Consider the following 81,334-nt stretch of genomic DNA (forward strand, 5'->3'; position numbering starts at 1 on the left):
TACGTTCCTCCACTACGCCGAAGAGATCGCGAAGATCGAGCAGGCGGCCGAGCAGGAAGAACTGGAGGAAGTGGAAGTCGACGCACCACAGCACGCTCCGGAACAATCGACAGAAGACTGACCGCAGCCTGAGAGCGGACGACAACCACGAACGACATGGCAGAATCAGATACGGCAGTCGATGACGGGCAGTGTCGCGCCCTCACAGAGAGCGGCCAGCGGTGCTCGCGGCCCGCGGACGACGACGGGTTCTGCTACCAGCACGACGGCTCCGATCCGACGGTCGACGACGAACGCGGCGACGACACGACCATGAGTTCCAACACGGACGACGCCGACGACGGGAACGAATCGGACGAGACACAGTCCGGGGACGCCGACGCTGATCTCCGGGACGCCCGCGAGACGGCAAAGCAGGTCGCGGACGAGTTCATCGACGATCCGTTCGACGGCATCATCGAGATCACGCGCGACGATGCCGACGGCGACTGGCGGGTGGTCCTCGAAGTGATCGAGCGCCGATCGATCCCCGACACGCAGGACATCCTCGGCCGCTACGAGGTGTCGGTCGGTCCCAGCGGCGATCTCGGCGGCTATCGGCTCACGGGGCGCTATCGCCGAGGAAACGTCTCCGACGAGCAGTCGCCGGAGCCGTGAGTTCCGGCGCTTTGCTCGTTCGTTTAACGCAATAAAATCGGTGTATTTTTGTCATACATAACGGAGCGTTTACACGACAACGGAGATGCTCCCGAAGCCACAGCGGCCTGCGGACTCGCGCGGCCAGACCGGCGTCGAGACGCTCGTAGTGTTCATAGCGACGGTGATCGTGGCCGCGATCGCGGCGGCGCTGCTTTTGAACACGGTGCTGGCGCTCCAGTCGCAGGCCATCGCCACCAGCGAGGAGAGCATCGAGCAGGTCACGGAACGCGTACAGGTCGTCACGGCGTTCGGCGAGGTCGACGACGGCCGAATTGAAACCGTCACTTTGCGCGTGCGCACGGCGCCCGGCGCGGAGTCGATCGATCTGTCCGCAGCGTCCGTCCAGACAGTCGGTGACGGCGTCGATCCGAACTGGTCTGTCGGCGTCGTCGGCTCCGATCGGTCGGTGCTGACCGACGGCAGCGAACTCGGCTACGTTCACGTCTACGGTGAGTCCGGCCTCCCGGCCGACAGGGGACTGACGCCGGGAGAGCGCGTCACAGTTCGAATCACCACGGGCGCGGGCGCGACGACCGTATACGTCGTGAACGTTCCCGACACGCTGGCCGGACAGAGCGTCGTCGAGGTGTAAGTGGCCGCCGCTCAGCGGCACGAAATCGTCGGTGCGACCGGTCGTGCGACCGAAACTGTTTTATTTGCGCCCGAAGGGCTGTGACAGACGAACACGATGGACGCCCGACTACGCACGCTGGCGACGCTCTATCAGGCGTCGCCGGCCCGAACGACGTTGTTCACCTTCCTTCCGGTTATACTGGCTATCACGCTGGTCGTCGGCGCCATCGCGTCATCGGCGTCGCTGACGGTTGCGCTGCCGGCGGCTGGCGGGTTGGTCGCCTACGCTGCGATGACGACGCGCTATCACGCCGCGGCGCTCCGGCGACACCGTCTCACAGTGCTGTCGATCGCAGCTGAAGCCGACGATCGAGGCGGTCCGCAGGAGTAGCGCGCTGGTCTGGGTAGCGGGGATCTGAGTGCTTTTCGGCGGCGCTTTTTTGTCAGTGCGGGCGAGATAGTCGGCTATGACGACGGTCGACATCGAATACTGCGTTCCCTGTGGTCACCTCGATCGCGCACAGGACCTCCAGCGAGCGATTCTACAGGCGCTGGGTCGAGAGATCGAGGCCGTCACACTACGAACCGGGACCGGCGGCGTGTTCCGCGTCGACGTCGACGGGGAGACGATTTTCGACATCGCCGAGGACGAGTTCGACATCGATCGGATCGTCCGTGATGTCCGGCAACGCTCCTGACGAGTCGTACAGGTGATAGTTCCGGCGCCACAGACGCGTGGTAGCAACTGACGGCCAACGGGGCCACGACGAACTCGATTTTGAAGAACAGTAACGTTCTTTCCTTTGGATTTTGCCGGTGTTCGAAGACCTTCACAATAGTTCCTTGCCAATGGATAGCAAAGGCTTTAGTTCGGGTCAGACAAAACTTTCAGACACTGCTGGCCTGCTACGGGCCGGGACCACAAATATGACTGACGACGAACTTATCTGGCGAATCGCGGGCGGTTCCGGGGACGGAATCGACTCGACGAGCCAGAACTTCGCCAAGGCCCTGATGCGAACGGGGCTGAACGTATTCACGCATCGTCACTATCCGTCACGAATCCGCGGCGGCCACACGTACGTGGAGATCCGCGCCGCCGACCACGACGTTCAGTCGCGCGGTGACGGATACAACTTCCTCCTCGCTCTCGGCGACTCGTTCGCCCGGAACCCGAAGGAGAACGCCTACTACGGTGACGAGGAGACAAAGCCGCTTTCGGAGAACCTCGACGATCTCCGTGAAGGCGGCATTATCGTCTACGACTCGGGGCTGCTCGACGCCGAGGACGTGCCGGAACTCGAAGAACGCGCCGAGGAGAATGACTGGCACGTGTTCGACATCGACCTCCGGTCGATCGCCAAAGAACACGGCCGCGAGGTCATGCGCAACACGGCCGGTGTCGGTGTCACCGCCGCGCTGCTGGGCATGGAACTCGAACCGTTCGAGAACCTGATGGAGGAGGCGATGGGCGGCGACATCCTCGAACAGAACATCGAGGTGCTTCACGACGCCCACGAGCAGGTTCAGGAAGACTACGAGTTCAGCCACGACCTGCAGGTGCCGGAAGGCTCGAACGACGAGGAACAGGTCCTCGTTTCGGGCTCGAACGGCGTCGCCTACGGTGCGCTGGACGCCGGCTGTCGCTTCATCGCCGGCTACCCGATGACGCCGTGGACCGACGTGTTCACGATCATGTCCCAGAACCTGCCCGAATTCGGCGGGATCTCCGAGCAGGTCGAGGACGAGATCGCCGCGGCGGCGCTGGCAGTCGGTGCCAGCCACGCGGGCGTCAAGTCGATGTCCGGTTCCTCCGGCGGTGGCTTCGCGCTGATGAGCGAGCCGCTCGGCCTCGCCGAGATGACCGAGACGCCGCTCGTGCTGATCGAGGCGATGCGGGCCGGTCCCTCGACGGGGATGCCCACCAAGCCCGAGCAGTCCGACCTCGAGCACATCCTCTACACGAGTCAGGGTGACTCGAACCGCGTCGTGTTCGCGCCCGGCAGCCCCGCCGAGGCCTACGAGCAGACGCGGATGGCGTTCAAGATCGCCTACGACTACCAGATCCCGGCGATCGTCATCATCGACCAGAAGCTCTCGGGCGAGAACCGCAGCGTCCCCAAGAGCTTCTTCGACCGCCAGCCCGACCCGGACCCGGGCAGTGTGCTCACCGAAGACGAGATCGCCGAGGCGGCCCACGACGAGTCGGGCAAGTTCCAGCGCTTCCTCCACGACACCGAGGACGGCGTCAGCCCGCGCTCGCTGCCCGGCCAGAAGGGCGGTCGCTATCTCGCAACCGGTAACGAGCACAACCTCGCCGGCCACATCAGTGAGGACCCCGAGAACCGCGTCGCCCAGATGGACCGTCGCATGCAGAAGCTCGAATCCATCCGCTCGGAACTCGACGACGACCACGAGTCCCAGCAGTCCTACACCGGCCCCGAAGACGCCGAGTACGGACTCATCACGTGGGGCACCCAGCAGGGTGCCGTCGAGGAAGCCGTCGCGCGACTCAACGAACAGGGCCACTCGGTCAAGTCGATCGGCGTCAGCGACCTGATGCCGTACCCCGCCGAGGAGATGACCGAGTTCCTCGAGAGCGTCGACGAGGCGATCGTCGTCGAGATGAACGCCACCGCACAGTTCCGCGGGCTGACCCAGAAGGAACTCGGCCGGTTCGGCGAGAAGCTATCGAGCCTGCTCAAGTACAACGGGAACCCCTTCGAGCCCTGGGAGATCGTCGAGGGCTTCGAGGCACAGATCGACGGCGAGGGCCAGACGCCGGGCACCAACACCCGCATCGAGCCCGCCGCCGGAGACTAACCACGAGGTGATCACGCATGAGCGCATTCAACGCAATCGGTGAAGAACGAGAGATCGACCGCGACGAGTACACGCCCGGCATCGAGCCCCAGCCGACGTGGTGTCCTGGCTGTGGCGACTTCGGCGTCCTCAAGGCGCTGAAACAGGCCCTGCCGGAAGTCGGCCGCTCGCCCGAGGAGACGCTGGTCTGTACGGGCATCGGCTGTTCCGGCAAGCTCAACAGCTATCTGGACAGCTACGGGTTCCACACGATCCACGGCCGGTCGCTGCCGGTCGCCCGCGCCGCCAACCTCGCCAACCCCGGCCTCGAAGTCATCGCCGCGGGTGGCGACGGTGACGGCTACGGCATCGGTGGGAACCACTTCATCCACACGGCTCGTGAGAACCACGACATGACCTACATCGTGTTCAACAACGAGATCTTCGGGCTGACCAAGGGTCAGACCTCCCCGACCAGCCCCAAGGGTCACAAGTCCAAGACCCAGCCCCACGGCTCGGCCAAGTCGCCGATCCGTCCCCTGAGCCTGTCGCTGACCGCCGGCTCGTCCTACGTCGCACGGACAGCTGCGGTCAACCCGAACCAGGCAAAGGAGATCCTCATCGAGGCGATGGAGCACGACGGGTTCGCCCACGTCGACTTCCTGACCCAGTGTCCCACCTGGAACAAGGACGCAAAGCAGTACGTCCCCTACATCGACATCCAGGATTCGGACGACTACAGTCACGACATCCACGACCGCGGCGAGGCCGCCGACATGGCCCAGCAGGCCGAGGAAGCTCTCTACGAGGGCGAAGTGCTGACCGGTCGGTTCTACGTCGACGACGACCGACCCTCCTACACCCAGGAGAAGCAGGAGATCGGCGAGATGCCCGAGGAACCGCTCGCTGAGCGGTACTTCGACGACGACTACGAGTGGGAGACCGAGCGGTCCTACGACCTGCTCGACCGGCACGCCTAACTCGGCCACCTCTTTCCGTTCTGAACGTTTCGCGTCAAAGAGGTTAACCGATTCAAAAGATATTTTCCGTTCGGCGCAAATTATACAGGCATGAGCACCGAGTCTACGGAGGACCGAATCCTCTCCGTTCTCGAAGAGGACGCCAAAGCGTCCTACGCCGACATTGCGAGCCGCGCCGACGTGTCCAAACCGACAGTTCGTAAGTACATCGAGAAGCTCGAAGACGAGGGCGTCATCGTCGGCTACTCGGCCGATATCGACCCCAAGAAGCTATCGAGTCAGTCGATTGCGATGGTCGGCGTCGACGTCGAGAGCGAGCGCTACGTCGAGGCGACGCGGGCGCTCAAGAACTTAGAGGAGATCGAAGAGCTGTACACGTCCAGCGGCGACCACATGCTGATGGCGGAGGTCCGTGCCGGCGACGGCGACGAACTGGCCGACGTTATCAGCGACCGCATCATGGAGATCGACGGCGTCACCGCGGCCCATCCCTCGTTCCTGCAGGAGCGCCTGAAGTAACCCCCGCTCGCCTGTCGGCATCCGGACCGTTTTGGTCGTCCCGCCCGTACTTCGTGTATGGCAGTATTTCAGCGCGAGACGGTCGTCCACGCGCCGCTGTCGGACGTCTGGGAGTTTCATTCGACGGTCGACGGGCTGGTCGCGCTCACGCCGGACTGGATGGGCTTGCGCGTCGAGTCGGTCGTCGGTCCCGACGGCGACTCAGATCCGGACGAACTCGATACTGGAGCGGAGATTTCGATGTCGATGCAGCCCTTCGGTGTGGGGCCGCGCCAGCGCTGGACTTCCCGGATCGTCGAACGCGAGACGGGCGACGGCGTCGCGCGCTTTCGTGACGAGATGGACGGCGGCCCCTTCGCACATTGGGACCACACGCACTCGTTTTTCGCCCGCGATGAGGACCGAACCGTCGTCCGCGACCGCGTCGAGTACGAACTCCCGCTCGGCGCCGTCGGTCGGGCGGCGGGCCCCTTCGCAGTCGTCGGCTTTGAGCCGATGTTCCGGTATCGACACCGGCGGACCAAGGAGCTGCTCGAAGACTGAGCCGAAACCGCAAAGCGAGCGCCGCGACGCCGTTGTGACGTGAGCGACGACCTCAGCGCGTGGGTCGATGAGCATGTCCCCCCGATGGCGGCTCTGGGCGTCGCCGTCGCGGCGGTCAGCACCGCCGCGATTCTGGTGCGCTGGAGCCGGGCGCCGTCAAGCGTCGCGGCCTTCTATCGCGTGCTCTTTACCCTCGCGTTGATCGCGCCGTTCGCGCTCGGAGACCACAGCGGCGAGTTCCGTCAGCTCTCGCGTCGGGACGCCGGCGCCGCGGTCGTCGCGGGCGTCGCACTGGCGCTGCACTTCGCGTCGTGGTTCGAGAGCCTATCGTGGACCAGCGTGGCGGCGTCGACGACGCTCGTCCAGACCCAGCCTGTCTTCGTCGCGGTCGGGGCGGCGCTGGTGCTCGGTGAGTACGTCGATCGACGGGTCGTCCTCGGAATCGGCGTCGCGCTCTGTGGGGCGGTCGTGATGTCGCTCGCCGATCCCGAGGCGTCGGTGGCGGTCGCCGGGGAGGCCCGAATCGGCAACGCGCTGGCGGTCGTCGGCGCCGCGGCGGGGGCGGCCTACTTTCTCGCCGGGCGATCGATCCGCCAGCGCGTCACGGTGTTTCCGTACGTCACCGTGGTGTACGCAGCCTGCGCGGCGACGCTGCTCGTCGTGGTGCTCGCACGAGGACAACCGTTGTTCGCGTACCCGCCCCGAGAGTGGCTGCTCTTTCTCGGCCTCGCGGTCGGACCCGGACTCTTCGGGCACACGGTCGTGAACTGGGCGCTCGAACACGTTCGGTCGACGGTCGCCAGCGTGGCGCTGCTGGGCGAGCCGGTCGGCGCGACGCTGCTGGCGCTCCTCTTGCTCTCGGAAGTGCCGACGACAGTCACGCTCGCCGGCGGAGGAGTGGTGATCGCTGGAATCTACCTGACGAGCACGGCGCGACGGCGGCCGGACGCCGGCGGGGCCGCGGCGTCCAGCGACGGCGAGTCGGGTGCGCGACCGGACGACAGAAGCAGCTAGTCGGCGTACTCGGGGCGGCGCTCGTACTCGATCGGATCGCGGACGCCGACGCGCTGGAACGCCTCCAGCCGGTACGCGCAGGCGTCGCAGGTACCACAGGCCGGCGCTTCCTCGCGGTAGCAGCTCCACGTGAGCTCGTAGGGGACGCCGAGGTCGCGCCCGAGGTCGGCGATATCGGTCTTCGAGAGTTCGGCAAAAGGCGCCGCGATCTCGATCTCGGTGTCGGGCTTCGTGCCGGCGTCGACGACGCCTTGGAACGCCTCGAAGAATGCGGGGCGACAGTCCGGATAGCCCGAGAAGTCCTCGCTGTGGGCGCCGATGAAGATGGCCTCACAGTCGTTGGTTTCGGCGTAGGAGACGGCCATCGCAAGCAGGTTCGCGTTCCGGAAGGGGACGTACGTGTCGGGAATCTCCTCGTCGTCGGTGTCGGCGGCGTCCTCCACGTCGATCTCGTCGTCGGTCAGGCTCGACCCGCCGATGCGCGCGAGGTGGCTCGTTTCGACGCGCAGGAACTCTTCTGCGTCGAGTTCCTCCGCGAGCGCGCGGGCGCACTCGTACTCTTTGCCCTCGGTGCGCTGGCCGTAGGAGGTGTGGAGCAGGTACAGGTCGTAGCCCCGCTCGCGGGCCTCGTAGGCCGCGGTCGCGCTGTCCATCCCGCCGGAAGCCAGCACGACGGCGCCGGGGGACTGTTCGTCGGTCGGTTCGTCGAAAGTGGTGGTGTCGGTCATGGGTCAGGTTTCGGGGGCGTCGTTCCAGAGGTCGACGTGCAGTCGGGGCGTGTACCGGAACCCGTGTTCGAGCGCGAGGTCGGCGACGCGCTCGCGGGTTTCGGCGAGTCGCTCCCGGGTCGCACCTTCGGGCATCAGCAGAACCCGGTCGTCCGGGATCGGCGCGTCGGCGGCGTCGCGCAGTCGGTCGAGCAGGTCGAGGATCTCGGGGAGGTCGCCGTCGTCGGCGACGACGAACTTCAGTTGCGTCTCGTAGTCTGCGACCAGCGCCGTCAGGGCGTCGAGGTCGATTCGGCGGTCGTCGTGGCGCTCGGCCCACTCGCCGTCGCCCGCGGGGTCGCGCTCGGCGGTCGGCGTGCTGTTCGAGAGCTTCGGGCTGACGCTGGCGAGGTCGATCGGGGCGTCCCGGTGGATCGTCCCGTTGGTCTCGACGGTGACGTGATAGCCGGCGGCGTCGAGCCGTTCGATCAGGTCGACGGCGGCGTCGTGGATCAGCGGCTCACCACCGGTCAGGACGACGTGGTTTGCCTCGTCATAGCCCTCGACCGCGTCGACGATCTCGTCGATCGACTGCCAAGCGTGGGTCGGCTCCCACGAGGTGTGATAGGAGTCACAGAACCAGCACCGAAGGTTACAGCCCGATGTACGGACGAACACCGACGGCGTCCCCGCGAGTCGGCCCTCGCCCTGCAGCGAGTAGAACAGCTCGTTGATCGGGAGGCCGTCCTCGGGCGGCGACTCGGTGTCCGTGCTGTCGCCGTCAGTGATGTTGCCGTCGGGGGCGTCGCCGTCTCGATCGACCGCGGCGTCGGAACTAACGGGCACGGTTAGAGGTAGCTCCCGCCGCAGAGTTCGGCCGTCTCGCTGACCTGCACCGCAACGTCGCTTACGGTGTCGGGCAGGGCGTCGTCGAGGCGCTCTTCGAGCACGGCGGCCATCACCTCGGCGGTCGGTGGCCGTTCGAATTTCACGACGGCGTCGGCGTCGCCCGAGGCGTCGAAGGCGTCGACCAGCGGATCGCCTTCTTCGACGAGAAACATGTGATCCCACTCGGAGATTACTGAGGTAATATCGCCTTTGTCGACGACCCACCCCTCCTCGGTGAGCGATCCCGTCACGCGAACGGTGATCTCGTAGTTGTGGCCGTGCGGGCGGCTACACTTCCCGTCGTGGTGCATGAGGCGGTGTCCGGCGCTAATTCGGATCGGCCGATCACGTCCGACGTACAGCACCCGGTCGTCGGTATCGGACGCAGCGGCGTCCGTGCGCCCGTCGTACTCGACGACTCCTGTCTCGTTCATATCACAGTGATACAGAGAGAATACCTTAACTCGTTCGGCTCCGCCGTCCCGGTCACTCGTCGCGTTGATCCTGCAGGCGGATCTTGGCCTCCGATCGTTCCTCGCGGTCGATCGTCGGCTCACCGCCAGTGAAATCCAGCGTCAACCGGTCGAGCGTGCGTCGGTAGACGTTCGTTCTGCGTCCCTCCTCGGAGAGTTGTCGGCCCTCACAGCGGAGCAGTCCAGCCTCAGTGAGATCCTCGATCCGCCGGTAGCAGGTGGCGATCGGAATCTCGAGGGCGTCGCTCAGCGACTGGGCGGAGGTCGGCGTTTGAGTCGACGCCAGAATCTCGGCGCTGTACTTGCCCCCCAGTGCCCCGAGGAGTGCCTCGGGCGTATCGGGTGTCTCGATCTGTTGTTCGGCGTCTTCCTCAGTCATGTTCCTGATACGTATCCAGCTATCAATGTTGAATCTTACGGCAACAAACTGAACCCGTCGACGCGGGACGGTGGGACCCGTTGCGATTCCGGCAGTGGTCAACGTTTTTGGTGCTCCGGTGTGGTTGATACGAAAAGATGGCGACGGAACTACCGGACAAACTACTGGAGCTCGACGACGGCGGCGACGCCGACGGGCGAGATCCGGACCCACAGGAGGGCGAGGAAGAGACCGAAGAGCGCGAACGGTTCGTCGTCTTTCGCATCGGAGCAACACGCTACGCGGTCGGGGTCGAGGCGGTCAAAAGCGTCGTCGATGCGGGCGAGTTCACGCGCGTCCCGCGATCCTCCGATGCCATCGAGGGCGTGATCGATCTTCGGGGGGACATCACGGCGATCATCGACCCGCGCGTCTATCTTCCCGACGCCGGAGCGGGAGACAGCGCGGCAGACCAACGAGTGCTCGTGTTCGATCGCCCGTCGGACCGGCAGGGCGCCGGAATCCGGGTCGATCAGGTGACCGGTGTGGAGTCGATTCCGGTGAGCAGCATATTCCGCCGGCCGGCACCAGACGAAGGCGTCGACGCGTCGGCGCTTGCCCACGAACTGATTCGGGCGGTCATCAGTCGGGAGGACGAGGAGGATCGTATCTCCCTGCTCGATGTCGAAGGGCTGGTCGCCGTCGCCGGCGACACCTGAGGAGAGGGATTCTGCTGCGTGGCAGTACCCGCCAGAACGCCGTCTGTAGCGTCGGTACCCTGCGGTTGGAGTCACCAGAAGTTCACGTTTTCTCGTCGCACTGTCGCGCTGTCGGAGTGTGAACGATCCGTTCACAGCGGCGCCGATTCTGGCGCCGACGCCGTCGAAACGATGCGTTTCCCTCAGTTATCGAATGTGATAATATAGAGACAGCATTTATATTTCCCTTACGCCAAGCGGAGGTTGGTGTATCAACTGAATGTCGACAGGGGTGCTCATCGTGGACGACTCTCATTTTATGCGGAATCTCCTACGGCAGATTCTGGAAGAAGACTACGACATCGTAGGGGAGGCGTCCAACGGGGCGGAAGCGGTCAAGTTGTACAAAGAGCAGCAACCGGACATCGTAATGATGGACATCGTGATGCCGAAATGTAACGGCATCAAAGCGACTGCTGCGATCAAGAAACTCGACCCGGACTCGCGGGTCATCATGTGTACCAGCGTCGGCCAGCGCGAGAAGATGAAACTCGCGGTCAAGGCCGGCGCCGACGGATACGTGACAAAGCCGTTCGAGGAGCCGAGCGTCCGCAAGGCGCTCAAGGACGTCGTCCCGGCATGACGAGCGTACTCGTTGTCGATGACTCGCAGTTCATGCGGACGGTCATCGGCAACATCCTGGCCGAAAACGGGTACGACGTGCATCGCGCGAGCGACGGCCAGCGGGCGGTAGCGGCCGTCCAAAAGCACGATCCAGACATCGTCACGATGGACGTCCAGATGCCCGAGATGGACGGTATCGAAGCCGTCAGCCGGATCATGTCGACGAATCCGACGCGGATCATCATGCTGAGCGCGCACACCCAAGAGGGCGCCGAGGAGACGCTCGAAGCGCTCTCCCGCGGTGCCGTCGATTTCCTCGCCAAGCCGAGCGGGGAGGTCTCGACCGACATCGCCGGGCTGAAAGATCGCCTGCTCGATGTCGTCGAGACGGTCGCGCGCGCAGACGTGTCGTCGCTGGCGCCCTCGCGGGCCGCCGCGGCGGCACACACGGCAACCGCCGGAAGCGCCGGATCGACCGCCAACAGCCGGTCCGGACCAGCGGTCAGCGAGCCACGGACCGACGCCGGAGCGAACGCTGCGTCCCGATCGGATGCCCCGACCGGGGAAAGCGATGCTCCGGCTGGATCGTTCCGCGAGCACCCCACGGTCGTCGTCGGCGCCTCGACGGGCGGCCCGAAGATCGTCGAAGGGATTCTCTACGAACTGCCTCGTGACCTCGACGCGCGCGTACTCGTCGTGCAGCACATGCCCGCCGAGTTCACCGACAGGCTGGCGGCACGACTGGACGAGTTGTGTGAGTACGACGTTCGCGAAGCCGAAGACGGCGACCGCGTCTCCGGTGGCGAGGTGCTGATCGCACGCGGCGACCGCCACATGGAGGTTGCCCACGCGACGGGCGACCGGTTACGTGTGCGGCTGACCGAGGACGAGCGCGTCCACGGCGTCCGCCCGGCGATCGACGTGACGATGGAATCGGCCGCAGAGCGCGTCGACCCGCCGCTGGTCGGCGTCGCGCTGACCGGCATGGGCAGAGACGGCGCCGCCGGTATCAGCGCCATCAAGGCCGCCGGCGGGACGACGATCGCACAGGACGAGGCGACCAGTCCCGTCTTCGGCATCCCGCGGCAGGCGATCGCCACGGGCGATGTCGATCACGTGCTGCCGGCCGACGAGATTCCCGGCGGCATCGCAACCGCACTCTCGACGGAGGTGGAAACGCATGGATGAGTACGTCAGGGAGTTCGTGCAGGAAAGCGAGGAGAATATCACGGAGCTGAACAACGCGTTGCTCGAGTTGGAGCGCGATCCGGACGACGACGAGGCGATGGAGCGGATTTTCCGTACCGCACACACGCTGAAAGGCAACTGCGGTGCGATGGGCTTTACCGACGCGAGCGATCTCGCTCACGCCCTCGAAGACCTGCTCGACGCCGTTCGATCGGGCGACCTCGAGGTGTCGCCGGAGTTGATGGATCGCATCTTCGAGGGCGTCGACCAGCTGGAGGCGATGATCGACGAGGTTCCCCAGCACGGCGAACCACAGACCGATCCGACCGAGACGATCGAGACGCTCCGAGAACAGCTTGCGGCGACAGAAGGACTGACCGAGCCCAGCGAGCGTGAGATCGACGACCTGATCGAGGATGCCGCGACGCCGGAAAACGGCTCGCACAACCTCTTTCACGTTCGGCTCGACGTTTCCGAGGAGCTAGAATCCCAAGGAATGCTCGTCGTCGAAGCGCTCGAAGACGCCTTCGACCTGCTGGGGACCGCCCCCGACGCCGAGGAGATCGAGGCCGGCGACTACGGCGGCAGCTTCGACGCGGTGTTTGCCAGCGCCGTCGGCGAGGACTCGATCTCGGCAGCGCTCGATCCCGTCGATGCCGTCGAGGGGGCACTGATCGTCGAGGTCACGGACCGCGTCGACACTGGCGCCGACGTGCCCGAGGCGACGACCGACGAGACTGCCACGAACGAGCCCGACGACGAGGTCGACCCCAACGAGATGGAGGTCGACGACCTGCTCGACGAGTTCAGCGAGTACGACGATCTGGACGAGATGGTCGAGGAGGTCGACGATGTCGAAGGGTTTGACGACCTCGGCGACGCCGGGACGTTCGACGATGTCGACGTCGGTGACGTAGACGTCGACGCACCCTCGCCCGAGGCCGTCGACGACGCGTCCTCGGAAGCCGACGACGCCGCGTCTTCGGCAGCCGACGACGATGAGACGGACGACGCGGGCGACGGCGACGCATCGGACACGTTCCAAGAGCTCAAACAGGAGGTCGATCCGGTCGGCTTCGACGAGCTGCAAGACGAGCTCGCAGAGCTGGAGTTCGAGGAACTCGACGACGACGAGGTCGGCTTCGACGAGCTGCTGGACGAGGACGAACTCGGCGGCGACGATCCCTTCGCCAGCGGCGAGGTCGCGGACGACCCGTTCGGCGCCGGCGACGGCGCGGACGAACCATCGGTCGACGAGTTGATCGGCGACGACGAACTGGCGGAGCCAGCCAACGACGGCGCGGCGATCGCAGACGACCCGTTCGACGCGGTCGACGAGTCCGAAGCAGCCGACGCCAGTACGGCCGACGACGCCGAGGCAGATCTCGGCAGCGCACTCGACGACGCGCTGGACGAGCCGGCGGACGCCGAGCAGTCAGCAGATGCCGAGCAATCGGCGAGCGATGACGGCGACGGCGAGTTCGACGACCTCTCGTTCGGTGACTCGGGAGCGGGCACCGAGGACGATTCCGACGCCGGCCCCGATCTCGAACTCGACGATTCCTTCGATGACGGCGTCGGCGACGAAGCTGACGAAGACGCCGACACCGATCTCGGCGCAGACGCCGACGGCGAAGCTGACGAAGACATCGACGCCGGCGACGGTACCGGCAGTAGCGTCGAAATCAGCGAAGCCGGGCAGTTCGGCGACATCGGCGTCGACGAATCCGACGACGCCGACGAGGACGACGAGTTCGGGACGGCCGACGAGCTCGATCTCTCGATGGGACTCGACGACGAGACGGACGACGACGTGTCCGTCGAGACGACGAGCTTCGGCGCCGACGCTGGGTCGGCTACCGAGGAATCAGACGTGCTCGACGTCGGAGCCGGGGACGACGCCAGTTCGGCCGACGCCGACGCGGCGCAGTCCGATGGCGAAGCAGCCTCCGACGGCTCGGTCTCGGCCGGCGCGACGCCCCAGTCGGCAGACGGTGACGCCGAGACAGCCGACCCAGCGTCGACTGTCGAGAGCGATTCGGCGGAGGACGACGGCGCTGCCTCTGCGACTGGCGACAGCACCGCCGAGGCAGCAGCGAGCCAGTCGGCGGCGCCCGAGTCGGCAGCAGCGCCGGCCGACGCCGACGAGCAGACCGTCGAGCCCGCCCCGTCGGCGGCCGCGGGAACCGGCGTCAGCACCGACGAGATTCAGTCGATCCGGGTCGACGTCGATCAGGTCGACGATCTGATGAACCTCGTCGAGGAGCTGGTGACGACTCGCGCACGCCTCCGCCGATCCGTCGAGGACGACGACCCGCGGAGCGTGATCGAGGGCGAAGTCGACGAACTCGAAACGATCACCTCGGAGCTCCAAGACACCGTCATGGACGTGCGGCTCGTCCCACTGCAGACGGTCGCCAACAAGCTCCCCCGGTTGGTCCGGGACATCTCCCGCGAGCAGGACAAGCAGGTTTCGTTGGAAATGGAGGGCGAGGACGTGGAACTCGACCGCTCGATCCTCAACGAGATCGGCGACCCGCTGATGCATCTGGTCCGGAACGCGGTCGACCACGGTATCGAGCCACCCGAAGAGCGTGAAGCCGCCGGCAAAGATCCCGAAGGGACGATCGAGCTTCGGGCGCGGCGCGAACGCGACGAGGTCGTCATCGAAATCGACGACGACGGACGCGGGCTCGATGTCGATGCGATCCGCGACGAGGCCGTCGAGGAAGGCATCGCGGAGTACGAGGAACTGCTGGAGATGGACGACGAGGACGTGTACGACCTCGTGTTCCACTCGGGCTTTTCGACCAGCGAGGAGGTCACCGACGTCAGCGGTCGCGGCGTCGGGATGGACGTCGTCGCAAACACAGTCGAGGAACTCGATGGGTCCGTCTCGGTCGACAGCGGCGACGGCGAGGGGACGACGGTCAGCCTCCGAGTGCCGATCTCGGTGGCGATTGCCGATGTCCTGTTCGTCGAATCCGGCGGCGAGGAGTACGGCATCCCGATCAAGGTCGTCGAGGAGATCGGCCCCTCGGGGTCGGTCTCGACCGAGGACGGCCGCGAAGTCGTCTCGCGTGGCGAAGAGAGCTACCCGCTCATTCGACTCGCAGACGCCTTAGAGACGCCCCAGCCGGGGCAAAACGGCAACGGAATGACGGTGAAAGTACGCGACGATGTCCGGCCGGTCGCGCTGCACTGCGACCGAATCCGGGGTCAGCAGGAGGTCGTGGTCAAACCGTTCGAGGGGTTCCTCGGGGACATCCCGGGGCTCAGCGGGGCGACCGTACTGGGCGAAGGTGACGTGGTGAACATCTTGGACGTGGAAACACTATGAAAGTGATACTATGAGTCTGATGGTCGACATTCGGAAGTTGAGCTTCATCAACGAGATGGCGAAAGTCGGGACGAACGGCGTCGCCGACAACATGAGCAAGCTGACCGGCGAGGACGCCAAGATGGAGGTGACCAAGACGAACTTCATCGACGTCGAGGACCTCACCGCTCAGCTCGACGACGGCAAACGCGTCGGCGTCCGCGTCCGACTGATGGAGCCACCTCACGGCCACATCCTGATCCTGTTCCCCGAGCAAAGCGCCAAGAAGATCACGGCGCTGATGCTCAACGACATGGTCGACGACATGTCGTCGGTGTCCGGCGAGATGGCCAGAAGCGCCGTCGAGGAGCTGGGCAACATGATGGCCAGCGGCTTCATCGACGGCTGGGCCGACGTGCTCGGCACGACGATCGACATCGCCACGCCACAGCTCGTGTACGCGCCGGCAGCCGAGATCGTGGGCCGAACGGCCAGTCTCGGCGAGGAGGATCTGGCGCTGTTTTTCGACTCCAGCCTGAACGTCCCGAGCTACGAGATCGAAGCCGAGATCTACGCGTTCCCGGATCTTCAGGAGTTCGTCGAGATGGTAAACAGCATCGAGACGTCCTACGCATAGTATGAAACTAGACGTCAATGCACTCGGAACGTTCTACCAGATGGCCCAAGAGGGCGCGGGGCTCGCGGCCGGCCGACTCACGCGGCTGACCGGCGTCGACACCCGCGTCGGCGTGACGAAGCTCAACTTCATGCGCGGCTCGGATATCCGCGCCGAGCTGGCCGACGACGTGCAGAAAGTCGGTGTCCGAGTCCAGCTCTCGGGCGGACTGGACGGCCACGCCGTGATCGTGTTCGACCGCGCGAGCGCGGTCCATCTCGTCGAGACGCTCCAGCCGACGATCGACGACCAGCCGGCGCTGCCGGAGGGTCCAGACGAACCGTTCGACGAGATGAACAAGAGCGCGATCACCGAGGTCGGCCAGATCATGAACAGCGGCTTCATCGACGGCTGGGCCGACGTTCTCAGCACAGCGATCGACGTTGCGACGCCGGAGTTCGTCGAGGGCGACACGGCCGAGCCGTTTCTGGCCGACATCGATACGACGCCGGGCGCCGACGATCTGGCCTTGCTGTTCCAGAGCCAGATCGAAGCGATCGACACCGAGATCCAGTTCCGGTACTACCTGTTTCCGGAACACGAGGCGATGGCCGACGTGCTCGAACGACAGGGTGCGGATGGCGACGCCGGCATCGAGTACGACAAGCTCGCCGGCTTCGACCGGCTCGCCCAGCGGGGTGCCGACGAGGTTGCCAACAACGTCACGATGCTGACCGGCATCGACACGAGCGTCGAGATTCGCCGGCTCAACTTCGTCCCGCTGGAGGCCATGCCCGAGGAGATCGACGACGAGAGCCTCGTCGGCGTCGCCTTCGAGTTCGACGGGACGCCGAGTGGCTATCTGCTCTTCCTGTTCGACGAGGCCTCTGCCCGCGAGATCGTCCGTGCGATGGTCCCCAACGAGCCGGACGACGAGTTCGGCGAGATGGGCCAGAGCGCGATCAAAGAGCTGGGCAACATCATGGCCAGTGGATTTTTAGACGGGTGGGCCAACGTGCTCGACACGACGATCGATCACTCCCCGCCCGAGTACATCCGCGACATGGGGGCGGCGGTGATCGACCCCGTCGTCATCCAACTCGGCGAAAACCAAGAGTTCGCGTTCGTGTTCGACACGGTCGTGCAGGCGGCCGAGCGGGAGTTCGACTGTAACATCTACGCGATCCCCGACGAGTCCGATCTCGAACGCGCGATCAACGACCTGCCGATGGACCGAATCGAAAAGGCGCCGACCAAGGCAGCGATCGACGAAATAGAGACAGACCCATGAAAACCTACGGGAGCGAGCCGGGAGCGCCAGATCCGGATCCGATCCGCGTCGGCATCTCCGAGTTCGTCGTCAGCGACAGCGGTCAGACGCTCAAGTCCTACGGGTTGGGCTCGTGTCTCGCGGTTGCGCTGTACGACGATAGCTCCGGCGTCGGCGGGCTCGCCCACATCATGCTACCGGACGGCGACACCAACGACGCCAGCGACGACAAGCCCGGAAAGTTCGCAGATACGGCGGTTCGGGCGATGCTCCGCCAGATGGTCGAGAAGGGCGCGAGCTACACCGATGTCGAGGCAAAGATCGCTGGCGGCAGCGACATGTTCGACTTCGAGAGCTTCGGCGACGGCGTCGGAAATCGGAACATCGCGGCCGCACGCGAGGAGCTCGACAAGCTCGGCGTCCCGCTCGTCGCCGAGGAAGTCGGCGGCCAGCGCGGTCGTACTGTAGTGTTCGAGACCGATACCGGCGTCTTCTCGATCAAGACCGCAGACGGCGATCAGGACGACAGGGAACTGTGAGCGACGAGGCGTCGTTCGACCGACTGACCGCCTACATCGAGGAGAACCTCGGGTTTGCGACCAGCCACTACAACGACAGTTACCTGCAGCGACGATTCTCCTCGCGGATGCGCCGTACCGGGTCCGACGACTACGCAGAGTATCTCGAACACCTCCGGGACGACCCCGACGAGGAGCGCGAACTGCTGGATACGCTCTCGATCAACGTCACCGGCTTCTTCCGGAATCCGGATGTCTGGGAGGGGATACGGTCGGTGCTGCGCCGACTGTCGGAGGACTGCGACCGCATCCACGCGTGGAGCGCCGCCTGCGCCGACGGACGCGAGCCCTACTCGCTCGCGATGCTCGGACTGGACGACCCGCGGACGGCAGGCGACAAGCTCTCCGTTCTTGCGACCGACATCAATCAAGCGGCGTTGGACGACGCCGCTGCGGGTGTCTACGAGAACACGCGGACGATCGATGTCGGCGAGCAGTTGACGTTCCTCTCGAACTACCACCGCTACGTCGATCAGACTGACGACCGCTTCGAGTTACGCGACCCGGTCAAGGAGATGGTCGCGTTCGAGCGCCACGACCTGATCAACGACGAGCCAAAATCCGGCTTCGATCTGGTGGTCTGCCGGAATCTCTTCATCTACATCGACAACGAGTACAAGGAGTCGATGCTGCAGACGATCGCCGAGTCGCTTCGGCCGGGCGGGTATCTCGTCATCGGGAAGGCAGAGACGATCCCGCCGGGCGTCAAATCCGAGTTCACGATCCTCGACGGCCGGCTCCGGATCTATCGGCGGCAGTGAGTCGAGGGGTTGCCCTCAGCGTGAGGGCCGCGGCCGCATTACTTGTCGTCTGAACCCGATCCTGTCGAGCCGAAGGTGAACGCGTCGTCCGCGCGCTCCTCAGAGCGTTCCGAGTCAGCGTCCGTCGACTCGTCGGCGTCCACGGGTTCCGACCCGCCGGAGGCGCGGTCGTCCTGCTGATCCGGGCGCTCGATCGGATCGGGCGTCGCTCCGTCGTCGGAACTCTCCTGGGGCGATCCGGTCGTCAGCGCATCGAGTTCCTCGCTTGTCGCCCAGCCGTCGGCGTGATCGCCAGCCGCAGAATCGGCGTCGGTGTCGAAGCGATCGAGCGCCGCCGAGAGCTGTGTTGCCTGCTGGGAGAGCGACGCAGCGGAGTCAGAGACTTCCGTCATCGCGGTGGTCTGTTCCTCGGCAGCGGCGGCAACGGTCTCGGCTTCGGCGGTGGTCTCCTCGCTGATCGTCGCGGCCTCGTCGACCATGGCGACGACCTCCTGCGTCGAGGCGGCTTGCTGTTGGGTGGCCGCGCTGATCTCTTGGACGCCGTCGTTGGTCGACTGCGCGTACCCGGCGATCTCTTCGAGCGCGTCGGCGGCTTCGCGCACCGAGTCGGTGTGTTCGGTGATCTCTCTAGAGGTCGTCCGGACTTCTTCGGCCGTGTCGTCGGTTTGGGCCTTGATCTGTTCGAGTCGGCCTTCGATATCCTCTGCGGCTTCCTTGGTGTCTGCGGCCAGTTCCTTAACCTCCTCGGCGACGACGGCAAAGCCATCGCCGGACTCGCCGCTGCCCGAGCGGGAGGCCTCGATGTTGGCGTTGAGCGCGAGCATGTTGGTCTGCTCGGCGACCTCGGTGATGAACTCCAGCAGGTCGTCGATCTGGGCGACTTCCTCTTGGAGTTGCTCGATCTCGGCGACGGCTTCCTCGCTCTCGGCTTCGATCGCGTTCATCCCCTCGATCGCCTGCTGGGCTGCTTCACGGCCAGATCGTCCGGTTTCGGCGGTCTGAGCAGCGATGTCGGCGACCTCGTTCGAGGAGGCGGCGATCTGCTCGGTCGTCGTCGAGAGGTCGTTCATCTCGGCGGAAACGGCCTGTAGCGAGTTGTTCTGGCGCTCGGCGCCGTCGGAAATCTCTTGGATCGACTCAGTTACTTGCGCGCTGGCAGAACGAACTTCCTCGCTGGAGGCGGTCACCTGCTCGCTGGCGCTGGCGACCTCGCCCGCGAACGCCTTCAGCCGGTCGGTCGTCGCTTCGAGTTCGCCCAGCATCTCGTTGAACGTCCGGCCGATCTGGGCCATCGACTCGTTGTCGCTCTCGGGGTCCATGCGCGCGGTGAGGTCGCCGCCCGCAGCGGATTCCATGACTTGCTGGTACTCCTCGGCCTTGGTTTCGAGATGGTCGTTCATCCGCTCGGTCTCGGCACGAGCCTGTTCTGCCTCCTTCCGCGCGCTCTGGGCGTCTTGGATCTGCGTTCGGAGCGCATCGCGCATGTTGGCGAAGCCGTCGTAGAGGCGCCCGATGCTGTCGATGCGGTTGGTCTCGAACTCGACATCGAGATTGCCCGATTCCATCGCTTCGGTCTTGGTCGTCAGACGGTCGATCGCGACGGCGGTGTTCCGACCGAGCACCGCCCCGACCAGCCCGATCAACAGCACGACCACGCCAGTGATCCAGACGCCGTACGTCGAGACGGCGTCGACGAACCCGTAGGCCTCGCTGACCGGCTCGTGGACGAGAACGACCCAGCCTGTCCCCTCGACCTGTGCTGAGCCGACCACGTACGATTCGTCGGGGAAACTGTATATGTCGCTGGCCAGCACCCCTTGCGGACTCTCGTCGATCTGCTGTGCCTGCGGGTTCGCCGGGGCGGTCGCCCGCGCAGCAGCGATGGGGTCGCCGTTGCCGTCGTAGGCGTCGAGGAACAGCTGATTTTCGGCGCCGAAGTAGATGTCGTCGAGAATCACGCGGTCGTTGGAACCGACGACGATCGTCGTCGTGGTGTCGCCCGCGGTCTGGAAGTTCGCCGAGTACGACGAGAGATCGACCGTGTAGATGATCGCGTGTTCGGGATCGTCGGCCACCTGTCGGACGTAGGAGACGGCGGGTGTTCCAGTTGCGTCGTCGTCACCGATCTTGTAGGGGCTGGTCACGTAGGGTTCGTCAGCCGATAGATCCCCACGGATCACCTGTCTGTCCGCTTCGGGGATGCTGAGCGACGCGAGCGTCGAGCCGTTCTCGCCGGCCGCAGTCGATCCGGCGGTGCTGGCCGATATTTGGCCCGTCTCGACGTTGACGTAGTAGATCTCGTGTGCATAGCCGGTCCCGTCGGCGCGGCTGTTGAGTTGGTCTTGCCGGTTATCCAGATACTGGGCGATGCGCTCGGCATCGCCGGATGTCACGATATCGGAGTCGGCCATCGTTCCGACGATCAGCCGTTGCTTGTCGTCCCACGATTCGACTGCGCTCGCCTCTTGGGCGGCCATCGTCGCGTAATCCTCGTTCGCGTCCGCCGCGACGCCGGATTCGATTGCTTGGGTCGCCGTGATTCCGATGCCACCGACCAACAGACCGAGCGCGAGCAGCGCGATGCCGAACTTAGCCGCGTAGCTCCGCCTGATAACACGCGGTACAATATGACGTACCTTCCCTAGCATATCAGTTGAGACAGAAGATTAATATAAAGTAACTTGGTATTCCGAATAATCGAAGATTTATTATAGAGTTTTGATACTTGATGAATGAGTTCCTCCAGCATTTTGAGCGCCGGTTCGAGCCGCGGCGCGACCGCCCGAGTTGGCAATTGTTAAGCGCTGGTGAGGGAAACACCCCTCTACGATGGCGACGCCACTCTCTACGCCCGGCCCGACACTCGGAGTCGTCGGCGGCGGACAGCTCGGACGGATGCTTGCGGAGGCTGCCGGCCCGCTCGGGATCGAACTCGTCGTGCTCGATCCCACGCCGGAGTGTCCGGCCTCTCCGGTCTGTCGGGATCAGATTGTCGGGGAGTTCGACGACGACGAAGCGGTCCGCGAACTCGCCGAACGGTCGGACTTCCTGACCTTCGAGATCGAGCTAGCCGATCCCGAACTGCTCGAACGCGTCCAAGAGGAGACCGGCGTTCCGGTTCATCCCTCGCCGGACACGCTCCGGATGATCCAAGACAAGCTCGTCCAGAAGGACGCGCTGACCGACGCCGGCATTCCGGTTCCCGAGTACCGAGCGGTCGACGACGCCGACGAGCTGCGCGACGCCCTCGACGAGCTGGGTTCCCCGGCGATGGTGAAAGCCCGAGAGGGCGGCTACGACGGCCGCGGGAACGCCCCGATCGAATCGCCCGAGGACGCCGAAGCCGTGCTCGACGAGATCGGCGGCGCGGCGATGGTCGAGGCGTTCGTGGAGTACGAGCGCGAACTGTCGGTCATCGGCGTCAAGGGCGCCGACGGCGTCGCGACGTTCCCCGCCGGCGAGAACGTCCACCGCGAGGAGATCCTCCGGGAAACGGTCGTGCCCGCGCGTGCCGACGAGGACGTGCGCCGACGCGCACAGGAGGTCGCCACCGACGTTCTCGAACTGATGGACGGCCGGGGCGTCTACGGCATCGAGCTGTTTCAGGGACCCGACGACGAGATTCTGGTCAACGAGATCGCGCCGCGGCCCCACAACTCTGGCCACTGGACGATCGAAGGTGCAGTCACATCGCAGTTCGAACAGCACGTGCGCGCGGTGACCGGCCGTCCGCTCGGCGCGACCGACCGCCGGTCGCCGACCGTGATGACGAACCTACTGGGCGATGTCGAGGAGACCCAACCCGCCGCGCTCCGCGGCGTCGAGGAGATTCTGGGGACCTCGCGCGCCGCGCTCCACTGGTACGGCAAGCGCGACGCTCGCCCGCTGCGGAAGATGGGCCACGTCACGCTGACCGGCGCGGACGACGCCGACGTGGAGGACCTGCTCGCACGGGTTCGCGGGCTCCGCGATTCTGCCACGTTCGTCGGACAGGACTGACGCCGACGAGCACTCGTCGGACCGGGCACTCTTCGGGTCGGGCAGTGGCGTCAATCCGAACCCAAAACGTACATTGATCGGTTGGCCGTCGTTCCGAGCATGACGGGATCTGCAGAAGTGGATTCGCTGATCGAGGAGCTACACGCACAGGCCGAACAGGACCGCGACCCCGAGGCCACGCCCGACGTGGGCATCATCATGGGGAGCGACTCGGATCTCGATGTGATGGCCGGCAGTGAGGACGGCCGCGCCGGCGCCTACGACGCGTTCGTCGAAGAGTTGGGCTTCGAGGAACAGACCGACTACGACGATCCGCCGGAGAGCCGCTTTACGTTCGAGACGTTCGTCGTCTCTGCCCACCGGACGCCCGAACTGATGTACGCCTACGGCGAGACCGCCGCCGACCGCGGCATCGACGTGCTCATCGCAGGCGCGGGCGGGAAGTCCGCCGACTTACCGAACATGACGGCCTCGATCGCGTACCCGCTGCCGGTGATCGGCGTCCCCGTCCAAGAGAAGTCAGTCGATTCTGTGATCGGGATGCCCACCGGCGCGCCGCTGGTCGCCGTCGACGCCGGGAAGTCCTTTAACGCCGCACTGTCGGCAGCGCAGATCCTCGCTCGCGAGCACGACGAGCTCCGCGATCGCCTCGTAGAGTACCACGAGAACCTGCAGGACGATGTCGGCGTCGTTTCGCGAGACCTCCACGAACTCGGGACGCCCGAGTTTCGGGAGCGCCGGGAGTAACGCGCGACGACACCTACGGGTGCGCTGCGAGTCGGCTCTGGTGACGTGTTTGCGGGCCGAAACGCAAGAATCAACCCTTATATGGGTGCGTTCCCAACCTCCGAACGTCACGGAGAATATCGCATGTCATGGATAGCAGTCGGCGCGTTGGCGCTGGTAGCCGTTCTGGTACCGCTCGGGATGATAGCGGTATCGTGGCTGCTGCGGCCGACCGTGCCGGAAGACAGTAAACGCGCCACCTACGAGAGCGGCGAGATCCCGACAGGGGGGACGCAGATCCGTTTTAACATCCAGTACTACATGGTCGCGCTCCTGTTTCTCGTATTCGACGTCGAGACCGTGTTCGTCTTCCCCTGGACGATCGTCTACCAGTCGGTGATCGAGGACTTCGGACTCGTCCGTGCCCTCGTCCCGATGCTGGTGTTCATCGGTACGCTCGTCGTCGGTCTCGTCTGGGCCTGGCGCAACGGCGCAGTCAAATGGGCCCGCAGCGTGCGGGTCGCAGACCCCTCAGGAAACGTTGAACAATGAGTAGCGACACACCACGGGAAGCAATCACCGGGAGTACAGACCCGCTAACAGAGACGCGCGAAGCGCGTATGGGGTCGGGCACCGACGACCGCTTCAACTCGAAGCTCCGCGAGGCGTTCGGCGCATCGCCCTTCATCCTCACCAAGTTCGACTCCTTTATGAACTGGGTGCGGGGCTCCTCGATGTTCATGCTCCAGTTCGGGATCGCGTGCTGCAGCATCGAGATGATGCACACGTACGCGGTCAAGCACGACCTCGACCGTTTCGGCTCCGGCGTCCCCCGCGCCTCGCCGCGGCAGGCGGACGTGATGATCGTCCCCGGGACGATCGTCTCGAAGTTCGCCCCGCGGATGAAGCGCGTCTACGACCAGATGCCCGAACCCAAGTTCGTCGTCGGAATGGGCTCGTGTACGATCTCCGGCGGCCCGTTCCAAGAAGGGTACAACGTCATCAAGGGCGCGGAGGAAGTCATTCCGGTCGACATCCAGATTCCCGGCTGCCCGCCCCGACCCGAGGCGCTGGTCTACGGCGTCGTCAAGCTCCAAGAGCGCGTCGCCAACGGCGAGTCCTCGCCGGTCGTCGTCAAGCCCTACGAGCTCGAACAGTTCGGCGACCTCGAACGCGACGAGATCGTCGACCAACTGGCCGATCAGATCGACGAAGAGGATCTCGTGATGCGGTACAACTGGGCTGATTCGCCATGACTACGCTAAGACGTTCCTGCTCGCTACGCTGCGCGGGCTGCGACTCATCTACTCACACTCGACACCGGAGGTGGCTCGCGTGAGCCGCTCCGAGCTCCCCGACACGCCCGAGGTCGGCGTCGACGAGGGCGAAGTCGACTACGACGCGCTCGAATCGCTGCTCGGCGAGTACGTCCTCGAACGCGAGGATCACATCAACGCCGGCGGGTTCGTCATTCGCCCCGACGACGTGCAGGATGTCCTCTCGACGCTGCGCGAGGAGGCCGGCTTCGACCATCTCTCGACGGTCACCGCCCAGCAGTACGAGGATCGCTACGAGTCGATCTACCACCTCAAGAAGTACGACGATCCGACCCAAGAGGTCAACGTCATCGTGCCGACGACGACCGAAAACCCCGTCAGTCAAAGTGGGGCGCCGGTGTTCCGCACCGCCGACTGGCACGAGCGTGAAGCCTACGACCTCGTCGGGATCGAGTACGAGGACCACCCCGACCTGCGTCGCATTCTGCTGCCCGAGACGTGGACGGGCCATCCCCTCGGCGGCGACTACGACCAGACCAAACCGCAGATCGTCTCGCTGACCGAACACGCCAATCCGCTGCAGGAAGACCACCGGGTCGAAGGCGAGGGGACGGACACGATGTTCCTCAACATCGGCCCCCACCACCCCGCGACCCACGGTGTGCTCCACCTCGAAACCGTGCTCGACGGCGAGCAGGTACTCGATGTCGATCCGGATATCGGCTATCTGCACCGCTGCGAGGAGCAGATGTGCCAGCAGGGCACCTACCGCCACCAGATCATGCCCTACCCCGACCGGTGGGACTACATCTCGGCTGGCCTGCTCAACGAGTGGGCGTACGCACGCACGGCCGAGGACCTCGCTGACCTCGACGTGCCCGAGTACGCACAGATCATCCGGACGATGAGCGCCGAGCTGTGCCGGATCGCCTCGCACCTGCTCGCGCTGGCGACGTTCGCGCTGGACATCAACGGCGACTTCACCGCGACGTTCATGTACGCGATCCGCGAGCGCGAGAAGGCCCAGAACATCCTCGAAGACCTCACCGGTCAGCGCCTGATGTTCAACTACTTCCGGCTCGGCGGCGTCGCGTGGGACCTGCCCGAACCCCGCGAGGAGTTCTTCGACAAGATCCGCGATTACCTCAACGAGCTGCCCGAGGCCTCCGAGGAGTTCCACAACCTGCTGACGAACAACGAGATTCTGCAGGCCCGGACGGTCAACACGGGCATTCTCGAGCCCGAGGCCGCAAAGCAGTACGGCGCGACCGGACCGGTCGCCCGCGGCTCCGGCGTCGACTACGACCTCCGGCGGGACGACCCCTACGGCTACTACGACGAGCTCGACTGGGACGTTATCGTCGAGGACGGCTGCGACAACTTCTCGCGCCTGCTCGTCCGCATGCGCGAAGTCGAGGAGTCGGCCAAGATCATCGACCAGTGTGTCGACCTGCTCGAAGACTGGCCCGAGGACGACCGCGAGATCCAGAGCAACGTCCCGCGGACGATCAAGCCCGACCCCGACACCGAAATCTACCGCGCTGTCGAAGGTGCGAAGGGCGAACTCGGCATCTACATCCGCGCCGACGGCACCGACAAGCCCGGCCGGTTCAAGATCCGCAGCCCGTGCTTCTCGAACCTGCAGACGCTGCCGGAGATGGCCGAAGGCGAGTACATCGCCGACCTGATCGCCTCGCTCGGTAGCCTCGACATCGTGCTCGGAGAGGTGGATCGATGACGGCACCGCTCCAGACGTTGATGCCCGAGCAACTCGCCGAGTGGCTCGGACTCGACGCTTACGGTGGGGCTGGCCTGTTCGTCGCCGCCCTCATCGCGTCGGCGCTGGTCGCCTCGCTGATGCTGACCAACGCCGCACTGGCCGGCCCGTGGGCCAAGCGAAAGATCACGGCCGCCTTTACTGACCGGATCGCTGTGAACCGTCACGGTCCGTTCGGTCTGCTCATCATCATCGCCGACGCGGTTCGGCTGATGTCCAAAGAGCTCATCATCCCCGAGGGCGCCGACCGCCCAGCCTACGACATCGGTCCGATGGTCGTCGCTTTCTCGGCGCTACTCGGCTTTGCGGTGATCCCGATGGGATCGATCGCGGGCATCAACTTCCAGATCGCCGATCCCGAGATCGGCCTCGTGTTCGCGTTCGCGATCGCGTCGATCGCCAGTCTCGGTCTGGTGATGTGTGGCTACGCCTCGAACAACAAGTACTCGATGCTGGGCGGTCTGCGCGCGGTCGCACAGAACATCGCCTACGAGATTCCGCTGATCGTCACTGCGGCGTCGGTGGTGCTGTTCTCGGAGTCGCTCCAGATGACCGAGATCGTCGCCGCCCAGACGGAGACGCTCGTCACCATCGCGGGCATCTCGATCCCGTCGTGGTACGCCTTCGTCAACCCGTTCGCGTTCGTACTGTTCCTGACCGCGAACCTCGCTGAAGTCGGTCGGAACCCCTTCGACACGCCGGAGGCGCCGACCGAGATCGTCGCCGGGTATCAGACGGAGTACTCCTCGATCTACTTCGTGCTGATCTACCTCGGCGAGTTCCTCCACATCTTCCTCGGCGGCGCCATTCTGGCGACCGTCTTCCTCGGCGGCCCTGCCGGGCCGGTCCTGCCGGGGCTGGTGTGGATGATCATCAAGATGTGGGCTGTGTTCCTGTTCACCCAGTGGGCGCGGTCGGCGATCCCTCGGGTGCGCATCGACCAGCTTATCGAGATTGGTTGGAAAGGACTGCTGGTTCTGTCCTTTGCTAACCTGGTGCTCACGGCCGTAATCGTGGGGGTGCTGATTGCATGATCGGACTGCTCAAATCCATGGCGACGACGATGAAGCACGCGCTCGACGGTAACACGTTCACCGTCGAGTATCCCGAAGAAGCGCCCGAAGTGTCGCCGCGGTTCCGCGGCGTCCACAAGTTCAGCCAAGAGCGCTGTATCTGGTGTCGGCAGTGCGAGAACGTCTGCCCGAACGACACGATCCAGATCGTCACCGACGACAAGCGCAACGGCGAGCAGTACAACCTCCACATCGGCCAGTGTATCTACTGTCGACTGTGCGAGGAAGTCTGTCCGGTCGACGCCATTCTGTTGACCCAGAACTTCGAGTTCACGGGCGACACGAAAGACGACCTCGTCTACAACAAAGAGCAGCTCAAGTCGGTGCCGTGGTACAAGGACATCGACCCGCTGAACTCGCGTGAACCCGACCGCGACGCGTGGATCGGTGAAGGCGAAGGCGAAGTCGACTACCAGTAATCGTACGACGAGCGCCACCGGCGCGAGTCGTTTCTCCGGACGCGACCGAGCGAAGCGAGTGGAGCGTCCGGCTTTTTGGCCCAGATTTTTCGAGGAGAGGTGTGCGAGCGCAGCGAGCACACCCGACGATGAAAAAGGTGGCATCCGACCCGCTGAACTCGCGTGAACCCGACCGCGACGCGTGGATCGGTGAAGGCGAAGGCGAAGTCGACTACAAGTAGCGCAGTTTCACTTTTCGGGCCGGTCTACTGTTCGTACGGATTTGCTGCTGCGGTCAAGCGAGTGATGTCGTCGAACCGATCGAAGTCATCGTCGAAGCTGTAGAGAAACTCCGTTTCAGTCCGTCGCATGTGAGCGACGAGGATCGCATCAGTGATCTCGACATCGCTCTGCCGGCGAAACACAGTCTGCCCGCGGGCTAGGTCCTCGCGTGCGAGATGGCGGATTCGGAATCCGCTGCTTTCCTCAAGGAACGTCAATGTCTCTACAGCACGATCGGACCCGGCACGCTTCGAGATGGGGTTCAGAATCTCCGGAAGGGTGTAGTTTGTTACGATGCCTCTCGGGAGGCGTCCCGCGTCCATCGCTTCGACGATCGCTGCGGCTTTGTCGTGGTACTGATCCCGCGCACTCCTGAACGCGAAAAGGACGTTGGAGTCGACGATGGCGTCGGCCATCAGGACCAGTCGTAGCCGTCAGTTGCCTCTACGGCGTCCGTTTCACCCATGTCGACGGGATCGAGATCGGATGCCACTCCGTGGCGTTCACGGACGATTTCGGCAACGAGACCATCGTCGTCCTCGGCGTGCCATCGAAGCCGATCACCCGGTTCGAGATCGAGATGCTCGCGGACGGCTTTCGGGATCGTCACAGCAAAGCTCTCGTTGACCGTGGTTTCGTTCTCGTCCGTCGCCATGGGTGGCGATAGTTGGTCCGTGCGCATAACAATTATGCCGACAATTGTTTGATTCGGTGGGCGATAGCTTCGCGCGCGAGCGGCGCCGGACGCCATCGCTATCGTTCGGCCGGCCTGACACGGCAATATCGACCAGCGTTTCCAGACTGAGCCGGGAGAGTCGACCGGAACAGCGGCATTGAGCGGTCGATCTCCGAACAGTCTCGAAATCTTCAAAGGGCATCCGCGACGAGAGGGTACTAATGGCACTTGATTACATCGCGTTCGCGCTGTTCGCACTCCTGACGGTCGGGAGCAGCGCCGGGGCGGTGCTGATGCGGGACGTGTGGCACGCCGCACTCCTGCTCGGCGTCGCGCTGACCAGCGTGGCGGGGTTCTACGTGATGCTGCAAGCCGAGTTCCTTGCAGTCATCCAGATCCTCGTTTACATCGGCGGCGTGTTGATCCTGATCACGTTCGGCGTGATGCTGACACGTGGACGCGAACCGGACGAGGAGGTGACACGGCATGGTAGCTGACGTGGCGACCGGCCGTTCGCGGAGGTGGTGTCGGTGAGCAAGCCCGAGTTCCGCGTCGGCTCGCACCTGTTGCCGGGCCTCGTCGCAGTGGCGCTGTTCGCCGTAATGGCGACGGTGTTCCTCGGCGCTGGGTTCGCCGCGCCGGCCGGCTTCGGCGACGCCTCGGTGATGGAGGCGATCGGGTTCGCGCTACTGGATATCGACGCCGCAGACGGCGTTCCCGTTGATGGATTCCTCGTCGCGTTCATCCTGATCGCCGTGGTGCTCGACGCCGCGCTCGACGGCGCGATCATGCTCGCACGAACCGAGGACGACGAGGGAACGGCCCCGCTAGAGACCGACGGCGGCGAGCGAGGTGAGGACCGATGACGGTCCCGATGAACTACTACTTGGTGCTGTCGGCCGCGGTGTTTTGCATCGGGCTGTTCGGCGTCCTCACGCGACGGAACGCGATTATGTTCCTGATCTCCGTCGAGTTGATGCTCAACGCCGCGAACATCAATCTGATCGCGTTCTCGTACTTCCACGGGAACCTCACCGGACAGGTGTTCGCCCTGTTTACGATCGCACTGGCTGCAGCGGAGGTCGCCATCGGTATCGGGATCATCCTGGTGCTGGTGCGGAACTTCCGCAACGTGGACGTTCGGAAAGCAACGACAATGAGGTGGTAATAGATGGCGTTCGAATACGTTCCGGCGATCGCCGCACTCCCGTTCGTATCGTTCCTGCTCGCGCTGGTCGCGGGCAAGTATATGCCCAAAGGCGGCGCGTTCGGTGGTATCGCCGCCACGGCCGGGTCGCTCGTGCTGTCTGTGCTGACGTTCGTCCAGGTCCGGGGTAACGGATCTCATCAGGAGACGCTGTACACGTGGGTCAGTCCCGACGCCGCCGGCGCACCGGAGCTGACCTTCGGCATTCTGGTCGATCCGCTGTCCTCGCTGATGCTGGTCATCGTCTCGCTGGTCGCGCTGCTGGTCCACGTGTTCAGCTTGGGCTACATGAACGACGAGGGCGAGACGGGCCTGCCACGGTACTACGCCGGGCTGGGTCTCTTTACGTTCAGCATGCTCTCGTTCGTGTTCGCCGACAACCTGCTGATGGCGTTCATGTTCTTCGAGCTGGTGGGCCTGTGCTCGTTCCTGCTGATCGGGTTCCACTTCCGCACGGAGAGCGCGCCGTCGGCCGCGAAGAAGGCGTTCTTGGTCACCCGCTTCGGTGACTACTTCTTCCTGATCGGCGTCGTCGGCATCCTAGCGACGTTCGGCACGACACAGTTCGCGGGCGCCGAGTCGTTCCCCGCGATCGCCGAGCAGGTGCTTTCCCCTGAAGGGAGTGCCGAGATCACAACGTACCTCGGCTTCGACCCGCAGACGTGGTTCACGATTCTGGGCCTGCTGGTGCTGGGCGGCGTCGTCGGTAAGTCCGCGCAGTTCCCGCTTCACACGTGGCTCCCCGACGCGATGGAGGGCCCGACGCCCGTCTCCGCGCTGATCCACGCCGCGACGATGGTCGCGGCCGGCGTGTACCTCGTCGCGCGGATGTACGGCTTCTACGCGCTCAGCCCGACCGCGCTGGCGATCATCGCCTTCGTCGGCGGCTTCACCGCACTGTTCGCGGCGACGATGGGCGTCGTCAAGAACGAGCTCAAGCAGGTGCTGGCGTACTCGACGATCTCGCAGTACGGGTATATGATGCTCGCGCTGGGGTCGGGTGGCTACGTCGCCGCGGTCTTCCACCTGATGACCCACGCGTTCTTCAAGGCGCTGCTGTTCCTCGGCGCCGGGTCGGTGATCATCGCCATGCACCACAACGAGGACATGTGGGACATGGGCGGTCTCAAGGACAAGATGCCCGTGACCTACGCGACCTTCCTCGCGGGCTCGCTCGCGCTCGCGGGCATCTTCCCGTTCTCGGGCTTCTGGTCGAAAGACGAAGTGCTCTACGAGGCGCTGGCTCACGGTCTGGGTGGCTCGACGCTGCTCTTTGCCGCCTGGGCGATGGGCCTGCTCGCCGTCTTCTTCACCGGCTTCTACACCTTCCGTATGGTGTTTCTCACCTTCCACGGCGAACCGCGCTCGGACACGGCGCGTGACCCCCACGGCGTTCGCTGGAACGTCAAGGGGCCACTGACCGTGCTCGGGACGCTGGCGGTCGTCGCCGGCTTCGTCAACATGGTGCCGGTCCAGAAGGTACTCGGCATCAAGGGCATCGACTACCTGCACGGGTGGCTCGACAGTCAGTCCGGCGAGTTCGCCGCGCTGTCGGCCCACCACTACGGAAACCTGCTCCACGACTTCGCGCACTACTCGGCCGGGACGATCCTCGGCGGCGTGGTGCCGACCGTGCTGATCTCGGCGGGGCTCTCGCTGGGGCTCGCACTGGCCGGCGTCGGTCTGGCGTACTTCCTGTACAACGTCGCCAGCCCCGAACCCCACACCGAGAACCTCGGGTCGGTCCGGGAGGTGCTCTTTAGCAACTACTACTTGGACGAGTTCCAAGTGTGGCTCGCCGAGGGCGTCACGATGCAGACCGCCCGAGCCGCGGACACGTTCGACCAAGGCGTCGTCGACGGCGTCGTCAACGGCGCCAGCAGCGTCAGCCTGTTCAGCGGCGATCGGATCCGTCGCATCCAAACCGGTATCGTCACGAACTACGCGGCGCTGCTCGCGTTGAGCCTCGTCGTGCTTATCGTCGCCTTCGGCCTCGCCGGAGGGTGGTTGCTATGATGATCGAAGCGCTTATCGCAGTTTGTCTGGTCGGCGCGGCCGCGGTGTTCCTAGCACCCGACAGGTACGCCGGCCGCCTGGCCTTCGGCGTCAGCCTGCTCCCGGTCGTCGGGAGCCTGTTCATGTACAGCCAGTTCGACGCCAGCGGGAACGCCCTGCTCGCGTCGTCCGAAAACGTCGCGTTCTACACGCGAACGACGTGGATCGAGGTCGGGAACTTGTTCCGCCTCGATTGGCACGTCGGCCTCGACGGCATCAGCATGCCGCTGCTCGCGCTCACGACGATCCTGACGACGCTTGCGATCGTCAGCGCGTGGACGCCGATCGACGAGCGCCAGTCCCAGTTCTACGGGCTGGTGCTGTTCATGGAGGCGGCCCTGATCGGCGTGTTCTCCGCGCTTGACTTCTTCGTCTGGTTCGTCTTCTGGGAGGCCGTTCTGATCCCGATGTACTTCCTCATCGGCGTCTGGGGCGGTCCGCGCCGGAAGTACGCCGCGATCAAGTTCTTCGTCTACACGAACATCGCGTCGCTCGTGATGTTCATCGGCTACGTCGCGCTCGTGATCGGGCTCGGCATCGACACGTTCGACATGGCTGACGTGGCGACGGCGTTGGTGGTCAACGACGCCGCCCCGAGCGCGTTCCCGGGCATCTCCGCGGGCGCGCTCAAAACGGCCGTGTTCTTTGCGATGTTCGCCGGGTTCGCGGTGAAGGTGCCCGTCGTTCCGGTCCACACGTGGCTGCCGGACGCCCACGTCGAGGCGCCGACCCCGGTGTCGGTGCTGCTGGCGGGCGTCCTCCTGAAGATGGGGACCTACGCCCTGCTCCGGTTCAACTTCACGATGCTGGCGGACGTGGCCACCGAGTTCGCGTGGCTGCTCGCCGGCCTCGCCGTGATCTCGGTGATCTACGGCGCGATGCTGGCGCTGGCCCAGCAGGACCTCAAGCGAATCGTCGCGTACTCCTCGGTCTCCTCGATGGGGTACGTGATCCTCGGACTCGTCGCCTACACCGTCTACGGCGTCGGCGGCGCGACGTTCCAGATGGTCAGCCACGGCCTGATTTCCGGGCTGATGTTCATGGCGGTCGGCGTCATCTACAACACGACCCACACCCGGATGGTGACGGACATGTCCGGACTGGCCGATCGGATGCCCATCACGACGGGCATCTTCCTCGCGGGCGCCTTCGGCTATATGGGCCTGCCGCTGATGAGCGGGTTCGCAGCCGAGTTCTACGTGTTCGCGGGCGCCTTCGGCGCCACCGAGTCGATCGGCACGTACGCGCCGGTCTTCACCGGGCTGGCGATGTTCGGCATCGTCATCGTTGCAGGCTACCTGCTGTTTGCGATGCAGCGGACGCTGTTCGGGCCGTTCAGTCTGGAGACCGACTACGAGGTGACGCGCGCACCGGCACACGACGTGTTGCCGCTGTTCACGCTGCTCGGACTCGTGATCCTGCTGGGCGTTGCACCCGAGTTGGCCTTCGAGATGATTCGTGACGCCGTCGGAGCGATTCCGGCGGTGGGAGGTGCATAACAATGGCTGAAATAGCAATCTCAGACCTCGACACGTACAGGGTGCTCGCACCGGTGTTGCTGCTGGTCGGGACGGCGATCCTGACGTTCCTGATCGACAGCATCGACCCCGATTCGACGAGCTACCGGCTGGTCGCCGGCACGTCGATCGCGGGCACGCTGGCGGCGCTCGGCATGACGATCTGGTATATCGGCATCGGCGTCGGCGTCGGCGGCGATCCGGAACAAGCGGGCGTTCAGGGGCTGTTCGAGCTGTTCGGCGGCGCCCTGATCGTCGACCAGATGGCGCTGTTCTTCGTCGCCGTCGTCACCAGCGTCACCGCGCTGGTGTTGATCGCCAGCTACGACTATCTCGACGGCCAGCCCCACGCGGGCGAGTTCTACTCGCTTGTGCTGCTGGCCGCGACCGGGATGGCGACGATGGCGATGGCCGACAGTTTCGTCACCGCATTCATCGCGCTCGAGCTGGCGAGCCTGCCGTCGTTCGCACTGGTCGCGTTCCTCAAACACGATCGCGGGAGCGTCGAAGCCGGTCTGAAATACTTCCTGATCGGCGCGCTGTCCTCGGCGATCTTCCTGTACGGCATCAGTCTGGTGTACGTCTCCACCGGCCACCTCGCGTTCGGCGAGGTCGCAACGCAGGTCGCAGAGGGCGGGTTCGACCAAGGCATCCTCGCGCTCGGCGTGTTGATGATCGTGGGCGGGCTGGCCTACAAGACTGCTTCCGTCCCCTTCCACTTCTGGGCGCCCGAGGCCTACGAGGGCGCGCCCGCACCGATCAGCGCCTTCCTCTCTTCGGCGTCGAAGGCCGCCGGCTTCGTGCTGGCGTTCCGCGTGTTCGCCGAAGCGTTCCCGATCGCGTCGGTCGCCAACGGGATCGAGTGGATGCTCGTCTTTCAGGTGCTGGCCGTCGTTACGATGGTGCTTGGCAACTTCGCCGCAGCAGTTCAGGAGAACGTCAAGCGGATGCTGGCGTACTCCTCGGTCGGCCACGCCGGCTACGCCCTGATCGGGCTGGCAGCCCTGACCAGCGGCGGCGCGTACAACGAGTTCGTTCTCGGAAGTGCCATGCTGCACCTGCTGGTCTACGGCTTCATGAACACCGGCGCGTTCCTGTTTATCGCGCTGGCCGAACACTGGGAGGTCGGTCGCACCTTCGAGGACTTCAACGGACTGGCCACGAAGGCGCCGGTCGCCTCGCTGGCGATGACCGTGTTCCTGTTTAACCTCGCAGGGCTGCCGATCGGCGCCGGCTTCATCAGCAAGTACTTCCTGTTCGGATCGGCGGTCACGAACGGGATCTGGTGGCTCGCCGCGGTCGGCGCCATCACGAGCGCGCTGTCGCTGTACTACTACTCGCGGCTGGCCAAGGCGATGTGGATCGAGGATCCCGCCGACGATCTGGAGATCACCAGTCAGCCGGTCGGGCTCTACACCGCCGTCATCGCGGCGGCGGTCGTGACGGTCGTGCTGCTGGTGGCGTTCAACCCCGTCGTCTCGACGGCGGTCGACGCCGCCGCCGCGCTGCTGGCCTGACGCCGCGGACGGTCGCCTGACCGTTGGCCGCAACCGATTTCGTCGACGCGATTCTTCTGATGCGGCCGCTCGTTCTCGGAGACGGTAGGTTTTAACCACAGGCCCGGATACGGAGGATATGGTCACTCGGCTCGTTCTAGGGAGTGGCGCCGTCTGTCAGGCGCTCGTCGAGCGAGTCGTCGAGAGCGGCGGCCGCCTCCGTGTGATCACCGACGACACGGAGCGCATCGACACGCTTCGGGGGGACGGGCGACGGGTCACTGATGCCGACCCGACCGATCCGGAGACGCTCGAATCGGCCCATCCTGACGCCGAAGTGGTGTTCGTCGGTAGCGACGATCCCGCGCGAAACGCGACGATCGCACGCGTCGCGCGGACTGTGTATCCCGGCGCGTTGATCGTCGCCTACACCGGCTATCGGCCCAGCGACGCCCAGCGACGCCGGATCGACCGGCACGCGGACCAGCTGATCGATCCCGGAACCGCGACCGCTGACAGAGTGCTCGAACTCGTCTCGGGCGATACGGGCAAGCGGGCGCGCGAACTACGACGAACGTTGCAGTCGATCGAGGGTCCGATCGCGGTCGTCGCCCACGACAACCCCGACCCCGACGCCATCGCCAGCGCGCTGGCGCTGACCCAACTGGCCGGCGCCGTCGGCGCGGACGCCGAAGCGTGTTACTACGGCGACATTTCACATCAGGAGAACCGAGCGCTCGTCAACCTGCTCGATCTCGACCTGCGGCGACTCGACCCCGACGACCCCGAACATCTCTCGGAGTTCGAGGGGTTCGCACTGGTCGACCACAGCCGACCGGGGGTCAACGATCAACTGCCGGAGACGCTGTCGGTCGACGTTGTGATCGACCACCACCCGCCTCGCGGTCCGGTCGACGCCGACTTCGTCGATCTGCGCCACAGCGTCGGCGCGACGAGCACGCTCTTGACTGAGTATTTCACCGAGTTCGGGCTCGAAATCGACGAGACGGTCGCTACGGCGCTGCTGTACGGCATCCGGATCGACACGTGGGATTTCACCCGCGAAGTCTCCCAGTCCGACTTCGAGGCAGCCGGCACGCTCGTCCCCCACGCCGACATCGCGCTGCTCGAACGCGTCGAGTCGCCGAACGTCTCGGGAGACACGCTCGAAACGGTCGCCAGCGCGATTCGCAACCGCGACCAGCGCGGCTCGATCCTGACGAGCTTCGTCGGCGAGTTGGCCGACCGCGATGCCCTCGCCCAAGCCGCCGACAAACTGCTCGATATGGACGGCGTGACGACGACTGTCGCGTTCGGGCTCTTGGACGGCGTCGTCTACGTGTCGGCGCGGGCCCAAGGGTCGTCACTGGATCTCGGCGAGACGCTCCGTCTAGCGTACAATCAGATCGGGAGCGCGGGCGGACACACGGACATGGCGGGCGCCCAGATCCCCGTCGGGATGCTATCGACGGCCGACGAGGACGGCGATGCGGCCCGGGACGCGATCGAGGCTGTGATCAGGGATCGCTTCTACGACGCCCTGCGCGAGCGGCCGTTCGAGCTTCCACAGGAGCACGTCTCGGCGATTGCCGAGTTCGACTTCCCGCTTCGTTTGGCGGACGACAGTGGCGGACTGGCCCCCGACAGCGGCGGCGAGTACGTCGACGAGGAGTAACGGGCCGAGACAGGTTTTTCGTTGCTGGAGCCGATCTGTGCTCACATGGGGGTAGCCGACACGACCGGCAAGGCGCGGGTCAGCGAGTACATGACCCAAGACGTCGTCACAGTTGCACCGGACGATACGGTCGCAGACGTGGCGACCCAGATCGCCGAGAGCGACGAGCACAGCGGCTTTCCGGTCTGTGAGCGACGCCGAGTAGAGGGCTTCGTCAGCGCGCGCGACCTGTTGCTCGCTGACGACGACGACCCGCTGTTTAAGGTGATGACGACGGACCTGATCGTCGCCCACCCGGAAATGAAGGTCAACGAGGCCGCGCGCGTCATACTGCGCTCGGGCATCCAGAAGCTCCCGGTCGTCGACGACGCGGGCAATCTCGTCGGGATCATCAGCAACGCCGACGTGATCCGGAGCCAGATCGAGCGCGCGACGCCGGAGAAGGTCGGCAAACTGATGCGGACCTTAGAGAACATCCACGGCGTCGAGTTGCGCCAAGAGCGTCGAACGGTCGCACTCGACGCGCTGACGCCGACGCAGGGGAAAGTGTACGCCGACGAACTCGAAGGCCGACGCTACGAGCTCGAACACGGCCTCGCGGAGCCGCTGGTCGTCATCGACAACGGCGGCGAGTTGCTGCTGGCCGACGGCCACCATCGGGTGCTGGCCGCCGATCGGGTCGGCGTCGACGAGATGGACGCCTACGTCATCGTGATCGACCCGGCGCTCGAACTAGGGATGCAGCGAACGGCGGACCGCGAGGGGCTGGAATCGCTCGACGACGTCGAGGTCGTCGACTACGCGCGACATCCGCTGGTCGAGACTACCGAACGGCTGCAGTAAAAAACGGAATCGGTCGTTAGCGAGCCGAACTCAGGGCCAGTTGCCCGACTGCTCGTAGGAGTCGACGACGCGCTGGATCGCCACGACGTAGGCGGCCACGCGCATGCTCGGCAGGTCGTGCTCCTCGTAGGCGTCGACGAGCGTGTCGAACTGCTCGACGATGATGTCTTCGAGGCGCTCGTTGACGGTGTCCTCGTCCCAGTAGAAGCGCTGGCGGTTCTGGACCCACTCGAAGTAGCTCACGGTGACGCCGCCGGCGTTGGCGAGGATGTCCGGCACGGTCAGCACGTCCTTGTCCTCGAGCACGGTGTCGCCTTCGGGCGTGATCGGGCCGTTGGCGGCCTCGGAGATCACGTCGGCCTGGATGTCGTGGGCGAGGTCCTCGTCGATGGCGTTTTCGAGCGCGGCGGGGACCAGCAGGTCCACGTCGAGCGTCAGCAGTTCGTCGTTGCTGACTTCCTCCTCGGCCTCGCTGTAGCCGACGACGCTGCCGGTTTCGCGCTTGTGCTGCTTGGCGTCGACGGGGTCGAAGCCGTCGGCGTTGTAGATGCCGCCGCTGGAGTCCGACACTGCGACCACGTCGGCGCCCATCTCGTCGATGAGCTTCGCGGTGATCCAGCCGGCGTTCCCGTAACCCTGCACGGCGACGGTGGCGCCCTCGACGTCCTTGTCGAGGTAGTCGAAGGCCTCGCGGGCGGCGATGACCGTCGAGCGGCCGGTCGCCTCGACGCGGCCCTCACTGCCGCCGCTGGAGATGTCCTTGCCCGTGATGACGCCGGGCTCGGTCGTGTTTTCGAGGGTCTCGTAGGTGTCCTTGATCCAGTTCATCTCCCGCTGGCCCGTGTTCACGTCGGGCGCGGGAACGTCCTTGTCCTCGCCGATCAGGGGCGTGATCTCCTCGGCGAACGCGCGGGTGATGCGTTCGAGTTCGCTCTCGGAGTACTGGTCGGGGTCGATGATGATGCCGCCCTTGCCGCCGCCCAGCGGGATGCCGACGGTCGCCGTCTTGTAGGCCATCCAGCCCGACAGCGCGCGTACCTCGTCGCGGGATACCTGCGGGTGGTAGCGGATGCCGCCCTTGTAGGGGCCGCGGTCGCCGTTGAACTGCGATCGGAACGCCTTGAAGACCTCGATCGAGCCGTCGTCCATCTCGACCGAAAGGTTCGTCTCGAGCACGCGCTCGGGGTGCTTGAGGCGCTCGATGACGTCGTCGCCGACGTCGAGGTACTCGGCGGCCTCGTCGATCTGCTCTTGCAGACTCTCGAACGGGTTCGCTTCTTCTGCCATACGTCCGCATGGTAGGAGATGCGGGTTAAGACTAGCGGTATACAATGCTCCTTGATAGTATATATATACCCAAAGAGGGTATTATGATATATGTATATTCAAAGATCTAAGTCTCGGTTAAACACTATCGAGGAGCAACCGTGAGCAACTCGGCAATCGAGCGGTTCCGATATCGGTGCTGAACGGCCAGCGGCGTGGCGTTACTGACCGGTATCCGATTCGTCGTCGGGAACGCGCGAGAGAATGCGTTCTGCCTGCCGAATCAAGGGAGCGTCGATCATCTCGCCGTCGACCTCGTACACCACGGTGTTGGACGCTGGACGCGCGTCCAGAACGCGGCGGGCCCACTCAATCTGCTCGGCGTCGGGCGTCATCGCGTCGTGAATCGGATCAACCTGTGCTGGATGGATCGCCATCTTCCCGTCGTAGCCCAACTGGCGGGCGAACGCGGCGTCTTCGCGGAGTCCGTCTTCGTCGTCGATCGCGGTGTAGAGCGTGTCGATCGCGTCGACGCCAGCTGCCCGCGCGGCGGCGACGACGCGCTCGCGGGCGTACAGTACCTCCGTCCCCCCGCTGGTTCGGGTTGCCCCCAGATCCGCGGCCAAATCTTCTGCGCCAAAGAGCAGGCCGTCCGTCGGCGTCGCCGCGGCGATTTCGGGCGCTGCTAGCACGCCTGCGGCGGATTCGACGAGCGCAAGTACGGGCAGTTCGCGGCCGTGCTCGGCAGCCGCGTCGGCAAGTTCCGTCACCGACGCGGCGCTCGACGCCTTCGGTACGATCAGGCCATCGAGCACTGCCTCGGAGTCGTCGAGGACGACCGCCAGATCGGTCCTGCCCTCGGGAAGTGGATTTGTACGAACGAACACTTCGCAGTCGGGGTCGAACGACGGATCCGTCAGTACGTCGGCGACCGTCTGTCGGGCGTCATCTTTGTCGGCGGGTGCGACGGCGTCTTCGAGATCGAACGCGATGATGTCGGCTCCCGTCGTCGGCGCCTTGCGCAACATTGCCTCGCGGTCGCCCGGCGTGAACAACAGGCTCCTGCGGGTCATACTCTCGATTGCGGTGGGGCGGCCAAAAGTGTAGGTCCTACTGCGGGATGTGCGGTCGTCGCCGGCCAGCGGACTGTGGCACTCGGCGACGCCGAGGCGTCACACCACGCCTGTCGGCCGTTCGGGTCGGATACCGAGTTCGATCTCGACGGTCTGCTCGGCGCCGTTGCGACGGATCCGACACCGTATCGTTTCACCGGGGCTCGTGTTCAGCGCCAGATAGCTCCGGAGGTCCTCTGGGGTGGCGATATCGTTGCCGTCGACGCCGACGACGATGTCACCGCCGACCGGGACGCGGACGCCATCGACGCGCGTTACGTCGCTCGCTCCTTGGAGGACGCCGTCTGCCGGCCCGCCCTGCGTGACGGTGAGGACGAAGATACCGTCCGGTCGGTCGAGTTCGTTCGCCGCCGCGATGTTGGGCGTGACCGGCGTGAACGACGCGCCGAGGTAGGGGTGGTTGTATTCTCCCGACTCGATCAAGCGGGGAACGACGCGGTGGACAAGCGGCGCCGAGATGCCGAAGGCGATGTTGTCGCCGCCGCCGGAGTTGACGACGGCGAGCACTTCGCCGTCGAGCGAGACCAGCGGACCGCCGCTGTTACCAGGGTTGACCGCCGCGTCGGTCTGGATCGCGTCGGGGATGCGAAAGCCAGAGGGCGCCGGAATCGAGCGATTGACGCCGCTGACGATGCCGGTCGTGACGGTTCCGTCGAGCGAGTAGGGATTACCGATCACGACGACCTCCTGTCCGACCGTCGCTTGTCCCTGCACGAGCGGGAGCGGCGCTGCGTCGTCGGGCCGGTCCTCGACGCCGACCACCGCGAGATCGCTGTGGGGGTCGACACCGACCACGTCGCCTTGTGCCCACGATCCGCCGGCGTACTGCACGTCGACCGAACTTGCGCCGCCGACGACGTGCGCGTTGGTGATGAGGTGCTGTTGATCGTAGACGAACCCCGTCCCTTGGCCGCTGCCGGCACGGATCAGGACGATCGAATCAGCGACCGCCTCGTACACATCGGTGTACGGGCTGTCCGACGGTGAACTGTCGTTTGAGGGCGATTCTTGGGACTGGGGCGCCGCAGTAGTGGCCGACGGCTGTGAGTTACAGCCGGCCAACGCTGCCACCACTGCACTGGCACCGGTCGCGAGGAACGCCCGCCGATCGAGGGGGGTGTCTCCCATCGTTTGCTGTTATGAGCCACCACACTAAAGCACTGGGCGCGCACAGTCCGACGACGACAAAGCATATATTGTGGTAACACATACCACGCCCCAGAGGTGACGCCAGTGTCAGACCACGCAGCAGCCGGCCAGTGGGACAGCGCGACGACCGGAGCGAGCCAGCCCCAAGGCACCGAGACCGTCGAGCGCTACGAGACCGACGACGGGACGGTGTTTTTCGACGCGCAGAATCCGCTCGCGTGGATGGAGGCCTCGGTGACGCTCTCTCTCGCCGAGCAGGTGTAGTCAGCCCGAGTGCAGACGGGACGCTTTTTGTTGTCGGCTTCGAACTCCGATTGTGGTATTCGACGAACGAGCGGACGAGGAACCCGAGGAGCCCGACCCGGAGGCCGATCTGGAGCTCGGGCCCGACATTCCGACGCCGCCCGAGGCACCTCCAGCGTCGGAAGCCTCCGAGGAGCTCCAGAAGATGTTCTGGAGCGTCGTCGTCCTGCTGAATATGGCGATTCTGGCGGCCAGCCTCGGCGTCATGTACATCGTCTTCCGCGGACGCCTCCAGTTGGGCGGGGGGCTGCTCTTAGTGGGACTGCTCGGCGGCGCCCACGCCTACCGCATCTACAGGCGCTACGAGTACGGATAGCCGCTGGTCGACGCCGCTGCCGAGGATGCCGGCGTCCGGCTCACATCGCGGACATCGGTGGGCCTAACCCCTGTCGACGCCAACAAACAGCCGATGCGAACGGTTCGAGACGAGACCGGCAAGCGCTACGTTCTTCTCAAAGAGTCCGGCGACAGCAGCCTCGTTCGGGATCCGGAGACCGGCCAAGAGCGGTACATCGAGAACGACACGCTCGACCCCGTCGACGGGGAGACGCCGCTGGAAACTGCTGCGAGCGGAATTCCGGAGTCGGTTCGGCGCGTCGTCTCCGGCGTCCACGACGAGGCCGGACTGGGCCTGCTGGCCGATCTGGCCGACCGCGGGCCGGTCGCCGTCCGCGACATGCTCGGCGCCTACGACCAGTGCGAGAGCGATCTCCACGGCCGGCTGGCCGAGCTTCGCGCGGCGGGACTGATCGAAGAAGCGACGGTCGCGGGCGAGCGGGGCTACGATGCCACCGAGACGACGCGGGAAGCCCTCAACGCGCTGCGCGAGTAGCTATTCTGCCAGCAGCGACGGCGCCTCGCCGCGCTCGACGGTCGAGCGGTTCGTCGTCGGATCCTTGCGGACGTGAACGACGGCGTCGGCCGCCCCGACCAGCTCTTGGTCGTGGCTGACCACGACGATCTGTTCGACACCCAGATCCCGCATCGATCCGACGAGTTCGACCAGTTGCGAGACGTGCCCCGAATCGAGGAACACGGTCGGTTCGTCGAGGATCAGCGGCGGCATCGGCGCCGCGCCGTCGATCCCTTCCGCGAGCAGCCGGTAGATCGCACACCGCAGGCTCAGGTTGAACAGCGCGCGCTCGCCGCCCGACAGCTGTTCGGGAGCCAGCGCCTCGCCGTCTTTCTGGTACACCGTGAGCTCGTACTCGCCGTCGAGTTCGATGTGGGAGTACGAATCGTTCTGGTAGACCAGATCGAACGTCTCGTTGAGCATCCGCTCTAGGGTTTCGACGTTGTGCTGGCGAAGTTCCGCGCGCAGGTCGCCGTAGGTCTGCTGGAGCTGTTCGGCCTCGTCGTACAGCGACTCCAGCGCGTCGCGGCGTTCGGCGAGTTGCTCGCGGCGCTCGCGCAAGGATTCGAGCTCGTCGAGTTCGTTCCGGACGCCGCCGATCCGGTCGATCAGGTCGTCGCGGTCTTCGCGCAGCTCCTCGAGTTCCGACTCGGCCTGCTCGACGTACGTTTCTGCGCGCTGTTTCTCCGAGCGGGCCTCCTCGACTCGGTCGGCGTCGAACTCGGCTTCCAGTTTGCGCTTGCGCTCTTTCTTTTCGGAGAGGCGCTCCCGGCGCTCGTCGTTCAGATCGGCCTTTGCGGCGCGCTTTTCGCGCAAGTCCTCGATGTCGGCCTCGACGCCGTCGAGGTCGTCGAGCGCGTCCGCGAGCGATTCGAGCCGTTCGCGTCGCTCGCGCAGGTCACCCCGCTCGGCGTTGATCTCAGCGATCTGCTCGCGGCGTTCGTCGGCCTGCGCCTCGGCGTCAGCGGCCTCCTCGCGCTTTGCTTCCGCGTCGGCCTCGTGTTCGGCGGCTTCCTCGCGGAGTCGCTCGACGCGCTCGCGCTTGTCTTCGAGCGTCGCTTCGCGCTCGTCGATCAGTTGTTCGACGCTGTCGCGGTTCTCCCGGAACTGGTCTGCCTCGCGCTCGGCTTCGACGAGGTCGGTCGCAGTCTCGATGTCGTCCTCGACGGTTTCGAGGTCGGCTTCGAGCGCCTCGCGCTCTGCGTCGAGCTCCTCGACGCGCGCTTTGTCGTCGTCGAGCGTATCGACGTGGGGAGAGTCCTCGACCGGCTGGCCACACTCGGGACACTTGCCTTCCGCCAGCAACTCTTCGGCCTCTTCGACCTTCGAGCGGGCGGTCTGTAGTTCGGCGCGCACGTCGGCGAGTTCGTCTTCGAGGTCGTCCTTTTCCTCGCGGAGTTCCTCGCGGTGGGCTTCGGCGTCGCCGAACTCGACCGGGGCGTCCTCGAAGCGGTCTTTCGCAGCCTCGATCTCGTCGTCGATCGCGTCGAGTTTCTCGCGGCGCTCGGCGAGCGTCGCTTCGTCGTCGTCGAGGTCGGCGTCGAGGTCGTCGGCTTCCTCGCGCTTCTCGGCGGCGGTCGATTCGAGTTCGTCGGCGCGCTCGCGGGCGTTCTCGGCGTCGCTCGCGTACTCTTGGATCTCGACGTTCAGCGCTTCGAGGTCGTCGCGGAGCTGCTCGTCCTCCTCGCGGAGGTCGTCGACGGTGTCCTCGACTGCCTCGACGAGGTCGTCGGAGCCAGTGCTGGACGCCGATGCGTCCGCGCCGAGGTCGCCGGCGTCTTGCGCGTTTGCGAGCAGTTCGTCACGCTGCTCGCGCAGGTCGTCGCGGCGCTCGCGCTTCGTTGCGAGTCGGTCTTGGAGCCGGTCGCGCTCGGCTTCAGTCTCGCGGATCGTCGCCTCTAGCTCGTCGATGTCCTCGGCGAGGTCGTCGATCTCGTCGCGTTTCTCCTCGAACTCGTCGAGGACCGATTCGGCGTCCTGCTTCGTCTCGCGGGCGGTTTCGAGTTGGCCTTCGATCCGCTCGATCTCGCCGGCGACCTCGTTGCGCGCGCTTTCGAGCTCGTTGAGCCGGTCGTGGAGACCCTTCTCCTCTTTGGCCTCGATCTGGTCGTCGATCTCGTCGACGTTCCCGCGGAGCTCGCTCAGCACGTCTTTGACCGCCAGCCGCGCCTCGCTGGCGCGCTCGCGGTACTCCTCCAGTTTGCCGAGCTGGAGCAGATCGTCGATCATATCTTGCCGGTCGCTCGGCGAGGCGTGGATCAGCTTGTTGACCTCGCCCTGCCGGACGTACGCGCAGTTGACAAAGGCCTCGGCGTCCATCCGCAGCAGATCGGCGACGTGTCCCCGCACCGCGCGGGCGCCCTCGATCGTCTCCTCCGGCGTTTCGAGGACGCACTTTGCCGTCTGGGCACGGTCGCCCGAGATTCGGATGCGGCGCTCGATCCGGAACGACTCACCCCCGTGGTCGAAGGCAAGTTCGATCTCGGCGTCGTCGGCGCCGTTGGTCACTACGTCGTCGAGCGTCCGGTCGTCGAGTGCCTTCGAGCCGTACAGCGCGAAAAAACACGCCTCCAGCAGCGAGGACTTGCCGCTGCCGTTGACGCCGTGGATCACCGTCACGCCCTCGTCGAGTCGGAGGTCGGCGTCGCCGTAGCACTTGAAGTTCTCCAGACGGATATCGCGGAATTTCACAGGTACTCCTCCATGGATGACTGGGACTCGTCGTCCGCACTTTCGGTGGGCTCGTCGGCTGCGGTGTCGGCGTCTGCGGCGCTGGTATCGTCTGCGACTCGCTCGCCGTCGCTGTCGGCTGCGGTGTCGGCGTCGTCGCCGCGGGGCTCGTCGTCGCCGCCATCAGTGGCTGCGCTCTCAGCAGCGGCGTCCTCACCATCTGGTTCGGCGACGCCCTCGAACGCGTCGAGTCCGTCGTCCAGACGCTCCCGGATCTGGGTCTCGACGGTTTCGCGGACGTTCGAGTCGGCGACCTTGCTCTCGCGGACGGCCTCGTCGATGTCGCGGGCGGCAGAGCTGAGCCCGAGGTCGCGCAGGCGCTCGCGGACGGCGTCGTCGGGGTCGGCGAAGCTGACGCTGACATCGGACTGGTCGTCGATCTCCCGTCGGTCGTTGACGCGAGCGATCATCGCCCCGCGTTCGAGGGCGACCTCCTCGACGGCGGCGGGCGTGATCTCCTCGCCCTCGCCCTCGACGGTGACGATCACGACGGCGTCCTCGACATCGTGCTCGCGGACGCGCTCACGGACCCGCTCGGTTCCCTCGCCGTCTGCGAGTTCCACGTCGACGAAGCGGAACTCGCGCGTGTCGGCGACCGCGCGGCGAGTGATCGAGACGGCCTCGGTGCCGGCGGCGTCGGCATTCTCGAACCGGACGACGTTGTAGCCCCGATCGTCGCGCTCGCTGGCGCTGGCGCGCTCGGTCGACCCGCAGTAGGTGACCCACGCGCCTTCGAGTTCCTTCTTTCCGGGCGCATGGTTGTCGCCCAGCAGGACGGCGTCGAACGCGACGTTCGATTCGTCGAGTACCGTCTCGGTGTCCCAGTCGGCGTGGGCGAAGGGCTCGAACAGGCCGTGGCTCACCAGCGCCCGGTGGTCGGCGTCGGTCTGCTCGAACTCGTAGTCCAGATCGCCTCGGCGGGATTCGGGGACGAAATCGAGGCCGTAGAAGGCCGTGTCGCCGATCAGTTCGGGACTGGCGCCGAGTCGGGTTGCAAGGCCAAGATCCTCGAAGAGGTCGAGCCATTGGCCGTCGCGCTTGGTCTCGTGATTGCCGACCACCGCGAGGAACGGAACATCGGCGTCAGCGAGGTCCCGAAGCGCGGCGACGGTGCCCTGCAGGTCGCGCAGCTCCGGCCGGCGGTCGTGGAACAGGTCGCCGGCGTGAACGACGGCGTCGACATCGTCCTCGATCGCGTCGGCGACGACCCCCCGGAACGCGTCGAGGAAGTCCCGACGGCGCTCCGGCGAGTGATACTGCCTGTACCCGATGTGGGTGTCGCCGGTGTGGATCACCCGTGTCATTGTCAGGAGTTGACCGCGGCGTCTTAAATCGGTTCCGCGACCGGAGTGAAAGTGGACCACCGACGTGCGGGCTGGGTTGTCCTGTCACAGCGCCGGCCGGCGCTGTCGACGGGCTGTCCATTCGATTCGAGCCAGTGATTTGCAGTTTGATCCCGAAATAATTAAGACAGATAGGCATGAGAATCCCCCACAGTGGCTTCCCATCCGCGGCTCCGGTCGACCGACGACGTGACCCACTGGTGTGGCAACGTCTTCGAGGCGTTCGCCCTGACAGTCGGCGACGCCGTCGCGTGCCACGAAGTGCTCGACGACGCCGACGTGGGGACGGTGGACGGCCTCGTCCGTGCGGCTCGGAGCCACCCCTGTACTTTTCCGAACCCGATCGCGTTCGTCCGCGGCACGCTGCTGGCCTCGGCGCGCGGCGTCGACGCACCGGCCCGATACTGGGCGAACGCGCCGGAGGTGCATCTCGATTCGCTGTTTGCACCCTTTGACTGTCGCGTGACCGTCGAGTGGCGCGACGACGACACTCGTCGGATACTGCTCGAAGACGCCGACGGCACCGAGTTTCGGACGACGGTGACGTATCCGGAGACACCGCTTGGCCGGGACAACTATCCGGTGTTGCTCGCCGCGGTGAACCGCGATCTGCTCGACGGGACGGGCGTCGAACTGGTGTTGTTGGCTGGCCCGGCGGATCGCTGGCAGTACGCTCTCGGTGAGACGGCAGCACTCGATAAACTGCGCTCCCGGTACGGCGAGACGGTGCAGTTCGGCAACCGGCAACTGCTCGCCGACAACCAGCCCTCGGCGTACGTCCCAGAGGGCGACGGCGACGTGCCGACTCCCGACTGGGCGCTGGACGGGGCCGACGACACCGACAAGCAGTCACCGCGGTCGTCGGACGTATCGTTCGCGCAACTCGCCGAGCGTATCGAGCGTTCGGCCGAGTCGTTCGACGATGTCGACCCGGCTGACGGAAACGCCGATACGAGTGCCTCGGAACGGACGGCGACGAGCGGGAATGTTGAGACGTTGCTCTCCGACCTGTCGGATGTCTGGCCGCCCGGCGTTCCGACCACCGACATCATTGAGCCGAATAGCGACTCGACGCCGATGCTCGGGGCAGCCGCCGCCGACCCGGAACGAGTGGACGACGCGACGCCGATAGACGATCTTTTCGACGGTATCGAACGCGAGGTCACGTCGCAGTCTCGGGAATCAGGTGACGACGCAGACCGGTGCCGCCAGTCCGACTGCGCCGCAACGCTGGACGATATTTCGGACCAGCATGACGCCTTTCGGACCAGTGACGACCGGTCTGATACCGCTGACCGTTCCTGACGGGTCGCGCACGGGTAGAGTGTGTTCTCACACAAGTTGTAGTGAGTTCTCACTAGCTCGTCGTTCTCGTGGACTCAGTAAGAGAGATTTGCGCTATATCGGCTAGAGAGCGACTGCGACGCACGGATCACTCGATCGCCAGCGTGTAGAGTCGCTTTCGAGCGTCCGAGAAAGAAAACCGGGAGTCGACGACATCTTCTTCTTCGAGTCGATTCAGTGCGTATCGGACGGTTCGGGGCGGCAACAGCGTCTCCTCGGCGAGTTGGCTCTGGGTGAGCGTGTCGTTGTACTCCAGAACTTTCGCTACGAGCTTGGCGCTCGGAGGGAGATCACGAACGTCGTCCCAAGTCGCATCGCCATCTTCGGTATCCAGTCGCGCTGTCTCTGATGCACCCATCGTATGCCGGAGTAGCGGATACAGACTAATAATATTACCCATTCCAAGATATAACCTCAGGTTATCCACTGGCACGAGATATCGCAGAAATCGTCGTTTCGAGGCCTGTTGAAGCCGGTACGGTATATCGACCCTACCCGAAGCCTCTTATGAACCAACGCCCTAAGCCCGTGTGATGACCGATACTGTGGACGACGTCGACCTCCCCTACGACGAGGAGGACACGTCACAGCAGGAGAAAATAGAGGCTCTCCGCGAGCGTCTCGAAGTTCTGGAGTCCCAGAACGAAGAGATGCGCGACAAACTGCTGGACGCGAACGCGGAGAACAACAAGTACCAGCAGAAACTCGAACGGCTCACCCACGAGAACAAGAAACTCAAGCAGTCCCCGCTGTTCGTGGCGACCGTTCAGGAACTCACCGACGAGGGCGTCATCATCAAGCAACACGGCAACAATCAGGAGGCGCTCACCGAGGTTACCGAGGAGATGCGCTCGGACCTCGAACCCGACGACCGCGTCGCCGTGAACAACTCGCTGTCGGTCGTGAAGTCCCTCGAGGACGAGACCGACGTTCGCGCCCGCGTGATGCAGGTCGACGAGTCGCCGGAAGTCACCTACGAGGACATCGGCGGCATCGAAGAGCAGATCAACGAGGTCCGCGAGACCGTCGAGATGCCGCTGAAGAACCCCGGTGCCTTCGACGAGGTCGGCATCCAGCCGCCCAGCGGCGTCCTGCTGTACGGCCCGCCCGGCACCGGCAAGACGATGCTGGCCAAGGCCGTCGCCAACCAGACCGACGCCACCTTCATCAAGATGGCCGGCTCGGAGCTCGTCCACAAGTTCATCGGCGAGGGCGCGAAGCTGGTTCGGGACCTGTTCCAAGTTGCGCGCGACCACGAGCCCGCCGTGATCTTCATCGACGAGATCGACGCCATCGCCGCCAAGCGCACCGAGTCCAAGACCTCCGGCGACGCCGAGGTCCAGCGGACGATGATGCAGTTGCTCTCGGAGATGGACGGCTTCGAGGACCGCGGCGAGATCCGCATCATCGCGGCGACCAACCGCTTCGATATGCTCGACCGGGCGATTCTTCGCCCCGGCCGGTTCGACCGCCTCATCGAGGTGCCAAAGCCCGACACGGACGGCCGCGAGATCATCTTCCAGATCCACACCCGCGACATGAACGTCGCCGACGACGTGGACTTCGCGGAACTGGCGCGCATGGCCGACGAGGCGAGCGGCGCTGATGTTAAAGCGATCTGTACCGAGGCGGGGATGTTCGCCATCCGCGACGACCGCACCGATATCCGGATGGAGGACTTCGAGGAGGCGTGGCGGAAGATCCAGAAGGAAAGCGAAGACGAAGACATCTCCAAGACGTTCGCCTAAGCGGAACACGGGTTCCCGAATCAGGTCAGCGGCGTCGTCCACACCATTTTCGCGGGGCGGATCGCGGATTCGATTTGTCGTGCTCGTTCAGCGCCGGCCAAGCTACAAGATGTATCAGCGTGACGACGGCATATGGTCCCACGAGCGTTCCTCCAAACCACCCTCTGTGCCCTGTTCGTCGTCCCGCTCGTCGCCGTGGTCGCACCGGCCGGAGCAGCGCCGCCACCGCAGCCGCTCTGTGACGCCTGCGGGGAGAGCTTCGAGGAGCGGGTCGAAGACCGCGGCGTCGCCGTCGATGGCGAGTTCGTCATCTATCCAATCGAAGTCGACCGGAGCACGGCGGAAGTACGAGTCGGCAAGAACGGCACTGCCACGTGGACCGTCCGAAATCACCTCGACGACTCGGAGGGGACCGAGCAGTTGCGGTCGAACGCCAGCTACCGCACACGGATCGCAGACGGCGCGATGGGTGACGCCGAATTGCTCGATGCGACTGTCAGCCAGCCCAACGTTCTCACGTTGCGCTACCGCGAGAGCGGCTTCGCCGAGCAGTCGGTTCGCGGGACGCTCCGGTCGGGCGAGTTCACCAGTACGTACGGCTACCGGAACCTGCACGGACTGGGCGCCGATCGGCTTGTCGTCGTCGCACCGGATGGACACCGGATCGGACGAACTGTGTCGGACGCGACGGTCTCCGACGACGGCAGTCGGATGACCTTGACCGACCTCGACGAGCAGGGGATCGTCACGTTCGTCCCACGAGACGCCGCGCTCGGGGGGCTGTGGAGCCTGCTCGCCGTCGGTTCGCTGGCCGGACCGTCGATTGCGGTCAACGCGGTGGGGTTCCTTGTACCGTCGGTCGCGCTCTTTGCTGTCATCGTCGCGGTGAGTCCGAGTGTGTTCGCTGCGCTGGGACGCCGTTGGGGAGATGCGTCTGAACACCGACGACGTTGGGACGTGGGCTTGGTGCGTCGGGTACGGAACGCGCCCGGCGATAGCCTCGCTGCGGTAGGCGGACTCACGGTGGTGGCGTTGGTGGGGTTGGAGATGGTCGGCCCCGTCGGGCCGTCACTGCTCCCGATGCTCGGCGTCGGTATCACGTACGTGGCTCTCGGAGTGGCTGTGTCGCGTGGAATAGTTCGAAAGTGGACGAGCTACCGGAGCGCGGTCGTAATCGGAGCGCTCGGGGGCCTTGTCGCCGCGGCGAGCACCGTCGCCGCCGCAGCGGTGACCGGCCGATTGACGCCGTGGCTGCTATCGAATCTCCTCGTTCTCGTACCGATCTTCGCGCTCTTGCCGGCGGGGTATGCTGCTGGCCGCGGACGGCGTCGACTCGCGGTAGCGACAGCGACTGCCGGAATTGTCCTCGGTCTGTTGCCGGCGGTGCCGGTGACCGGTAGCGCAGTTCCAATCTTGTTGGCGCTCAATGCGACGGCGGTCGGCCTCAGCGCGGCTGTTGTCGGTGCGCCACTGCTGGTCCTCGGCGCGGTTCTCGGTAGCGGCCGGCGCGACGGCGAGCAGGAAATCGTCGAGGATCAGGTTGCAGAGAGCTGAGCGACGACGCCGCGCCGCTGACATCACGGACGCCGGCTTGGCCTGACGACAGCGCGTGCCCGACTACAGCAGGACAAACAGCGCGTAGGGGACGAGAAACAGTGCGGCGAACATCACCAGCAGGATAACGCCGTAGGCCACCGCGGTGCTGGCTGCAGTGAGCCATGCCGGGTGGTCGTACTTCTCGAATGCATCGATCGGCATACGTCTCCGTATGCGTGCGGGGAGTTAACAGTATTGGCACGGTCAACAACTGGCGGGTCGTTGGTTGATCGGACCAACTAGCGGTCGTTGGTCGATTTGACTTCGGCGTCGTCGAGGCGTCGCCGATCGGTCAGCCGCGCTTCGGATGGCAACCACCGCTGACCGCCTTCCGGACGGCTTTTAACGACTCCGCAACTACGGACCCGCAATGACGAAGATCGACGTGGTCGACAACCACGGCCAGTTCACGCATCTGGAGCAGCGCGCGCTCCGGGATATGGGCGTCGACGTGGAGCTTATCGACAACGAGACGCCGCCGGAAGAGATCGACGCCGACGGACTCGTGCTCTCAGGCGGACCGGATATCGACGATATCGGCCGCTGTGGCGAGTATCTCGATTTGGACGTGCCGGTGCTTGGCATCTGTCTGGGCATGCAGATCATCGCCGACGAGCTCGGTGGACGCGTCGGCGGCGGCGAGTACGGCGGCTACGCCGACGTAACCGTCGACGTGCTCGACGACGACGACCCGCTAACTGGCTCGCTCGCCCCTGAAACCCGAGTCTGGGCGAGCCACGCCGACGAGGTCAAAGAGCTCCCCGATGGCTTCACGCTCACCGGACAGAGCGACGTCTGCGACGTCGAAGCAATGAGCAACGCCGACCGGGATCTCTACGGTGTCCAGTGGCATCCCGAAGTCGCCCACACCGAAGAGGGCGAAGAGCTGTTCGAGAACTTCGTCGATATCTGCAACCGCTGAGAACTGCGGGCCGGCCGTGCTCGGATCCAGTCGATGCAAGCTCGGCTGCGTTCGGCCAAGCGGGACCGAAACCGGTCGACGCTATCTTTATTTTTCTCGTTCCCGAAGTTGACTCTATGACCGAGTCCGAGCGAAGCACTGCGGTCGTCGCCGCAGTGTGGATCGGATCGCTGTTGCTGTTCGCTCTCCCGGCGTTTCTGGCGACGGTCCATCTCGTCGACGCCGTTCTTGGGATCGCGAACCTCTCTGTTCCTCCCGCCGGTTGGCTGCTCGTCGACGCGATCGCGTTTCTGGTAGCGGTACAGGTCGCGACCGAAATCGCCGCTTGGCGACTCCACGGCGGCGGCTGGTTCCGGCGCGGCGGCCGGCGACTGCGGGCCGTGAGGATCGCGGTCGCGACGGGCATCTGCGTCGGCGCACTGACGCTGATCGCAGTCACGACGATCTGGCTGGTCGCGGCTGCAGCGACCGCCGGGGCCGGGAATGCTGTCATTGCGGGCATCGCACTGGCGTTCGTGATGGCGTTTGCGGCGAGCGCGGTGCTCACGGGGCGGGCGTTTCTGCGCGGCTATCGCCCTGACGGCCGCCTCGGCGGGCGTCCCGACTAGGGTCACATCGGAGCAGGTGTCGAAAAAGACGATCGTCGCCACGACATCTCGATGACGGCATCACCGAGACGGCGGCGTCACGCGTCGTCGAATAGCTCGTCGACGGCGGAGCGAGCGGCCAGCGCGGCGTCGTCGGCGATCCGGTCTTCGTCGGCGTCCGCGTCGGGCGCTTCGACGTACACGTCGACTTCGAGGATGCCGTCCTCGAACGTGACGCGGACATCGTAGTCGTCGACCGCGGATCGTTTCATGCGTGCAAAAATCACGCCTTCGGCCGCTTCCGCGGCCGCCTGAACGACTGCTTCGTCGGATGGCATCGGTCGCTTATGCGCCGCCGGGGCCCATGCCGCCCATCGGGCCGCCACCGCCGCCACCGCCGAGCATCTCCTGAAGCTCCTCCTGAAGCTCCTCGAACTGCTCCTGAACGCGCTCTTCCTGCTTGTCGAGCGTCTCGACGCGGATCTCGAGGTCGTTGACCGTCTCCTCGAGGTCGTCCTCGGCCTCGTCGTAGTCGGTCTCGACGAGCAGTTCGCCGACCTCGCGGTACATCACGGTGTCCTCGTCGATGTCCTCGAGCTCGTCGAGGGCCGTCTGGGACTCGCTGAGTTGTGTTTCGGCTTCTTCCTTCTGGACGGCGACTTCCTGAGCCGTCTCCTGAAGGTCCTGAAGCTGTTCGAGTTTCTCTTGTGCTTCCGGCGGCAGATTACCCTGCATACCTCTGAGGTAGTGGTCCGGACTGAAAAACCCCTGCATTATCGTCGACACAGTTCGGCAGGGCGCTCGTCGGCTATCAGTGCCCGGTCACGTCGCGATGCCGGGTGCTAGCCGCGATGCCGGGTGCTAGCCGCGATGCCGGGTGCTAGCCGCGATGCCGGGTGCTAGCATCCGGCAACGGTGCGACGCCGACGCTACGGCGTCGAACAGCAAAATGCAGATGTTAGGACGGCGAACGGGTACGGCCCACGTCGCACGTTTCCTCGGCGACGCCGACCAGTGATAGCCACGTGTTGGTCGCCGCACGGAGCGCAATCAGGTCGGCCGCCGCTACGTCGACGCGGACCGTTCGGCCGGTTCGTTCGAGAGCGACGCTGGAGCGGTCGTCGTCGATCTCGCCGATCTCTTGGCGGATGCTCCGCTCGACGATAGCAGCGGCCTCCGCAGAATCGTAGTCGAAATCGTACGTCGCCTGGTGGACGGGCGCGTCCATCTACTCGACGCCGACTTCCTTCACGTCGCGGCTCCGCTCTTTCAGGAGTACCCGGTGCCCGCAGTAGGGACAACGAACGCCGCCGTACTCGTCGAGTTCGACGTCGCGTTTACAGCGCGAGCACTTGTACGCCATCGTTACTCGTCCTCTGCGAGGGCGGCGCGAATCGATCGCTCGACGCTCTTTCCACCGGGCGTCTCCGGCCGGTAGGTGCCGCCGGCGAACTTGTGGTCACAGCGACGGCAGGCCCAGATGCCCGTGCCGGCGCGGTCGATAGTGTCGCCGCCACACTCCGGACAGGTGTGGTCGGCGTTCATGTCGTCTTCGATCTCCGAAATTCGCTTGCGGGCGACGCGGCCGTAGCGCGCGCCAAAGCGGCCCGCACTCCCGGTCCGTCCGTTCTTACCTTCGGCCATAGTACCGTGTGATAGCTCTACGGCACAGATAAACCCTTTGAGTCGTGGCGATCAGCGGAACTCGCGGTTGGCACGACGCACAAAGGCAAGGGATTCCGCGGCGACGAGACCTGTGGATATCGTCAGTCGTCGGTGGGTGTTCCCCAGACGTCGTCGGCGGTCGGAGGTGCGATAGTGAGTTCGTGTCCGACGAGTCCCGCAGCAGCCAACGCACCGAGGATAACTAGCGGCAACTGAGTGGTGGCGCCGCCGACGCCGACGAGCCGTTCGAGCACGGCGGCAAACTGCTCGATGACGAGTCCGCTCGCGGCGAGCACCGGCAACACCGCGAGCACGACATCGTATCTGGAGGCCATCTCTAATTACATGTAATTAGAGCCTCCCTTGTAAATGTGAGGAGTTTCGGGGGCACCATCCGTCGCCCGTGTTCACTGGACGTGCGTGTCACTTCACAGCAGTTTCCAGTCCCACCCCACCGTGTCGAGTGTTGTTCGTGTAGTTGCGTGGGGGCGTGATGGCGTACGTACGACCCTGTGTTTGGAGGGACACTCATTCCATTTAGAGGGACACCCACCCCACCGTGTCGCGTGTTCCGTCGAGAAGACGTGGGGGGTGGGGGCAGAGTTGACTCGGGCGACGTTCTGAGGAGAATATTATGAGACAGTAGACGAGAGACCCGCGACCGAGATTCGGTCCAAGGTACCCGAATATAGCAGTTTGTACCGTATTTGCAGTCTCTTTGTTTCGACGTAGAGGATCAGATAGCACCACCCCGTCACGAGCTCCGTTCCGATGCCGCGTCGTCGCGCGTTACAGTGTCTCCCACCCCACCATGTCGAGTGTTCTCGCGGAGAGGTACTGTGACATCGAAAATCGATCCACTCGTCGAAAACCGACCGGCTAGTGTGCCGTGAGATCGGTCTGTTCCGCCTGCCGCACGACGTTCGGAGGAAGGTCGACCGTTTCCAAGTCGTCGACCACGTCCGTGACCATCTCGACAGCGACATCGAGGTCGTACACGTAGTACTTCCCCCCGGCTCGTCCCTCGTTACGGGTGTTCCGGTGAAGGATACCCTGCATCGCTAAATCGGAGAGATGGTCGTGCATTCGGCGACGAACGAGTGGGTTGGTTCCAACGTACTCGGCTGCCGACCGATAACGTGGGTAGATCTCGCGCACGCGGGCGGGCGTCTCTTCTTCGAGCGCAAGGCTCAGGACGGCGACCAATGAGAGATGCCCATGCTGGGTCAGCTCGACCATACCCTGCTTGATCCGTCCGCGTTCGAGCGCACGCTGTGCGTCCCGGACGTGCTTTTCGGTGACCTGTGTAACGTCCTGCGAACGCGCGAGGTCGCCCGCTTTGTACAGTAGGTCGAGCGCCTGTCGCGCGCTGCCAGTGTCCTGTGCCGCGAGTGCGGCACACAGCGGTAGGACGCCCTCTGCGAGAACGTCTTCGTGTAATGCCTTGGCGGCCCGCTGGTCGAGAATGGACTCCAGTTCGCTGGCGACGTACGGCGAGAAGTGAATCTCTTCCTCACACAGCGCGTCCTTGACCTTCGGTGAAAGGCCACTTCGGAAGCTGAAGTCGTTGCTGATGCCGATAATGCCGGGCTTGCCGGCTGAGAGGTACCCGTTGGCACGTGCCCGTGGCAGCTCGTACAGTAGGTCGTCGTCGTCGCCGATGTGGTCGATCTCGTCGAGGACGATCAGCACCGTTCCGCCCAGCCGTTCGAGCTCGTCGTAGAGCATGTCGAAAATCTTCTGCTGGGGATAGCCCGTGGTGCTGATCTGCTCGCCGGGCGGTCGGAGTTCGTTCACCAGATTCGCGGCCACCTGATACGAACTCGTCAGGTTGTTGCAGTTCAACCAGACGATCGATAGATCGACATCGTCGTACTCTTCGACGTCCCGACGGAGATGATCGAGGAGAAAGCGCGTAGCGACCGTCTTCCCGACTCCAGTCTTCCCATAAAGGAAGATATTCCGCGGTTGGGCGCCGTTGACGACGGGCTGGAGCGCAGTCTTGTACGCGTCGAGCTCCTCGTCGCGCTCTTGGATCGAATCGGGCTGGTAGTCCTCGCGCAGGACATCCTCGTCACGAAATATTGTCGTGTCCCGATCGAACAGCGGCATTGGTCGTTATCTAGAACACGTCCTACATAAAACCGGCGTGTCGAGTGCGTCGCGTGATGTAAAATTTTAAATACCCCGACTCCCCCTCATGTCGAGTGTTCGGCGAGCAGTACAGGGTGAGCTTGGAAGACGAGCGGTCGGTTACTGCGTCGGGATGGGTTCCGGGGACGATCAACTCTAGCGATGATCGGTCAGTGACGCCCCCACCGCGTCGTGTGTTCCTCGACATCTCCATGTTCCCCGACATCTCCGTTCGTTCGGTACCACCTCGCAGTGAGAGTCGTACCGAGCACGAAACTGGGCCGACTGATCTGGATCGACGGATCCGACCTCGGGTATCGTCGCGCCCGTAGCTGGTGGAGCGTAGCCGGTGGAATGTCCGATTAGCTTCTAGCAGTTACGTCGGTTAAGTAACGTTCGGTTTTACTCAACTCCACTTTTGACCCCCTCCCTCGGGAATCTCCGGAACACGCGACATGGTGGGGTGGGAGACTATTCGTGTTTGCTCACTACCACTCTGCTCCACTCATCTGCTCCACTCATCTGCTCCACTCATGAACTCTGTGTCTTTCACCCGGGTGCCCCCAATCTCCGTTACACTCGACACAGTGGGGTGGGACCGTCGGTTCAACCAGCCATCGGTGCGGTGGAGCCGTGGTTCGACAGTTCCCCTCGGCTACAGAAACACTCGACAGTGTGGTGTGGAGATTGTCCGCAGGCGCCCGTTCGTAACTCCGGAGAACGTTCCGGCGAACTGTTCGCCTTAGTAGAGTTCGGCGTCGTCGAGCGCCTCGTTGAGGTCCTCGCGCACTCGTTGGCCGCCGTCGACGTCACGGGCGGTCGTCACGATGCGGTTTTCCTGCACGCTCGACCCATCTCGTAGGAGCAATCGGACGTTACCGTTGCCGTCTGCACGCGTGACTTTCGCGCGCAGTCCCGACTGGGATCCCGTCCCTCCGGCGTCGATCGGTCCCGGGATCACCTTCTTGACGTGTGGGTGCTCCGCGACGGTTTGGATCGCCTTCCGGCCGTCCCGCTCGCCGATCAGCGTGGTGTGAGATCCGCCGAGCTTCTCCATGGGCGGCAGGTCGACGACTTCGAGCGCGCGCTCGCCCCGGCGCTCGATCACCGTCTCGACCGGGTCGTCGCCGGCGACGCGGTAGAACTCGTGGTGCAACTGGCTCCTAATCGCGCGCAAGACCTCGCGGTCGCCGGTCGCGTACACTTCGTCGGGACGCTTTCGCAGAATCTCGTCGGCGATCTTGCCCGCGTAGTTCCGCAACTCGATCACGGCAGACTCGCCCTCCTCTTCGGGCATCGTCGTCACCGTCGTCTCCCCCACCACATCGTCGCCATCGAGCATCGTCACCGTCGATCGGTCCCGGTCCAGATCGAGCACGACCGTGTCGGCGTTGCCGGTGTTACAGACCAGACAGTAGTCTCCCGGCCGTTCGAGCGAACTCGCGCAACGCCCACACTCCATATCCCGAGAGTGGGCACCCAATCGGTAAAACAGCGTGCTTTCTCCGCGCCGAACCACTCGCAAAGACATCCGGGCGATCGCTCGTTCAGCCCATCTCCAACGGACCCGCCTTCAGAAACTCCCGGAGCACGACCGTCGCGTAGGACCCTTTCGGCAGCGCGAAGCCGACGCTCACGTCGTCGCCCTCGACCGCGGCGTCGAGCTCGGTCCGGACGAGGACCGCTCGGCGGGTCCCAGTCGAATCGAACTCGCCGGGCAGGTCGAAGTCCGCCGGTTCGAGATCGAGATCGGCCAGCACGTCGCGCTCGATCTCGCCCTGCTCGCCCTCGGCCAGTTCCGTCTCGGTCCCGACCAGCGGCGCCGTCACGAACGCGCGGCCGCGCTCGCAGTGGCGCGCCATCGTTTCGACGCGCTCGTCGGTCACGCGCTGGAGCCGATCGGTGTCTGGAACCACCAGTTCGCCCGGGGCCGATCGGTCCGAGAAACACGCCACGTCGCCCTCGATCGGGCGATCGAACGGCAGCCCCCGTGCCAGCCGTTCCGAGAGAATTCTGTTGAACGCGTACGACTGGGCGGCGTGGACGAACAACCGCTGGAGGTTACTCGGCACTGTCTCTAGGGCCTCACGGAAATCGGCCGGCTCCGTTCCCCCGCTCTCGACGAGCGAGTGCAGCATCGAGCGCTCGTAGCGCAGTCGCTGTGGGAACTCCTCCAGCACTCGCTGCCAGTCGCGGTCGCCCGACGCCGCGTCGTCGGCGAGCGCCCGCGCCTCCTGTGTCCCCTCCGGCTCGGATTCCGACGGATTACCGACGTACGCGAGCACCGCCTCCTCCCACTCCTCGCGGACGACGTGGAGGCCGACCTCGTGGGTGACCGGCCGCTGGCTGCCAAAGCGCTGCTGGCCGAAGTAGTTCGGGACGCCGATCTGCGCCCCGTTCGAACTGCCACCGTTCCCGACGAACTCTCGCAATTCCCTGACGACGGCGTCGGCCCGCTCCGGACTGTCGGCGTCGCTCACGACGATCTCGAACTCGTTGCCGACGAGGTCGCCGAACTCGATGCTTCTACCCGACCGACCGAGCACTTCGATGTCGGCGCCCCGAATCTCGGGCACGTCGTCGGGATCGATATCCCGGACGCTGAACAGTTGCGTCGTCACGGCGTGCTTGTCCTTCGTGCCGGCCCACGAGACGCGCTCGCGACTGACCCCTAGCCCGTCCGAGAGCCGCGCTGCGAAGTCGTTGGTATCCCAGCCGTGCAGCGTCGCCCGGAGGACGACGTGGGGGTAGCCTCCGACAGCGGCGTCGACCGGCTCGGTCTCGAAGCGCTCGATCTCGCGCACCCGGAAGTCCTCGTCGGACGCGCGCAGGCGGCCGCCGGTGCCGTCGGCGTCGCTGACGTACCACTCCATCCCTACCGCCTGTTCGATCGGGTGTGCCTCGCGCATCAGTACAGCGAGAGGTCGCCGGTCACTTCGTCGACCAGTTCGTCCTTGGCCGGGCCGATCGCCAGCGCCGTCACCGTCCCCGGATCGAGTTGGGTGTGGCCCGCGTCGCGGATGATGGCGTTTGGAACACCCTTGCGCTCGGCCACGTCAGCCAACTCAAACAGCGCCTGCTCGCCCGCTTCCTTCAGCACCACCTTCTTTTGTCCCTCGCCTTTCCACTCCCGCCGATCCCGGTCGCCCGTGTCTTCGTAGGCCGACAGCGACGCGTGTGCCACCTGCGCCGCGAGTTTGCCCTTCCCCATGTCGATGTCCGTCCGCGCGACGATCGCCTGTTTCATGCTCCAGACTCCCGCCCCGATCCCTATATGATTGCTCATCGCGCCCGCGGGTGCGCGAGCGATGCCTCGTCCCGGTGGTAGCCGACGCTACGTTGCCCTGGCGGTGGCCGACGCTACGTTGCCTTGGCAGTGGCCGACGCTACGTTAGCGCGGACGCCGCGGCGTCGTCGGCGCCGCGACGCCGAAGACCGATCTCGACAGCCGAGCGTCTCGGCACCGAACCCCACCTCGACAGCCGAGTACTTCGACGCCGTGGGTCGTGAGGCATCTCGACGCCGCGAGTCGGGAGAATTTTAGCCCCCGGCGCGCTCCTACCCGGTATGATCCTCTCGGACGCCGACATCCTGCGACGGCTCGAAGCGGGCGATCTGGTGATCGACCCGCTCGACGACCCGGACATCCAGATCCAGCCCGCAAGCGTCGACCTGCGCCTCGGACGCGAGTTTCTGGAGTTCCAGCGCACGAACATCCCCTGTATCCACCCCAACAGCAGTCAGGAGGTCGACGAGTACGTCTCCGAGACGGTCGTCGACGAGGACGACGAGTTCATCCTCCATCCCGGCGACTTCGTGCTCGGGACGACCAAAGAGCGCGTCGAGATCCCAGACGACCTGATCGCCCACGTCGAGGGACGCTCCTCGCTGGGCCGGTTGGCGATCGTCGTCCACGCCACGGCGGGGCTGTGCGACCCCGGATACAAGGGCCAGATCACGCTCGAACTCTCGAATCTGGGCGCCGCACCCGTTGCGCTCGCCCCGGGAATGCGGATCTCTCAGCTCACGTTCACCGAACTCTCGACGCCCGCAGACCGGCCCTACGGCGCCGAGCGCGGCTCGAAGTATCAGGAACAGTCCGGCCCGCAGGCGTCGAAGATCGGCGGCGATCGGGAGTTCGGCGGGGACCAATAAGGCGGGTGGGGACCAGCAGGGCGTGTCGCCGCGCAACCGCCGCATCTCAGCCCCGCAGCCAGCCTAGCCGTTCAGTTCAGGTCGGCACGCTCGAACCGCCAGTAGCCGACAGCTGCTGGAACAACGACCCACGCCAGCAGGATCACGGCGCCGAACCACTCGGTCAGGTAGAACGGCAGTTCACCGGCGACGCGGTTCGACACCAGCAGACTCTCCTGAGCAAGCTGTTCTTGGGGTATGTCCTCGACGATGTTCGTCCAGCCGATCAGGGGCCACTGGTACTGTTCGGTCAGCATGCTGATCGACTGGCGGTACGCCGTCATCGGGTCCAGCCGCAACAGCAGGAAGTACCAACTCGGCGCGTCGAGCCCTGCGAGTTCGCCTTCGACTAGGTAGTGGACGCCGGCGACGAAGGGATGCCACAGCAGCGAGAAGCCGACGTAGCTCCCGATCGCGCCGCCCATCGCCTGCATCCGGGTGTCGGTCATCGACGAGATTCCAACTGCCAGCGCGGTGAAGGCCATCGCCAAGAGTACGGTCAGGACGAGAAACGGCCCGAACGTCTCGACCGGTACCGACCCGACGAGCCCGAGGATCATGACGCCAGCGACGGCGAGGGTGACGAGCGAGACGAGCACCATCACCGCGACTCTGCTGACGTACTTGCCGGCCACGACGTCTTTCCTGTTGTGTCCGAGGCCAAAGAGCACGCGCAGGCTGCCGGATTGGCGCTCGCCGACGACTGCCATGTAGCCCACGACCAGCGCCGTGACCGGGATCAGCAGGTTGCCGGCCAGCGAGACGAACAGGCCGATCACGTCGACTGCACTCGGATCGCCCGAGCCGCCGGCGGTCGTGCCGACGCCGACGATCCCCATCAGCAGGACGAACACGCCGACGATCGACCAGATCATCTTCGAGCGGATCGTATCCTCGAAGTCCTTTCGTGCGACGAGTTGCCAGCTCATTCGCCCGCACCTCCGACGTTCGCGGCTGCTTGCGGCGGGGTTTCGCTCCCTGCCGCGGTATCGCTGTCCGGAACTGCAGCGGCGTCCGTTCCAGTATAGGCCTCGAACAGGTCTTCGAGGGTCGCCTCCTCGGTCGAGAAGTCGAGCACCTCGATGCCGGCGTCGACGAGCCGGTGGATCGCGGCCGCCTTCGCGCTGGCGTCGGTGTACGAGACGACGAGGGAGCCGTCTGCGCGGTCGACGCCGGTGACGCCGTCGACGCCCGAGAGGTCGACCGTCGGGTCGCCGCCGACTTCGAGCACCAACCGCGACCCGATGCCGGCGGCCTCGCGGAGCCCCTGAATCGTGTCGACGGTGACGAGTTCGCCCTCGTCGAGGATGCCGACGCGGTCACAGACAGCCGACACCTGCCCGAGAATGTGGCTGGAAAAAAACACCGTCGTCCCCGACGCTGCCTCCTCGCGGACGAGTTCTTGCATCTCGCGGATGCCGATCGGATCGAGGCCGCTGGAGGGCTCGTCGAGTACGAGCAGATCGGGGTCCCCGGCAAGCGCCATCGCCATCGTGATCCGCTGGGTCATCCCCTTCGAGTAGTCGCCGACGGGACGCTCGGCGTCCTCGCGGTCCAGACCGACCCGATCGAGTAGCTCGTCGGGCGTCTCGGTGCCGCCGCTTGACTCGATCGCAAATTCGAGGTGTCGATACCCGGTCGAGCGGTCGTACAGCCCCGCGCCGTCGGGCAGGATACCGACCCGATCGCGTACCGCGTCGGTCTCCGTCTGGGCGTCGTAGCCAAGCACCGTCGCGCTGCCCGTCGTCGGGCGAATGAAATCGAGCAACATGTCGATGGTGGTCGTCTTTCCGGCGCCGTTGGGCCCGAGAAAGCCGAACACTTCGCCTTCCTCGACGATGAGGTCGATCCCGTCGACCGCGACGACGTCGCCGTACTGCTTCGTGAGATTGGTAGTGTCGATCGCTGCCATCACGATTCGACAGACAAGGGCCGTCACATTAATGCCCGAACGACAGTTTCAGACTCTGAAACTGTGCTCCGTTTCGGATCCGGAATCCGTCGACGGAGCCGCAGAGTTATTTCGGGCGAGCGCCAACGGTCAGTAGAGAATGCGATTTATCGAGGAGATCGTCGTCGACGAGTTTCTGCCCACCTTCCGGTCGATGCTCGCCGAGGAACTCCGGGAGCGGGGCCTGACACAGAACGAAGTGGCCGACGTACTGGGGATCAGCCAGAGCGCCGTCTCGAAGTACGTCCACGGCGACGTGAGCCGGAACGAGCGACTGCTCACCGACGAGCGCGTCGTCGAGTTGGTCGAGGAGATCGCCGACGGGCTGGCCTCGGGCGATATGCGGCCCGTGCAGGGACTCGTCGAAGCCGAGGTGCTGGTTCGGCGCCTCGAAGACGGCGACGTGCTCGCCAAGCTCCACGAGGACGCCGTCCCCGAACTGGCCGACCACGAAGCGACAATCAGCGTCCACGATCCGGACAACGAACTCCGGTCGGCCGAGCGCGTCCTCACGGCGCTCCGACGTGGGCTTCGCAAGATCGAGACGACCAGCGGCTTCGCCGGACTCATTCCCAACGTCGGGTCGAACCTTGTTGCTTGCTTGCCCGGCGCCGCCGGCGTCGACGACGTGGCCGGCGTCCCCGGCCGAATCTTCGATGTCAAGGGCCGGGCGACGATCCCCGGCGACCCCGAGTTCGGCGTCAGCGAGCACGTCGCCTCGGTGCTGCTGGCCGCCCGGAACGGGGGGAGCGACGCCCGCGCGGCGGTCAACCTGCGCTACGATCCCGAGATCGTCGAAGCGCTCGCTGCGGCGGGCTACGACGCCGTCGAGTTCGACGCCGACGCCGAGGTCGATGACGCCGTCGGGGACGCTGTCGACGCGACGCCCGAACCGACCGTGCTCTACCAAACGGGTGGCTTCGGCGTCGAACCGATCGTCTACGTGCTCGGCGAGGACGTGGAGGCGGTCGTCGAAGCGATCAGAACGCTAGTCTGACAATGCCCCCATCCAACGGCGGCAGCGGCGCCGCTCAGTCGTTTTACGGCCGATGGGCCGCGCTGTACGACGCCCTCGCTCGGTACACTCCCGGAATCGGGTCGCTCCGCGAGCGGGCGGCCGCGGCGCTGGAACTCGACCGGGGCGACACCGTCGTCGAGATGGGTTGTGGAACGGGCGCGAACCTGCCGTATCTCCGCGAGCAAGTCGGCGCCGAAGGAACCGTCGTCGGAATCGACTTCACGCGTCCTGTCCTCGATCGGGCGCGCAAGTCCGTCGCCGAGTACGACAACGTCCACGTCGTCCGCGGGGACGCGACCCAACCGCCGATCGACGCCGCTGATTCCGCGTCGGACCTCCAAGCGGCCGACGCCGCCGATCCCTCGCCGAACCTCCAAGCGATCGACGGCGTTCTGGCGACGTTCGTCGTCGGCATGCTCGACGACCCCGCCGCCGCGGTCGATGACTGGTGCAACTTGGTCGGTCCCGGCGGGAACGTCGTGCTCGTCGACGCGGCCAGCAGCGACCACCGATCCGCGCCAATCGTCAACGCCGCGTTTCGCGCCCTCGTCGTCCTCTCGACGCCGCCGACGACGCGGCTTCGCTACGACCGGGACCCGCAAGCGACGCTCGATCAGCGTGTCGAGGCTGCCCGCGACGCGCTACGAGAGCGTTCGGGCGCGACGGCCCACGAGACGCACGCACTCGGCGTCGTCAGGCTGACCGGCGGTCGGATTGATTAAGACTCTACAGACAATCGGATCGACCGATCCGTCACAGCTGACTGATCCTTCGGTTGTCGGTGGCAGTTGGACCGATGACCAGCTTTATTCCACCACCGTCCTTGCTGTACGACATGACTGATCGACGACTACTCGCCGTGGTTGCGGTCCTCTCGCTCGTGCTCGCGGGCTGTTCCGCGCCGGCCGCCCCTGTCGGACAGTCGGACGTAGCCGGCACCGCCTCGTCCGACGCCGACGTGTCGGCTGGCTCGGACGCACAGGACGAGAGCGCCGACTCGGACGCCAGCGGCTCTGATGGATCCGATTCGGACGCAAGCGGCTCTGACGCTGCCGAGTCCGACCCCGACCCCGACACCGCAGAGCGCTCGCTCTCGTTCGATCCCGATCCCGTCTGGGAGCGCGTCACGACGCTGATGGCGTCCGACGCCGAACAGCCGCCCCTGACCGTCGGCGTTCCCGGTGCCACCGCTGGACAGGCGTTCGCTCCCGACCGATCGACGTTCAAGCAGGCGCTGAACGCGTCGGCGGCCGCGAGCGCCTCGGACGCAAGCGGCCCCCGCGGCGTCACGACGCCCTTCGGCGTCTACGTCGAACCCGGCGGCGGTCCGCCGGTCGTCGTCGAGCAGGTGCTCGCCCACGAGTACGCACACGCGGTCCAGTACGCCGACTCGATGTTCGCCCCGTGGCTCACCGAGCCGGTGCGCTCGACCGACCAGCAGATGACCCAGACGGCCCTGATCGAGGGCGGGGCGACCTACGTCGGCGACGTGTACACCGAACGCTACCTCTCTGACGTGCCCCTGCAGTCCGAGCAGATGCGCCGGAGCTACGAGCGCGCCGCGGCCGGCGATCGGTTCTTCGTGGCGCCGTACTACTTCGGCGCCGAGTACGTCGACCGGCGACTCGACTCACCGGCCGACCTGCAGTCGGTCTACGACAACCCGGCGTACAACACGGCCGAGTTGCTCCACGGCGAGGGCGCGGGCGAGCAACTGCCGATGTCGATCGCGGTCGACACGAGCGACGGCGACTGGACTGCGACGAGTCGGGACAAGAAAGGCGAACTCTACACTCGCATCGCGCTCCGCGCGACGCTGGACGGCGACGCCGCGGCGACTGCGGCGGCCGGCTGGGGCAACGACTCGGCGATCTCGTTCGACCACGACGGCGGCGACCCGGACGCCTTCGTCTGGGCGCTCCGGTGGGACACCGCGACCGACGCCGACGAGTTCGTCGCGGCCTTCGAGCGAAGTCTCGACCGGCGGACCGACGACTGGGCCGACCGCACGCGCGTCGAGTACCTGAGCGACCGGACCGTCACGGTCGTGATGGGTCCCGACGCCTTCCGCGAAGGGACCACGATCACTGGCACTGCGGGCGATCTCAGTATCGACGTCGACGCGGCGGCCGACAGCGGCTGGTTCCAGCGCGACGCCGCTTCCACTCTCTCCTCTGCTGCCCCGCCCGCGGCGTCCTGACGCCGCTGTGGCCGCGGCTGTGCCCGGTCTGTCGGCGGTGGCCAGAGCTTCCCGTAGCCCAACCGTTATTTCTCCCAGCACCCCACCGACGGTATGGACCTTTCTGTCGTCGACCTCTCTCCGGTCCCCGACGGCGGCACCGCGACCGAGGCGTACCAGAACACCGTCGAAGCCGCCCAGCAGGCCGAGCGACTCGGCTACACGCGATTCTGGGTCGCCGAGCATCACGGGATGGCCAGCCGGCTCGCCGGCACGACGCCCGAAGTGCTGCTCGGTAACCTCGCGGCCGAGACCGACGAAATTCGACTGGGATCTGGTGCCGTGCTGCTCAACCACTACAGCCCGTTCAAGGTCGCAGAGCAGTTCGGCGCGCTGGACGGTCTCGCGCCGGGACGCATCGACGCCGGACTCGGGCGAGCGAACGGCTCGCCGGCCTCGGACCGCGCGCTGGGAACCGAGCGCCACGTCGAGAATCCCGACGAGGATCACGCCGAGAAGGTCGAATCGGTCATCAATCATCTGTACGACGATTTCCCCGAGGAACACCCCTACAGCGACCTGTCGGTCCCCCGTTCCGGCGCCGAGCCGCCCGAGCCGTGGGTGCTCGGATCGAGCACGTCGAGCGCGGCCATCGCGGGCGAACTCGGGCTGCCGTTCTGTTTCGCGGCGTTCATCCGTCCGCAGTTCGCCACCCACGCCTTCGAGGAGTACCGCGACCGGTTCCAGTCGTCGGAGCTGGCTGGCGGCGTCGACGAGCCGGCTGGCATGGTCGCGGTGAATGCAGTTGCCGCCGAGACCGATGAGGAAGCCGCCCGGCGCCGGGCGGTCGCCGAAGCGTCGTTCAAGCGCATGCAACGCGGCGTCGTCGGCTCGACGCCGACCGTCGAGGAGGCGATCGACGAACTCGGCGGCGTCCCCGAGCCGACGCCCGCGACGCTCGACGACGACGAGTGGCCGCGCGCGATCTCGGGCAGCCCGGAGACGCTGGCCGGCCTCCTCGACCAACTCGCAGACCGCGTCGGCGTCGACGAAGTGATGATCCAGCACGTCCTCGCCGACCACGAGGACGCGCTGCGCTCGCACGAACTCATCGCCGAGGGCGTCGGCGTCGATCCGCGGTGAAAAACGGGGGCTACGGGACCTGAGAACGGGGCTACGGGACCTGAAACGCAGGACGACGCGTGGAGGCCGAACGCGTCTTCCGGTTCAGTCGTCGGCAGGCGTCGCCTTGCTCGCCGTTTCGTCGACCGGGTCGGCGTCGACGCCGAGTTCGTCCAGTGCGACCTGTGCGGCGCGCTTGCCCGAGACGAGCATGGCGCCGAAGGTCGGGCCCATGCGCGGGAGACCGTAGGTCGTCGCGGTCGCCATCCCGGTGACGACGAGGCCCTCATGGGCGAGGCCGGTGTGCTCGACGACGGCGTCCTCGGACTCGCCGACCCACATCGAGTCGTGGCCGGGCGAGTCGTGGCCGGGCGCGCCGTAGGTGTCGTCGTCGGTGCTGTCCATGCCGCTCGCTTCTTCCTCGAAGCCCGGCGCGTCGAGCACGCCCCGCTCGTCGAGTTTCTTGACGGCCATCCCGTCGTGGCCCGTCGCGTCGATGACGAGGTCGGCCTCGACGGCGATCGGGTCGACGCAGGTGATCTCGCGGGGCAGCGCGTGGACCGGCGTCCAGTTCATGACGATGCCGCCGACGCGGTGGTCCTCGCGGATCACGATGTCGGTGAACTCCGTCATGTTCTGCATCTTCGCACCGGCGTCGCAGGCGGCCTTGATAAGCCCGGAACAGGCCTCGGGACCGTTGGCGACGTAGAGGCCGTCGCTTTCCTCGGACTGCTTGTAGTCGACGGCGAGCTCGTCGAGCACCTGCTGGGCCGGATCGCGGACGGTGACCTTGTTCATCAGGAAGCCGCCGAGCCAGAAGCCGCCGCCGAGGTAGTTGTTCTTCTCGACGACCATCGTCTGGACGCCGCGCTCGGAGAGTTCCTTCGCGGCCATCAGACCGGAGGGGCCGCCACCGACGATGATGACTTCCGTTTCCGAGAAGTCCATGAACTCCTCGGACCACTCTTGGCCGATCGCACGGGTGACTTCCGCCTCGCCGACATCGCTGAACTGATCGAATTCGCTCATACCACCTAGTGATATTACAAAGTAATTAAAATCCTTTCCGGTATCGGCCACGCCGCGACGCGATCGTCGATGCGCAGCAGCGCCGGCGGTGTCGCTACGGTTCGATTCACAGCGAGTCGGACACCGCCGCCTCTCGGAGAACGGTCCCGGACGGCAGCATTATCAGGAAGGGCTTCGAGCCAGCGGCGTTCGATCACTCGGCAGTCCGAACGGCGACGGCACCGCCGATCGCTCCCAGCACGATCGGCACGACGATGCCGGCCATCACGATCGCGCGGATGAGCGGGACTTCCAGACTGATCGTCTGAGACTGACCAACCGTGCCAGCGGGCGCTCTCTGATACTTGAAAAAGGTCGTCCCGATGGCGACGAGCGGGAGGTATCCGATGACGAGCGTTGCACCCGACAGCGCGCCTTCTCTTGGCGTCCGAATGTCCTCTCCCGATCCGAGATAGTACCCCGTCGCTCCCAGAATCGCAACCACCAGAAGCACGTAGAGGATGCCGAAATCCGCGACATCGAGCGCGAAGTTCACCGTCGATCCGTCGCCGAACTGCGCCGGGACGAAGTGACCGCCGTAGAATGCGAACCCGATCTTGCTCGCAAACGGAATGCCGGTCGGAGTGAGTACGAACTCGAACAGCGGCTTCAGCCCGAAGACCGCGATGAAGGTGAACGTGCCGGCCAACCCCGCGGCGTATGCCAGCGCCCCGTTGACGGCACCGGAAAGAATCGGAAGCCCCGCAGTCTTCCTTTTTCGAAAGTCCATAGTACAAAACTATCGGCAAGATGTAGTTGCTTAATAGTTTCCATCTCTACATGAAATGCGATATCTGCGGGCGTCCGACCGCAACAACTGGTCCTATCGCTCTCAGTCCAGATCGCCGTCGCGGATGGCGTCTTCGGCGGCGGCCAGCGCGGCGTCGGCGTCGAACTCGTCGACGATCTCCCGGAGCGTCGCCTCGTCCGCGTCTGCGAGTTCGCGTGCGTGCTCGGTGATGCCCGGCACCGCGCGAACGGCGTTGTCGACGACCGGGATCGTCGCCACCTGCGCCGACCGGGAGAGGGGGTTGAGGTCGATCACGATCTCGGTCTTGTCCATCTCGCCGAGCGCTTCGGCGCGGTCGCCGTCCTCTAAGGGAACGAGCACAGTATCGGCTTCGTAGATGCCGTCGCGGTCGACCTTCGCGCGTTCGTGGCTCAGTCCCGGAATCTGGGCGTCTGCAGCCAGCCCCTTCACCTCCTCGGCGCCATGCTCGCGTAGGTGGTCGGCGATCGCCTGCATTCGCTCTGCCGTTCGGTTGAACAGGTTCACCTCCAGATCGGCGCCGGTGGCCTCGGCCAGCGTGACCAACTCGCCGGGGACCAGCGCGGCGACGTTGCCGTTGACGGACAACACGGGGTGCTCGGCCGCGAGCAGAGCCGCCGCCGCGGCGCGCTCGGCGTCGTCCGCGCTCGGGATCGTCCGCTCGCCGAGCAGGTAATCGAACGCCTCGCCCCGGCCCTGCGCGATCAGGCCCTGTTGGCTCGTGATTCCCATCTCGACGCCGTCCTCGATCCGGTGGCGGGTGACCAGCGAGTCGTGTCGGGGATGATCCTCGGGAATCTCGGCATCGTCGGTCATTAGCTACGCCTGCGCGAGCGTCGGTCAAAATAGCGTCGCCTCGCAGCGGTCGTCGGCAGTCGGCGACCGACGTTTCCGCGGTCCGTTCCGGGCGTCGACGACCGTCGCTTCCGCGTGGTCTGCTCCGGTCGGTCGCGCCGGTCAGCCCGCGACCGAGAGCGCACCCTCGGGGGCGTGCTCTTTGAGCGTGTTCATCCGCTCGCGGGCGTCGGAACGCGTCGGGTACGTCTCGGCGCTCTCTGCGAGCGCGTCGCCGTGCTCGTCGACGAGCCGCCAGATCCAGCCGCCGTCGCGCTGGTGGACCTCGAACGTCGGATCGTCGATCTCTAGGACGCTCGCGGTACCCAGCATCTCCCGAATCTGGTCGATCGCGTCGACGGCACCGCCGCGGTCCTCGTAGCCAGTCGAGCCACCTGCGACGACCGTCTCGTCGGCGTCGAGCAGCTGCCAGTACCACTGGCCGTCCTCTCGGACGAGTTCGAATCCGGCGGTCTCGAAGTCGAGTTCGCCGGCCTCCGGTGCCAGCGAGCGCACCTCGTCGATCACCGACGCCGCCCGCGCCCGAACGTCGTAGCTGTCGGCGCTCCGGGCGTAGACGGTCCGGTCGCGGTCGATCAGCTCCCAGCGCCAGCCGTCGGCCATGTCGCTGAGCCGTATCGCGGCCTCGTCGATGGCGAAGATCGTCGCGTCGCCGCCCTCCGAGCGTAGCTGTTCGATCGCCTGCCGCGCTGCTTCGGCGTCTTCGTACTGCTCGCGTCCCTCGACGAGCGTCTCGCGGTGCCGGTCGATCAGATCCCACCGTCGTCCACGATCAGGGTCGACCTCAAACGCCACGTCTTCGATGACGTCGATGTCCGCGCTGTCGGCGGTCGGACGCACCTCGTCGACGCTCGTGGACGCCTCGTCGCGGGTTGCGTGTCCGTCGGGTGCGACTGCCAGCACGTCGTTGGTCTCGTGGATGCACCGCCAGCGCCAATCGTCGGCGTCGTCGGTGTAGAGCTGGAACGCGGCCCCCTCGACCGATCGGATGTCGGCGTCGGGCGAGTGATCGACGAGGAAGTCCATCGCCTCGCGCGCGCCCTGTTTGGTCGCGTGACGGTCGGCGCCGTCGGCGACGAGTCGGCCGCCCTCGTCGATGAGTCGCCAGCCCCAGTCGCCGCCGTCGTCCTCGAACAGCTCGAACGCCGCGGTCTCGATCTCCAGCAGATCAGCGTCGGGCGCTTTCTCCTTGAGCGTCGCCATCGCGCTTCCGGCGTCGTCCTTCGAGTCGTAGGCCTCGCCGCTGTCAGCGAGGACGGCGCCGCCCTCGTCGATCAAGCGCCAGCGCCAGTCGCCGGCGACGGTCTGGTACTGCTGGAACGCCGCGGTCTCGAACTCCAGCAGGTCGGCTTCTTGGGCTTGCTCGCGGACGCGCTCGATCGCCTCGCTGGCGTCCTCGGGTGTCTCGTACCCGCCAGTCCGGTCTGCGATGACGCGGCGGTCCTCGGTCACGAAGCGCCAGTGCCAGCCGTCCGATCCGGGGTAGATCTCGTAGTCGGCGTCGTCGACCTCGAACGTCTCGGCATCCTCGGCAGTTGCAGCCATCCGCCGTGCATCGGTCTGGACCGCCGACCGATCAGTTGCTTCGGGATTGCTCTCGGCGACGACGCCGTCGTCGGTATCGAGCAGTCGCCAGCGCCAGCCGCCGTCGTCCTCGTAGACTTCGTATCCTGCCCGTCCGCGCTCGACGACGGTCGCGTCGGCGACGTGACCGAGCACGTCGTCGGCATCGGCTTCGGCCTGTCGGCGCGACTCGAACGTCGGCTCGCTCACGGCGATTTCGTCGTCGTCCGCATCGAGCAGTCGCCAGCGCCAGCCGTCGCCGTCCTCGTACAGTTCGACGCCGAAGGGATCGACAGCGAGCACGCGCGCGTCGCCGATCCGATCGACGACGTCGTCGACGGCGTCGTCCGCGCTCGGCTCGTCGTCGTACGTCTCGGGGCCCTTCGCGATGACCGATCGGTCCTCGTCGAGCAGTCGCCAGTACCAGTTGTCTCCCTCGCGATAGACGTCGAACGCGGCGCCGTCGATGTCGAGCACCGGCGCCGCCGGTCCTTGGTCCTTCGTGAAACTCACCGAGTCCTCGGTGGCATCTCGGGAGTCGTAGCGCTGGCCGCTCTCGGCGGCGACGCTGCCGTCGTCGCGTAGCAGCACCCACCGCCAGACGCCCTGCTCGTCCTCGTACAGTCGGAACGCTGCGGTCGTGATCTCAAGCAGGCGCGCGTTGCTCACTTTGGACTTGAGATCTGCCACGGCGTCTTTCGCCGCCGTTCGGCTGTTCGCAGCCTCGACGCTGGCCGCGATGGCACTCTGTTGGACCGCGCGCCACGTCCACTCCTCGCCCGGCCGGCGGAACACGCTAAACAGCGTCCCGTGGTTCTTCTGCCCGACCAGCACCGGGGGGTGGGCGTCGAGCCCGCGGACCTCGTCTTCGACGAGCATCCCCTCTTTCCCGGTGAGAAACGGCACCAGCACGACGACGCCAGCGATGACGGCCAAGCCGACAGCGTACACCGCTACGACCGGTATCGTGTAGTCCTGCCCGTACCCCGCCCAGTTGTCGGGGTACGCGATGTTGAACCCAAGGATGCCGATTCCCGTGACGGCGAGGCCGCCGAGTGTCGCGTTGATCGCTCGTTCTCGAACCGGCAGCAGCAAGACGATCCCGACGATTGCGATCGGCAGTCCCGCGCCCGCGAGCGTGTACGCGAGTCGTGCCGTGACCGACACTTCGATCCCGTCGGTCGCACTCGAGGGGATCATCGTCACGAACAGCAACACCCCCGCGAATCCGATCACGCAGCCGACGAGAAACAGCCAGTACCCATACACCTGCTTGTTCGATTTTGGCTCCCCGATATACTGCTCGTACAGTGAGAACATCAGCCCACTGCCCGCGTTAGCTCGTGACATCGTTGTCGGCGGATACCACACAACTATGTATAATAAGAATTGGTGGTGAATGTAATCATCTACACATGATGAAATAAATATCATTTCCCGAAGTGCGTCACTCAAACTTACGGCCAGCGATCGCGTCTCGTCCACGTCCCTTCTCGCCGCTGACGCGTGACCCGACACTCTCCAGTGCGTTGGCTCGATGAAACGTTTGTGTCCGGGGACGTTCTACCGATCCTATGGACGTCGCTTCGACGGCACGTGCCGTGGCCGACCGCGCGCGCGATCGACAGATCACGTTTCTGGCGGCCAGCATCGCCTACTACGTGTTCTTCTCTATTCTCCCGCTGCTGTTGCTGGTTCTCGCCATCGGATCGCTCGTCGGCGGTGAGTCCTTTGCCGATCAGATCGTCTCGGCGATCAGCGGCAGTCTCTCATCGGAGGGCGAAACAGTTGTCTCTGGCGCACTCTCGGACCCGCAAGGACGAGCGAGCGCGTCCTTCATCGGGACCGTCGCGCTGCTCTGGAGCTCGCTCAAAATGTTTCGAGCGCTCGATATCGCCTTCGACGAGGTGTATCGTCCGGACGCCGAAACATCGCTGCTCGATCAGATCAGAGATGGCCTCCTCGCGCTCGCGTTGATCGGCCTCGCAATCGTCTTCATGATCGGACTCGGCGCCGTGATCGGTCTCGCCGAGGCGTTCGGCGTCCCCTTCCTGAACGTCGTCGGCTGGCTTGCACTCGTCGCCGGGCTGCTCGTCGTCTTTCTGCCGCTGTACTACGTAATGCCGCCGGTCGAGATGACTGCCGGTGAGGCGCTCCCCGGAGCGGTGTTCGCTGCCGGCGGCTGGCTCGCCCTGCAAGTCGGCTTCCAGATATACGCGTCGCAGGCGGGCAACTACGATGCCTACGGCGTCCTCGGCGCTATCTTGCTCTTTTTGACTTGGTTGTACTTCGCGGGCGTAATCGTGCTGCTCGGTGCTACCGTCAACGCCGTTCTCGGGGGATACTGAGACTGCACGAACGTGGTGGGACTTCGGCTGGCGGTGCAAGTGACGGGATTCGAACTCGGTGCAAGACTCGCGCTGCTCGTCTTGCGTAGACCGAATTCCCGGGTTCGTTCGCTCGTCGCGTCCGCTCCTCGCAGAACGGGCGTGACGGGATTCGAACCACGGTCGTTCCCGTTCGCTCGCTACGCTCGCTCACCTCTCACTCCCTGCTTCGAATCCCTCGGCCCGTGTTCACTGCTCGCTGTCGCTCGCAGGAAAACGGGCGTGACGGGATTCGAACCCGCGGTCGAAAGGTTAGGAACCTTTCGCCCTATCCGCTAGGCCACACGCCCAATTGACGCAGAAAAACTTCAGTTGTTGGAGCTCTCGGTTTCGGCGTCCTCACTCGCAACGTGGTCGGTCTCGACGAACTCGTCGTCGTCCGCGGGCTCGGGCGTGCTGTCCGTCTCGCCGGGTCCATCGCGCATTTCCTGTAGCTCCTGCTCGACTTCTTCACGTCCTTTCTGGAACTCGCCCATCGCCTCGCCGGTCGACCGGGCGAGCTTGGGGATCTTGTTTGCGCCAAACAGGAGGACGGCCAGGAGCAACACGACGAGCATCTCCGGACCGCCGGGAATGGCGAACAGCGGTGTGATTTCAGGTGCCATCTCTACCTGTTGCTTGCTCTCTCGCAATTATAGGCTTTTTGCTCCCTCCGGTCGTCTTCGGGGCTCGGTTCAGAACCCACACCGTGGCGCCCTCATGCGTTCGAAAATCCAATGGAGCGTCGCGTTCCATCGGCGGCGGGATCCCGTCCGGTGATCCGCCGACACGGACGATCACAAACGTAACTAACATGGGTCTATCGGGCTAACAACTTCCCGTAATGGTCGACACAGGCGACTCCGCTCCGGACTTCACTGCACCGCTTGCCAACGGCGACATCGAATCCCTGACGCTCTCGGACGAACTCGGCGATGCGCCGATCGTGCTGGCGTTCTTCCCCGGCGCGTTTACCGGCGTCTGCACCGACGAGATGTGTACGTTCCAAGACCGACTCTCGGGCTTCGAGGACATCGGTGCGACGGTTTACGGCATCAGCCGCGATACGCCCTTCTCGCTCAACGAGTTCCGCGATCAGAACGATCTGAGCTTCGGGCTGATCAGCGACCTCAATAAGGAGATCATCGACGCGTACGACATCGAGATGGACTTCGACGATCTCGGCGTCTACGGCGTCGCCAAGCGCTCGGTGTTCGTCGTCGACGCCGACGGCGAAATCACGTACTCGTGGGTCAGCGACGACCCCGGCGTCGAACCGGACTACGAGGAAGTCCGCGAGGCCGCGGCCGCCGCCGCCACCGTCGAAGCCGCAGACTAAACTCGGATCGACGCTCTCGCCCGGTGAGTTTTTTCCGACGCGCCGCCAGTACCCCGTATGGTAGACCCCGAGACTGACGGTCGCGTCTACGACCCAGCCGACGAGCACGCGTTTCCCGACGCGCGGGTCAACGACGTGCTCTCTTTGATCACGACGGACGAGGAAATTCAGACCTACCTCGAAGCACAGAACGTCAACCCCGTCGATCGGAAGGGGTACAACGACCACGGCGCAAAGCACATCGAGATCGTCAGAAATCGTGCGCTGTGTCTGTACGATCTGCTCAAAGACGCCGGGGTCGAGTTCAACGGTGCCAGCCAGCAGGGTCTCGACGAGGCCGACGAGGCGGTAATCGTCGCTCTCGCGGCGACGCTTCACGACATCGGCCACGTCGTCCACCGCGACGATCACGCCTACTACTCACTGCCGCTCGCGGCGGACATCCTCGACCGCATTCTCCCGGAGTTCTACGACATCGCCGAGACGGTACGCGTCAAAGGCGAGGTGCTTCACGCCATCCTCTGTCACCACACTGCGGAGACGCCGTTGACCACTGAAGCGGGTGTGATTCGCGTGGCCGACGCGCTCGACATGGAACGCGGGCGCTCCCGGATCCCCTACGAAGAGGGAGGGCGCGGCATCAACACGATTTCGAGTCAGGCCATCCACAACGTCGCGCTACAGCCCGGCGACGGCTCCGCAGTGCTGGTCGAGATCGAGATGACAAACGCTGCAGGCGTCTATCAGGTCGACAACCTGCTCAAGCACAAGCTCCACGACTCGGGCCTCGAAGACGACATCCGAATCGTTGCGATCAACGAGCACGCAGATCAAGACGAGTCGCTCGTCGAACGGATCGAGCTGTAGTACTAGCGCTCACCGCGCGTCGGCGGCCGGACTGAAAATACCGTCGTCCTCTCGGACGGTGCCTCGCTCTCGAAGCGTTCGCAGAATACTGTGCAGCGTGAGTTTGTTCAGCCCGACGTTATCGCGCAGTTCGTCGACGCTCGCACCGCCTGCTGTTTTGAGACTGAGATACACGAGCTTCGCCTCCGCCGAATCGAGGTCCTCCGGGACCGCGGCGGTCGCCGCGTACCGGTCTTGAGAGGCCGCTGTCATTGAACATTGCTATTTCTTCGACGATAATAAAACCCCTCTACAACGATTGTCGATAATACGGCGCAGTCTCGGGGTTCCATTACGACACGCGTCTGAACTGCGGCCGCTCCCGGTCGCTCGCTACGCTCGCTCACCTCCCACTCCCTGTTTCAAATCCCGTGGTCTACGATTTGCTCGTCGTGTCCACTCCTCGCAAAAGCGGAAGGGGCGGGATTTGAACCACGCCCAGACGTGCTCGCTTCGCTGTGCGCGCCTAGTCTACTTCAAATCCCTTGGTCGTCCGAACACGATTCATCCGCATCGCTCGGCGATGAAACGCCTCGCTGGTGATGAATCGAGAAACGGAAGGGGCGGGATTTGAACCACGCGAAGCCTTGACGCCACACCGCCGACGGTATCGTACGCCGGCGTGACGGTGCTCTACCACTGAGCTACCCTTCCTCGTGGGGCGTTACGTCGGGGGTGCATGTAAATCCTCTCTCGTAGATGTCACTCAGCGACCCAACTGTTTTTCTCTCTGGGCGCAATGTGTCGCCCGCAAATGGACCTAACGCTCACACTTTTGGCGCTGTTAACGGGCGTGCTTGCCGGGGGGCTGTTTAGTTTCCTCCAGATACCGATCCCCGCCCCACCGGAACTACCGGGACTGATGGGCATCGTCGGCATCTATCTCGGCTACAAAATCGTTCGATGGTCGGGAATCGGCTTCGACCTGCTCCGGGCGCTGGGCGTTCAGTAGCTACGCTCTTTTGGCTCGTAGGTCTTGTTCTCGCCTTCGAGGACGACCGGCTTGTACCAGAGGTCCGGCGAGCCCTCGTCCCACGAGATCAGCGTGTGTTTGAGCCACTCGTCGTCCTTGCGCTCTTGGTGCTCCTGGCGCCAGTGTGCGCCGCGGAACTCGTCGCGCGCGAGCGCGCCGAGCGTGATCGTCTCCGCGATGTCGATCAGGTTGCGCGTCTCGATCGTCTGTTGCAGGTCGGTGTTGAACGTCCGCGAGGGGTCGTCGACGTAGACATCCTGATAGTCTTCGCGGGCCTTCCGAATCTCTCGGAGCGCCGTCTTGAGCCCCTCCTCGTTGCGGAACACGTTGACGTTCTCGGTCATCGCCTTCTGGAGGCGCTCGCGGATTTCGGCGTGCTGGACGCCGTCGTCCTTTTCGAGCAGCTGCTCGACGCGCTGTTTTTGCGCATCGACGGCCTGCTCGACGACCGACTCGCCGGTCACCGCACCGCCGTCGGCGACGGCGTCTTCGTCGGACGAGTCGACCGCCCCCAGCGAAACCGGCGAGTCGACCTCGCCGGGTTCGGTTTCGTCGGTACGGCCAGTCGTGATCTCGGCTTCGCCGAGGTCCTCCCCGGCGGCGTGCTTGCCGGCGCGCTTGCCGAAGACGATCAGCTCGGGTAGGGCGTTCCCGCCGAGGCGATTGGCGCCGTGGACGCTCGCACAGGCACACTCTCCGGCGGCGTACAGGCCGTTGATGCACGTTTCGCCGTTCTCGTCGGTCTCGATGCCGCCCATCTCGTAGTGCTGACCGGGCTTGACCGGCATCGGCTCCACGAGGCCGTCGACGCCCTCGAAGTCCTCCGCGAGGTGGAGGATGTTCTCCAAGCGGTCCATGATGCGCTCCTCTCCGAGGTGGCGCATGTCGAGGTGGACGTACTCGTCGTTGACGCCGCGGCCCTCGTTGACTTCGGTGAGTTCGGCCCGCGAGACGACGTCACGGGACGCGAGCTCGCCCTCGTTGTTCGCGTAGCCGTGCTCGAACATGAAGCGCTCGCCCTCCTCGTTGTAGAGGATGCCACCCTCACCGCGGACTCCCTCGCTGATGAGGACGCCCGTCGACGGCAGCGTCGTAGGGTGGAACTGGACGAACTCCATGTCCTCGAGCGGTGCGCCGGCGCGATAGGCCATCGCCTGCCCGTCACCGGTACAGGAGACGGCGTTGGTCGTGTGATCGAACACCTGACCGGGACCACCAGTCGCCAGGATGACGCCTTGGTTCGCCTTGAACCCGGCAACCTCGCCCGACTGAACGTCGTAGCCGACGACGCCGTGGCAGGTCCGATCTTCGGGATCGTCGTGGTCCGTGACCGCGAGTTCGGAGACGAACCACTCGTCGTACACTTGAACGCCGTGCTTGACGACCTGCTCGTACATCGTGTGCAGCAAGTGATGGCCGGTCTCTGCGCCCGCGTAGGTCGTGCGCGGGAACGAGAGGCCGCCGAAGGGACGCTGGGAGACCCGACCGTCCTCCTCGCGAGAGAACGGCATCCCCCAGTGTTCGAGTCGGATCACGTCCTCTGGGGCGTCTTGGGCCAGCGTCTCGATGGCCGGCGCGTCACCGAGGTAGTCCGACCCCTTCATCGTGTCGTAGGCGTGCAGCTCCCAGTCGTCGCCCTCGCGCAGCGCGGCGTTGATGCCGCCCTCGGCCGCGCCGGTGTGGCTTCGAACCGGGTGGAGTTTCGTCACGATGGCCGTGTCGGCCCCCGCCTTCTGTGCGGCGATCGCCGCTCGCAAGCCGGCGCCGCCGGCGCCGACAACGATTACGTCGTGTTCGTGCATAGTAATGTTACCAGAATTTTAGGTTGTTCTTGACTGCTTCGCGCTTGAGCTCTTGGATGTGCTCGGTCAGCGGAATGTCCTTCGGGCAGACGTTCGTACAGGAGAACTGGGTCTGGCACCGCCAGACGCCGTGTTCCTGCTCTAGGATGTTGAGCCTGTGCTGCTTGAGGTCCTCGCCTTCCCGGTCGTCCATCGCGAACTTGTAGGCCTTGTTGATCGCCGCGGGACCGAGATACTCGTTGTCCCCGGCGGCGATGTTACAAGAGGACATACAGGCGCCACACCAGATACAGCGTGAGGACATCTTGATCTTCTCACGGTTCTCCGGGCTCTGGCGCTGCTCTTCGAGGCCCTCGGCGTCAGGGAGGTCTTCTTCCTTCTCTTGGAAGTACGGTTCGACCGCTTCCATCTGGTCGTAGAAGTGGTCCATGTCCACCACGAGGTCCTTGACGACATCTTGGTGGGGGAGTGGCTCGATTCGGACCGGCTCTTCGAGTTCGACGAGTTGGGTCTTGCAGCCGAGCCGCTGGCTGCCGTTGACGAAGAAGGCGTCCGAGCCACAGACTGCCTGTCGGCAGGAGTGACGGAACGTCAGCGACGAGTCGAAGTGATCGCGCGCGTAGATTAGCGCGTCGAGCACGGTCATCCCTTTCTCGAAGGGGACGTGGAAGTCGTCGAAGCGAGGCTCTTGCTTGCCTTCGACTTCCGGATCGTACCGGAACACTTTGAGCTGGACCGCCTCTTCGTCCGCGGCGGCTTCGGCGTCAGCCTGCGCTTGCTCGTCGCGCTCGGCTTGCCGCTCGCGCTTCTCGCGCATCCGGCGGTCTTGATGAGCCGAACCGGTGCTCGGTTCGGTCTGTGCGTCCTCTGTCTCTGCGCTTGCATCCTGAGTACTCATGCGATCGAAACACCCGCCATGACGGTTGCGACGCGAATTCCCTGCGCGACCAGCACGATGCCGGCGGCGATCAGCCCCCACTTGACGACGGTCTTTTGCGTTCCCTCGATCCCTTGGTTGACCAGCGCGTTGTAGACGCCGTTGATGCCGTGGAACGCCGCGGTCACGAGGAACAGCACCATCGTCGCGAAGTACGCGGGATTCTGCATGCGCGCTTCCGTGCCCGCGAGTTCGATCTCGTAGGCGTGGGTCACGAAGTGGAGCTGGAAGAAGTGGAACGCCAGCACGACGATCAGGAACGCAGCCGTGATCCGCTGGAGCAGCCACCGCGTCCCGCCGCGGTCGAACGAGGAGTAGCGTTCGGCCATCAGGCACCCACCCCGCTAAGGAACGTCGGCACGCTTGCAACGACGATGACTGCTGTGACGACCAACGAGACGTAGAAGCTCTTGTCCTGTGACTCGAGACCGACACCGAGGTCGACCATCAACAGCCGAACGCCGTTGAGGATATGGAACACGGCGACCGCGAGCAGACCGACTTCCAGCACGCGCACGATCAGCAAGTCCTCCAGTCCACCGAGCGTATTGTTGTACGTCGCTGCCCCCTCCGTTGCGGTGCTCAAGACCGCGATGTGGGTGAACAGGTACCCGATCAGCACCCATCCAGTAAACTTGTGGAATATCCAGGCCCACATCCCGGCCGAGAACTCCTTCCACCGGCCGAAGTCCTCGACGAGCCCGCGGTTGTAAGACTGACTCATACTCTCATAACGAGCCTTGGACCCTGTGGGTATAGAAGTTACTAACCCGTCGCAGGTTACAGGTCGACTCTTCGTCATTCGAGCCGTATCTTCGACAGTTGTGATCCTGTCTCCTATGTCACGTCACCAACTACTTCGGCCTGCTCTTGGTACCGGTTTCGGATCGTAATCTTGCTGACGCCCGAAACCTCGTGGACATCATCTTGGGTGCACTGTTCGTCCTGCAGCATCGCTGCGTAGTACACTGCTGCAGCTGCGAATCCGGCTGGCGACTTTCCGGAGGCGATGCCCTGGTCGATCCCGACGGTGACGACGTTGTGCGCGAGCGTGCGCGTATCATCACTCAATTTGAGGGCGTCACAGTATTCGTCGATGAACGGTGCGGGATCGAACGCGTCGATCGGCTGATCGATCGCCGATTGGACCCATTTCGATCGGCGCAGCAAGTGCGATTCTTCGATCTCGGCAACTTCCGCGATCGTAGCCGCTGTCACCGGGACGCGCTCGATTTTACAGGCAACGTGGATCGCGGCTGCTGCGACGGCGTCGACCGAGCGTCCCTGTTGGGTCTCTTCGGTGTACGTTCGTGTGAAGATCGCCGCCGCGGTTTCGGCGACTTCGCCGTCTATCGCCAGCTCTGCGACCAGCGTCTCGATCCGCTGTCGTCCGCGCTCGTGTAAGGCGTCGATATCCATCCGTTCCCGTCTCACCGTGGCGTACGTCTATCCAGTTGGCAGCGTTATCTATCTTTTGTGGCCTCACAATCTTCGCCTCTTCTTGGAGTAGGTGTACCTTACCAATGCGGCTTTGATACGACGGCCTTTTATGTCCCCCTCTCCTCGAATGGAATGCGAAGAACGATACGACGTGGTCGCGGGACGTTCAAACCGTCCCGCAATCACGGGCCGAACACGCGAGGTCGATCCGGAGTCGTTCCGGGTCGAAGGGTTTATATGTCCCACTCGCTTTCGTTCTGGTCCGAAGGTCGTTGGCGGTTCGCCGCTAACGAGTCGGACCGGACGTGCGAGAGCGAATCGGTGCGGTTCCGATTCAAAGGGGTTATATACCCTGCTCGCTTCTGTTCAGGTCCGAAGGAAATGAGGATTCCACCCCTGCGGTCCGCCGTACAGATGGGATCTGATGTTAGCCTTGGTAGTTCGGCGACATCCGGACGATCGAGCGATG

Annotated in this window: 87 protein-coding genes, 2 tRNA genes and 1 pseudogene (1 of these 90 running past the window's edge); 51 read left to right on the forward strand and 39 right to left on the reverse strand. The window is 64.9% G+C overall.

Going from position 1 to position 81,334, the window contains the following annotated elements; genetic code table 11:
• From gvpA to CRO01_RS10480, 10 genes are all read left to right on the forward strand, one after another.
• Positions 1–121, forward strand: partial view of a gas vesicle protein GvpA gene (gvpA, locus tag CRO01_RS10435; RefSeq protein ID WP_097009060.1) — the 3' end only. The gene continues 152 nt to the left of window position 1, outside the view; 121 of the gene's 273 nt are visible here — the last part of the coding sequence; its start codon lies off the left edge, out of view; it ends in the stop codon at positions 119–121.
• Between the two features lie 35 nt (positions 122–156).
• Positions 157–657, forward strand: a complete 501-nt coding sequence (gene gvpO / locus CRO01_RS10440) for a gas vesicle protein GvpO, halophile-type (protein WP_097009061.1) — start codon at positions 157–159, stop codon at positions 655–657.
• Between the two features lie 85 nt (positions 658–742).
• A complete protein-coding gene (locus CRO01_RS10445; RefSeq protein ID WP_097009062.1) occupies positions 743–1,291 on the forward strand; it encodes an archaellin/type IV pilin N-terminal domain-containing protein in 549 nt (182 codons plus the stop codon).
• A gap of 96 nt (positions 1,292–1,387) precedes the next feature.
• Positions 1,388–1,663 carry a hypothetical protein gene (locus CRO01_RS10450; protein WP_097009063.1) on the forward strand — a complete coding sequence of 92 codons (276 nt, stop codon included), beginning with the start codon at positions 1,388–1,390 and terminating at the stop codon, positions 1,661–1,663.
• A gap of 76 nt (positions 1,664–1,739) precedes the next feature.
• A complete protein-coding gene (locus tag CRO01_RS10455; protein WP_097009064.1) occupies positions 1,740–1,970 on the forward strand; it encodes a SelT/SelW/SelH family protein in 231 nt (76 codons plus the stop codon).
• Between the two features lie 229 nt (positions 1,971–2,199).
• Complete coding sequence (locus CRO01_RS10460) at positions 2,200–4,095, forward strand: 2-oxoacid:acceptor oxidoreductase subunit alpha (protein WP_097009065.1); 1,896 nt, start codon at positions 2,200–2,202, stop codon at positions 4,093–4,095.
• Positions 4,096–4,112: 17 nt separating this feature from the next.
• On the forward strand, positions 4,113–5,054 hold the full coding sequence (locus CRO01_RS10465; protein ID WP_097009066.1) for a thiamine pyrophosphate-dependent enzyme: 942 nt from the start codon (positions 4,113–4,115) through the stop codon (positions 5,052–5,054).
• Between the two features lie 90 nt (positions 5,055–5,144).
• Positions 5,145–5,573 carry an HTH-type transcriptional regulator LrpA1 gene (lrpA1, locus tag CRO01_RS10470; protein WP_097009067.1) on the forward strand — a complete coding sequence of 143 codons (429 nt, stop codon included), beginning with the start codon at positions 5,145–5,147 and terminating at the stop codon, positions 5,571–5,573.
• 57 nt (positions 5,574–5,630) lie between these two features.
• Positions 5,631–6,116, forward strand: coding sequence for an SRPBCC family protein (locus CRO01_RS10475; RefSeq protein ID WP_097009068.1), 486 nt, complete (start codon positions 5,631–5,633; stop codon positions 6,114–6,116).
• Between the two features lie 84 nt (positions 6,117–6,200).
• Complete coding sequence (locus tag CRO01_RS10480; RefSeq protein WP_097009185.1) at positions 6,201–7,130, forward strand: DMT family transporter; 930 nt, start codon at positions 6,201–6,203, stop codon at positions 7,128–7,130.
• On the opposite strand, the gene queC is transcribed toward CRO01_RS10480, so the two are convergent.
• Genes queC through CRO01_RS10500 form a run of 4 tightly spaced genes read right to left on the reverse strand, consistent with a single transcriptional unit; the run spans position 7,127 to position 9,577 of the window.
• Positions 7,127–7,858, reverse strand: a complete 732-nt coding sequence (queC, locus tag CRO01_RS10485) for a 7-cyano-7-deazaguanine synthase QueC (protein ID WP_097009069.1) — start codon at positions 7,856–7,858, stop codon at positions 7,127–7,129. The genes CRO01_RS10480 and queC overlap by 4 nt on opposite strands.
• Before the next feature lie 3 nt (positions 7,859–7,861).
• Entirely contained in the window at positions 7,862–8,683 is an 822-nt protein-coding gene (locus CRO01_RS10490; RefSeq protein WP_097009070.1) for a 7-carboxy-7-deazaguanine synthase QueE, read from the reverse strand.
• Positions 8,684–8,685: 2 nt separating this feature from the next.
• On the reverse strand, positions 8,686–9,159 hold the full coding sequence (locus CRO01_RS10495) for a 6-pyruvoyl trahydropterin synthase family protein (RefSeq protein ID WP_097009071.1): 474 nt from the start codon (positions 9,157–9,159) through the stop codon (positions 8,686–8,688).
• Between the two features lie 52 nt (positions 9,160–9,211).
• Complete coding sequence (locus tag CRO01_RS10500; RefSeq protein ID WP_097009072.1) at positions 9,212–9,577, reverse strand: helix-turn-helix domain-containing protein; 366 nt, start codon at positions 9,575–9,577, stop codon at positions 9,212–9,214.
• A 137-nt stretch (positions 9,578–9,714) separates the two neighbouring features.
• On the opposite strand from CRO01_RS10500, the gene CRO01_RS10505 reads away from it, so the two are divergent.
• The 8 genes from CRO01_RS10505 (at position 9,715) to CRO01_RS10540 (ending at position 18,610) form a co-directional block, all read left to right on the forward strand.
• Complete coding sequence (locus CRO01_RS10505; protein WP_097009073.1) at positions 9,715–10,275, forward strand: chemotaxis protein CheW; 561 nt, start codon at positions 9,715–9,717, stop codon at positions 10,273–10,275.
• Positions 10,276–10,534: 259 nt separating this feature from the next.
• Complete coding sequence (gene cheY / locus CRO01_RS10510) at positions 10,535–10,897, forward strand: chemotaxis protein CheY (protein WP_097009074.1); 363 nt, start codon at positions 10,535–10,537, stop codon at positions 10,895–10,897.
• Positions 10,894–12,066 (forward strand): chemotaxis-specific protein-glutamate methyltransferase CheB, encoded by a 1,173-nt coding sequence (cheB, locus tag CRO01_RS10515; RefSeq protein ID WP_097009075.1) that lies wholly within the window; start codon positions 10,894–10,896, stop codon positions 12,064–12,066. Before cheY ends, cheB begins: the two co-directional genes overlap by 4 nt.
• On the forward strand, positions 12,059–15,406 hold the full coding sequence (locus CRO01_RS10520) for an Hpt domain-containing protein (protein WP_097009076.1): 3,348 nt from the start codon (positions 12,059–12,061) through the stop codon (positions 15,404–15,406). Before cheB ends, CRO01_RS10520 begins: the two co-directional genes overlap by 8 nt.
• A 10-nt stretch (positions 15,407–15,416) precedes the next feature.
• The gene (locus CRO01_RS10525) at positions 15,417–16,022 is read left to right on the forward strand and encodes a chemotaxis protein CheC (RefSeq protein ID WP_097009077.1); all 606 of its coding nucleotides are present in this window, start codon (positions 15,417–15,419) and stop codon (positions 16,020–16,022) included.
• Between the two features lies 1 nt (position 16,023).
• Positions 16,024–17,292, forward strand: coding sequence for a chemotaxis protein CheC (locus CRO01_RS10530; protein WP_097009078.1), 1,269 nt, complete (start codon positions 16,024–16,026; stop codon positions 17,290–17,292).
• Positions 17,289–17,810 (forward strand): chemotaxis protein CheD, encoded by a 522-nt coding sequence (locus CRO01_RS10535; protein WP_097009079.1) that lies wholly within the window; start codon positions 17,289–17,291, stop codon positions 17,808–17,810. The genes CRO01_RS10530 and CRO01_RS10535 overlap by 4 nt, the downstream gene beginning before the upstream one ends.
• Entirely contained in the window at positions 17,807–18,610 is an 804-nt protein-coding gene (locus tag CRO01_RS10540) for a CheR family methyltransferase (protein ID WP_097009080.1), read from the forward strand. Before CRO01_RS10535 ends, CRO01_RS10540 begins: the two co-directional genes overlap by 4 nt.
• Before the next feature lie 38 nt (positions 18,611–18,648).
• On the opposite strand, the gene CRO01_RS10545 is transcribed toward CRO01_RS10540, so the two are convergent.
• A complete protein-coding gene (locus CRO01_RS10545) occupies positions 18,649–21,258 on the reverse strand; it encodes a methyl-accepting chemotaxis protein (RefSeq protein ID WP_097009081.1) in 2,610 nt (869 codons plus the stop codon).
• 181 nt (positions 21,259–21,439) lie between these two features.
• Between CRO01_RS10545 and CRO01_RS10550 the strand changes: the two genes are divergently transcribed.
• From CRO01_RS10550 to CRO01_RS17170, 8 genes and pseudogenes are all read left to right on the forward strand, one after another.
• Positions 21,440–22,609 (forward strand): 5-(carboxyamino)imidazole ribonucleotide synthase, encoded by a 1,170-nt coding sequence (locus CRO01_RS10550; protein ID WP_097009082.1) that lies wholly within the window; start codon positions 21,440–21,442, stop codon positions 22,607–22,609.
• A gap of 99 nt (positions 22,610–22,708) precedes the next feature.
• Entirely contained in the window at positions 22,709–23,356 is a 648-nt protein-coding gene (locus CRO01_RS10555; RefSeq protein ID WP_097009083.1) for an AIR carboxylase family protein, read from the forward strand.
• Positions 23,357–23,479: 123 nt separating this feature from the next.
• Complete coding sequence (locus tag CRO01_RS10560) at positions 23,480–23,887, forward strand: NADH-quinone oxidoreductase subunit A (protein WP_097009084.1); 408 nt, start codon at positions 23,480–23,482, stop codon at positions 23,885–23,887.
• Positions 23,884–24,591 carry an NADH-quinone oxidoreductase subunit B gene (locus tag CRO01_RS10565; RefSeq protein ID WP_097009085.1) on the forward strand — a complete coding sequence of 236 codons (708 nt, stop codon included), beginning with the start codon at positions 23,884–23,886 and terminating at the stop codon, positions 24,589–24,591. Before CRO01_RS10560 ends, CRO01_RS10565 begins: the two co-directional genes overlap by 4 nt.
• 79 nt (positions 24,592–24,670) lie before the next feature.
• Positions 24,671–26,350, forward strand: a complete 1,680-nt coding sequence (locus CRO01_RS10570; RefSeq protein WP_097009086.1) for an NADH-quinone oxidoreductase subunit D — start codon at positions 24,671–24,673, stop codon at positions 26,348–26,350.
• The gene (locus tag CRO01_RS10575) at positions 26,347–27,423 is read left to right on the forward strand and encodes a complex I subunit 1/NuoH family protein (protein ID WP_097009087.1); all 1,077 of its coding nucleotides are present in this window, start codon (positions 26,347–26,349) and stop codon (positions 27,421–27,423) included. Before CRO01_RS10570 ends, CRO01_RS10575 begins: the two co-directional genes overlap by 4 nt.
• Positions 27,420–27,881, forward strand: coding sequence for a NuoI/complex I 23 kDa subunit family protein (locus CRO01_RS10580; protein ID WP_097009088.1), 462 nt, complete (start codon positions 27,420–27,422; stop codon positions 27,879–27,881). The genes CRO01_RS10575 and CRO01_RS10580 overlap by 4 nt, the downstream gene beginning before the upstream one ends.
• Before the next feature lie 146 nt (positions 27,882–28,027).
• Positions 28,028–28,102, forward strand: a pseudogene (locus tag CRO01_RS17170) (NuoI/complex I 23 kDa subunit family protein); the annotation flags it as partial.
• A gap of 24 nt (positions 28,103–28,126) precedes the next feature.
• Here the strand turns inward: CRO01_RS17170 and CRO01_RS10585 are convergent.
• Complete coding sequence (locus CRO01_RS10585) at positions 28,127–28,558, reverse strand: type II toxin-antitoxin system VapC family toxin (RefSeq protein WP_097009089.1); 432 nt, start codon at positions 28,556–28,558, stop codon at positions 28,127–28,129.
• Complete coding sequence (locus CRO01_RS10590; protein WP_097009090.1) at positions 28,558–28,797, reverse strand: AbrB/MazE/SpoVT family DNA-binding domain-containing protein; 240 nt, start codon at positions 28,795–28,797, stop codon at positions 28,558–28,560. The genes CRO01_RS10585 and CRO01_RS10590 overlap by 1 nt, the downstream gene beginning before the upstream one ends.
• 242 nt (positions 28,798–29,039) lie before the next feature.
• Between CRO01_RS10590 and CRO01_RS10595 the strand changes: the two genes are divergently transcribed.
• From CRO01_RS10595 to CRO01_RS10630, 8 genes are all read left to right on the forward strand, one after another.
• Positions 29,040–29,315, forward strand: a complete 276-nt coding sequence (locus tag CRO01_RS10595) for an NADH-quinone oxidoreductase subunit J (RefSeq protein ID WP_097009091.1) — start codon at positions 29,040–29,042, stop codon at positions 29,313–29,315.
• Positions 29,316–29,348: 33 nt separating this feature from the next.
• The gene (locus CRO01_RS10600; RefSeq protein WP_097009186.1) at positions 29,349–29,684 is read left to right on the forward strand and encodes a proton-conducting membrane transporter; all 336 of its coding nucleotides are present in this window, start codon (positions 29,349–29,351) and stop codon (positions 29,682–29,684) included.
• The gene (nuoK, locus tag CRO01_RS10605) at positions 29,681–29,986 is read left to right on the forward strand and encodes an NADH-quinone oxidoreductase subunit NuoK (RefSeq protein WP_097009092.1); all 306 of its coding nucleotides are present in this window, start codon (positions 29,681–29,683) and stop codon (positions 29,984–29,986) included. The genes CRO01_RS10600 and nuoK overlap by 4 nt, the downstream gene beginning before the upstream one ends.
• Positions 29,987–29,989: 3 nt before the next feature.
• Positions 29,990–32,041 (forward strand): NADH-quinone oxidoreductase subunit L, encoded by a 2,052-nt coding sequence (gene nuoL / locus CRO01_RS10610; RefSeq protein ID WP_097009093.1) that lies wholly within the window; start codon positions 29,990–29,992, stop codon positions 32,039–32,041.
• The gene (locus tag CRO01_RS10615) at positions 32,038–33,579 is read left to right on the forward strand and encodes a complex I subunit 4 family protein (protein ID WP_097009094.1); all 1,542 of its coding nucleotides are present in this window, start codon (positions 32,038–32,040) and stop codon (positions 33,577–33,579) included. The genes nuoL and CRO01_RS10615 overlap by 4 nt, the downstream gene beginning before the upstream one ends.
• A gap of 2 nt (positions 33,580–33,581) precedes the next feature.
• The gene (locus CRO01_RS10620; protein WP_097009095.1) at positions 33,582–35,114 is read left to right on the forward strand and encodes an NADH-quinone oxidoreductase subunit N; all 1,533 of its coding nucleotides are present in this window, start codon (positions 33,582–33,584) and stop codon (positions 35,112–35,114) included.
• 118 nt (positions 35,115–35,232) lie between these two features.
• Positions 35,233–36,768 (forward strand): DHH family phosphoesterase, encoded by a 1,536-nt coding sequence (locus tag CRO01_RS10625; RefSeq protein WP_097009096.1) that lies wholly within the window; start codon positions 35,233–35,235, stop codon positions 36,766–36,768.
• A 45-nt stretch (positions 36,769–36,813) separates the two neighbouring features.
• Positions 36,814–37,611 (forward strand): CBS domain-containing protein, encoded by a 798-nt coding sequence (locus CRO01_RS10630; protein ID WP_097009097.1) that lies wholly within the window; start codon positions 36,814–36,816, stop codon positions 37,609–37,611.
• A 30-nt stretch (positions 37,612–37,641) separates the two neighbouring features.
• On the opposite strand, the gene CRO01_RS10635 is transcribed toward CRO01_RS10630, so the two are convergent.
• The 3 genes from CRO01_RS10635 to CRO01_RS10645 all read right to left on the reverse strand — a co-directional run bounded on the left by CRO01_RS10635 (position 37,642) and on the right by CRO01_RS10645 (position 41,138).
• Entirely contained in the window at positions 37,642–38,898 is a 1,257-nt protein-coding gene (locus CRO01_RS10635; protein ID WP_097009098.1) for a Glu/Leu/Phe/Val family dehydrogenase, read from the reverse strand.
• Between the two features lie 200 nt (positions 38,899–39,098).
• Positions 39,099–39,950 carry an HpcH/HpaI aldolase/citrate lyase family protein gene (locus tag CRO01_RS10640; RefSeq protein WP_097009099.1) on the reverse strand — a complete coding sequence of 284 codons (852 nt, stop codon included), beginning with the start codon at positions 39,948–39,950 and terminating at the stop codon, positions 39,099–39,101.
• Positions 39,951–40,049: 99 nt separating this feature from the next.
• The gene (locus tag CRO01_RS10645) at positions 40,050–41,138 is read right to left on the reverse strand and encodes a S1C family serine protease (RefSeq protein WP_097009100.1); all 1,089 of its coding nucleotides are present in this window, start codon (positions 41,136–41,138) and stop codon (positions 40,050–40,052) included.
• A gap of 96 nt (positions 41,139–41,234) precedes the next feature.
• Between CRO01_RS10645 and CRO01_RS10650 the strand changes: the two genes are divergently transcribed.
• From CRO01_RS10650 to CRO01_RS10660, 3 genes are all read left to right on the forward strand, one after another.
• Positions 41,235–41,423: a DUF7331 family protein gene (locus CRO01_RS10650; RefSeq protein ID WP_375097337.1), complete on the forward strand. Its 189-nt coding sequence runs from the start codon at positions 41,235–41,237 to the stop codon at positions 41,421–41,423.
• 52 nt (positions 41,424–41,475) lie between these two features.
• On the forward strand, positions 41,476–41,778 hold the full coding sequence (locus CRO01_RS10655; RefSeq protein WP_097009101.1) for a DUF7322 domain-containing protein: 303 nt from the start codon (positions 41,476–41,478) through the stop codon (positions 41,776–41,778).
• A 93-nt stretch (positions 41,779–41,871) separates the two neighbouring features.
• Positions 41,872–42,294 carry a DUF7346 family protein gene (locus tag CRO01_RS10660; protein WP_097009102.1) on the forward strand — a complete coding sequence of 141 codons (423 nt, stop codon included), beginning with the start codon at positions 41,872–41,874 and terminating at the stop codon, positions 42,292–42,294.
• Here the strand turns inward: CRO01_RS10660 and rad50 are convergent, their stop codons facing one another.
• Complete coding sequence (gene rad50, locus CRO01_RS10665; protein WP_097009103.1) at positions 42,295–45,006, reverse strand: DNA double-strand break repair ATPase Rad50; 2,712 nt, start codon at positions 45,004–45,006, stop codon at positions 42,295–42,297. It lies immediately after the preceding gene.
• Positions 45,003–46,349: a DNA double-strand break repair protein Mre11 gene (gene mre11 / locus CRO01_RS10670; protein ID WP_097009104.1), complete on the reverse strand. Its 1,347-nt coding sequence runs from the start codon at positions 46,347–46,349 to the stop codon at positions 45,003–45,005. Before mre11 ends, rad50 begins: the two co-directional genes overlap by 4 nt.
• 192 nt (positions 46,350–46,541) lie before the next feature.
• Between mre11 and CRO01_RS10675 the strand changes: the two genes are divergently transcribed.
• Positions 46,542–47,693: a hypothetical protein gene (locus CRO01_RS10675; RefSeq protein ID WP_097009105.1), complete on the forward strand. Its 1,152-nt coding sequence runs from the start codon at positions 46,542–46,544 to the stop codon at positions 47,691–47,693.
• A 127-nt stretch (positions 47,694–47,820) separates the two neighbouring features.
• Here CRO01_RS10675 and CRO01_RS10680 read toward each other — a convergent pair whose 3' ends face one another.
• The gene (locus CRO01_RS10680; protein WP_097009106.1) at positions 47,821–48,090 is read right to left on the reverse strand and encodes a MarR family transcriptional regulator; all 270 of its coding nucleotides are present in this window, start codon (positions 48,088–48,090) and stop codon (positions 47,821–47,823) included.
• A 175-nt stretch (positions 48,091–48,265) separates the two neighbouring features.
• On the opposite strand from CRO01_RS10680, the gene pan1 reads away from it, so the two are divergent.
• Entirely contained in the window at positions 48,266–49,480 is a 1,215-nt protein-coding gene (pan1, locus tag CRO01_RS10685) for a proteasome-activating nucleotidase Pan1 (RefSeq protein WP_097009107.1), read from the forward strand.
• A 132-nt stretch (positions 49,481–49,612) separates the two neighbouring features.
• Positions 49,613–51,034, forward strand: coding sequence for a hypothetical protein (locus CRO01_RS10690; protein WP_179747459.1), 1,422 nt, complete (start codon positions 49,613–49,615; stop codon positions 51,032–51,034).
• Between the two features lie 63 nt (positions 51,035–51,097).
• Here CRO01_RS10690 and CRO01_RS16660 read toward each other — a convergent pair whose 3' ends face one another.
• The gene (locus CRO01_RS16660; RefSeq protein ID WP_179747460.1) at positions 51,098–51,238 is read right to left on the reverse strand and encodes a hypothetical protein; all 141 of its coding nucleotides are present in this window, start codon (positions 51,236–51,238) and stop codon (positions 51,098–51,100) included.
• Between the two features lie 208 nt (positions 51,239–51,446).
• On the opposite strand from CRO01_RS16660, the gene CRO01_RS10695 reads away from it, so the two are divergent.
• Both CRO01_RS10695 and CRO01_RS10700 read left to right on the forward strand, forming a co-directional pair.
• Complete coding sequence (locus CRO01_RS10695; protein WP_097009108.1) at positions 51,447–51,998, forward strand: GMP synthase subunit A; 552 nt, start codon at positions 51,447–51,449, stop codon at positions 51,996–51,998.
• 116 nt (positions 51,999–52,114) lie between these two features.
• The gene (locus tag CRO01_RS10700) at positions 52,115–52,606 is read left to right on the forward strand and encodes a hypothetical protein (RefSeq protein ID WP_097009109.1); all 492 of its coding nucleotides are present in this window, start codon (positions 52,115–52,117) and stop codon (positions 52,604–52,606) included.
• A 77-nt stretch (positions 52,607–52,683) separates the two neighbouring features.
• Here CRO01_RS10700 and CRO01_RS10705 read toward each other — a convergent pair whose 3' ends face one another.
• From CRO01_RS10705 to pth2, 10 genes are all read right to left on the reverse strand, one after another.
• Positions 52,684–52,923 carry a DUF3194 domain-containing protein gene (locus CRO01_RS10705; protein WP_097009110.1) on the reverse strand — a complete coding sequence of 80 codons (240 nt, stop codon included), beginning with the start codon at positions 52,921–52,923 and terminating at the stop codon, positions 52,684–52,686.
• A gap of 7 nt (positions 52,924–52,930) precedes the next feature.
• Positions 52,931–53,320 (reverse strand): prefoldin subunit beta, encoded by a 390-nt coding sequence (locus tag CRO01_RS10710; RefSeq protein WP_097009111.1) that lies wholly within the window; start codon positions 53,318–53,320, stop codon positions 52,931–52,933.
• Positions 53,321–53,543: 223 nt separating this feature from the next.
• Positions 53,544–53,813, reverse strand: coding sequence for a KEOPS complex subunit Pcc1 (locus tag CRO01_RS10715; protein WP_097009112.1), 270 nt, complete (start codon positions 53,811–53,813; stop codon positions 53,544–53,546).
• Positions 53,814–53,948, reverse strand: coding sequence for a DNA-directed RNA polymerase subunit P (locus CRO01_RS10720; protein WP_097009113.1), 135 nt, complete (start codon positions 53,946–53,948; stop codon positions 53,814–53,816).
• A gap of 2 nt (positions 53,949–53,950) precedes the next feature.
• On the reverse strand, positions 53,951–54,229 hold the full coding sequence (locus CRO01_RS10725) for a 50S ribosomal protein L37ae (protein WP_097009114.1): 279 nt from the start codon (positions 54,227–54,229) through the stop codon (positions 53,951–53,953).
• Positions 54,230–54,351: 122 nt separating this feature from the next.
• Positions 54,352–54,585, reverse strand: coding sequence for a hypothetical protein (locus CRO01_RS10730; RefSeq protein ID WP_097009115.1), 234 nt, complete (start codon positions 54,583–54,585; stop codon positions 54,352–54,354).
• A 544-nt stretch (positions 54,586–55,129) separates the two neighbouring features.
• On the reverse strand, positions 55,130–56,362 hold the full coding sequence (locus tag CRO01_RS10735) for an orc1/cdc6 family replication initiation protein (RefSeq protein WP_097009116.1): 1,233 nt from the start codon (positions 56,360–56,362) through the stop codon (positions 55,130–55,132).
• Between the two features lie 763 nt (positions 56,363–57,125).
• Complete coding sequence (locus CRO01_RS10740; RefSeq protein ID WP_097009117.1) at positions 57,126–57,845, reverse strand: DUF2103 domain-containing protein; 720 nt, start codon at positions 57,843–57,845, stop codon at positions 57,126–57,128.
• An 85-nt stretch (positions 57,846–57,930) separates the two neighbouring features.
• Positions 57,931–59,292, reverse strand: coding sequence for a tRNA pseudouridine(13) synthase TruD (gene truD, locus CRO01_RS10745; protein WP_097009118.1), 1,362 nt, complete (start codon positions 59,290–59,292; stop codon positions 57,931–57,933).
• A complete protein-coding gene (gene pth2, locus CRO01_RS10750; protein WP_097009119.1) occupies positions 59,292–59,630 on the reverse strand; it encodes a peptidyl-tRNA hydrolase Pth2 in 339 nt (112 codons plus the stop codon). The genes truD and pth2 overlap by 1 nt, the downstream gene beginning before the upstream one ends.
• A gap of 320 nt (positions 59,631–59,950) precedes the next feature.
• Between pth2 and dcd the strand changes: the two genes are divergently transcribed.
• Positions 59,951–60,538: a dCTP deaminase gene (dcd, locus tag CRO01_RS10755; protein ID WP_097009120.1), complete on the forward strand. Its 588-nt coding sequence runs from the start codon at positions 59,951–59,953 to the stop codon at positions 60,536–60,538.
• 71 nt (positions 60,539–60,609) lie between these two features.
• Here dcd and CRO01_RS10760 read toward each other — a convergent pair whose 3' ends face one another.
• Together CRO01_RS10760 and CRO01_RS10765 are read right to left on the reverse strand one after the other, a co-directional pair.
• Positions 60,610–61,506 (reverse strand): ABC transporter permease subunit, encoded by an 897-nt coding sequence (locus CRO01_RS10760; protein ID WP_097009121.1) that lies wholly within the window; start codon positions 61,504–61,506, stop codon positions 60,610–60,612.
• Positions 61,503–62,489 (reverse strand): ABC transporter ATP-binding protein, encoded by a 987-nt coding sequence (locus tag CRO01_RS10765; protein ID WP_179747461.1) that lies wholly within the window; start codon positions 62,487–62,489, stop codon positions 61,503–61,505. The genes CRO01_RS10760 and CRO01_RS10765 overlap by 4 nt, the downstream gene beginning before the upstream one ends.
• Positions 62,490–62,628: 139 nt before the next feature.
• Here CRO01_RS10765 and CRO01_RS10770 point away from each other — a divergent pair, with 139 nt between their 5' ends.
• The 4 genes from CRO01_RS10770 to CRO01_RS10785 all read left to right on the forward strand — a co-directional run bounded on the left by CRO01_RS10770 (position 62,629) and on the right by CRO01_RS10785 (position 66,868).
• Positions 62,629–63,525 carry a thiamine-phosphate synthase family protein gene (locus tag CRO01_RS10770; RefSeq protein ID WP_097009122.1) on the forward strand — a complete coding sequence of 299 codons (897 nt, stop codon included), beginning with the start codon at positions 62,629–62,631 and terminating at the stop codon, positions 63,523–63,525.
• A gap of 2 nt (positions 63,526–63,527) precedes the next feature.
• Complete coding sequence (locus CRO01_RS10775; RefSeq protein ID WP_097009123.1) at positions 63,528–64,268, forward strand: class I SAM-dependent methyltransferase; 741 nt, start codon at positions 63,528–63,530, stop codon at positions 64,266–64,268.
• Between the two features lie 113 nt (positions 64,269–64,381).
• Complete coding sequence (locus CRO01_RS10780; protein WP_097009124.1) at positions 64,382–65,746, forward strand: hypothetical protein; 1,365 nt, start codon at positions 64,382–64,384, stop codon at positions 65,744–65,746.
• 93 nt (positions 65,747–65,839) lie between these two features.
• Positions 65,840–66,868, forward strand: a complete 1,029-nt coding sequence (locus tag CRO01_RS10785) for an LLM class flavin-dependent oxidoreductase (RefSeq protein ID WP_097009125.1) — start codon at positions 65,840–65,842, stop codon at positions 66,866–66,868.
• Between the two features lie 84 nt (positions 66,869–66,952).
• Here the strand turns inward: CRO01_RS10785 and CRO01_RS10790 are convergent, their stop codons facing one another.
• From CRO01_RS10790 to CRO01_RS10805, 4 genes are all read right to left on the reverse strand, one after another.
• Entirely contained in the window at positions 66,953–67,876 is a 924-nt protein-coding gene (locus tag CRO01_RS10790) for a sulfide-dependent adenosine diphosphate thiazole synthase (RefSeq protein ID WP_097009126.1), read from the reverse strand.
• A gap of 193 nt (positions 67,877–68,069) precedes the next feature.
• Entirely contained in the window at positions 68,070–68,645 is a 576-nt protein-coding gene (locus tag CRO01_RS10795) for a hypothetical protein (protein ID WP_097009127.1), read from the reverse strand.
• Between the two features lie 102 nt (positions 68,646–68,747).
• A complete protein-coding gene (locus CRO01_RS10800; protein WP_097009128.1) occupies positions 68,748–69,500 on the reverse strand; it encodes a 4-phosphopantoate--beta-alanine ligase in 753 nt (250 codons plus the stop codon).
• 141 nt (positions 69,501–69,641) lie between these two features.
• Positions 69,642–72,422 (reverse strand): DUF1508 domain-containing protein, encoded by a 2,781-nt coding sequence (locus CRO01_RS10805; RefSeq protein WP_179747462.1) that lies wholly within the window; start codon positions 72,420–72,422, stop codon positions 69,642–69,644.
• Positions 72,423–72,676: 254 nt separating this feature from the next.
• Between CRO01_RS10805 and CRO01_RS10810 the strand changes: the two genes are divergently transcribed.
• On the forward strand, positions 72,677–73,450 hold the full coding sequence (locus CRO01_RS10810; RefSeq protein ID WP_097009130.1) for a YihY/virulence factor BrkB family protein: 774 nt from the start codon (positions 72,677–72,679) through the stop codon (positions 73,448–73,450).
• Positions 73,451–73,706: 256 nt separating this feature from the next.
• Here the strand turns inward: CRO01_RS10810 and CRO01_RS10815 are convergent.
• Positions 73,707–73,779, reverse strand: a tRNA-Arg gene (locus tag CRO01_RS10815).
• Between the two features lie 18 nt (positions 73,780–73,797).
• Positions 73,798–74,094 (reverse strand): twin-arginine translocase TatA/TatE family subunit, encoded by a 297-nt coding sequence (locus CRO01_RS10820; protein ID WP_097009131.1) that lies wholly within the window; start codon positions 74,092–74,094, stop codon positions 73,798–73,800.
• A gap of 218 nt (positions 74,095–74,312) precedes the next feature.
• Here CRO01_RS10820 and CRO01_RS10825 point away from each other — a divergent pair, with 218 nt between their 5' ends.
• Positions 74,313–74,807, forward strand: coding sequence for a redoxin domain-containing protein (locus CRO01_RS10825; RefSeq protein ID WP_097009132.1), 495 nt, complete (start codon positions 74,313–74,315; stop codon positions 74,805–74,807).
• 57 nt (positions 74,808–74,864) lie between these two features.
• A complete protein-coding gene (locus CRO01_RS10830; protein ID WP_097009133.1) occupies positions 74,865–75,674 on the forward strand; it encodes an HD domain-containing protein in 810 nt (269 codons plus the stop codon).
• Positions 75,675–75,683: 9 nt separating this feature from the next.
• Here the strand turns inward: CRO01_RS10830 and CRO01_RS10835 are convergent, their stop codons facing one another.
• A complete protein-coding gene (locus tag CRO01_RS10835; protein ID WP_097009134.1) occupies positions 75,684–75,926 on the reverse strand; it encodes a TrmB family transcriptional regulator in 243 nt (80 codons plus the stop codon).
• 342 nt (positions 75,927–76,268) lie between these two features.
• Positions 76,269–76,367, reverse strand: a tRNA-OTHER gene (locus CRO01_RS10840).
• 100 nt (positions 76,368–76,467) lie between these two features.
• On the opposite strand from CRO01_RS10840, the gene CRO01_RS10845 reads away from it, so the two are divergent.
• Positions 76,468–76,665 (forward strand): XapX domain-containing protein, encoded by a 198-nt coding sequence (locus CRO01_RS10845; protein ID WP_097009135.1) that lies wholly within the window; start codon positions 76,468–76,470, stop codon positions 76,663–76,665.
• On the opposite strand, the gene CRO01_RS10850 is transcribed toward CRO01_RS10845, so the two are convergent.
• From CRO01_RS10850 to CRO01_RS10870, 5 genes are all read right to left on the reverse strand, one after another.
• Positions 76,659–78,488, reverse strand: a complete 1,830-nt coding sequence (locus tag CRO01_RS10850; protein WP_097009136.1) for an FAD-binding protein — start codon at positions 78,486–78,488, stop codon at positions 76,659–76,661. The two genes, CRO01_RS10845 and CRO01_RS10850, sit on opposite strands and share 7 nt — an antisense overlap.
• Positions 78,489–78,495: 7 nt before the next feature.
• Positions 78,496–79,386 (reverse strand): succinate dehydrogenase/fumarate reductase iron-sulfur subunit, encoded by an 891-nt coding sequence (locus CRO01_RS10855; protein ID WP_097009137.1) that lies wholly within the window; start codon positions 79,384–79,386, stop codon positions 78,496–78,498.
• Entirely contained in the window at positions 79,383–79,754 is a 372-nt protein-coding gene (locus CRO01_RS10860; RefSeq protein ID WP_097009138.1) for a succinate dehydrogenase hydrophobic membrane anchor subunit, read from the reverse strand. The genes CRO01_RS10855 and CRO01_RS10860 overlap by 4 nt, the downstream gene beginning before the upstream one ends.
• On the reverse strand, positions 79,754–80,149 hold the full coding sequence (gene sdhC, locus CRO01_RS10865; protein WP_097009139.1) for a succinate dehydrogenase, cytochrome b556 subunit: 396 nt from the start codon (positions 80,147–80,149) through the stop codon (positions 79,754–79,756). The genes CRO01_RS10860 and sdhC overlap by 1 nt, the downstream gene beginning before the upstream one ends.
• A 113-nt stretch (positions 80,150–80,262) precedes the next feature.
• Positions 80,263–80,859: a transcription initiation factor IIB family protein gene (locus CRO01_RS10870; RefSeq protein ID WP_143824946.1), complete on the reverse strand. Its 597-nt coding sequence runs from the start codon at positions 80,857–80,859 to the stop codon at positions 80,263–80,265.
• Positions 80,860–81,334 lie beyond the last annotated feature (475 nt).

The sequence above is a fragment of the Natronoarchaeum philippinense genome (genome assembly GCF_900215575.1).
GTDB classification, from domain to species: domain Archaea; phylum Halobacteriota; class Halobacteria; order Halobacteriales; family Natronoarchaeaceae; genus Natronoarchaeum; species Natronoarchaeum philippinense.

Coding starts and splice junctions, on each gene's coding strand:
- gvpO (WP_097009061.1), top strand. CDS start 157: ATGGCAGAATCAGATACGGCAGTCGATGACGGGCAGTGTCGCGCCCTC.
- CRO01_RS10445 (WP_097009062.1), top strand. CDS start 743: ATGCTCCCGAAGCCACAGCGGCCTGCGGACTCGCGCGGCCAGACCGGC.
- CRO01_RS10450 (WP_097009063.1), top strand. CDS start 1,388: ATGGACGCCCGACTACGCACGCTGGCGACGCTCTATCAGGCGTCGCCG.
- CRO01_RS10455 (WP_097009064.1), top strand. CDS start 1,740: ATGACGACGGTCGACATCGAATACTGCGTTCCCTGTGGTCACCTCGAT.
- CRO01_RS10460 (WP_097009065.1), top strand. CDS start 2,200: ATGACTGACGACGAACTTATCTGGCGAATCGCGGGCGGTTCCGGGGAC.
- CRO01_RS10465 (WP_097009066.1), top strand. CDS start 4,113: ATGAGCGCATTCAACGCAATCGGTGAAGAACGAGAGATCGACCGCGAC.
- lrpA1 (WP_097009067.1), top strand. CDS start 5,145: ATGAGCACCGAGTCTACGGAGGACCGAATCCTCTCCGTTCTCGAAGAG.
- CRO01_RS10475 (WP_097009068.1), top strand. CDS start 5,631: ATGGCAGTATTTCAGCGCGAGACGGTCGTCCACGCGCCGCTGTCGGAC.
- CRO01_RS10480 (WP_097009185.1), top strand. CDS start 6,201: ATGGCGGCTCTGGGCGTCGCCGTCGCGGCGGTCAGCACCGCCGCGATT.
- queC (WP_097009069.1), bottom strand. CDS start 7,858: ATGACCGACACCACCACTTTCGACGAACCGACCGACGAACAGTCCCCC.
- CRO01_RS10495 (WP_097009071.1), bottom strand. CDS start 9,159: ATGAACGAGACAGGAGTCGTCGAGTACGACGGGCGCACGGACGCCGCT.
- CRO01_RS10500 (WP_097009072.1), bottom strand. CDS start 9,577: ATGACTGAGGAAGACGCCGAACAACAGATCGAGACACCCGATACGCCC.
- CRO01_RS10505 (WP_097009073.1), top strand. CDS start 9,715: ATGGCGACGGAACTACCGGACAAACTACTGGAGCTCGACGACGGCGGC.
- cheY (WP_097009074.1), top strand. CDS start 10,535: ATGTCGACAGGGGTGCTCATCGTGGACGACTCTCATTTTATGCGGAAT.
- cheB (WP_097009075.1), top strand. CDS start 10,894: ATGACGAGCGTACTCGTTGTCGATGACTCGCAGTTCATGCGGACGGTC.
- CRO01_RS10520 (WP_097009076.1), top strand. CDS start 12,059: ATGGATGAGTACGTCAGGGAGTTCGTGCAGGAAAGCGAGGAGAATATC.
- CRO01_RS10525 (WP_097009077.1), top strand. CDS start 15,417: ATGAGTCTGATGGTCGACATTCGGAAGTTGAGCTTCATCAACGAGATG.
- CRO01_RS10530 (WP_097009078.1), top strand. CDS start 16,024: ATGAAACTAGACGTCAATGCACTCGGAACGTTCTACCAGATGGCCCAA.
- CRO01_RS10535 (WP_097009079.1), top strand. CDS start 17,289: ATGAAAACCTACGGGAGCGAGCCGGGAGCGCCAGATCCGGATCCGATC.
- CRO01_RS10545 (WP_097009081.1), bottom strand. CDS start 21,258: ATGCTAGGGAAGGTACGTCATATTGTACCGCGTGTTATCAGGCGGAGC.
- CRO01_RS10550 (WP_097009082.1), top strand. CDS start 21,440: ATGGCGACGCCACTCTCTACGCCCGGCCCGACACTCGGAGTCGTCGGC.
- CRO01_RS10555 (WP_097009083.1), top strand. CDS start 22,709: ATGACGGGATCTGCAGAAGTGGATTCGCTGATCGAGGAGCTACACGCA.
- CRO01_RS10560 (WP_097009084.1), top strand. CDS start 23,480: ATGTCATGGATAGCAGTCGGCGCGTTGGCGCTGGTAGCCGTTCTGGTA.
- CRO01_RS10565 (WP_097009085.1), top strand. CDS start 23,884: ATGAGTAGCGACACACCACGGGAAGCAATCACCGGGAGTACAGACCCG.
- CRO01_RS10575 (WP_097009087.1), top strand. CDS start 26,347: ATGACGGCACCGCTCCAGACGTTGATGCCCGAGCAACTCGCCGAGTGG.
- CRO01_RS10580 (WP_097009088.1), top strand. CDS start 27,420: ATGATCGGACTGCTCAAATCCATGGCGACGACGATGAAGCACGCGCTC.
- CRO01_RS10585 (WP_097009089.1), bottom strand. CDS start 28,558: ATGGCCGACGCCATCGTCGACTCCAACGTCCTTTTCGCGTTCAGGAGT.
- CRO01_RS10590 (WP_097009090.1), bottom strand. CDS start 28,797: ATGGCGACGGACGAGAACGAAACCACGGTCAACGAGAGCTTTGCTGTG.
- CRO01_RS10595 (WP_097009091.1), top strand. CDS start 29,040: ATGGCACTTGATTACATCGCGTTCGCGCTGTTCGCACTCCTGACGGTC.
- nuoK (WP_097009092.1), top strand. CDS start 29,681: ATGACGGTCCCGATGAACTACTACTTGGTGCTGTCGGCCGCGGTGTTT.
- nuoL (WP_097009093.1), top strand. CDS start 29,990: ATGGCGTTCGAATACGTTCCGGCGATCGCCGCACTCCCGTTCGTATCG.
- CRO01_RS10615 (WP_097009094.1), top strand. CDS start 32,038: ATGATGATCGAAGCGCTTATCGCAGTTTGTCTGGTCGGCGCGGCCGCG.
- CRO01_RS10620 (WP_097009095.1), top strand. CDS start 33,582: ATGGCTGAAATAGCAATCTCAGACCTCGACACGTACAGGGTGCTCGCA.
- CRO01_RS10625 (WP_097009096.1), top strand. CDS start 35,233: ATGGTCACTCGGCTCGTTCTAGGGAGTGGCGCCGTCTGTCAGGCGCTC.
- CRO01_RS10630 (WP_097009097.1), top strand. CDS start 36,814: ATGGGGGTAGCCGACACGACCGGCAAGGCGCGGGTCAGCGAGTACATG.
- CRO01_RS10635 (WP_097009098.1), bottom strand. CDS start 38,898: ATGGCAGAAGAAGCGAACCCGTTCGAGAGTCTGCAAGAGCAGATCGAC.
- CRO01_RS10640 (WP_097009099.1), bottom strand. CDS start 39,950: ATGACCCGCAGGAGCCTGTTGTTCACGCCGGGCGACCGCGAGGCAATG.
- CRO01_RS10645 (WP_097009100.1), bottom strand. CDS start 41,138: ATGGGAGACACCCCCCTCGATCGGCGGGCGTTCCTCGCGACCGGTGCC.
- CRO01_RS10660 (WP_097009102.1), top strand. CDS start 41,872: ATGCGAACGGTTCGAGACGAGACCGGCAAGCGCTACGTTCTTCTCAAA.
- mre11 (WP_097009104.1), bottom strand. CDS start 46,349: ATGACACGGGTGATCCACACCGGCGACACCCACATCGGGTACAGGCAG.
- CRO01_RS10680 (WP_097009106.1), bottom strand. CDS start 48,090: ATGGGTGCATCAGAGACAGCGCGACTGGATACCGAAGATGGCGATGCG.
- pan1 (WP_097009107.1), top strand. CDS start 48,266: ATGACCGATACTGTGGACGACGTCGACCTCCCCTACGACGAGGAGGAC.
- CRO01_RS10690 (WP_179747459.1), top strand. CDS start 49,613: ATGGTCCCACGAGCGTTCCTCCAAACCACCCTCTGTGCCCTGTTCGTC.
- CRO01_RS16660 (WP_179747460.1), bottom strand. CDS start 51,238: ATGCCGATCGATGCATTCGAGAAGTACGACCACCCGGCATGGCTCACT.
- CRO01_RS10695 (WP_097009108.1), top strand. CDS start 51,447: ATGACGAAGATCGACGTGGTCGACAACCACGGCCAGTTCACGCATCTG.
- CRO01_RS10700 (WP_097009109.1), top strand. CDS start 52,115: ATGACCGAGTCCGAGCGAAGCACTGCGGTCGTCGCCGCAGTGTGGATC.
- CRO01_RS10705 (WP_097009110.1), bottom strand. CDS start 52,923: ATGCCATCCGACGAAGCAGTCGTTCAGGCGGCCGCGGAAGCGGCCGAA.
- CRO01_RS10710 (WP_097009111.1), bottom strand. CDS start 53,320: ATGCAGGGTAATCTGCCGCCGGAAGCACAAGAGAAACTCGAACAGCTT.
- CRO01_RS10715 (WP_097009112.1), bottom strand. CDS start 53,813: ATGGACGCGCCCGTCCACCAGGCGACGTACGATTTCGACTACGATTCT.
- CRO01_RS10720 (WP_097009113.1), bottom strand. CDS start 53,948: ATGGCGTACAAGTGCTCGCGCTGTAAACGCGACGTCGAACTCGACGAG.
- CRO01_RS10725 (WP_097009114.1), bottom strand. CDS start 54,229: ATGGCCGAAGGTAAGAACGGACGGACCGGGAGTGCGGGCCGCTTTGGC.
- CRO01_RS10730 (WP_097009115.1), bottom strand. CDS start 54,585: ATGGCCTCCAGATACGATGTCGTGCTCGCGGTGTTGCCGGTGCTCGCC.
- CRO01_RS10735 (WP_097009116.1), bottom strand. CDS start 56,362: ATGCCGCTGTTCGATCGGGACACGACAATATTTCGTGACGAGGATGTC.
- CRO01_RS10740 (WP_097009117.1), bottom strand. CDS start 57,845: ATGGAGTGTGGGCGTTGCGCGAGTTCGCTCGAACGGCCGGGAGACTAC.
- truD (WP_097009118.1), bottom strand. CDS start 59,292: ATGCGCGAGGCACACCCGATCGAACAGGCGGTAGGGATGGAGTGGTAC.
- pth2 (WP_097009119.1), bottom strand. CDS start 59,630: ATGAAACAGGCGATCGTCGCGCGGACGGACATCGACATGGGGAAGGGC.
- dcd (WP_097009120.1), top strand. CDS start 59,951: ATGATCCTCTCGGACGCCGACATCCTGCGACGGCTCGAAGCGGGCGAT.
- CRO01_RS10760 (WP_097009121.1), bottom strand. CDS start 61,506: ATGAGCTGGCAACTCGTCGCACGAAAGGACTTCGAGGATACGATCCGC.
- CRO01_RS10765 (WP_179747461.1), bottom strand. CDS start 62,489: ATGGCAGCGATCGACACTACCAATCTCACGAAGCAGTACGGCGACGTC.
- CRO01_RS10770 (WP_097009122.1), top strand. CDS start 62,629: ATGCGATTTATCGAGGAGATCGTCGTCGACGAGTTTCTGCCCACCTTC.
- CRO01_RS10775 (WP_097009123.1), top strand. CDS start 63,528: ATGCCCCCATCCAACGGCGGCAGCGGCGCCGCTCAGTCGTTTTACGGC.
- CRO01_RS10780 (WP_097009124.1), top strand. CDS start 64,382: ATGACTGATCGACGACTACTCGCCGTGGTTGCGGTCCTCTCGCTCGTG.
- CRO01_RS10785 (WP_097009125.1), top strand. CDS start 65,840: ATGGACCTTTCTGTCGTCGACCTCTCTCCGGTCCCCGACGGCGGCACC.
- CRO01_RS10790 (WP_097009126.1), bottom strand. CDS start 67,876: ATGAGCGAATTCGATCAGTTCAGCGATGTCGGCGAGGCGGAAGTCACC.
- CRO01_RS10795 (WP_097009127.1), bottom strand. CDS start 68,645: ATGGACTTTCGAAAAAGGAAGACTGCGGGGCTTCCGATTCTTTCCGGT.
- CRO01_RS10800 (WP_097009128.1), bottom strand. CDS start 69,500: ATGACCGACGATGCCGAGATTCCCGAGGATCATCCCCGACACGACTCG.
- CRO01_RS10805 (WP_179747462.1), bottom strand. CDS start 72,422: ATGTTCTCACTGTACGAGCAGTATATCGGGGAGCCAAAATCGAACAAG.
- CRO01_RS10810 (WP_097009130.1), top strand. CDS start 72,677: ATGGACGTCGCTTCGACGGCACGTGCCGTGGCCGACCGCGCGCGCGAT.
- CRO01_RS10820 (WP_097009131.1), bottom strand. CDS start 74,094: ATGGCACCTGAAATCACACCGCTGTTCGCCATTCCCGGCGGTCCGGAG.
- CRO01_RS10825 (WP_097009132.1), top strand. CDS start 74,313: ATGGTCGACACAGGCGACTCCGCTCCGGACTTCACTGCACCGCTTGCC.
- CRO01_RS10830 (WP_097009133.1), top strand. CDS start 74,865: ATGGTAGACCCCGAGACTGACGGTCGCGTCTACGACCCAGCCGACGAG.
- CRO01_RS10835 (WP_097009134.1), bottom strand. CDS start 75,926: ATGACAGCGGCCTCTCAAGACCGGTACGCGGCGACCGCCGCGGTCCCG.
- CRO01_RS10845 (WP_097009135.1), top strand. CDS start 76,468: ATGGACCTAACGCTCACACTTTTGGCGCTGTTAACGGGCGTGCTTGCC.
- CRO01_RS10850 (WP_097009136.1), bottom strand. CDS start 78,488: ATGCACGAACACGACGTAATCGTTGTCGGCGCCGGCGGCGCCGGCTTG.
- CRO01_RS10855 (WP_097009137.1), bottom strand. CDS start 79,386: ATGAGTACTCAGGATGCAAGCGCAGAGACAGAGGACGCACAGACCGAA.
- CRO01_RS10860 (WP_097009138.1), bottom strand. CDS start 79,754: ATGGCCGAACGCTACTCCTCGTTCGACCGCGGCGGGACGCGGTGGCTG.
- sdhC (WP_097009139.1), bottom strand. CDS start 80,149: ATGAGTCAGTCTTACAACCGCGGGCTCGTCGAGGACTTCGGCCGGTGG.